108 protein-coding genes and 4 pseudogenes (2 of these 112 cut by a window edge) are annotated in these 113580 nt (G+C 71.8%); 67 read left to right on the top strand and 45 right to left on the bottom strand.

Annotated elements, in window-relative coordinates; all coding sequences use genetic code 11:
• The 4 genes in view from Prum_RS02015 to Prum_RS02000 are tightly spaced (each overlapping or abutting the next) and all read right to left on the bottom strand, a layout consistent with a single transcriptional unit that may run on beyond the window.
• On the bottom strand, positions 1-1518 hold the 5' portion of the coding sequence (locus Prum_RS02015; protein WP_173073464.1) for a S8 family serine peptidase. 2154 nt of this gene lie to the left of the window's left edge; the window shows 1518 of its 3672 coding nt (coding positions 1-1518); its start codon is at positions 1516-1518; its stop codon lies off the left edge, out of view.
• Entirely contained in the window at positions 1515-1829 is a 315-nt protein-coding gene (locus tag Prum_RS02010) for a hypothetical protein (RefSeq protein ID WP_173073462.1), read from the bottom strand. Before Prum_RS02010 ends, Prum_RS02015 begins: the two co-directional genes overlap by 4 nt.
• The gene (locus Prum_RS02005) at positions 1775-2416 is read right to left on the bottom strand and encodes a CU044_5270 family protein (protein ID WP_173073460.1); all 642 of its coding nucleotides are present in this window, start codon (positions 2414-2416) and stop codon (positions 1775-1777) included. Before Prum_RS02005 ends, Prum_RS02010 begins: the two co-directional genes overlap by 55 nt.
• Positions 2413-3015 (bottom strand): RNA polymerase sigma factor, encoded by a 603-nt coding sequence (locus Prum_RS02000; protein ID WP_173073459.1) that lies wholly within the window; start codon positions 3013-3015, stop codon positions 2413-2415. Before Prum_RS02000 ends, Prum_RS02005 begins: the two co-directional genes overlap by 4 nt.
• A 130-nt stretch (positions 3016-3145) precedes the next feature.
• Here Prum_RS02000 and Prum_RS01995 point away from each other — a divergent pair, with 130 nt between their 5' ends.
• Positions 3146-3799 (top strand): hypothetical protein, encoded by a 654-nt coding sequence (locus Prum_RS01995; RefSeq protein ID WP_173073457.1) that lies wholly within the window; start codon positions 3146-3148, stop codon positions 3797-3799.
• A gap of 48 nt (positions 3800-3847) precedes the next feature.
• On the opposite strand, the gene Prum_RS53530 is transcribed toward Prum_RS01995, so the two are convergent.
• Both Prum_RS53530 and Prum_RS01990 read right to left on the bottom strand, forming a co-directional pair.
• The gene (locus Prum_RS53530; RefSeq protein ID WP_281368828.1) at positions 3848-3979 is read right to left on the bottom strand and encodes an MFS transporter small subunit; all 132 of its coding nucleotides are present in this window, start codon (positions 3977-3979) and stop codon (positions 3848-3850) included.
• Entirely contained in the window at positions 3976-5397 is a 1422-nt protein-coding gene (locus Prum_RS01990) for an OFA family MFS transporter (protein WP_173083306.1), read from the bottom strand. Before Prum_RS01990 ends, Prum_RS53530 begins: the two co-directional genes overlap by 4 nt.
• 243 nt (positions 5398-5640) lie before the next feature.
• On the opposite strand from Prum_RS01990, the gene Prum_RS01985 reads away from it, so the two are divergent.
• Entirely contained in the window at positions 5641-6093 is a 453-nt protein-coding gene (locus Prum_RS01985) for a DUF6232 family protein (protein ID WP_173073455.1), read from the top strand.
• A gap of 52 nt (positions 6094-6145) precedes the next feature.
• On the opposite strand, the gene Prum_RS01980 is transcribed toward Prum_RS01985, so the two are convergent.
• Together Prum_RS01980 and Prum_RS01975 are read right to left on the bottom strand one after the other, a co-directional pair.
• Positions 6146-6871 (bottom strand): HNH endonuclease signature motif containing protein, encoded by a 726-nt coding sequence (locus Prum_RS01980; protein ID WP_246277586.1) that lies wholly within the window; start codon positions 6869-6871, stop codon positions 6146-6148.
• Between the two features lie 117 nt (positions 6872-6988).
• Entirely contained in the window at positions 6989-7579 is a 591-nt protein-coding gene (locus Prum_RS01975) for a dihydrofolate reductase family protein (RefSeq protein ID WP_173073454.1), read from the bottom strand.
• A 176-nt stretch (positions 7580-7755) separates the two neighbouring features.
• Between Prum_RS01975 and Prum_RS01970 the strand changes: the two genes are divergently transcribed.
• The 3 genes from Prum_RS01970 to Prum_RS01960 all read left to right on the top strand — a co-directional run bounded on the left by Prum_RS01970 (position 7756) and on the right by Prum_RS01960 (position 11748).
• Positions 7756-8724 carry an aldo/keto reductase gene (locus Prum_RS01970; protein WP_173073452.1) on the top strand — a complete coding sequence of 323 codons (969 nt, stop codon included), beginning with the start codon at positions 7756-7758 and terminating at the stop codon, positions 8722-8724.
• 194 nt (positions 8725-8918) lie between these two features.
• Positions 8919-10481, top strand: a complete 1563-nt coding sequence (locus tag Prum_RS01965; protein WP_246277585.1) for a right-handed parallel beta-helix repeat-containing protein — start codon at positions 8919-8921, stop codon at positions 10479-10481.
• Positions 10482-10602: 121 nt separating this feature from the next.
• Complete coding sequence (locus Prum_RS01960) at positions 10603-11748, top strand: ROK family transcriptional regulator (RefSeq protein WP_173073450.1); 1146 nt, start codon at positions 10603-10605, stop codon at positions 11746-11748.
• On the opposite strand, the gene Prum_RS01955 is transcribed toward Prum_RS01960, so the two are convergent.
• The gene (locus Prum_RS01955) at positions 11745-12221 is read right to left on the bottom strand and encodes a BON domain-containing protein (RefSeq protein WP_173073448.1); all 477 of its coding nucleotides are present in this window, start codon (positions 12219-12221) and stop codon (positions 11745-11747) included. The genes Prum_RS01960 and Prum_RS01955 overlap by 4 nt on opposite strands.
• A 240-nt stretch (positions 12222-12461) precedes the next feature.
• On the opposite strand from Prum_RS01955, the gene Prum_RS01950 reads away from it, so the two are divergent.
• Positions 12462-13490: a fatty acid desaturase family protein gene (locus Prum_RS01950; RefSeq protein WP_173073447.1), complete on the top strand. Its 1029-nt coding sequence runs from the start codon at positions 12462-12464 to the stop codon at positions 13488-13490.
• Positions 13491-13495: 5 nt separating this feature from the next.
• Here Prum_RS01950 and Prum_RS01945 read toward each other — a convergent pair whose 3' ends face one another.
• The gene (locus Prum_RS01945) at positions 13496-14209 is read right to left on the bottom strand and encodes a GAF and ANTAR domain-containing protein (RefSeq protein ID WP_173073445.1); all 714 of its coding nucleotides are present in this window, start codon (positions 14207-14209) and stop codon (positions 13496-13498) included.
• 140 nt (positions 14210-14349) lie between these two features.
• On the opposite strand from Prum_RS01945, the gene Prum_RS01940 reads away from it, so the two are divergent.
• Both Prum_RS01940 and Prum_RS01935 read left to right on the top strand, forming a co-directional pair.
• Positions 14350-14682 carry a hypothetical protein gene (locus Prum_RS01940; RefSeq protein ID WP_173073443.1) on the top strand — a complete coding sequence of 111 codons (333 nt, stop codon included), beginning with the start codon at positions 14350-14352 and terminating at the stop codon, positions 14680-14682.
• A gap of 10 nt (positions 14683-14692) precedes the next feature.
• A complete protein-coding gene (locus Prum_RS01935; RefSeq protein WP_246277584.1) occupies positions 14693-15484 on the top strand; it encodes an aminoglycoside 3'-phosphotransferase in 792 nt (263 codons plus the stop codon).
• Here the strand turns inward: Prum_RS01935 and Prum_RS01930 are convergent.
• Entirely contained in the window at positions 15481-16278 is a 798-nt protein-coding gene (locus Prum_RS01930) for a protein phosphatase 2C domain-containing protein (protein ID WP_218577671.1), read from the bottom strand. The two genes, Prum_RS01935 and Prum_RS01930, sit on opposite strands and share 4 nt — an antisense overlap.
• A 366-nt stretch (positions 16279-16644) precedes the next feature.
• Between Prum_RS01930 and Prum_RS01925 the strand changes: the two genes are divergently transcribed.
• From Prum_RS01925 to Prum_RS01915, 3 genes are all read left to right on the top strand, one after another.
• Positions 16645-18108 (top strand): sensor histidine kinase, encoded by a 1464-nt coding sequence (locus Prum_RS01925; protein ID WP_173073439.1) that lies wholly within the window; start codon positions 16645-16647, stop codon positions 18106-18108.
• On the top strand, positions 18075-18815 hold the full coding sequence (locus tag Prum_RS01920; protein ID WP_173073438.1) for a response regulator transcription factor: 741 nt from the start codon (positions 18075-18077) through the stop codon (positions 18813-18815). The genes Prum_RS01925 and Prum_RS01920 overlap by 34 nt, the downstream gene beginning before the upstream one ends.
• A 107-nt stretch (positions 18816-18922) precedes the next feature.
• On the top strand, positions 18923-19537 hold the full coding sequence (locus tag Prum_RS01915; RefSeq protein WP_173073436.1) for a helix-turn-helix transcriptional regulator: 615 nt from the start codon (positions 18923-18925) through the stop codon (positions 19535-19537).
• 57 nt (positions 19538-19594) lie between these two features.
• Here the strand turns inward: Prum_RS01915 and Prum_RS01910 are convergent, their stop codons facing one another.
• The 5 genes from Prum_RS01910 to Prum_RS01890 all read right to left on the bottom strand — a co-directional run bounded on the left by Prum_RS01910 (position 19595) and on the right by Prum_RS01890 (position 22811).
• A complete protein-coding gene (locus Prum_RS01910; RefSeq protein WP_173073434.1) occupies positions 19595-20275 on the bottom strand; it encodes a LuxR C-terminal-related transcriptional regulator in 681 nt (226 codons plus the stop codon).
• A gap of 56 nt (positions 20276-20331) precedes the next feature.
• Positions 20332-20676, bottom strand: coding sequence for a hypothetical protein (locus Prum_RS01905; RefSeq protein WP_173073432.1), 345 nt, complete (start codon positions 20674-20676; stop codon positions 20332-20334).
• Positions 20664-21134 carry a hypothetical protein gene (locus Prum_RS01900; protein ID WP_173073430.1) on the bottom strand — a complete coding sequence of 157 codons (471 nt, stop codon included), beginning with the start codon at positions 21132-21134 and terminating at the stop codon, positions 20664-20666. The genes Prum_RS01905 and Prum_RS01900 overlap by 13 nt, the downstream gene beginning before the upstream one ends.
• 13 nt (positions 21135-21147) lie before the next feature.
• Complete coding sequence (locus Prum_RS01895) at positions 21148-21897, bottom strand: sulfotransferase family protein (protein WP_173073429.1); 750 nt, start codon at positions 21895-21897, stop codon at positions 21148-21150.
• 98 nt (positions 21898-21995) lie between these two features.
• A complete protein-coding gene (locus Prum_RS01890; RefSeq protein WP_173073427.1) occupies positions 21996-22811 on the bottom strand; it encodes an inositol monophosphatase family protein in 816 nt (271 codons plus the stop codon).
• Positions 22812-22990: 179 nt separating this feature from the next.
• Between Prum_RS01890 and Prum_RS01885 the strand changes: the two genes are divergently transcribed.
• From Prum_RS01885 to Prum_RS01820, 14 genes are all read left to right on the top strand, one after another.
• A complete protein-coding gene (locus tag Prum_RS01885) occupies positions 22991-24346 on the top strand; it encodes an aspartate aminotransferase family protein (RefSeq protein ID WP_173073425.1) in 1356 nt (451 codons plus the stop codon).
• Positions 24343-25278 carry a Gfo/Idh/MocA family protein gene (locus tag Prum_RS01880; protein WP_173073423.1) on the top strand — a complete coding sequence of 312 codons (936 nt, stop codon included), beginning with the start codon at positions 24343-24345 and terminating at the stop codon, positions 25276-25278. The genes Prum_RS01885 and Prum_RS01880 overlap by 4 nt, the downstream gene beginning before the upstream one ends.
• 103 nt (positions 25279-25381) lie before the next feature.
• A complete protein-coding gene (locus tag Prum_RS01875; protein WP_173073421.1) occupies positions 25382-26548 on the top strand; it encodes a hypothetical protein in 1167 nt (388 codons plus the stop codon).
• A gap of 140 nt (positions 26549-26688) precedes the next feature.
• Positions 26689-28491, top strand: a complete 1803-nt coding sequence (locus Prum_RS01870; protein ID WP_173073419.1) for a fatty acyl-AMP ligase — start codon at positions 26689-26691, stop codon at positions 28489-28491.
• The gene (locus Prum_RS01865) at positions 28488-30248 is read left to right on the top strand and encodes an acyl-CoA dehydrogenase family protein (protein WP_173073417.1); all 1761 of its coding nucleotides are present in this window, start codon (positions 28488-28490) and stop codon (positions 30246-30248) included. The genes Prum_RS01870 and Prum_RS01865 overlap by 4 nt, the downstream gene beginning before the upstream one ends.
• Complete coding sequence (locus Prum_RS01860) at positions 30245-31936, top strand: acyl-CoA dehydrogenase family protein (RefSeq protein ID WP_173073415.1); 1692 nt, start codon at positions 30245-30247, stop codon at positions 31934-31936. Before Prum_RS01865 ends, Prum_RS01860 begins: the two co-directional genes overlap by 4 nt.
• Before the next feature lie 15 nt (positions 31937-31951).
• A complete protein-coding gene (locus Prum_RS01855; RefSeq protein WP_173073413.1) occupies positions 31952-32224 on the top strand; it encodes an acyl carrier protein in 273 nt (90 codons plus the stop codon).
• The gene (locus tag Prum_RS01850) at positions 32221-33150 is read left to right on the top strand and encodes a 3-oxoacyl-[acyl-carrier-protein] synthase III C-terminal domain-containing protein (RefSeq protein WP_173073411.1); all 930 of its coding nucleotides are present in this window, start codon (positions 32221-32223) and stop codon (positions 33148-33150) included. Before Prum_RS01855 ends, Prum_RS01850 begins: the two co-directional genes overlap by 4 nt.
• 13 nt (positions 33151-33163) lie before the next feature.
• Positions 33164-34549, top strand: a complete 1386-nt coding sequence (locus Prum_RS01845; protein WP_173073409.1) for a preATP grasp domain-containing protein — start codon at positions 33164-33166, stop codon at positions 34547-34549.
• Positions 34546-35802, top strand: coding sequence for a type III PLP-dependent enzyme (locus Prum_RS01840; RefSeq protein WP_173073406.1), 1257 nt, complete (start codon positions 34546-34548; stop codon positions 35800-35802). The genes Prum_RS01845 and Prum_RS01840 overlap by 4 nt, the downstream gene beginning before the upstream one ends.
• A 37-nt stretch (positions 35803-35839) precedes the next feature.
• Positions 35840-36112 (top strand): acyl carrier protein, encoded by a 273-nt coding sequence (locus Prum_RS01835; RefSeq protein ID WP_173073404.1) that lies wholly within the window; start codon positions 35840-35842, stop codon positions 36110-36112.
• Positions 36113-36434: 322 nt separating this feature from the next.
• The gene (locus tag Prum_RS01830; protein WP_173073402.1) at positions 36435-37001 is read left to right on the top strand and encodes a hypothetical protein; all 567 of its coding nucleotides are present in this window, start codon (positions 36435-36437) and stop codon (positions 36999-37001) included.
• A gap of 157 nt (positions 37002-37158) precedes the next feature.
• Positions 37159-37701: an acyl-CoA dehydrogenase family protein gene (locus Prum_RS01825; protein ID WP_173073400.1), complete on the top strand. Its 543-nt coding sequence runs from the start codon at positions 37159-37161 to the stop codon at positions 37699-37701.
• Positions 37694-38854 carry an acyl-CoA dehydrogenase family protein gene (locus Prum_RS01820; protein ID WP_173073398.1) on the top strand — a complete coding sequence of 387 codons (1161 nt, stop codon included), beginning with the start codon at positions 37694-37696 and terminating at the stop codon, positions 38852-38854. The genes Prum_RS01825 and Prum_RS01820 overlap by 8 nt, the downstream gene beginning before the upstream one ends.
• 65 nt (positions 38855-38919) lie before the next feature.
• Here the strand turns inward: Prum_RS01820 and Prum_RS01815 are convergent, their stop codons facing one another.
• Complete coding sequence (locus Prum_RS01815) at positions 38920-39999, bottom strand: inositol-3-phosphate synthase (protein WP_173073396.1); 1080 nt, start codon at positions 39997-39999, stop codon at positions 38920-38922.
• A gap of 77 nt (positions 40000-40076) precedes the next feature.
• Here Prum_RS01815 and Prum_RS01810 point away from each other — a divergent pair, with 77 nt between their 5' ends.
• The 4 genes and pseudogenes from Prum_RS01810 to Prum_RS50705 form a co-directional block, all read left to right on the top strand.
• Positions 40077-41258 carry a sensor histidine kinase gene (locus Prum_RS01810; protein WP_173073394.1) on the top strand — a complete coding sequence of 394 codons (1182 nt, stop codon included), beginning with the start codon at positions 40077-40079 and terminating at the stop codon, positions 41256-41258.
• A gap of 22 nt (positions 41259-41280) precedes the next feature.
• Positions 41281-41955 carry a response regulator gene (locus Prum_RS01805; RefSeq protein ID WP_281368827.1) on the top strand — a complete coding sequence of 225 codons (675 nt, stop codon included), beginning with the start codon at positions 41281-41283 and terminating at the stop codon, positions 41953-41955.
• Positions 41956-42224: 269 nt separating this feature from the next.
• Positions 42225-43490 (top strand): MMPL family transporter, encoded by a 1266-nt coding sequence (locus Prum_RS01800; protein ID WP_173073392.1) that lies wholly within the window; start codon positions 42225-42227, stop codon positions 43488-43490.
• Positions 43487-44275 (top strand): annotated as a pseudogene (locus Prum_RS50705) (MMPL family transporter); the annotation flags it as partial. The gene Prum_RS01800 and the pseudogene Prum_RS50705, both read left to right, overlap by 4 nt.
• Before the next feature lie 53 nt (positions 44276-44328).
• On the opposite strand, the gene Prum_RS01795 reads toward Prum_RS50705, so the two are convergent.
• The 4 genes from Prum_RS01795 to Prum_RS01780 are packed head-to-tail and all read right to left on the bottom strand — an operon-like array spanning position 44329 to position 49016.
• Positions 44329-45759: a condensation domain-containing protein gene (locus tag Prum_RS01795; RefSeq protein ID WP_173073390.1), complete on the bottom strand. Its 1431-nt coding sequence runs from the start codon at positions 45757-45759 to the stop codon at positions 44329-44331.
• The gene (locus Prum_RS01790; RefSeq protein WP_173073388.1) at positions 45747-46487 is read right to left on the bottom strand and encodes a hypothetical protein; all 741 of its coding nucleotides are present in this window, start codon (positions 46485-46487) and stop codon (positions 45747-45749) included. The genes Prum_RS01795 and Prum_RS01790 overlap by 13 nt, the downstream gene beginning before the upstream one ends.
• A complete protein-coding gene (locus Prum_RS01785; RefSeq protein WP_173073386.1) occupies positions 46447-47643 on the bottom strand; it encodes a hypothetical protein in 1197 nt (398 codons plus the stop codon). Before Prum_RS01785 ends, Prum_RS01790 begins: the two co-directional genes overlap by 41 nt.
• Entirely contained in the window at positions 47643-49016 is a 1374-nt protein-coding gene (locus tag Prum_RS01780) for an MATE family efflux transporter (RefSeq protein ID WP_173073384.1), read from the bottom strand. Before Prum_RS01780 ends, Prum_RS01785 begins: the two co-directional genes overlap by 1 nt.
• Before the next feature lie 152 nt (positions 49017-49168).
• Between Prum_RS01780 and Prum_RS01775 the strand changes: the two genes are divergently transcribed.
• Positions 49169-50329 carry an MFS transporter gene (locus Prum_RS01775; RefSeq protein ID WP_173073382.1) on the top strand — a complete coding sequence of 387 codons (1161 nt, stop codon included), beginning with the start codon at positions 49169-49171 and terminating at the stop codon, positions 50327-50329.
• Positions 50330-50383: 54 nt separating this feature from the next.
• On the opposite strand, the gene Prum_RS01770 is transcribed toward Prum_RS01775, so the two are convergent.
• Entirely contained in the window at positions 50384-50974 is a 591-nt protein-coding gene (locus Prum_RS01770) for a copper resistance CopC family protein (RefSeq protein ID WP_173073380.1), read from the bottom strand.
• A 93-nt stretch (positions 50975-51067) separates the two neighbouring features.
• On the opposite strand from Prum_RS01770, the gene Prum_RS01765 reads away from it, so the two are divergent.
• The 3 genes and pseudogenes from Prum_RS01765 to Prum_RS01755 all read left to right on the top strand — a co-directional run.
• Positions 51068-51601 (top strand): copper chaperone PCu(A)C, encoded by a 534-nt coding sequence (locus Prum_RS01765; protein WP_173083298.1) that lies wholly within the window; start codon positions 51068-51070, stop codon positions 51599-51601.
• A complete protein-coding gene (locus Prum_RS01760; RefSeq protein WP_173073378.1) occupies positions 51598-52818 on the top strand; it encodes a Dyp-type peroxidase in 1221 nt (406 codons plus the stop codon). The genes Prum_RS01765 and Prum_RS01760 overlap by 4 nt, the downstream gene beginning before the upstream one ends.
• A gap of 150 nt (positions 52819-52968) precedes the next feature.
• Positions 52969-54015 (top strand): annotated as a pseudogene (locus tag Prum_RS01755) (PepSY-associated TM helix domain-containing protein); the annotation flags it as partial.
• 374 nt (positions 54016-54389) lie between these two features.
• Here Prum_RS01755 and Prum_RS01750 read toward each other — a convergent pair.
• Positions 54390-55124, bottom strand: a complete 735-nt coding sequence (locus Prum_RS01750; protein ID WP_173073376.1) for a DUF1775 domain-containing protein — start codon at positions 55122-55124, stop codon at positions 54390-54392.
• A 185-nt stretch (positions 55125-55309) separates the two neighbouring features.
• Here Prum_RS01750 and Prum_RS01745 point away from each other — a divergent pair, with 185 nt between their 5' ends.
• Positions 55310-56266, top strand: a complete 957-nt coding sequence (locus tag Prum_RS01745) for a copper resistance CopC family protein (protein ID WP_246277583.1) — start codon at positions 55310-55312, stop codon at positions 56264-56266.
• Here the strand turns inward: Prum_RS01745 and Prum_RS50700 are convergent.
• Complete coding sequence (locus Prum_RS50700; protein ID WP_246277582.1) at positions 56247-56420, bottom strand: hypothetical protein; 174 nt, start codon at positions 56418-56420, stop codon at positions 56247-56249. The genes Prum_RS01745 and Prum_RS50700 overlap by 20 nt on opposite strands.
• 6 nt (positions 56421-56426) lie before the next feature.
• Between Prum_RS50700 and Prum_RS55850 the strand changes: the two genes are divergently transcribed.
• Positions 56427-56573, top strand: coding sequence for a DUF8832 domain-containing protein (locus Prum_RS55850; RefSeq protein WP_503826938.1), 147 nt, complete (start codon positions 56427-56429; stop codon positions 56571-56573).
• 17 nt (positions 56574-56590) lie between these two features.
• On the opposite strand, the gene Prum_RS01740 is transcribed toward Prum_RS55850, so the two are convergent.
• Together Prum_RS01740 and Prum_RS01735 are read right to left on the bottom strand one after the other, a co-directional pair.
• Positions 56591-57091 (bottom strand): DUF456 domain-containing protein, encoded by a 501-nt coding sequence (locus Prum_RS01740; RefSeq protein ID WP_173073374.1) that lies wholly within the window; start codon positions 57089-57091, stop codon positions 56591-56593.
• Positions 57092-57223: 132 nt separating this feature from the next.
• Positions 57224-58096 (bottom strand): NmrA/HSCARG family protein, encoded by an 873-nt coding sequence (locus Prum_RS01735; RefSeq protein ID WP_173073372.1) that lies wholly within the window; start codon positions 58094-58096, stop codon positions 57224-57226.
• A gap of 84 nt (positions 58097-58180) precedes the next feature.
• Here Prum_RS01735 and soxR point away from each other — a divergent pair, with 84 nt between their 5' ends.
• Positions 58181-58645 carry a redox-sensitive transcriptional activator SoxR gene (soxR, locus tag Prum_RS01730; RefSeq protein WP_173073370.1) on the top strand — a complete coding sequence of 155 codons (465 nt, stop codon included), beginning with the start codon at positions 58181-58183 and terminating at the stop codon, positions 58643-58645.
• Here soxR and Prum_RS01725 read toward each other — a convergent pair.
• The 3 genes from Prum_RS01725 to Prum_RS01715 form a co-directional block, all read right to left on the bottom strand.
• Positions 58642-59829, bottom strand: coding sequence for an RNA polymerase sigma factor (locus Prum_RS01725; protein ID WP_173073368.1), 1188 nt, complete (start codon positions 59827-59829; stop codon positions 58642-58644). The genes soxR and Prum_RS01725 overlap by 4 nt on opposite strands.
• Positions 59823-60170, bottom strand: a complete 348-nt coding sequence (locus Prum_RS01720) for a YciI family protein (RefSeq protein ID WP_173073366.1) — start codon at positions 60168-60170, stop codon at positions 59823-59825. Before Prum_RS01720 ends, Prum_RS01725 begins: the two co-directional genes overlap by 7 nt.
• Positions 60171-60254: 84 nt before the next feature.
• Positions 60255-61100, bottom strand: a complete 846-nt coding sequence (locus tag Prum_RS01715) for a hypothetical protein (protein WP_173073364.1) — start codon at positions 61098-61100, stop codon at positions 60255-60257.
• Between the two features lie 136 nt (positions 61101-61236).
• Here Prum_RS01715 and Prum_RS01710 point away from each other — a divergent pair, with 136 nt between their 5' ends.
• From Prum_RS01710 to Prum_RS01695, 4 genes are all read left to right on the top strand, one after another.
• Positions 61237-64953, top strand: coding sequence for a hypothetical protein (locus Prum_RS01710; RefSeq protein ID WP_173073363.1), 3717 nt, complete (start codon positions 61237-61239; stop codon positions 64951-64953).
• A gap of 853 nt (positions 64954-65806) precedes the next feature.
• Complete coding sequence (locus Prum_RS01705; protein ID WP_173073361.1) at positions 65807-66307, top strand: hypothetical protein; 501 nt, start codon at positions 65807-65809, stop codon at positions 66305-66307.
• Between the two features lie 106 nt (positions 66308-66413).
• Positions 66414-66671: a hypothetical protein gene (locus tag Prum_RS01700; RefSeq protein WP_173073359.1), complete on the top strand. Its 258-nt coding sequence runs from the start codon at positions 66414-66416 to the stop codon at positions 66669-66671.
• A gap of 492 nt (positions 66672-67163) precedes the next feature.
• Positions 67164-68498 (top strand): IS4 family transposase, encoded by a 1335-nt coding sequence (locus Prum_RS01695; RefSeq protein ID WP_173073357.1) that lies wholly within the window; start codon positions 67164-67166, stop codon positions 68496-68498.
• Between the two features lie 346 nt (positions 68499-68844).
• Here Prum_RS01695 and Prum_RS01690 read toward each other — a convergent pair whose 3' ends face one another.
• A complete protein-coding gene (locus Prum_RS01690) occupies positions 68845-69663 on the bottom strand; it encodes an anti-sigma factor (RefSeq protein ID WP_173073355.1) in 819 nt (272 codons plus the stop codon).
• Positions 69660-70352 (bottom strand): RNA polymerase sigma factor, encoded by a 693-nt coding sequence (locus tag Prum_RS01685; RefSeq protein WP_173073352.1) that lies wholly within the window; start codon positions 70350-70352, stop codon positions 69660-69662. The genes Prum_RS01690 and Prum_RS01685 overlap by 4 nt, the downstream gene beginning before the upstream one ends.
• Positions 70353-70493: 141 nt before the next feature.
• Between Prum_RS01685 and Prum_RS01680 the strand changes: the two genes are divergently transcribed.
• The 3 genes from Prum_RS01680 to Prum_RS01670 are packed head-to-tail and all read left to right on the top strand — an operon-like array spanning position 70494 to position 76861.
• Positions 70494-74867 (top strand): FtsK/SpoIIIE domain-containing protein, encoded by a 4374-nt coding sequence (locus tag Prum_RS01680; RefSeq protein WP_173073350.1) that lies wholly within the window; start codon positions 70494-70496, stop codon positions 74865-74867.
• Positions 74864-75508 carry a hypothetical protein gene (locus Prum_RS01675; protein ID WP_173073349.1) on the top strand — a complete coding sequence of 215 codons (645 nt, stop codon included), beginning with the start codon at positions 74864-74866 and terminating at the stop codon, positions 75506-75508. The genes Prum_RS01680 and Prum_RS01675 overlap by 4 nt, the downstream gene beginning before the upstream one ends.
• 24 nt (positions 75509-75532) lie before the next feature.
• A complete protein-coding gene (locus Prum_RS01670; RefSeq protein ID WP_173073347.1) occupies positions 75533-76861 on the top strand; it encodes a hypothetical protein in 1329 nt (442 codons plus the stop codon).
• Here Prum_RS01670 and Prum_RS01665 read toward each other — a convergent pair.
• Positions 76845-77438 carry a TetR/AcrR family transcriptional regulator gene (locus Prum_RS01665; protein WP_218576948.1) on the bottom strand — a complete coding sequence of 198 codons (594 nt, stop codon included), beginning with the start codon at positions 77436-77438 and terminating at the stop codon, positions 76845-76847. The genes Prum_RS01670 and Prum_RS01665 overlap by 17 nt on opposite strands.
• Before the next feature lie 95 nt (positions 77439-77533).
• On the opposite strand from Prum_RS01665, the gene Prum_RS01660 reads away from it, so the two are divergent.
• The 9 genes from Prum_RS01660 to Prum_RS01620 all read left to right on the top strand — a co-directional run bounded on the left by Prum_RS01660 (position 77534) and on the right by Prum_RS01620 (position 85259).
• Positions 77534-77989: a nuclear transport factor 2 family protein gene (locus tag Prum_RS01660; RefSeq protein WP_173073345.1), complete on the top strand. Its 456-nt coding sequence runs from the start codon at positions 77534-77536 to the stop codon at positions 77987-77989.
• Between the two features lie 41 nt (positions 77990-78030).
• The gene (locus tag Prum_RS01655) at positions 78031-78396 is read left to right on the top strand and encodes a PH domain-containing protein (RefSeq protein WP_173073343.1); all 366 of its coding nucleotides are present in this window, start codon (positions 78031-78033) and stop codon (positions 78394-78396) included.
• A gap of 116 nt (positions 78397-78512) precedes the next feature.
• The gene (locus Prum_RS01650) at positions 78513-79532 is read left to right on the top strand and encodes a substrate-binding domain-containing protein (protein ID WP_173073335.1); all 1020 of its coding nucleotides are present in this window, start codon (positions 78513-78515) and stop codon (positions 79530-79532) included.
• Positions 79533-79613: 81 nt separating this feature from the next.
• The gene (locus tag Prum_RS01645; protein WP_173073333.1) at positions 79614-80612 is read left to right on the top strand and encodes an ABC transporter permease; all 999 of its coding nucleotides are present in this window, start codon (positions 79614-79616) and stop codon (positions 80610-80612) included.
• Positions 80613-80641: 29 nt separating this feature from the next.
• On the top strand, positions 80642-81385 hold the full coding sequence (locus Prum_RS01640) for an ATP-binding cassette domain-containing protein (RefSeq protein WP_218576947.1): 744 nt from the start codon (positions 80642-80644) through the stop codon (positions 81383-81385).
• Entirely contained in the window at positions 81382-82305 is a 924-nt protein-coding gene (locus Prum_RS01635) for a TIM barrel protein (RefSeq protein WP_173073330.1), read from the top strand. Before Prum_RS01640 ends, Prum_RS01635 begins: the two co-directional genes overlap by 4 nt.
• Before the next feature lie 12 nt (positions 82306-82317).
• On the top strand, positions 82318-83346 hold the full coding sequence (locus Prum_RS01630; protein ID WP_173073328.1) for a Gfo/Idh/MocA family oxidoreductase: 1029 nt from the start codon (positions 82318-82320) through the stop codon (positions 83344-83346).
• A gap of 169 nt (positions 83347-83515) precedes the next feature.
• Entirely contained in the window at positions 83516-84202 is a 687-nt protein-coding gene (locus tag Prum_RS01625) for a sugar phosphate isomerase/epimerase family protein (RefSeq protein ID WP_246277580.1), read from the top strand.
• Between the two features lie 4 nt (positions 84203-84206).
• Positions 84207-85259 carry a LacI family DNA-binding transcriptional regulator gene (locus tag Prum_RS01620; protein WP_173073326.1) on the top strand — a complete coding sequence of 351 codons (1053 nt, stop codon included), beginning with the start codon at positions 84207-84209 and terminating at the stop codon, positions 85257-85259.
• A gap of 424 nt (positions 85260-85683) precedes the next feature.
• Here Prum_RS01620 and Prum_RS49065 read toward each other — a convergent pair whose 3' ends face one another.
• From Prum_RS49065 to Prum_RS01600, 4 genes are read right to left on the bottom strand one after another with little or no spacing between them, the layout of a single operon-like run.
• The gene (locus Prum_RS49065; protein ID WP_246277579.1) at positions 85684-87093 is read right to left on the bottom strand and encodes a serine/threonine-protein kinase; all 1410 of its coding nucleotides are present in this window, start codon (positions 87091-87093) and stop codon (positions 85684-85686) included.
• Positions 87094-87153: 60 nt separating this feature from the next.
• A complete protein-coding gene (locus Prum_RS01610) occupies positions 87154-87933 on the bottom strand; it encodes an ABC transporter permease (protein ID WP_246277578.1) in 780 nt (259 codons plus the stop codon).
• A gap of 8 nt (positions 87934-87941) precedes the next feature.
• Positions 87942-88715, bottom strand: coding sequence for an ABC transporter permease (locus Prum_RS01605; protein WP_173073321.1), 774 nt, complete (start codon positions 88713-88715; stop codon positions 87942-87944).
• Complete coding sequence (locus Prum_RS01600) at positions 88712-89476, bottom strand: ABC transporter ATP-binding protein (protein WP_246277577.1); 765 nt, start codon at positions 89474-89476, stop codon at positions 88712-88714. Before Prum_RS01600 ends, Prum_RS01605 begins: the two co-directional genes overlap by 4 nt.
• Positions 89477-89555: 79 nt before the next feature.
• Between Prum_RS01600 and Prum_RS01595 the strand changes: the two genes are divergently transcribed.
• The 4 genes from Prum_RS01595 to Prum_RS01580 all read left to right on the top strand — a co-directional run bounded on the left by Prum_RS01595 (position 89556) and on the right by Prum_RS01580 (position 94582).
• Positions 89556-90560: an ArsR/SmtB family transcription factor gene (locus Prum_RS01595; RefSeq protein ID WP_173073319.1), complete on the top strand. Its 1005-nt coding sequence runs from the start codon at positions 89556-89558 to the stop codon at positions 90558-90560.
• A gap of 72 nt (positions 90561-90632) precedes the next feature.
• A complete protein-coding gene (gene serA, locus Prum_RS01590) occupies positions 90633-91856 on the top strand; it encodes a phosphoglycerate dehydrogenase (RefSeq protein ID WP_345541621.1) in 1224 nt (407 codons plus the stop codon).
• Positions 91853-93211: an FAD-binding oxidoreductase gene (locus Prum_RS01585; RefSeq protein ID WP_218576946.1), complete on the top strand. Its 1359-nt coding sequence runs from the start codon at positions 91853-91855 to the stop codon at positions 93209-93211. Before serA ends, Prum_RS01585 begins: the two co-directional genes overlap by 4 nt.
• Positions 93212-93271: 60 nt before the next feature.
• Positions 93272-94582, top strand: coding sequence for an MFS transporter (locus Prum_RS01580; RefSeq protein WP_173073317.1), 1311 nt, complete (start codon positions 93272-93274; stop codon positions 94580-94582).
• Here Prum_RS01580 and Prum_RS49060 read toward each other — a convergent pair.
• Together Prum_RS49060 and Prum_RS49055 are read right to left on the bottom strand one after the other, a co-directional pair.
• The gene (locus tag Prum_RS49060; RefSeq protein WP_218576945.1) at positions 94492-95541 is read right to left on the bottom strand and encodes a hypothetical protein; all 1050 of its coding nucleotides are present in this window, start codon (positions 95539-95541) and stop codon (positions 94492-94494) included. The genes Prum_RS01580 and Prum_RS49060 overlap by 91 nt on opposite strands.
• A 484-nt stretch (positions 95542-96025) precedes the next feature.
• The gene (locus Prum_RS49055; RefSeq protein WP_218576944.1) at positions 96026-97366 is read right to left on the bottom strand and encodes an ATP-binding protein; all 1341 of its coding nucleotides are present in this window, start codon (positions 97364-97366) and stop codon (positions 96026-96028) included.
• A 37-nt stretch (positions 97367-97403) separates the two neighbouring features.
• Between Prum_RS49055 and Prum_RS01570 the strand changes: the two genes are divergently transcribed.
• Positions 97404-97754 (top strand): VOC family protein, encoded by a 351-nt coding sequence (locus tag Prum_RS01570; protein WP_173073315.1) that lies wholly within the window; start codon positions 97404-97406, stop codon positions 97752-97754.
• Here the strand turns inward: Prum_RS01570 and Prum_RS01565 are convergent.
• The 5 genes from Prum_RS01565 to Prum_RS01545 all read right to left on the bottom strand — a co-directional run bounded on the left by Prum_RS01565 (position 97720) and on the right by Prum_RS01545 (position 103171).
• A complete protein-coding gene (locus Prum_RS01565; RefSeq protein ID WP_173073313.1) occupies positions 97720-98769 on the bottom strand; it encodes an LLM class flavin-dependent oxidoreductase in 1050 nt (349 codons plus the stop codon). The two genes, Prum_RS01570 and Prum_RS01565, sit on opposite strands and share 35 nt — an antisense overlap.
• Before the next feature lie 20 nt (positions 98770-98789).
• Positions 98790-99059, bottom strand: coding sequence for a hypothetical protein (locus tag Prum_RS01560; protein WP_173073311.1), 270 nt, complete (start codon positions 99057-99059; stop codon positions 98790-98792).
• Entirely contained in the window at positions 99056-100567 is a 1512-nt protein-coding gene (locus Prum_RS01555) for an FAD-binding oxidoreductase (RefSeq protein WP_173073309.1), read from the bottom strand. Before Prum_RS01555 ends, Prum_RS01560 begins: the two co-directional genes overlap by 4 nt.
• Positions 100564-101766 (bottom strand): (Fe-S)-binding protein, encoded by a 1203-nt coding sequence (locus Prum_RS01550; RefSeq protein ID WP_173073307.1) that lies wholly within the window; start codon positions 101764-101766, stop codon positions 100564-100566. Before Prum_RS01550 ends, Prum_RS01555 begins: the two co-directional genes overlap by 4 nt.
• A gap of 868 nt (positions 101767-102634) precedes the next feature.
• The gene (locus tag Prum_RS01545) at positions 102635-103171 is read right to left on the bottom strand and encodes an SAM-dependent methyltransferase (RefSeq protein WP_173073305.1); all 537 of its coding nucleotides are present in this window, start codon (positions 103169-103171) and stop codon (positions 102635-102637) included.
• Between the two features lie 698 nt (positions 103172-103869).
• Between Prum_RS01545 and Prum_RS01540 the strand changes: the two genes are divergently transcribed.
• Together Prum_RS01540 and Prum_RS01535 are read left to right on the top strand one after the other, a co-directional pair.
• A complete protein-coding gene (locus Prum_RS01540) occupies positions 103870-104157 on the top strand; it encodes a DUF4193 domain-containing protein (protein WP_173073303.1) in 288 nt (95 codons plus the stop codon).
• Between the two features lie 397 nt (positions 104158-104554).
• The gene (locus tag Prum_RS01535) at positions 104555-105304 is read left to right on the top strand and encodes a hypothetical protein (RefSeq protein ID WP_173073301.1); all 750 of its coding nucleotides are present in this window, start codon (positions 104555-104557) and stop codon (positions 105302-105304) included.
• 53 nt (positions 105305-105357) lie between these two features.
• Here the strand turns inward: Prum_RS01535 and Prum_RS01530 are convergent, their stop codons facing one another.
• Positions 105358-106605 (bottom strand): sensor histidine kinase, encoded by a 1248-nt coding sequence (locus Prum_RS01530; protein ID WP_173073299.1) that lies wholly within the window; start codon positions 106603-106605, stop codon positions 105358-105360.
• 8 nt (positions 106606-106613) lie between these two features.
• Positions 106614-107266 (bottom strand): annotated as a pseudogene (locus tag Prum_RS01525) (response regulator transcription factor).
• 99 nt (positions 107267-107365) lie between these two features.
• On the opposite strand from Prum_RS01525, the gene Prum_RS01520 reads away from it, so the two are divergent.
• From Prum_RS01520 to Prum_RS50690, 8 genes and pseudogenes are all read left to right on the top strand, one after another.
• A complete protein-coding gene (locus Prum_RS01520) occupies positions 107366-107884 on the top strand; it encodes a hypothetical protein (protein ID WP_173073297.1) in 519 nt (172 codons plus the stop codon).
• Entirely contained in the window at positions 107881-108966 is a 1086-nt protein-coding gene (locus tag Prum_RS01515) for a peptidoglycan-binding protein (RefSeq protein ID WP_218576943.1), read from the top strand. The genes Prum_RS01520 and Prum_RS01515 overlap by 4 nt, the downstream gene beginning before the upstream one ends.
• Positions 108963-109649, top strand: coding sequence for an ABC transporter ATP-binding protein (locus Prum_RS01510; protein ID WP_173073295.1), 687 nt, complete (start codon positions 108963-108965; stop codon positions 109647-109649). Before Prum_RS01515 ends, Prum_RS01510 begins: the two co-directional genes overlap by 4 nt.
• Entirely contained in the window at positions 109646-110866 is a 1221-nt protein-coding gene (locus tag Prum_RS01505; RefSeq protein WP_173073293.1) for an ABC transporter permease, read from the top strand. Before Prum_RS01510 ends, Prum_RS01505 begins: the two co-directional genes overlap by 4 nt.
• Before the next feature lie 30 nt (positions 110867-110896).
• The gene (locus Prum_RS01500) at positions 110897-112081 is read left to right on the top strand and encodes a monooxygenase (RefSeq protein ID WP_246277576.1); all 1185 of its coding nucleotides are present in this window, start codon (positions 110897-110899) and stop codon (positions 112079-112081) included.
• 25 nt (positions 112082-112106) lie between these two features.
• Positions 112107-112910, top strand: a complete 804-nt coding sequence (locus Prum_RS01495) for an SDR family oxidoreductase (RefSeq protein WP_173073291.1) — start codon at positions 112107-112109, stop codon at positions 112908-112910.
• Positions 112910-113332 (top strand): annotated as a pseudogene (locus tag Prum_RS50695) (SAM-dependent methyltransferase); the annotation flags it as partial. The gene Prum_RS01495 and the pseudogene Prum_RS50695, both read left to right, overlap by 1 nt.
• An 8-nt stretch (positions 113333-113340) precedes the next feature.
• On the top strand, positions 113341-113580 hold the 5' portion of the coding sequence (locus tag Prum_RS50690) for a hypothetical protein (protein WP_246277575.1). The gene runs 84 nt beyond the window's last position; 240 of the gene's 324 nt are visible here — the first part of the coding sequence; it begins with the start codon at positions 113341-113343; the stop codon falls past the right edge of the window.

Here is a 113580-nt window from a genome sequence, read left to right as displayed (position 1 = left end):
CCAGCGCAGGTACGCCGAGACGCTGCCCGGCACGGCCGACACCGCCTGGCTGATCGCGCGGGCCACATCGACGCGACCGGCGCCGACCGCGAAGACGTCCGCGCCGGCGACCGGCGCCGCGGTACTCATGAGGGCGGACTTGAGCCGCTCGCCGGGCCAGTCCGGGTGTTGCTGGGCGAGCAGCGCGGCCGCACCAGCCACGTGCGGCGTGGCCATCGACGTACCGTCCAGCCGCTGGTAGGCGTCGCCGACCGGCTCGCCGATGGGGTCGACCGCCGCGGGTCTGGCCGCCGCGATCGCCTCGCCGGGCGCGACCAGGTCCGGCTTGACCGCGAAGTCGCCGAGCCGCGGGCCGCGGTTGGAGAACTCGCTCGGCACGTCCTCTTTGGACACGCTGCCCACGGCCAGCGCCGCGTCGGCCGTCGCCGGAGACGACACGCCCTGCTCCGCCCCGTCGTTGCCGGCGGCGGTGACGAACAGCGCGCCGGTCGCGTTGGTCAGCTCGTTGACCGCGGCCGAAACCGGGTCCGTGCCATCGGTCGGGCCGCTGCTCAGGCTCATGTTCACGACCTTGGCACCGACCTCCCCGGCGGCCCATTCCATGCCGGCCAGTACGGCGTCCATGGTGCCGCTGCCGGAGTCGTCGAGCACCTTCCCGGCGGCGATCGTCGCCTCGGGCGCCACCCCCTGGTATTTACCGTCCGAGGCGGCTCCCGAGCCGGCGGCGGTGGACGCGACGTGGGTGCCGTGCCCGTTCCCGTCCGCGACGCTGCCCTTGCCGGAGAAGTCCTTCGTCGGGCCGATCCGTCCGGCGAAGTCCGGGTGATCCGCGGCGATGCCGGTGTCCAGCACCGCCACGGTCACGCCCCGGCCGCGGTAACCCGCCTGCCACGCGGTCGGCGCGCCGATCCGCGGCACGCTGACGTCCAGCGCGGCGTGCACCCTGCGGTTGAGCCATATCCGGGCACCGCTGCCGCGTGCCGTTGCCGGCCCGGCGCGCAGCGTTGACCACAGCGCGGCGGCGTCCTTCTTCGGCTCCGACACGGCCGTGATGCCCAGCTTCGGCAGGGTCCGCATCGGGCGCGCCCCGGCCGGGGGTTTGGCGTCCTTGACCAGGAGGGGAAGGGCGTCGGTGCGCGCGTCGTCGTACCCCTGCCGGACCAGGCCGGTGACGTTGAACAACTCGCGGTCAAGGACTCCCGACCGCAGCAGGGCCGCGGCGTCGCCGGGGATGACGTACCAGTCACCGTGCCGCGCGAACTGGGCGAACCGCATCGGCGCCAGCGGGTTGGCCGGTTCCACACGTAGCGGCGGTTGCGGGCCGGTGCCCAGCATGACGCGGTCGCCGGTGATGAGCGTGACGGTGACGCTGCCGGCCGGTTGTCCGGCCAACGTGACCCGAGCGGGCTGGACCTCCGCGGCGCCGTTCCCGTTCGCGAGCACGAACGCGGACAGGCAGGTCAGCGTGGCGGCGACGGCGGCCGCCGCGCGCCGGCCACTGTGCGACAGCGGCCTCATTTGGCGGTGACACCGAGGGCGTCGACGATGCCGTGGGCGACCACGGCCACGCTGAGCGTGTGTGCGGGAGCCCCGGCCCCCGTCACCACGTTGCGCTGGCCCAGGTACCGCAGGCTCTCCCGATCGAAGATCCATTCGATACGCATGCGCTGGTCGGTGAAGACCACGCCGATCCCGTGCCGCCCGGCCGCGTCCTCCAGGTCCTGCACCACCGTGACGCCGGAGACCTTCGCCGCCACCTTGTAGAGCGCCGCCATCAGGTCGGGCGGGAGGTACGGCTCGCGCAGCAGCCGGCCGATGACACCGAGCACCCGAAGCGAGAGCGGGGAAGTTCCTTCTCGGCCGCGACAGTGATCTCCGCCAGGAGGGCGTCCGGGTCCGTCGGGAGTTCGGCGACGAACCGGTACGTGGGCGAGGTGAGGGAACCGGCGGCCGGGCCGAACCGTTGCTCCGGCTGACCCTCCACGCGCGACAGTCCGGGGCGGGAGCCGTCGACCGACCGCCAGACCTGCGTGCGGTACCGCCGGTCCTGATCCTGGACCACGTTCTCCACGTAGGTATACTGGTCGTCGCGGACCGCGGCCGGCCCGGCGGCACTGGTCGCGGCGGCCAGGGCGATCCGGTTGAGCAGGTCGCTGGCGGACTCCTCCCGGGTGGTCCGCGGCCGCTCCCCGTGGTCGGCGGGGGCGATGGCCACGCCGACGCCGACGACCGCGGCCAGCGCACCGCCCAGCAACGCGGGTGCGAGGATCGCCCGCCTCGTCGAACGCCGCGGCGGTCGGGACAGGTCGTGGATCTGGTGCATGAAGCGCTCCCTGAGAATCTGGTGGCGGTCCTCAGGAAGGTCGCGTCGCGCCGGGTCCGGCAGCAGCCGGGCCAACTCCTCACGCTCGTTCATCGGTTTCCCTCCTGTGCGGGCCGTGCCGCGTGAATGCGGCCACCATCTAGCTGTCCCGGGGCGCGATCCGGTTCCCGGCTCAGCTTGCGGAGTTTCTCTCGCGCCCGAGACAGTCGCGATCGGACCGTCCCAATAGGAATCCCGAGCGCCTCCGCGGCCTCCGCGTAGTCCAACCCGGCCCAGACGCACAGCGCGACCACTTCCCGCTCCGCCGTACGCAGCCCGCGCAGCGCCGCCACGGCCAGCGCCAGCCGGCCGGCGTCGTCGACCCGACCGGCCACCTCGTCGGCGAAGTCGGGTGTCACGTCGGGCCGCGAGAGCCAGGGCAACACCCGCTCAAGCCGGCGCGCCTTGCGGGTCATGTTACGGGCGGTGTTGGTAGCGACACCGAGCAGCCACGGGCGCAGTGACCCGCCGTCCGCTTCGATCGACTCCCGCAACCGCCATGCCTGCAGGAACGTCGCCGACACCACGTCCTCGGCGGTCGACCTGTCCCCGGTCAGCCGGACGGCGTGCCGGTACACAGCCTGGGCGTACTGGTCGAACAACTCGGCAAACGCCGACTCGTCCCCGGCCCGTAAGCGGGCGCGCGCAATCATCTCCACATAGTGTGCTGTCCCCGGCCACGGACCTGGTTCCCAGGGCGTCCTGGCGCTTTAGCGGCGACTTACCCCTAGCTTACGGCCGGCATCTACCTTCGTGATTGCACGATCCCAGGAGGAGGTAGCAGTGCTCATCCGAAAGCTGACTCTGGTGGCCGCGTTGCTCGTCGCGGGTCTCGCGCCGGCGACGCCGGCGCTCGCCGCCCAGGCTCCACCCGCCAGCACGCCGAACACGTCAATGTCCGCGATGGCGACCATCTGGTACATCGAGGGTTACTACGACCAGCTCACGTGCCTCGACCGCGGCTCGTTCGGCGTCAGCAGCGGCTGGTGGCTCGACTACTACTGTGAGCCCGACTACGGCGGCGACCCCAACAGCTACCGTCTGTGGGTGGAGGATGAGGGCAGCAGCACGGGAAACTGTGCGACAGCGGGCCACGCGTACCTCATCAACGGCAGCACGCTCTACTTCTCCGGGTACGAGGGCAACTACCAGAACGGAGTCTCCACGACGTGGGTGCCCTCGGGCTACGCCGTCATCGCGCTGGGTGGCAACGGCATCAAGAAAAATACCGCACCCCAGTTCAAACTCCAATTGAACGGGGTTGACGTGGCCAACCACAGTTGGACGGTGAACTCCGCCGGCGACAACTGCGTCTCCAACCAGGTCAACAAGACCCTGAACCTGCAGGCGGGCCAGACGTACACGCTCAAGGCCCACTACACGGCGGGCAACGGCAACGTCATCGACGAGACCGTGGTCTACGTCTACGCCTACTGACACCAAACACCAACGACGCCATGTGGGGCCGGCCAGGCGGAGCCGGCCTCACATGGTCAGCTCGTAAAAGAGCTTCGCGGCGGTGATGACCGTCTGGGTGACCCCGTACCCGAGCAGGAGCGCGACCAGCAGCCACGACACCCAGAGCCGGGCTTGCTGGCCGTCCGGTGGTTGGCTCATCGCGCGGCTCCTTCCTCTGCGGCTTCCTTGGCGGCATCCGGCGGTGGGATCGGCGCGGCGGCGTCCGGTTCGTGGAAGCGTTCCGGCACCGGCCTGATCAACAGGTTGGCGACGAATCCGATGGCCAGGACGCCGACCATGGTGAACAGCGCCGGCCGGTACGCCGACGAGGTGAGCGTGCCGGGCTTACCCTGCGCGTCGAGGAACCCGTTGATGATGAGCGGCCCCGCGATGCCGGCCGCCGACCAGGCGGTCAACAGCCGCCCGTGGATGGCGCCAACCTGGTACGTGCCGAACAGGTCCCGCAGGTACGCCGGAATGGTCGCGAACCCGCCACCGTAGAAGGACAGGATCAGCCCTGCCAGCAGGACGAAGAGCCCGGTCGCGGCGTGCCCGACGGAGGCGAGCAGCGCGTACAGCACCATGCCCACGCCCAGGTAGACCACGTACATCGGCTTGCGCCCAATGATGTCCGATGTGGACGACCAGGCGAACCGCCCGGCCATGTTGAACAGTGACAGCAACCCGACGAAGCCGGCCGCCGCCGCCACCGCGACGCTGGACACGCCGTCCTCCCGGAAGAAATCCTGGATCATCGGGCTGGCCTGTTCGAGGATCCCGATGCCGGCGGTCACGTTGCAGAACAGCACGATCCACAGTAGCCAGAAGGACCGGGTGCGGATCGCGTTGGACGCGGCGACCTGCCCGGTGGTGACCAGCGGCCGGCTCGCGACCGCGGCGAGGTCGAACCCGGCGGGAGACCAGCCTGGTGGCGGGACCCGGACGTTGACGACGCCGAACATCATGACGACGAAGTAGCCGATGCCCAGCGTGACGAAGAGTGCCACCAGCGCTCCGCCGGACGCCACCGAGCTGGCGTTGGCCGAGTCGTAGCCGGAGTCGTAGAACGACAGCAGCTGGCGCGACAGCGGGCTGGCGACCATGGCGCCACCGCCGAAACCCATGATGGCGAGCCCGGTGGCCAGGCCGGGCCGGTCCGGAAACCACTTGATCAATGTGGACACCGGCGAGATGTACCCGATGCCCAGCCCGATGCCGCCGAGCACCCCGTACCCCAGGTAGACCAGCCAAAGCTGCTCCGACGCGATGCCCACCGCGCTCACCAGGAAGCCGGTCGCCCAGCAGCACGCGGACACGAACATCGCCTTGCGCGGCCCGTTCGCCTCGACCCAGGTGCCGCCGACCGCCGCGGACAGGCCCAGCATCACGATGGCGATGCTGAAGATGACGCCGATCGCCGTCTGGCTGGTGTCGAAGTGCGCGATGAACGAGTTCTTGTACACACTCGTCGCGTACGCCTGCCCGATGCACAGGTGCACCGACAGGGCGGCGGGCGGGATCAGCCACCGGCTGTACCCGGGTGGCGCGACGGTGTGCTTGTGGTCCAGCGCTGACATGAGCGACAAGGGGTGCACCTCCCGGCGAGCGAGCGAAATGCGGCTATTGCCGGCAACCTAGTGCGTACGCCGGCGGATGAACGGCCGCCGGTCGCTCCCTGGCGCCCGATGGCCGTTCGGATGAGCCGAGCGGCACGATCGGATGAGTAGCTGTCGGAAATGGGTGGAGTGATCAGTCGCGAACCGGGTATGCCATAGCCGGTTCGCGGCGCTGTCCATGCGCGCGCGAGCGTGGGGTCGGATATGCGGATCTTCTACGACGACGGGGACGTGCGTGTGACGTCCGCGGCGATCTGGGTGCGTGGCCACCGGTACCGGCTGGTGGAGATGGACCGAATCTGGCGGCAGACCTCGGCAGCGGTCGGGCGACGCGCGGCGCGTGGCCTGGCCGTACTGGCGACGGCGATGCTGGCCAAGCTGGCCGTAGGCGCGTTCGGAGTCTTGGCCGGGCTGGCCCTCAGTTCGCCCGTCACAGCGGTGGCGCTGTCGGGTCTGGAGGACGTCCGCCGCTACGGCAGGCGGCTGGAACTGTGGGCCAGCGTCGGCGATTTGCCGGTGCTGCTGCTGGCTACCGACGACGCGATCCGATACGGCCAGGTGTGCCGGTCCCTGGTGCGAGCGATGGACGACCTGGAGGACTTCGCCGTTGCCGCGTGGCACCGCCCCGGTGTCCCCGGGCGCTTGTGGTGTCATTAGCGACGCGAGTTGGGTGAGTACGTGCCTGCTCGTTACCCCGCTCAAGTCAAGGTCATTCGCGGCGGTGGTAGGTGTTGCGGCGTGGCTGGCGCTCCAGGTCCACGTACGCGGGTGGGATGAATTCGGGTATCCCGTCGGTGGCGATCTGGACGGTCCGGTGTCCGCGGTGGATGAGCCGGTGGTGGTGGCCGCAGAGCATGACGCTGTTGTTCAAGGTGGTGGGTCCGCCGTCGGCCCAGGATTTGATGTGGTGTCCGTGGCACCAGCGTGGTGGTCGGTCGCAGCCGGGGAAGGCGCAGCCCTTGTCCCGTAACTCCAAGGCGCGCCGTAGTGGTCCGTTGATGAGGCGGCGGGTGCGGCCGAGGTCGAGGATTTGCCCGTCGCCGCCGAGGATGGCGGGGATGATTTTGGCGTCGCAGGCCAGTCGGCGTACCTGCTCCGGGCTGAGTCGCTCGCCGGTGTCCAGGGTGCCGACGCCGAGGGCGAGGCGGAGCATGTCGAATGACACGGTGACGACCACGTGTGGTCGTTCGCCGCCAGCGGCGCGGATTCCGCGCAGTGGAGCCCAGTGCACGGCGAGGGCGCCGGCAACTCCGCATCGTCGGAGTCCTGCGGCGCGGCCATCGCGGCGAGCCGGGCACGCATGATCACCCGATCGGTAACGTCCCCCGTGCGTTGGGATGATCGGGGGTGGGCCGTGCCGGTCGCCGACCCGTCGCCTACAAACGGGCGACGGCGCGCTGGGGTTTCGGGGTGGCTTGTGGACAGGTTCCTCCACGGTGGACGGTTGCGGTCCCGCGTTGATGCGGTCAACATCGACGCAGTTGCGCCCAGTCCGCGCCAGTGCCAAGGCGAGACGCTCGCAAGGATCGGCGGTACCTTCTCCCTGGGTGCGCTATCGCCGTACGTCGTATCGCAGGTGGGTGACCCGGTCGCCTTGGACGATCTCCGGGTTGCCCAGGAGTGCGGGTGGGCCCTGGTACGCGCCGAAGAACCGTACGCCCTTGCCAAACACCACCGGGACCAGGTTGACCTGGAGTTCGTCCACCAGGCCGGCGGCCAGGGCCTGGCCCAGCAGGTCACCGCCGGTCAGCGACACGTCCTTGTCCCCGGCGGCGGCCTTGGCCTGGGCGATCGCGCTTGCCAGGCCGTCGGTGACGAACGTGAACGGCGCGTCGGGGAACGGCCACTGCGTCGGTGGTTCGTGGGTCACCACGAAGACGGCGTCGCCGGCCGCGGGGCGGCCGTTCCAGCCGTTGGTGATGTCGAACAGGCGACGGCCGATCACCGCCGTTCCGATCCGTGACCAGGTTTCCTGCATGTACGCGGCGCTGGCGGCCGAGACGTGGAAGACCCGCTCCGGGTCGCCGCCGTTGAAGGGGACGTCTCCGTTGGTGTACCAGTCGAAGAGCGGCCCTACCCGGTCCGACTCGTCGGCGATGAAGCCGTCCAACGAGACCGTCGCGCTCGCGATCAGCTTGCCCATGGTCTGTGTCCCTTCCGAAGTCCGGATTTGCCTGGGACGTCGGAGCCGATGGTTCGGATCGGACAGCGGCCCGGCACGGCTGCCGCCGTGACCCTATGCTGCTGGCAGGGCCGCGACGGTCCGCCATCAGCCGCTTCGGTCCCGATCGAGCGATCATCTGCGGGAAGGCGAATCAGGTGGAGCATACGCGGCTGGGCCGCACCGGCTTGAAGGTGAGTCGGATCGGGCTGGGCTGCATGAGCTACGGCAACCCGACCACCGGCATGCACCAATGGACGCTGGACGAGGACGCCGCGGCCCCGTTCTTCCGGCAGGCCGTCGAGCTGGGCGTCACGTTCTGGGACACCGCGAACGTCTACCAGGGCGGCACGTCGGAGGAGTTCGTGGGGCGGGCGATCACCAGGTTCTCTCGCCGCGAGGACGTCGTGCTCGCCACGAAGGTCAGCGGGAAGATGCACGACGGCCCCGGCGGCAGCGGCCTGTCCCGCAAGGCCATCCTCGAACAGGTGGACGCCTCCCTGCGGCGGCTGGACACCGACTACATCGACGTCTACTACATCCACCGCTTCGACCCCGAGACAGCCGCCGAGGAAACCATGGCCGCCCTTGACGACCTGGTCAGAGCGGGCAAGGTGCGCTATCTCGGTGCGTCGTCGATGTGGGCCTGGCAGTTCGCCAAGATGCAGCACGCCGCCGTGCGGGGCGGGTGGACGACGTTCTCGGCGATGCAGGACCAGTACAACGTGCTCAAGCGGGAAGAGGAGCGGGACATGATCCCGATGTGCCTCGACCAGGGCGTCGGTCTGACCCCGTACTCTCCGCTGGCAAAGGGACGCGCGGCTCGCCCCTGGGGCGCACAGACCGCACGCTCCTCGTCGGACACCGTCGCCAAGACGTTCGACCGGGACGCCGACAAACCGGTCGTGGACGCCGTCCACAAGATCGCCCAGGCTCGCGATGTCCCAATGGCTCAGGTGGCCCTGGCCTGGCTGCTGTCCAAGCCGGTGGTCGCCTGCCCCATCGTGGGCGCCACCAAGCCGAGCCACCTGCTGGACGCCGTCGCAGCCCTCGACCTCAACCTCACAGATGCAGAGATCACCACATTGGAGGAGCGCTACACAGCGCAGGACAACTACTGGTGGTGATGCCTCACAGCCAGCACCGGTCCGCCGCAGCGTCCGGTGGATGGTTCACGGGCGGTCCGGCAGGTACGTCTGGATGATGGGGACCGCGGTGACGGTTGCGTTCATCGATGGGTTCTGACATCCTCTTCTCTGGAAAGCGCTTTCCTTACGGCAAAGCCAACCCCCACGGAGACGTACCCATGCACGCTAAGCCCATGATCGCGAGTGCCGGCCTGGTGGCCGCCACGCTGGTCGTCCTGTCGCCGTCCGCCGCGCACGCGGCGCCTACGCGCTATGAGGCGGAGAACTCGCCCGCCGTCTGTACCGGGACCATCGACTCGAACTGGGCCGGCTACTCCGGCACAGGGTTCTGCAACGGCAACAACGCCACCGGCGCGTACGCCCAGTTCACCGTGAACGCCTCCGCCGCGGGGACCGCGACACTGGGCGTGCGGTTCGCCAACGGCACCACCACGGTCCGGCCCGCCAGCTTGATCGTCAACGGGTCCACCGTGCAGACGCCCTCGTTCGAGGGCACCGGCGCGTGGTCGACCTGGGTCACCAAGACGCTGACCGTGTCGGTCAACGCCGGCAGCAACACCATCCGGCTGAACCCGACCGTGGCCGCCGGCCTACCGAACATCGACTACCTCGACTTCGAGGTCGGCAGCACCCCGCAGCCGACGAACGCGCTATACGTGGCGACCAACGGCAACGACAGCAACGCGGGCACGCTGAGCGCGCCGCTGCTGACCATCCAGCGGGCGGTCAACCTGGCCCAGCCCGGCTACAGCATATTCATCCGCGGCGGGACGTACGCGCCGAGCACGAACATCCAGATCCTTACGAACGGCACGTCGAGCCAGCCCATCACGATGCGCAACTACAACAACGAACGCGTCATCATCGACGGCGAGAATATGTCGTACACGCCGGGCGCGGTCGGCTCCACCATCCCCCGCCCGGAGCGCGGCGCGATCCACATCGAGGGTGACTACTGGCGGCTCATCGGCCTGGAGATCATCCACGGCCCGTACGGGGTGTTCGGCCTGGACTCCAGCAACAACTACTACGAGCGCCTGGTCACCCGCGACAACTACGAGTCCGGCTTCCACCTGTTCCTGACGTCGAGCAACAACCAGATCATCAACCTGGACAGCTACGGCAACCGCGACCCGCGCAGCAACGGCGAAAGCGCGGACGGCCTGGCCATCAAGGAGGGCTCCGGCACCGGCAACGTGGTGCGCGGCGCCCGGTTGTGGAACAACTCCGACGACGGCCTGGACTGGTGGATGTTCTCCTCGCCGATCCTGGTGGAGAACAGCCTGGCCTGGGGCAACGGGTTCAACCGGTGGAACCTGCCCGACTTCACCGGCGACGGCAACGGGTTCAAGCTCGGCGGCAACGCCGTCGCGTCCAACCACACCGTCCGCAACAGCATGACGTGGGACAACGCCGTCAGCGGTTTCATCGACAACAACAACCCGGGTCAGCACCGGATCGAACGCTGCACCGCGTGGGACAACCCGGGGACCGGGTTCGACTTCGACCGCTCCGACAGCACGCTGACCAACAACCTCGCGGTCGCCAACGGCACGGCCTTCTCGTACGGGGCGAACTCCGCCGGCAGCGCCAACTCGTGGGACATCGGCGGCAGTTGGTCGCTCGCCAGCACCGACCCCAGCACGATCACCGGGGCCCGCACCGCCGACGGCTCCATCCCGTCCTCGACCTTCCTGCGGCCGGCCAACGGCGCCGACGTCGGAGCGCGCTTCTAGCCCCAACCACGTCACTCGGCGGGATCGGACAGCAGTTCCGGTCCCGCCTGGTGGCGTCCGGCCAGGTATTCCGTTACCGTTCACGTGAACGCTAACGGAGCGTGCCGCTGCCGGGGGTGACATGGACGTCGCGCCGCACCAGGTCCGCCGGCGCGCCGCCGGGTCCGCGCGGGACATCCGCGAGGCCCACCGCCAGGCCGTCCTGCGTGAGATCTACACGGCGCGCGCGGTCACCCGGCGGGACCTGGCGGTCCGGGTGGGGGTCAGCGTCGCCACGGCGTCCAACATCGTCGCGGAGCTGCTCCGGGCGGGCGTGGTGCGGGAGACCTCGTACGAGGACTCCGAGGGCGGCCGTCCGCGCGCCCGCATCACCGTGAACGCCGGGCGCGGCGCGCTCGTCGGGGTCGAGGTCCGCGCGGCGAGCGTCCACATCGATGTGTACGACGTGGCGCTGCAGCCGCGTACCCAGGCGATTATCGCCGCGACGAGCTGGCGCGAGGTCGAACACGCGGTGTCCACCGCGATGGCCGGCGCCGGGATCGACGCCGACCGTGTCCTCGGCGTCGGTGTCGCCGCGTCGGCCGCGCTCGGCGGCGCGCGGCTGGACCTGGCAGTGCTGCGGGCGCCGGTCCATGTGGCCGAGCCGGCGACCGCCGCGGCGGTCGCCGAGCTGTGGCTCGGACCCAACCGCCACGCGGCCAACCTGGTCAGCGTCACGCTGGCCGACGGCGCCGGCGCCGCCATCGTGGTCGGCGGTGCGCCGCTGCGCGGGGGAGTGGGCACGGCCGGCGGCTGGGGCCACACCACGGTGGTGCTCGACGGCCGGCTCTGCTGGTGTGGCCGGCGTGGCTGTGCCGAGGCGTACCTCGGTGCGCCGGGAATCCTGCAGAGCGTCCGCGAGCTGGCCGGGGACAGCCGACTTGCCCGCGACACTCCCGAGGCGACGGTCCGGGCTCTCGGCCGTGCCATGCGGGACCGCGATCCAGCGGCCGCCGCGGTGATCGGCGCGACGGCGCGTTACCTGGGCGTCGGCGTCGCGGGTCTGGTGAATCTCGTCGACCCGGAAGCGGTCACGCTCAACGGCTGGGTCGTCGGCGCGCTGGGCCGCTGGCTGGTCCCGGCCGCCCGCGAGGTGGCCACCGGCGATCCACCTCGGCACCGGCCTTCCCACGCCCGGATCGAAGCGAGTCCGGCGCGGAACGCGGTCACCGTCGGCGTCGCGGCCGCCGCCCTGCAGGCGTCGGCGTACCTGACGGGATCTGCTTAAGGCGCGTGCGGCGCTGAGGGCCTTTCGACCCGGATGTCGTTGGTGAGTCCGACGGCGCCCCGGATGTGTCGGACAGCTTCGGACGCCGCGTCCCGCTGGCGTTCCGAGGTCACGTCGCCGGACAGGGTGATGACGCGGTCGCGGACGCCGGCTCTGACGGCTTTCGCCGGTACATCGACGGCTGACTCGAGCAACCGGCTGGCCAACTCGGCCAATTCCGCGTCGGCGGTGCCGGGCGTGCCCGGGGCTCGTACCACCAGTCTGTCGGCCACGGCCCGCACGCCGGGCACCAGGCCGACCATCCGCTTCGTCGCCAGCCGATCGATGTCGCTGTTGACCTGGCCGGACAGCGTCACCATGCCGCCCCTGACCGACACGTCGAGGCGTGCCGTGTCCAGGCCGGCCGCGCAGTCCAACTCGCCGGTGACGTCGGCCCGAATCTGCCGGTCGGTCTTGCGGTCCATCTGCGCCATAGGCCAACCATGCGCTTTCGGGGCGGTGAGCACCAGGCCCGGGATCCGGGGGCCTCGAACCGAAGCGCCCGGATCCCGGTGTGAGCCTACGCCCATCGAAGTGGACCCGTACGTCCGTGATGTCGGACTTGCCTTCCCGCCGCAGAACGGAGACCCGCGCGTACGCTGTATGTGTCACTCCAGACCCCGGTGGCGCTGCGTTCGCCATCGCGGGCCGCGGGCCCGGGAATCGGGGTCACGATGAGTGAGAACGAGGGACCAGGCAGTGAGTACGCCCACCTGTCCCGCCTGGTCCGTCAGGCCGGTCTGCTGGACCGGCGCCGCGGCTACTACGCCGTACGGATAGGGCTCACTGGAGGTCTCCTGGTGGGGGCCTGGGTTGCCTTCCTATGGCTGGGCGAGTCGTGGTGGCAGGTCGGCGTGGCCGCCGTGCTGGCGGTGGCCTTCGCCCAGGTGGCCTTCGTCGGCCACGACGCCGGCCATCGCCAGATCTTCCGTACGCGGCGCGCCAACGACCTGGTTGGCCTGATCCAGGGCAACCTCGTCATCGGCCTCAGCTACAGCTGGTGGGTCAACAAGCACAACCGGCACCACGCGCACCCCAACACCGAGGGCGAGGATCCCGACCTCGTCGTGGCGCCGCTGTCCTTCACCGTTGGCCAGGCTCGGGCGCGGCGCGCGTTGGGCGCACTGTTCGTCCGGCGCCAGGCGTACTTCTTCTTCCCGCTGCTGCTGTTGGAGGGCCTGAACCTGCATGTCAACAGCGTGAAGACGGTGCTGGGGCGGCGCCGGGTCAAGTGGCGTCCCGCCGAGTTGCCCCTCCTTACAGCCCACATCGCCGGCTATCTCGGCGTGCTGTTCCTGGTGTTGACGCCCCTTCAGGCGCTCGTCTTCATGGCGGTGCACCAGGGACTGCTGGGCCTGTACCTGGGCTGCTCGTTCGCGCCCAACCACAAGGGCATGCCCATCCTCGCCGCGGACGCCAAACTGGACTACCTGCGGCGGCAGGTCCTGACGTCGCGCAACGTACGAGGTGGCTGGTTCATCGACACGCTGCTCGGCGGCCTCAACTACCAGATCGAGCATCATCTGTTTCCGAGCATGCCGCGGCCCAACCTGCGCCGGGCGCGGACGCTGGTGCACCGGTTCTGTGCGGAGCATGGCGTGGACTACTGCGAGACCTCGCTGTTCACCTCATGGGCGCAGGCGCTGGGCCACCTGAACAAGGTCGGATCCGCCCGCGCGCAGCTCGGCGCCGCCGGCGGCTGACCGGCTCACGGTGTCGAGGGGATCTCGGCCGTGCCCTCGACGATCGCCTGGGCGAGCTCGGACAGGCGCCGGTTGCGGCTGCGGGCCGCCTCGCGCAGCGCGGCGAACGCGCGGTCCATGTCCACCTGTAGGCGTTCGGCGAGCTTGCCCTTGGCCTGCTCGATGACCACGCGACTGTTGAGCGCGGTCTGCAGTTGCTCCGCGAGCGTCTCCCGGCGCCGAACGGCGCGTTCTTGCAGGAGTCCGATGGTGGCCACGTCGGCCAACGCCTGACCGACGCGCAGCTTTTCCTCATCGAGCGTGCCGGTGTGTACGTCGAACAGGTTCAGCGCGCCGATGACGTCCGCCCGCAGTCGCATGGGCAGCGCGTGCACCGCCGCGAAGCCCACCTCGGCCGCGGCGGCGGCAAAGCGCGGCCAGCGGGGCGTTTCGGCCGGCAGGTCCGGCACCGTGACGCGTCGCCCGGTCCGGAAGCAGTCCACGCACGGGCCCTGGTCGGTCTGCAATTGGAAGAGTTCGAGAAGGCGCGTCCGCTCGGTGGAGGCGGCGATCACCCGGAGCTCGCCGCGCTGGTTGGTGAGCAGCACGCCGGCGGCGGACACGCCGAGCAGCTCTACACACCGCTCGGTTAGCACGTGCATAAAGTCGATCACATCGAAGTCATCGACGAGCGTGTCGGCCATCTCGACAAGCACGTCGGTCAGCCGGTCACCTGCCATGTCACCCACCTCCGCTTATGCTACTTCTCATCCACGCATCGAAGCTCCCACGGACGGCCGCAACGGCCGTACCGGAGGCGGCCGAACGAGCGTACGGTGAAGTCGTCCCCGATCGAAGACACACCCATCCTGAGGTGCGCATGCCTGACGCCCGGGCCGCGGCGCTGGCGGCGTACCTGTATCAGTGTGCGGCCGCATTCTCGCTGTCCGCCGACGTCAGCGACGCCCATCATGTCGCTCGTGCCGGGATGGCGCTGCTCGACGCGGCCAGGCTCGCCGAGACGCTGAGACCGACGGATCACCGCTTGACGGCGCTGTCCGAAGCGGGCTGCTTCGAGACGATGCCGGACAAGGAGGCGGTGTTCCTGGAGCCCGCCGGGCTTCGCGCGGCCATCCTCCGGCCGCTCTCCGGCGGACAGGTTTCCGGAAACGACATCCTCTCGGCCGTCGTCGCGGCGGCCCGCGCGACGTAGGCGACCAGGCGTGACCAGGTGGGATCCGCCCGCTGACGTGCCCGTCCCGCCGCAGATCAGCGCCCTCGCCGGCGACGACATGGTGCGGCCGGTCTGGTGCAACGAGCTCGGCGGCCTCACCTTCGAGCTCACCGGGACAGACCGCCGGCGCTTCGCCAAATGGGCCCCGGCGGGCAGCGCCCTCGACCTGGCCGCCGAGGCGGAACGGCTGCGATGGGCGGTCGCGTTTACGCCGGTGCCCCAGGTCCTGGATGCGGGCTCGACCGAGGCTGGCTGCTGGCTGCTGACCGCCGGCCTGCCCGGAAACAGCGCGGTGGCCGCGCGCTGGCGCGCTGATCCGCATACCGCCTCGACGGCCATCGGCCAGGGACTGCGCGCCCTGCACGAGCGGCTGCCGGTCGAGAGCTGCCCGTTCTCCTGGGACGTCCAGGAGCGTCTGACCCGGGTACGCGCGGCGGGCCGGCACGATCCGGCGCGGTGGAACTCCGACCACGCGGAGCTGTCACCACCCGAGGCACTGGCCCGCCTGGCCGACCCACCGGCGGTCGACCAGTTGGTGGTCTGCCACGGGGACGCCTGCTCGCCGAACACGTTGCTGACCGACGACGGCGCCTGGTCCGGCCACGTCGACCTGGGCGCGCTCGGCGTCGCGGACCGGTGGGCCGATCTGGCCGTGGCGACGTGGAGTCTGGACTGGAACTACGGGCCGGGCTGGCAGCCGACGCTGCTGCGGGCGTACGGCGTCGAGCCCGACCCGGACCGGACCGCGTACTACCGCCTGCTGTGGGACCTGAGCCCCTAGACGTTCGCGACGTCGGTGCAGTACGCGATGGTGGCGTCGTCCGCCGCCACCGCCTGGCGTGCCTCCGCCTGCCGGACGCGACGGATGATCGCGGCGGGTCCGCTCGACGCGAGGACCGTCAGGACCTGCGGCCAGTTGGCGAGGCGGAAGAGGTCCACGATCCGGCTGGCTCCGTTGCTGAGCAGGACGGCCCCGGTCAACTCGGAGACGGGGCAGCCGCCGACGATCGCCTCGGCCGCGGCCCGCGGATCTTCCTTGGCCACCCAGTAGCCGCCCGGCTGGTTGCGGCTGGCGCGCATCACGTCGATGCCCTCGCGGCGGACCCGTTCGTACTCGGCGCTGCCTGGGGCCAAGGCTGCCAGCGCGGACCGGTACGGCTCGGCGAGCGTCACCTCGCGGGGATCGGAGATGACCAGCGGCGCGCCGGGGCGGTCGAGGACGACGACCGCGTCGCCGAGCATGAGGTGGTCGGCGCGGCCGTCGCGCAGGCGCAGGATCGCCACGGCCGCCCACGGGCTGCGGGGGTCAGCGAGATCGCAGGTGCCCCGGTGGGCGTCCGCCACCCGCTCGATGGCCTCGGCGAGCTGGGCCGCGAGGGTCCGGTCCGCGTCGAGTGACAGGAGGCTGAGCAGTTCCCCGCCGAGGCGACTGGCGTACCAGGCCACGCCGTGCCGGCAGACCGATTCGCCACCGGACACGCCGCCGGCACCGTCGATCAGCACGGCCGCCGCGGGTACGGCGCCGACGAAGTCCTCGTTCACCCGGCCGGTCCGACCCGCGGCGGCGCTCGCCATCGTCACGCGCACGTCCTGCCCGCCCCTTCCCGCCGATTCATGCCTCGACGATAGGGGACGTCAGGTCGCGCGAAATGATCGAGGTATGGTTGTTTGACATTTCCAATGCCGCGTCCGGAAGGGCGCTTTTGATACGCGTTTGTATGTGTCTTTATGCGCGCCCGTATGCCGCGAAAACCGGTTTAGGCTGTAAAACCTCCGGTCTGTTGGTAATACGTACTGTCGATAATGGACAATCTTTGTGTTTCCTATCCGTAGCCGGTTAACATTTCAGCGCATGCGAGGGCGGGATCCGCATTTTCCCGTGCCGGGAGGGTTGACATCTGACAACGAGGGCAATCTTTCCATTCGAGCCGGGGGAGACGAATGAAGACCGTGCGCCCGATCGACGAACGCCGCCGTAGCATCCCGCTGTCACGGCCACAACGGCTGCTGATGACGCTGACCGTCACGGCGGCGGTGGCGTCCGGCGTGGTGAGCGCGGTGTTCGTCGTCCGCAGCGGCGACCCCGACGGCTTCCTGCTGCTGTTTACGATCCTGGTGCTCACGTGGTCGTACGTGGCGTCCGGCATGCTGGTCGGGCTTTTCCTGCGCGCCGGTCCCATTGTCGTGTTGTTTCTGGGGATCGGGACGGCCTGGCTGGCCCGCGCGCTGGCGTTGGTGGACGGCCCGGCGGCGGTGGTGGCCACCGTGGCACATCCGCTCATCAGGGTGCTGCTCGTGCACCTGCTGGCCACCTTTCCGGAAACGCGTGCCCGGACCCGTCTGGATCGCCTGATCGTCGTGGCCAACCTCGCGATGCTGCCGCTGTTCGTCGCCGACAGCTTCGCCAACCGTGCCGGCCGCACCGACCCCTGCCTGGTGTGCCTCCCGAGCCTCGGTGAGGATCCGCCGCAGTCGGTGCTGTCGGTGGCCGTGCGGGCTGGGACGGTAGCCATCGTGGTGCTGCTCGCCTGGTCCCTGTACCGGCGCCTCACCCGGGTCGGTGGGATGCAGACCGCACCGCTGGTCCTCGGCCTGCTGCTGTCCGGTCAGATCCTGGCATCCGCGGCGGTGCCGCTTGTCGACCGCTCGCCGGGCACCGGGTGGGTGATCATCAATGCGACCGGTGTGGTGATCGAGGTGCTCCTGCCGCTGGCGATAGTCGTGGGCATGGTGCGCGCCTGGTCGACCGGTTCGGCCGTGCGGGAGAGCCAGATGGCGGCCACGAGCCGGGCGGAGGCGCGCTCGGAGATCGAGCGCGATCTGCACGACGGCGCCCAGATGCGCCTGCTCAGCGCGGCGATCCGCTTGAAGCTGGCCCGCACGCGGCTAGCCGGCCGCCACGCCGACGTGGAGGCACAACTGTGCGGAGTGGAGAACGATCTCGGTCGGGCCCTGACGGAGCTGCGCGAGCTCGCCCGCGGCGAAGCCCCGCCGACGCTGGGACGGCTGGGCTTGCGCGGCGCGCTGGCGGAGCTCGCGGCGGCGGCGCCGGTCGCGGTGACGATCGAGGGTGCGCCGGAGGAGCTTCCGGCCCACGTCGCGCAGGCCGCCTACTTCGTCGTCGCCGAGGCCCTGAGCAACGCGGCGCGGCACAGCGGGGCACGCGCCGTGCGGGTGCGGCTGGTCGACGACAACGCGCCGGACCGGAGCCGGGTCATGCACGTCGAGATCGCCGACGACGGGGTGGGCGGCGCCGATCCGCAGTCCGGCCGGGGGCTCACCAAGCTGGCCCAGCGGGTGGCCCTGGCCGGCGGCAGGTTGGAGGTGTCCAGCGCGGCCGGCGCTGGCACGAGCGTGGTGGCGGTGATCCCATGCGCGTCGTTGTTGCCGACGACGCCGCGCTGATGCGCGAAGGGCTCAGCGCCCTGCTGGCCCTGGCGGATCTGGACGTCGTCGCGACCGTGGCGGACGCGCACGCGTTGCTGGACGCGGTGCGGGAGTTGGAGCCGGACGCGGTGGTCGTCGACATCCGGATGCCCCCGACGTTCACCACCGAAGGGCTGGTCGCGGCCGAGCGCATCCGCAGCGAGCACCCCGCCACGGCGGTGCTGGTGCTGTCGATGCACATCGAGCCGGAGTGCGCGTTGGCGCTGACCCGGTCGTCCGGCGGCGGCATCGGATACCTGCTGAAGGAGCGGGTGCTGGACGTGCAGCAGATCGTCTCCGCGCTGCATCAGATCGCCGAGGGCGGCACGGTCATCGACCCGGCCGTGGTCGACGAACTCCTCGCCCGTCGCCGCTCGACCGGGCGGATCAACCGGCTTACCCCGCGCGAGCAGGACGTGCTCGCGCTCATGGCGCAGGGGCACACCAACCGGGCCATCGCCGACCGCCTGCACCTGAGCGGCAAGACGGTCGAGGCGTACGTGACCAGCCTCCTCGACCGGCTCGAGATCCATTCGGCGGACGGCGTGCACCGGCGCGTCCGTGCCGTGCTGACGTACCTTCACTCGGTCGGCGACGGCCCGGGAGCGCTGGAGCAGGACGACGCCCGGGCGCCACGGGAATCCGGCGAGCCGCCCGACCGGCGGCGTGACCCGCCGGCCGCCTGACAACACTGTCCGACAGGCCCGCCAGAGGCAAGGGCTTTCCCGGTACCGCGCGAGTGGGGCCGCCTCTACCGTCAGTGGCGAAGGCAGTGGGCGGGGGATGAGAATGTATGCACGACAACCATTGGCGGCAGGTATCCAATCTGGTGGGCGCCGCGAAACATGAAGTGCTGGCGTTGATACCGGGCAACTGTGCCCTGGTCAGCGATCAGGTCGACGAGTGGGGCGGTGCCGGGGAGGCCGGCGCGGCGGCACGAGCGTTGACGATCATCGCGGGGCAGGCGCCGGTGGGTAGCGCCAAGCGCGTGCGGGACCTGCTCGGCGTTCGCACCGAGGTGCGGTCCGGCAGGTACTCCCCGACGCTCATCTTCATCCTGGACCGCAAGCTCGCCATCCTCGGCCGGGGGCGAGCGGCACGGTTGCGGGCGTCGCTGACGCGGTCCGAGGTCGCCATCGAGACGCTCGCGACGATCTTCTCGGACCACTGGAACGAGGCCGAGCCGCTCGACGCGCCGGGCCCGGGGCTGAGCAGCCTCGATCAGAAGGTGCTGCGGTACCTGGTCACCGGTGTGACCGACGACGTCGTGGCGCGGGAGCTGGACATCTCCACGCGGACCGTCCAGCGGCACGTCACGCACGTCATGGAGGTCCTCGGCGCGCGCAGCCGGCTGGAGCTGGGCATCCGCCTCGCCACCCGGGGAATGTTCCTGCCGGTCGCCAGCTGAGGCTCGCACGCGAACGGCGCGGCGTCTGTACGCCGCGCCGTCTTTGGCATCGGCCGTTCAGGAGTATTCGACGAGGCCGTGGCGGATCGCCGTCACGACCGCGGCGGTGCGGTTGGTGCAGCCGAGCTTGAGCAGCACGCCGGCGACCAGGCGCTTGGCCCCGTGGTCGGAGATCTTCAGCCGGCGGGCGATCTGCTTGTTGCTCAGGCCCTCGGTCAGCAGGGTCAGCGTCTCCCGCTCCCGCGGCGTCAACGCCATCGGCACCGAGATGTGCTGCGGGCGCCGGCTGCCGGCGCGGGCCAGGAGTTGCTGCGCGAGCACGGTGGGCATCGGCAGTTCGCCGGCCGCCAGCGCGCGCAGGGCGCTGTCCAGTGCCCGAGCCGACAGGTCCTTCTGGAGCAGGAAGCCGTCGGCGACCAGCCCTTGGGAGAGCACGTTGTCGGCCGCTCGGGCGTCCTCGATGAGCACGAGCGTCTTGGTGCCGGACGCGGCCAGGGCACCGGCCGTCAGCGAAGCGATGCCGTCGAAGAGGCTCAGGATAAGGACATCGGGGGCCGCGTGGACGGGTGTGGCGGCGACGTCCGCGGCGGAACGGTAGTCCCGGACGGCTCGCACCGCGGGCAGGCTCTGCAGGGCAAATCTCAGTCCACTTCGGACGATGTCATTGCGAACCAGCAGCGCGACATCCAGCTGTCGGGTCCGGATGCTCAGGCTGGTCGGGGTGGCGGTAATGGTCATCGTTGCGCCTCTCTCGCTCGGCGTCACGACACCATCGAATCCGACAGTGGTGCCAGTTATCCAGGCCGATGTCTCGTTCCGGACATGAGCGGCGGGTCCCGGTGCGGCGACCGCGGCGGGGCGAGCAGGGCGCCGAGTACCTCCCCGAACTCCGGCGCCGCCAGGTAGTTGCGGGCACAGCGCAGCCGGGGGTCGCAGTCCATGCGTACCCGTTGGGCGGCGCCGGCGGCCGGTACGCCGCCGGATGTCCCCGCGTGGACCAGGGTGTCATGCACGTCGGCGATGTCGATCCAGCGTGCTGGCGGACGCCCCACCGGCATCAGGTCCAGCGGGGCGCCGATGGTGACGAGCGTTGGCGCGGTACCCGGATCAAGGGCGGCCACCGCGCTCAACGCCGCCACGGCACCCAGACAGTGCCCGATGACGGCACGGGTCCGAGGGACGATCGCCGCCCGGACTCGGTCCGCCGCGCGCCGGCCGAGATCGTCGCCGGCGACGTGGGAGCGTACCTGCCGGAGCGCGGCGACCAGGTCGCCGGCCGGCAGGCCAGTGAAGTATCGCGACCACGCCAGCCGGTCCGCGACCGTGCCGGTCCGGCCGGACGGTGGCGCCGCGTCGAAACGGGCCGCCCGCCAGCACCGGTCGAGGACGGCGGCTTCCCAGACCGGGTCGGGTGCGGGCTCGGGGTGGGGGCGTCGTCCAGGTTCACGAGCGTGATGTCACGGTCGGCGTCGAACGCGGGGGCGGGCCACCCGGCCAGCGCGAGCCCGTCGAGCATGGACGTGACCCACTCCAGGCGTACCGAGGCGTCGGTCCGGACCGGGCCGGCGGTGCCGTGGACGATGAGCAACCGGGACACGCGTGGCCTCCGTTCAGCAGGCGTTGATGTGGTAGCCGTGCCGGAGCACGTCCGGCTCCAGGTCGTGCAGGTCGTCCGCCGCCCGCTCCGGGCTGGACAGCCACCGGGCGTGGTACCGGGCGTTCGTCACCCGGTCCAACGCGCCGAGCTCGAAGTCGGCGGACAGGTCGAGGAACTCCGCGATGGACTTCATCGTGGTGGACGGATCCACCATGAGGTCCTCGTACCGCACGAGGAGCAGGCTGTCGATCATTGCGGCGTCGGCCGCCGCGATGTCGTACGCGTGCACCCAGTGCCGCACCACCTGCCGCACGGTGAGCGCGGGCGTCCACTTGCGAGTGCTCAGGGCGACCGGTATCGGATGTCGCATCACGAAGATGAAGCGGGACCCCGCAAACAGGTGCTGCAGGAACCGGAAGCGCAGCAGGTTGGGTGGGGACTTCTCGACCAGTACCGGCCGGCTCAGGTCCCAGTAGCGGGACCACTGCTGGCGCAGCAGCCGGCCGTTGGCGGCCGTAGCCAGCGGCGACCGTTCGGTCATGTGCGCCTCGGGTACGTACGCGAACCGCCCCGGCCCGCCGTGGTGCTCGTCGATGGGGCACACGGTCTGCAGGTGCTGCCCCTCGTCCTCCGGCGCGCCCGTCTGCCGGAAACCGCTGACCTGCGGATGGGTGGCGATGAGCGACGCGAGCAGCGTGGTGCCGCTGCGGTGCAGGCCGCCGAGGAAGACAGTGCGGTGCCGGGTCTCCTGCTCGCCTCGCATGTGCCGACCTCCCTTGCCGTGAGTCCCCAGGCTCGAACACCCGGTGGGTGCGCACCAGCGCCCAACGAGCGGACGAACGGGCAGGCCCCGCCGGGCGGTCAGCGGGTGGGTGCCAGCGCGGGCAGGGCGGCCAGCGCGGTGGCGACCCGGCCGGCCAGCTCCTCGCGGCCGGCGGACCAGGCGACGAACCCGCCCGGGCGGTCGTACCGGGCCGGCCCCGGCACGTCCTGGTAGCCGCCACCGGCGGCCGCGACCAGGACCCGGCCGGCGGCGACGTCCCAGTCGAACACGTCGGCGTTGGCCGCCAGGTCGGCCCGCCCGACCGCGACCCACGCCAGGGACAACGCCGACGAGCCGATGCGGCGTACGTCGGCGCAGACCGACAGCAGGTCGCGCAGGAGCGCGTCCTCCCGCGGGTCGGCGCTGATCCCCGCGGTGGGGATGTCGCACAGCACCAGCGGCGGGTCCTGCGACGGCGTACCGCGGGGGACCGGCGCCCCGTTGTGCCACAGCCGCCCCGCCGCTGCCGTGAACAGCTCGTCGTGCACCGGGTCGTACACGCACCCGCCGGCCGGCTGGCCGTCGATGCTCAGCCCGACCGAGGTGCAGAACAGCGGGATGCCCCGGACGAAGTTGAAGGTGCCGTCGATCGGGTCGATCGACCAGGTGACGCCGCTGCCGGAGCCATCGCCGGCCCGGCCGCCCTCCTCGCCGACGACCACCGACCCGGGTGCCGCGGCCAGCAGTTCGCCCCGGATGGCGGACTCGACGTGCCGGTCCGCCTCGGTGACCACGTCGTGGGCGTACGTCTTCGTCGTCGCCCGCAAGCCGGCCCGGAACTGCTCGCGCAGGAACCGGCCGGTCCGCGTGGCGGCCGCGGCGGCGGCGTCCATCAGCTGTACGGGATCCTCCATCGGGCGACGGTAACGGCTGCGAGGGCCCCGTACGGGTGTCCGGCCTCGAACGGGCATAGCCGTTCGTCCCGCATCAACCTCGCGGTCCAACGAGACTCCCGCCCGGTCCCGCGGCGCCCGAGCATGGTCGTCGGGCCCGTGGGTGCCGGGCGGCCGTTCGTGGACGGAGAGGTGACGCGATGACAGACCTGGCGGAACGCAAGATCTGGGGACGGCAGGGCTCGCGCCCGCGTTCTGATGCGCAGTGGGCGGTAGAGCAGGAGGTGATCGGCCCCGGCCTACAGGCGGTCATGCTGTGGGCGCAGCTCTGCGTGGCCTCGGCCGCCGGCGCCGAACTGACCGATGTGGACGGAAACCTGGTCATCGACTTCCAGGGCGCCGGCGGCGTCAACTCCATCGGGCACGCCAACCCCCGGCTGGTCGAGGCGCTGCGCGCCGACCTCGCCGACGCGCCGGCCGGCGCGTTCGGCTCCGCGGGGCGGCTGGCGATGGCCGGGGTGCTGCGCGACTTCCTGCCGCCGCCGCTGGACCGGATCCAGCTCTACAGCGGCGGTACGGAGGCGGTGGAGGCCGCTCTGCGGCTGGCGAAGTCGGTCACCGGCAAGTACGAGTTCCTGTCCTTCTGGGGCGGCTTTCACGGCAAGACCGCCGGCAGCCTCGCGCTGACCACGGGCGCCCGTTCGGGCCTCGGCCCGCTGCCGCCCGGGTACTTCAGCGCACCGTACGCCAACTGCTACCACTGCCCGCTGAAGCTCACGTTTCCCAGCTGCGGGTTCGCCTGCGTCGAGACCGCCCGCGACACCATCAAGGAGAACTCCACCGGTGCGCTGGCCGCGATCGTCGTCGAACCGGTGCAGGGCCGCTCCGGCAACGTCGTGCCGCCGCCGGGCTACCTGGCGGCGCTGCAATCCGTGGCCCGCGAGTTCGACGCGCTGCTCGTGGTCGACGAGATGATGACCGGCTTCGGGCGCACGGGTGCGCCGTTCGCCTTCCAGCGCGACGGGGACGAGGTCAGCCCGGACATCCTCACCGTCGGCAAGGGCATGGGCGCCGGGTACCCGGTCACCGGCGTCATCGCCTCCGCCGAGACCATGTCGGCGGCACCGTTCTCCGATCCGAGCGCCAGCTCGTCGAGCTTCGGCGCGTTTCCGCTGGCGTGCCGCGCGGTGGCCACCACCACCCAGATCCTGATCGAGGACGACCTGCCGGCGCGGGCGGCGAAGCTGGGCGACGAGATGCTGCACGCCCTGCGCCCGCTCGTGGACGAGGCGCCGCTGGTCGGCGACGTGCGGGGCGCGGGCCTGGCGATCGGCATCGAGCTGGTCACCGACAAGCAGACCCGGCGGCCGGCGCCCAAGGAGGTCATCCGGGACACCTTCCTCGCGCTGCTCGACGCCGGGGTGCTGGTGATGGTCGGCGGCAACACACTGCGGCTGTATCCGCCGCTGACCGTGGACGAGGGCGTGATGCGCGAGGCCGTCGACATCATCCGGCGGGTCCTCGTGGCGGGCCCAAGTGAGGGAGGCCAGCGGTGAAGCCGGCGCTGCGGATGGCGATCGTCGGGTTCGGCACCGCGGGCGAGGCCCGGCTGTCGGCGTACCGGCCGATCGCCGGCGCCGACGTGGTCGCGGTGGTGGAGACGTCGCCGCAGCGGCGGGAGCGGGTGCGGGCGCTGGATCCCGAGGTGCGCGTGCACGCCAGCCTCGACGAGCTGTGGGACGCGACGCCGGTCGACGCGGTGGACATCTGTACGCCGCCGGCGTACCACGGGGAACTTGCCCGGCTCGCGCTGGCCGCCGGGCGGCACGTCATCTGCGAGAAGCCGGTCGCGTTCAGCACGGAGGACGCGCTGGACCTCGTGGCCCACGCCCGGCGCGGGGGCGCGTTGCTCTACCCGGCCCACAACTACGGCTTCTCGCCGATGATGCGGGTGCTCGCCGACGCGGTGGCGCGGGGCCGGGTGGGCAGCCCGATGTCGGGCACCTTCGAGATCCAGCGGGACACCCACGCCCGCGGGGTCGCCGGCTGGCTGCCGGACTGGCGGCGGGACCCGGCGCTGGCCGGCGGCGGCATCATGATGGACCACGGCACGCACTGCGTCTACATGGCGACCCGGCTGTTCGCCGCGGTGCCGGCGAAGGTGACGGCCTCCGCGCGGTGGGCCGGGGGTGACCCGTCCGGTGGCGTGGACGAGGCGATCGACGTACGCCTCGACTTCCCGACCGGCGACTGCACGATCGGCCTGAGCTGGGTGGCGGCGCGGCGCACCAACCGGTACGAGCTGTCGGGCCCGCAGGGTACGGCGAGCGTGCGGGACGGCGTCGCGGAGCTCACCGGCGCCGGCGGCCCGACCCGCGAGGCGCTCGCGTCCCCGACGGGGACTCCACACACCGGGACTGGTTCGCCGGCATGTTCGCCGACTTCGCCGGGCTCGTGTCGACCGGTACGGGCTGGGAGCGCCCGCTGACGGAGGTCGTGACGACGACCGCGGTGGTGTGCGCGGCGTACGAGTCCGCCCGGCGGGGCGGAACGCCGGTCAGCGTGCCGGAGCACCGCCCGGCAGTGACCGGGTGAGCAGCGCCGACCCCGGGGCGGTCCCGGACGTCCGGATCGGCGTGGCCATCATGCACCACCCGCGGCGGCGGGACCGGATCCCCGACCTGGTCCGGGCCTGCGCGCCGCTGGCCGCCAGGGTGGTCACCGACCCCGACCCCGACGGGCCGCCCAGCCCGCTGCGCACGGCCAAACGGGCCTGGCGGGCGGTCGAGGACGGCGTCACGCACCACCTCGTCCTGCAGGACGACATCCTGCTGGTGCGCGACTTCGCGGCGCAGCTACGCCGGGCCGTCGCGCAGCGCCCCGGACACGGCATCTCGCTCTACTCGCACTGGGACAGCCCGCAGAACTCCTACCTGGTGCGGCGGGCGGCGATGGCCGGCTCCCCGTTCGCGCCGCTGTCCCGCCACGAATGGACGCCGACGCAAGGCTTCGTGCTGCCGGCGGCGCGGGCCCGGGAGCTGGCCGACTACCTCGCCGGGATCCCGGACGAGGTGAAGGACGACGACGAGATGGTCGTCAACTACTGCCGGGAGCACGATGTGCCGGTCGTGGCGACCGTGCCGCACCTGGTCGACCACCGCGAGGACCCGACCATCGTGGGGCACGAGGGCCGGTTCCACGCGACGGTGTTCCTCGCCGACCCGACGCTCGGGGCCGACCACTGGCGGCTGCGGGCGGCGACCGAGGAGGCCCTGACGCGGCGGTGCCAGCCGCACGAGCCCCGCGCGTACGCGGTGGAGCTGCGTTCGTCCCGCTGCCACCTGCGGCTGTTCCGCCCCGGTACCGGTGAGCCGGCCGAGCACTACTTCGGCTGGTACTGGGCGGACTGGTGCACGCTGATCGGGGCCGACCCGGACGCGATCATAGAAGGCTTCGACGCGCGCGCGGACCTGCGGGGGGTCCGGGTGCGACGGCTGCGGGCGGTCGCCACCGAGGTGTGGGCGGCCGGCTACTTGCTGGCGGCCGACGCCGCCGGCGTCCGCGGTGCCCGCGAGGAGGCCAGCACCGCCGTCACGAGCGCGCAACTGTCCCGTTCGGCCATGGCCACGTGGGTAGAGTCCGGCCTGTCGGACCGCGACCATCACCGACTGTCCACTGAGGAGCGCCGGGCGCTCGTCGGCGTCGGGCTCGACGGCGCCGCCTGCGGCTGGGTCAACGCCACCCGGCCGCCGCGATGACCGGCAAGACATGGCCATGCCTGTTCGGCTACACCAAGCGCCCGCCCGAACGAGACTTCTGCCCGGCGTAGCGGCGCGTGACGCTGGTGCCGCACCTCTGTACGAACCGCCGTCCCATCGCTGCCGGAAAGGGTTGCCTCATGTCGGAGCAGGACTTCGTCAGCCTGTTGACCGTTCGAGCGGTCACCCATCCGGACCGGCCTGCCCTGGTGTTCGACCCGGATCCGGGTGGCACCGGCGCCGTGCGGTCGCTGTCGTACGCCCAGGTGGACCAGCGGGCCCGCCGCATCGCGGCGCTGCTGCGCCGCAGCCTGCGGCCCGGTGACCGGGTGCTGGTGCTGGACGAACCGGGGTTGAGCTTCGCGGAGAACTTCCTCGGCGCCCTCTACGCCGGGATGATCGCCGTGCCGGCGCCGCTGCCCGACGGGTACAAGCGCCAGCGGGCCCGCCTCGCCGGCATCGCCCGGGACTCCGGCACCGCGGCCGTGCTCACCGACGCGGCCAGCGCCGCCGCCGTCGCCGCCTGGGCGGACGAGTCGGGCCTCGCGATCGCGTGCCTACCCACCGACGAGCTGGAGCTGCCACCGGCCGGCGAGTGGCAGCGACCGGACCTCGACCCGACCACGGTGGCGTTCCTGCAGTACACGTCGGGCTCGACGAGCGACCCGAAGGGCGTGCGTGTCGATCACGGCAACATCCTGTCCAACGTGGGCGCCTTCCAGCGACTCACCGGGCTGGCCGAGCACGACGCGATCGGCGGGTGGCTGCCGATGTACCACGACTTTGGGCTCATCGGGCAGCTTCTGGTGCCGCTGTACATCGGCGGCCGGAGCGTGGTGATGTCGCCGACCGCCTTCCTCAAGCGCCCGCACACCTGGCTGCAGTTGATCGACCGGCACGACATCGTGCTGTCGCCCGCGCCCAACTTCGCGTACGACCTGTGCACCCGGCGCATCACCGACGAGCAGCTGGCCGGCATCGACCTGTCCCGCTGGCGGCACGCGGTCAACGGTTCCGAGCCGATCCAGGCGCGCACCCTGCGGGCGTTCCGGGATCGGTTCTCGGCGGCCGGCCTGCGCCCCGAGGCGGTGCGACCCGGCTACGGCATGGCGGAGACGACGCTGTGCGTGACCGGCAGCGAGCCTGACCTGCCGCCGCAGATTTCCACAGTGGACGCCGACCTGCTCGAACGGCACGTGTTCGCACCCGTGCGAGGTGCCGGCGGGCATGCGGCGACGCGGGACCTGGTCAGCAGCGGGGTGACGGTGCCCGAGTTCGACATCCGGATCGTCGACCCGGCGACGGGGCGGGAGCAGCAGGCGGACCGGATCGGCGAGATCTGGATCCGCGGGCGCAGCGTCGCCCGCGGGTACTGGAACAAGCCGGAGCAGACCCAGGCCGCCTTCGGCAACACCGTCGCCGGCGGGGACGGTGACTTCCTGCGCACCGGCGACCTGGGCATCGTCCACGAGGGACGGTTGTACGTCACCGGCCGGATCAAGGAGCTGCTGATCGTCAACGGGCGCAACCTCTACCCGCACGACGTGGAAGCGGACGTGCGTACCGCGCATGACTCGCTGTCCCGCGGCACCGGCGCCGCCTTTACCGTCGAGGTGCCGCACGAGGAACTGGTGGTCGTCCACGAGTGCCGCGCCCGGCAGCTGACCGCGGCGCAGCTCGGCGAGGTCGTCGCCGCGGTCCGTCAGCTGCTGGCCCGGGAGTACGGCGTGGGCGCGGCCAGCGTGGCGCTGGTCCGCTCCGGCGCCGTACCGCGCACGACCAGCGGCAAGATCCAGCGCCGGCTGGCCCGGGAGCTGTTCCTCACCGGCGCGCTCGACATCGAGTACGAAGAGGTGACCGCCCTGGTGCGCGAGCAGTGCCGCCGGCCGGCACTGGAAACCGTCCCCGCGCGGGCAAGAGTCGCGGATCGGCCAGGGGCATGAGTACGCCCACGATGGCAGCCCGGCCGGCGACCGGGGCGCGGCGGCTGGAGCGCCTGCTCGACGGGCCCGAGGCCGACGTCGTGTTCGCACCGGAGCGGATCGCGGACCACGACGCCGCCGAGGCATTCCCGGTGGACGCCTGCCGGTGGCTCGACGAGGTGGGCCTGCCGGCGTACTACGTACCGGCGGCCTACGGCGGCGCGCTGCACAGCTTCGAGGACCTGGTGCGGCTGGCCCGCGGGGTCGCCCGGCGGGACCTCACGGTGGCCGTCGCGCACGCCAAGACGTTTCTCGGCGCGGCGTCGGCGTGGGCGCTGCCGCCCGGACCGTCCACTGTGCCCGCTCAGACGCTGGCGCGGGCCATCCTAGCCGGAGTACCGGTGTGCTGGGCGCTGACCGAGCGGGGGCACGGCAGCGACCTGCTCGCCGCCGAGGTGACCGCGGTCCGCGAGGGCGGTGGCTACCGCGTCGACGGTGAGAAGTGGCTGGTCAACAACGCCACCCGGGCGGGCATCGTCTGCCTGCACGCGCGTACCGACCCGGCCGGGGGGCCGCGCGGGTTCAGCCTGCTGCTCGTCGACAAGCGCACCCTGGCGGACGCGGCGTACCACTGCCTGCCCAAGGTCCGCACGCACGGCATCCGGGGAGCGGACATCAGCGGCATCGCGTTCACCGGTGCGCGGGTGCCGGCCTCCGCGCTGGTCGGCCCGGAGGGTGCCGGCACCGAGACGGTGCTCCGCGCGCTACAGCTGACCCGTACCGTCTGCGTGGCGCTGTCGCTCGGCGCTGCCGACCACGCCCTGGCGCTCACCCACCGGTACGTGACCGAGCGCGAGCTTTACGGCGGCCACCTGCGCGAGCTGCCGTACGTGCGCCGCACGCTGGGCCGGCTGTACGCGAAGCTGTTCGCCGCCGAGGCGGTCGGGGCCGTCGGCGTACGCGGCGTCCACACGGTGCCCGGCGAGCTGAGCGTGCTCTCGGCCGTGCTCAAGGCGTTCGTGCCGTCCCTTGTGGACAATCTCGTCGCCGGCTGCGGCGAGCTGCTGGGCGCCCGGGCTTTCCTGACCGGCATCCCTATCTACGGCGCGTTTGGAAAGGTCGAGCGGGATCACCGCGTCGTCGGCGTCTTCGACGGCAGCACGTTCGTCAACCGCGCCGCGCTGGTCAACCAGTTCCCGCTGCTGGCACGCACGTACCGGACACGCCCTGCCAGCGTCGACGACCTCGCGCCGACCGCGGACCTGGACCGGCCGGTGCCGCCGTTCGACCCGGCCGGGCTGGAACTGCTCTCCCGCAGCGGCTGCCTGCCCCTGCGCGGCCTGGCCAGCGCCGTCGCCGCGCTGCGCGCCCGGTTGCCCGGCACGGCCTGCGCCGCGCTGGCCCAGGCGCTGCTGAGCGCCTGCGACGCGGTGCACGACGAGATGTCCTGCCACCGCCCGCGCGGGCGGGACGTACCCGCGTCGGCCTTCCACCTCGCCGAGCGCTACGAGATGTGCGTGGCCGGCGCGGCGGCCGTACACGTGTGGCTGCACAACGACGGCAGGCCCGGCACCGGACCGCTGTGGCGGGACGGCCTGTGGCTGTCGGCGGTGCTCGCGGACCTGCTCGACCGGCTCCTGCCCGGTACGCCCGGCGTGCCGGCCACGGCGTCCGGCACCGGCGGCGTGTTCACCGAGTTGTTCGCCGCCATCGAGGCGGAACCCGGCCTGCGGCCGTCGATCCTCGGACCTGGCTCGGCGCGGGAGGCGGCGGCATGAATACCGGCATCAGCGCGCTGGAGCGGCGCCTCGGCGACCCGTGGGACCCGGCCAACCCGCTCGGGCACGAGGCGATCCTCGCGGCCGACGAGCGGGCCGAGATGTTCGCCGACGGCGAGCGGGCGCTCGACGACCACGCGCTCAACGCGGAGTTCGTCCCGGCCAGCCTGGGCGGCCGGATGACCGGTCTGGACCGGCTGATCCGCGTCATGCGCTCGGTCTTCCGCCGCGATCCCTGCCTGGGCCTGGGCTACGGCGCCAGCACGTTCATCGCCTCGGTGAACGTCTGGGCCGGTGGCTCGGACGCGCAGCGCGGCCGCCTCGCCGAGCTGCTGCTCGGCGGCGACCAGGTGGCGTCGGTCTACCACGAGTTGGCGCACGGCAACGACTTCGCCCGGGTCGACTTCCGGGCCCTGCCCGACGGCGCGGGCAACCTCGTGCTGTCCGGCCGCAAGGAGGTGGTCACCAACGCCCGGCGGTGCACCGCGATGGTGATCTTCTCACGGACGGCCGCGTCCGGCGGCGGGCGCAGCCACACCCAGCTGCTGGTGGAGAAGGCGGCGCTGCCGGCGGGGCGGATGCGGTACGTGCCCCGGTTTTCCAGCACGGGCATGCGCGGTGTGCAGCTCGGCGGGGTCGAGTTCACCGACTGCCCGGTGCCGGAGAGCGTGGCGATCGGGCCGCTCGGGTCGGCCATGGAGATCGCGCTCCGCTCGTTCCAGCTGACCCGCACCGGCCTGCCGGCGATGGCCCTCGGCGTGCTGGACACCGGCCTGCGCGCGGCCCTGCGCGGCAGCGGCGACCGGGTGCTGTACGGCCGCCCGGTCACCGCCATGCCGCACACCCGGGCGGTGCTGGCGGAGGCGTTCGTCGACCTGCTGCTCAGCGACTGCCTGGCCACCGTGGTCGCGCGCTCCGTGCACCTGCTCCCGGACCAGAGCAACGCCTACGCCTCGGCGGCCAAGTACGTCGTGTCGGGCCGGGCGATGGCCGCGATGTACCGGCTGTCCCAGCTGCTCGGCGCCCAGTTCTACGTCCGCACCGGCCCGGTCGGCATTTTCCAGAAGCTGGTGCGTGACCTCGCCCCGGCCGGGTTCGGCCACGCCGCGCGGGTGGCGTGCCTGGCTACCGTGCTGCCGCAGCTACCCCGGCTGGCCCGCCGGTCCTGGTCCGCGTCCGACACGGCCCCGCCGGCGCTGTTCCGGTTGGACGACCCGCTGCCGCCGCTGCCGTTCGCGGCGCTGACCGTCTCCTCGGCCCGGGACACGCTGGCCGGGGCCCTGGCCGCCGTGCGGGAGCGCCTGCCGGCCGACGCCGGTGCCGAGCTGCGGGAGCTGGCGGCGGCGTTCGCCGGGGAGCTGGTGGCGCTGCGGGCGGCGGTCGCCGAGGTACGTCCGCACGACCTCGCGGTGGGCGGCGACCCCGCCGCCCTGGACCTGGCCGCCCGGTACGCCACCGTGCTGGCCGCGTCCGCGTGCCTGAACGTCTGGCTGGCCAACCGGGACCACGCCGGCTTCACGGGTGACCCCCGCTGGGTCACCGCTGCGCTGCTGCGGCTCGCCGCGGACGTGGGCCGCGGCTCGGGTGCGCTCCCGGACCACCTGGTCGAGCCGCTCTACGCGGAGCTGAGCGCCCGGTACGCGGCGGCGCACTCGTTCGACCTTTCCCGCGTCGACCTTCCCGGATAGCCAAGGAGCTGGCGAATGAAAACCAACGAGAACCGACCGACCGCCGAGCACCTGCGCCCCTGGCTGGTCGAGCGGGTCGCCGAGTTCACCGAGCGCGACCCCGCCACGATCGATCCGGCCGCGCCGCTTGCCGGGTTCGGGCTGGACTCCGTCTACGCGCTGGCCCTGTGCGGGGAGATCGAGGACCACCTCGGGGTGACGCTGGAACCGACGATCGTCTGGGACCACCCGTCCGTCGACGCGCTGGTCGCGTTCCTCTGCGAAGTCCCGGCCGGGACCCGGCCGTGACATCCCTGCGCGCCGTGTCGGCGTACCTGCCGCCGCAGCGGGTCGCGATCAGCTCGATGCGCGACGAGCTGGGCCTCAGCGACGTGCAGGTGCGCATGTTCCACCGCTACTACGGCCTCGCCGACGTGCTGCGGGAGCCCGAGGGCACGGTCGCCGACCTGATGCTCGCGGCGGCGGCAAAGCTGGACGACCTGCGCGGCCGCGAGCAGGACGTGCGGTACGTGGTGCAGGCCCGCACGCTCCAGGCCATCGCGCCGTACCCCACGAACCCGCTGCACGAGGTCCGCGACCTGCTCGGCCTGGGCCACGCGAACGCCTTCGCGGTGACCCAGCACGCGTGCGCGTCGGGGCTGCTCGCGGTGGACCTGTGCGGCAAGCTGCTGGCCGAGGACGGCGACCCGGCCGCCCTCGCGCTGATCTTCGTCGGCGAGAAGGCGTTCACCCCTTCGGCGCGCATGATCCCGGGTACGGCGATCATGGGGGAGGGCGCGGCGGCGGTGCTCGTCGGGCCGGGCCGCCGGGACCGCATGCTGTCGTACGCCACCGCGACGCACGGGGAGTACAACGCGGGGCTGTCGCTGTCGCCGGAGATGTCCGCGCGGTTCCAGCAGGCGTACCCGGACGCCCTGGCCGAGGTGATCCTCGCGGCGGTCTCGCACGCCGGGCTCACCGTGGCGGACCTGGACCTGGTGCTGCCGCACAACGTCAACCGGGTGTCCTGGGTGCGCGTCGCCCGGCAGATCGGGCTGCCGGTCGACCGGCTCTTCCTGGACAACATGCCCGTCACCGGCCACTGCTTCTGCGCCGACTCCTTCATCAACTACGCCACCGCCCGCGATCTCGGCCTGCTCCGGCAGGGCGAGCGGTATCTCATGGCGGCCGTCGGACTCGGCTCCACCTTCTCCGCGATGGTCTTCGAGCACTGATGGAGGTATCGACATGACGGCCGTACTCGACAGTTTCGTGAGCCGGCTGAAGGCGGCGCTGCTGCCGTCCACCGGCACGCCGCTGGTGTTCCTGGGCAACTTCGAGGTCGAGGAGCGGTGGGGCGCGGGCGAGCCCGGCCTGCCGCGGGTGGCCCTGTCCGCCAGCGACGCGGTGGTGAACCGGATGGATGAGTTCGCCATGCTGCTCGGCGGCCCGGACGACTACGTACTGCTCAAGGGCGAGCCCGACGCCGCCTATCTGGACTACCTGGGCGCGCTCGGCGTGCCGCTGCCGCGCCTGCTCGTGGCCGAGCACACGGACCCGCACCGCACCGTCACCCGGGACGTGCTGGCCAGCCCCGGGCTGCTGGACCGGCTCGCCGCGCTCGCCGGCACCGCCGCCCTGTACCCGCACGGCGTCTCCGCCGACGAGGAGGAACTGGCCGCCCGCACCGGGATCGGCCTGGCGGCGCCGACCGCGGCGGTCTGCCGGACGGTGAACAGCAAGATCTACAGCCGGCAGGTCGCCGACGCCCTCGGGCTGCGCCAGCCGCCCGGCTGGACCTGCGAGACCGTCGAGGAGTTCGAGGCGGCCGTCGAGCGGGGCGCGGCGCTGGTGGCGGCCGGTGGCACGGTGGTGGCCAAGGACGCGTTCGGGGTATCCGGCAAGGGGCTGCTCGTCGTCGACGAGCCGGGCAACCTGGAGCGGCTGCGCCGGATGGTGCTGCGCCGCGCCGAGCGGTCCGGGCAACGGCGGCTGTCCCTGCTGATCGAGCAGTGGGTGGCCAAGCGCGCCGACCTGAACTACCAGTTCACCGTCGGCCGGGACGCGAGCGTCCACTTCGACTTCGTCAAGGAGGCCATCACCGCCAACGGTGTCCACAAAGGACATCGAATGCCGGCTCGGCTGGACGGCCGGCAGGTGGCGGAGCTCACCGGCGTCGCCGGCGCGCTCGGCGCCCGGCTGGCCGCCGACGGCTACTACGGCGTCGTCGGGGTGGACGCCATGGTCGACCCGGATGGCGGCCTCTACCCGGTCGTGGAGATCAACGCACGGAACAACATGTCCACGTACCAGGTCTCGCTGCAGGAGCGGTTCCTCGCCGACGGCGCCGTGGCACTCGCCCGGCAGTACCCGCTGCGGCTGACCCGCCCGCTGCCCTTCGGCGCGGTCCGGGACGCCGTCGGCGACCTGCTGCTGCGCGGCACCGGCCAGACCGGCCTGCTGGTGCACAACTTCGCCACCGTGAACGCCGCCGCGCCCGGCGGGGACGCGGCGGCGGCCTTCGACGGCCGCCTGTACGGCCTGCTGATCGCGGACACACCCGAGCGGCTGGACGCCATGGACAACGAGATCGCGCGGCGGCTGGCCGGCGCGATGGAGGGAGCACAACCGTGACGAGCGAGTTCCAGATCCAGGGCATCACCGCCGCCGAACTGGCCGCGCAGTACGGCACGCCGCTGTACGTCTACGACGGCGACAGCCTGCGCGGGCAGTTCACGACGCTGCGCGAGCTGCTGCACCCCGACCTGGAGATGTTCTTTTCCCTCAAGGCCAACCCGAACGTCTCGGTCTGCGCGTTGCTGGCCTCGGCCGGCGCCCGCGCCGAGGTGTCCTCACTGGTCGAGCTGCGCACTGCGCTGCTGGCCGGGGTCCGGCCCGGCGACATCATCTTCCTCGGCCCCGGCAAGAGCGAGCAGGAGATCGCCGCCTGCCTCGACGAGGGCATCTACGCACTGGTCTGCGAGTCGTTCGGGGAACTGGTCCTGATCGACGCGGCGGCCCGCGAGCGCGGCATGATCGCGCCGGTCCTGCTCCGGGTCAACCCCGCGTTCGCCGTCAAGGGCTCGGGCCTGACGATGGGCGGCAAGCCCCGCCAGTTCGGCATCGACGAGGAGCGCCTGTTCGCCGAGACGGACCTGGTCAAGACGTACCCGGCGGTGCGCCTCGTCGGCGTGCACGCCTACCTCGGCACGCGCATCCTCGACGAGCAGGTGGTGGTCGAGAACGCCCGGCGGATCTTCGCGCTGGCCGAGCGGCTGGCCACCCACCTGGACTTCCCGCTGGAGGCGGTGGACATCGGCGGCGGCCTCGGGGTGGCGTACTTCGCGGGCGAGCGGGACCTCGACCCGGCCGTGCTGGCGCAGCTGCTCAACCCGGTCGTCGCGGACTTCCTGTCCCGCCACGGCGGCACCCGGCTGCTGCTCGAACTGGGCCGGTACCTGACCGCGCCCGCAGGCACGTACGTCGTGCGCGTCCGGTACGTCAAGGAGTCCATGGGGGAGTGGTTCGCCGTCGCGGACGGCGGCACCAACCACCACATGGCGGCCGTCGGCATCGGCTCCTTCGTCAAGCGCAACTTCCCCATGCGGCTGCTCAACCGCGACGGCGACGGGACGGGACCGTGGCACGTCACCGGCCCGCTGTGCACGCCGAACGACACCCTCGGCAAGGCCGTCGAGCTGCCCGAGCTGCGGGTCGGCGACCTGGTCGGCGTGCTGCGCTCCGGCGCGTACGGCCCCAGCGCCTCGCCCGTGCTGTTCCTGAGCCACGGCCACCCCGCCGAGGTGCTCGTCGACGGCGGCCGGTCGCACCTCGTGCGGCGCCGGGACACCGCAGACGACCTGCTGCGCCAGCAGATCCGCTACTGACCACCCGAACCACGCTCGTCGATCCACAGGAGGAGACATGACCACCACTCCCGAGGCCACCCTGGACCGCAGCGACGTCGTCGCCGGTGTCGCCGCGGCCGTCACCGCCGTCCTGAACAGCGACTCGGTGCAGGTCAGCGAGCAGACGCGACTCATGGACGACCTCGGACTGGACTCCACCAACGTGCTGGAGTTGCTGATGAACCTGGAGGACCAGCTCACCGTCACGATTGACTCGGACACGCTGGAACACCGGCACTTCGAGACGGTCGGCACGCTCGCGGACTACATCCTCGAGCAGTCCGGCTAACCGCGATGTACCTGTCCACCGCGGAACCGCCCGCGGCCGGCCCCGGGCCGCTGCGGCTCACCCGGACGGTCGCGCGCGAGTTCAGCGGCGGGTCGCCCTACGAGGGCGACCCGCTGCTGGAGGAGTACCTCACCGACATGACCGGCCTGTACGGCCTCCGGTTCCGCCCCGACCGGTACGCCGCCGGCCCGCGGGTGCCGTTCACCACGATGGCCGACCAGTTGCTGACCGACCTCGACCCGCTGGGCGGACCACTGGACCTCGTGGCGATCGCCCACGCCAGCCCGGACGCGGACCCCCGCCGGGTGACCGCCTGCTACCTGTGCGACGTCGCGCCGGGGAGCCGCTCGCCTTCGCCGTCTCCGACCAGGGACTGGCCGCGCCGTTCACCGCCCTGCGCCTGCTGGGCACGTACGCCCGCGGCTTCACCCACTGCCGGGCATTGCTGATCATCCTGGAGCAGAGCACGCTGCCGTACGACGTGGTGGCCCCGCCGTACCCGCCGCCGACCCGGGACGTCGGCGTCGCGCTCCTGCTGGAGAGCGGCGGTCCGCCGGCCGGCACGGCGGGCATCTCGGTGCGCCGGTACGCCGGCGTCACCCGGGACCGCGCCGCATCCGCGCTGGTCGCGGATCTGGCGGCGGCGACGCCCGGTGACGGCGCCACCCTCCTCGCCGACCCGGGCCTCGGCCCGCTGCCGCGGATCGGCGGCCATCCGCACCGCGTCGCACCGTCCGGTCTCGGGTGCGTGGCGCCGTGGTGGCTCCTGGCGCAGGAGCCGGTGCCGGGCACGACCCGGGTGCTGGCCGCGCACGACCCCGGATCCAACGAACTGTGCGTCACCACGATCGGGATCACCCGCCCGGAAGGGGGACTCGGATGTCCCTGACTCAGACCGCCGCACCGCGAGCGCCGGCCCCGGAAGGGGCTGGCAGGCGCTGGCCCGCCGGCGGGGCCTGTTCGCGGCGCTGACCGAGCTGCACACCGCGACCTGGGCCGGCGTCCTGCCGCTCGGGCCGACCGGGTACGCCATCGTCCCGGCGCTCGTGCTGGCCAGCGCTACCGCGGTCCGCACCGGCGCGGCGACGCCAGCAGGCGACCCGGCCGGGCTGCGTACCGTGGCCGTGGTGCCGGCCGGCGACGGCGACCTGATCGCCGTGCGCTACCAGCCGGCCGGCTCCGGCCCGACCGAACCGGTCGACGAGCTGCCGGAATGGTCGCTCGACCTGGCCCGGCTGCGCCTCGGCCTGTCCCAGGCGCTGCTCGACGCGACGGTCACCCACCTGCGCGAACGCCGCGCCGGCGACGTGCCGTTGCTGCTCCAGCAGCTGGTCAAGGGCGCACTCGCCGACGCGGTGACCGAACAGCTGGAAATGTGCTGCGTGCTGGCCGCCCCCGCGTCCGGCGAGCCGGCCGGAGCGGCCCTGGTCGACCTGCACCGGCAGATCACCCTGACCGACCGGATGCTCCTGCGGCTGCTCGGCGCGAGCGGATTCACCCTGGACGGGCCCGGCCGCACCGTACACGCTTCCGAACTGCTCGCCGACGTATGGGCGGGTGGGCCGCCGCCGGAGGGACACCATGTTTGAACTCGATGACCGGCTGCGCACGGCTCGCCAGCACGCCCGCGACTGGACGGGCGAGCTGCGCGCCGCCGCCCTGGAGCTGGACGCCGATCCGGACGCGATCCACCGGCACCTCGACCTGCCGCCCGTCCGGCATCTGGCGAGCATGCTCATCCCGCCTGCCTACAACCCCAACCCGGTGGTCGTCGACGGCCACCGGTTCTACGGCATGTCGGCCCTGGAGCGGGCCGTCTTCGCCGAGGAGATCGCCAGCGGTGACGCCGGGATGCTGCTCGCCGCGCCGGGCGCCTCGCTGTCCGGAGTCCTGGTCGACCTGCTGGCCGACGACGAGCAAAAGGCGTGGTTCTACGGGCGCCTGCTGGCGGCGCCGACCTGGACGTTCTTCGCGCTCACCGAGCCCGACCGCGGCTCCGACGCCGCCGCCATGCAAACCGCGCTGGCCCCGGCGCCGGACGGCGACGGGTTGGTCCTGCGGGGCGCCAAGCGGTACATCGGCAACGCGGCGCGGGCACAGGTCGGCGTCGTCTTCGCCCGCGACCGGCCCGGCCCGCTGGGTGCCGCGGCCGTGTTCGTCGAGACGGACGCGGCCGGGTTCAAGGCCGAACCGATACCCACCGTCGGGCTGCGCGGAGCCCAGATCTGCGCGGTCACCCTCGACGGCGTGCCGGTGCCGGCCAACCGGGTGCTCGGCCGGCACCTCAGCCCCACCCGCCGAGGCGTGTGGAGCGGCGTGCAGATGTTCAACCGGCTGCGCCCCGGCGTCGCGGCCATCGCCCTCGGCGTCGCGCGGGCGGCACACGAGTACGTGGCCGCCAACCGGCGCGAACTGCGCACCTGGGAGCGGCTGCGCTGGGAGCGCACCGGCCGGCGGATCGACGGCGTACGCCAGCTCATTCACCAGGCCGCCGCGACGGTCGACGCCCAACCCACCAACGGGTACGTCGCCTCCGCGGCGAAGGCGCGCGCGGCGCGGCTGGCCGAGGAGGTGACGCTGGAGGCGCTGGAGTTCTTCGGCGCCGGGGCCCGGCTGGCGCACCCGATGCTGGACAAGCTCGTGCGCGACGCCCGCGGTGTGGAGTTCATGGAGGGCACCGGCAACATCCAGCGGCTCAACGTCTTCCAAGGGCTGGTGCAGGGCAAGCTCAACCGTGGCTGACAGCAGCGGCCCGGCCGGTGGGATCGATGTGTGAACGATCCCGCTGGCCGGGCCGGCGCGGTGGATCAGCGCTCCACCTCGCCGCGGATGAACCGCTCGACCGCGTCCCGCGCCGTCGCGTCGTCGTACTGCTGCGGCGGCGACTTCATGAAGTACGAGGAAGCGGACAGGATCGGCCCACCGATGCCCCGGTCCAGCGCGATCTTGGCCGCGCGTACCGCGTCGATGATGATGCCCGCGGAGTTCGGCGAATCCCAGACCTCGAGCTTGTACTCCAGCAGCAACGGCACGTCGCCGAAGCCGCGGCCCTCCAGGCGTACCAGGGCGTGCTTGCGGTCGTGCAGGAACGGCACGTAGTCGCTCGGCCCGATGTGCACGTCGCCGGCGGCCAGCTCGCGCGGGATCTGGGAGGTCACCGACTGGGTCTTGGAGATCTTCTTGGAGACCAGCCGGGTGCGCTCCAGCATGTTCATGAAGTCCATGTTGCCGCCGAAGTTCAGCTGGTACGTGCGGTCCAGTTGCACGCCGCGATCCTCGAACAGCTTGGCGAGCACGCGGTGCGTGATGGTCGCGCCCACTTGCGACTTGATGTCGTCGCCGACGATCGGCACGCCGGCGTCGGTGAACTTGGCGGCCCACACCGGGTCGGAGGCGATGAACACCGGCAGCGCGTTGACGTACGCCACCCGGGCCTCCAGCGCGCACGTCGCGTAGAACCGGCTCGCCGCTTCCGAGCCGACCGGCAGGTACGACACCAGGACGTCGGCGCCGGACCCGCGCAGGGCGCGCACCACGTCCACCGCGTCCTCGTCCGACTCGTCGATCATCTCCCGGTAGTACAGGCCGAGGCCGTCGAGTGTCGGGCCGCGCTGCACCGGCACGTCGAGCGGTGGCACGTCGCAGAACTTGATGGTGTTGTTGTTGCTGGCGCCGATGGCATCGGAGACGTCCCGCCCGACCTTCTTCGCGTCCACATCGAACGCGGCGACGAACTCGACGTCGCCGACGTGGTAATCGCCGAAGGTCACGTGCATCAAGCCGGGCACCCGGCTGGCCGGGTTCGCGGTCCGGTAGTACTCCACCCCCTGCACCAGCGACGCGGCGCAGTTGCCGATACCGGCGATCGCAACGCGGACTGTGCCCACGTGATCCTCCTTATGGTTGGTACATCCATCCAATGCGGGCGCGATATCACGGGCCAGATCGATGTCCTAAACCAGACGTGGACCGTACGGGCGCCCAGATGACCCGGGCCGGCACGGCCGCGGACGGCATACTGAACAGCGTGCGCTCCTGGCTGGACCGGCTGCCCCGGCCCGCGCCGTCCCTGGTCGACGGGTTCATCGCGGTCGCGGTGCTGTGCGCCTCGGTGGCGCCGCTGCTGGTCTCCGCTTCCGGCTCGTGGTGGCATCTGCTGCTCGCGACGTTCGCGTCGGTGCCGCTGTTCTGGCGCCGGCGCTGGCCACTGCTGGTGGCGCTCATCGTCGGTACGGCCACCAGCGGGCTGGCCATGGTGCACCGGTTGCCGCCCCTGCCGTTCGGGTCGCTGGTCGCCACGTACACCTTCGCCGCGCTCAGCCCGGCGCCGTGGCGGCTCGTGGCGATGGCCGTGCAGTCGGTCGCGGTGGTCCTCTCGCTGCTGTTGCCGGCCGAGGGGCCGGCCTCATTCGGGTACGTCGGGATGGCGTACGTGGCGGCGTACGGCCTCGGCACGGGGGCGCGGGCCCGCCGGGCGCACATCAGCATGCTCGAGGAGCGGGCGGCCCGGCAGGAGGAGGAGCGGGCCGCCGCCGCCGCGCGGGAACGCAACCAGGTGGCGCGGGAGGTGCACGACATCGTCGCCCACACCGTCGCCGTCATGGTCGTGCAGGCCGAGGCGGGACCGGTCGCCGTACGCAAGGACCCCCGACTGGCCGAGGAGGCGTTCGGCGTGATCGCCGACAGCGGGCGGGAGGCGATCCTCCAACTGCGCCGCTCGCTGGCCGCGCTGCGCTCGCCCGAGCAGGATGGGCCGCCGGCCGGCCAGCCGGGCATCGCGGACCTGGAGCGGCTCCTCGACGAGGCGCGCGCGGTCAACCTGCGGGCCGGCGTCGAGCGCCACGGGCGCCAGCGTCCGGTGCCGGACGAGGTGGACGTCGCCGTCTACCGCCTCGTCCAGGAGGCGATCACCAACACCATCAAGCACGCCAACGCCACCGCGCTGCGGGTCCAGGTCCGGTACGGGCAGCGCGAGGTGAACGTCGAGGTGACCGACGACGGGCAAGGCGCGACCCAGCCGCGGGCCGGTGGGTACGGGATAATCGGCATGCGCGAGCGGGTGACCGCGTGCGGGGGTACGCTCCGCGCCGGGACAGGGGCCGGCGGGCGCGGCTTCACCGTCGCCGCGACCCTGCCCACGCAGTAGGCCGACCGGGGAGGAGCACGGCGTGTCGGACCCACCGATCCGGGTGCTGGTCGTGGACGACCAGGCGCTGGTCCGCAGCGGCTTCATCATGATCCTCGACGCCGAGCCCGACATCAGCGTGGTCGGCGAGGCGGCCGACGGCGCGCAAGCGGTGGAACTGGCGGTGAGCCTGCGCCCCGACGTGGTGGTGATGGACGTCCGGATGGAGGTCATGGACGGCGTCGAGGCGACCAAACGGATCTGCCACCTGACCGACGCCAAGGTGCTCGTGCTGACCACCTTCGACCTGGACGAGCACGTGTACGACGCGTTGCGCGCCGGCGCCAACGGATTCCTGCTCAAGACCATCTGCCGCGCCGAGCTGGTGGAGGCGGTGCGGGTGGTCGCCCGGGGCGAGGCGCTGCTGGCCCCCACGGTCACCCGCCGGCTCATCGAGGACCTGATGCGCCGCCCGCACGCGGTGCTGCGCCCGCCCGCCCGGCTGGCCGAGCTGACCACCCGGGAGGTCGAGACGCTGCGGCTGCTGGCCCGAGGGCTGTCCAACGCCGAGATAGCCGCGCAGCTCACGGTCAGCGACCACACGGTCAAGACGCACGTGAGCAACGTGCTGTCCAAGCTCGGCCTGCGCGACCGCGTCCAGGCGGTGGTCTTCGCGTACGAGTCCGGGGTGGTCGCCCCCGGCGCCGACCCGGACTAGCGCCCGCCGATCAAGGGCGAATGGTCGTGGTTCGATCTCCCATCCACGACCATTCGCCCTTGATCGACGCAGAAAGCCTTGATCGATTGTGGAGCGCGGAGGGTGCGGCCGCGGGAGCGACGGTTTGGACCGCGACGGGCGTCGCGGTAGCTCAGAACTCGATCTTGAACCTGTACCTGATCTCAAATCTCCATAGCCGAACTCCCCCGCTGTGCTGAGGGGCGGATTCCCCCGCGCTGGCGATCCCTTTCCACGACCGGGTGGTGACGATGAACTCGACACTGCCCCCGCTCGAGGAGATCGCCATGATCCGCTTCATCACCGGCGCCGGGCGGCGGCATCCCATCGCCGTCCTGGTCGTGTGGCTGCTCATCACCGTCGCCGGGTTCACCCTCGGCAACGCGGTGTTCGCGCGCATGACCACCACGGTGGGGACCGTCCCCGGCAGCGAGGCCCAACGCGGCGCCGAAGCCCTGGGTGACGCCAAGCTCGCACCCCCGGTGATCACCGCCGTGGTGTCCGGGCCGCCGGCCAGTACCCCGGCGTTCCGGACCGCCGTCGAGGCGGCCGTCACCGACCTGCGGGTGATCCCCGGCGTGGTCGCCGTCTCCGAGCCGTTCGGCCCGACCGCCCCGGCGGCGCCGGACGGGCGGGCGGTGGTCCTCGACGTCGAGCTGGAACACCAGGGCGACCTGCTGGCCAACCGGGTCGCCGATCGGATCCGGGACATCGGCGACACCGCCGGCGTCACGGTGGCCGTCTCCGGCGGGCCGCTGACCGACGCGGAGTTCAACGAACAGGCCACATCGGACACTCGCCGCGCCGAGATCATCTCCGCGCCGCTGCTGCTGATCCTGCTGCTGATCGTGTTCGGCTCGCTGCTGGCGGCGGGGATGCCGCTGCTGATCGCCATGGTCGGCGTGGGCGGCACGTTCACCGCGTTGCTGGGGTTGAGCTTCGTCACCGACGTGTCGATCTACGCGATCCAGGTCACCACGATGCTGGCCATCGGGCTCGGCGTGGACTACGCCCTGCTGATGGTCAGCCGGTTCCGCGAGGAACGGGCCACCGTCGAGGACTTCGACGAGGCTCTGCGGCGGGCCACCGAACGCGCCGGCCGCACCATCGTCTTCTCCGGGCTGACGGTCGCGGTCAGCCTGGCCAGCCTCCTGGTCTTCGAAGACCCGTTCCTGCGGTCGATCGGGCTGGCGGGTGCCGCCGTCGTCGTCATCGACATGCTGGCGGCGATCACCCTGCTGCCCGCGCTGCTGCGCTTGTTCGGCCGGCGGATCAAGCCGGTGCGGCGGGTGCAGGGCCGGGCCGTGCCTTCGCCCTGGTGGCACGCGGCGTGCAGCGCGCGCCCGTGCTGGTCACGCTCGCCGTCGTGGCCGGGCTCCTGGTGCTGGCCCTGCCGGCCGCCGGCACCCGCCTGGACACCAGCAACCCGAAGTCGCTGCCGGCCGGCAGCCAGACCCGTCAACTGGCCGACGCGCTGGCCGAGCACTTCCCGGACCTGGGTGGGCCGAGCGCCGTGACGGTGGTCGTGACGGCCGCGCCGGACGACCCGCGACTGGCCACCTTCGCGAACGAGATCGGCGCCGTGCCGGGCGTCGCCGCGGTGCACAGCGGCCGGACCGGCGGCGGCCTGACCGTCCTGCAGGCCACGCCGGAACACCCGACGAGCAGCCCGGAGACCGGGCGGGCGGTCGAGCGGATCCGCGCGCTGGACGCGCCGTTCCCGGTACTGGTCACCGGCGACGCGGCTCGCTTGGTGGACTACAAGGACCAACTGCGGGCCCGGGGGCCGTACGCCGCCGGCGTGGTGGTGCTGGCGACGTTCCTGCTGCTGTTCCTGTTCACCGGTTCGCTGCTGATCCCGGTCAAGGCCGTGCTGACGAACCTACTCAGCCTCGGCGCGGCGTTCGGCGTCGTGGTGTGGGTATTCCAGCAGGGGCACCTGGCCGGCCTGTTCAACGCGAGCGACCTCGACGGGATCGACCTGACCGTGCCGGTGGTGGTCGCCGCCATCGCGTTCGGCCTGTCGACGGACTACGAGGTGTTCGTGATGTCCCGGATCCGGGAGCGATGGCTGGCCGGCGCGCCGTCCGACCTCGCGGTCCGTGACGGGCTGCGGCGCAGTGGCGGCATCGTGACGGCGGCGGCGTTGCTGCTGATGGTGGCGTTCGCCGGGTTCATGACCGGCGGGTTCGCCCCGATCAAGGAGGTCGGTCTGGGCCTGGTCCTCGCCGTGGCGATCGACGCCACCATCGTCCGGATGCTGCTGGTGCCGGCGTTCATGACGATTCTCGGCCGGGCCGCCTGGTGGCCGGGCCTGCGCGGCGGCGCCCGGCGGCGCGCGGCGCTGGCCGCGGATCAGGAGGCCGACCCGGCGCCGGGCGGCACCGGCAGCCCGGCGATCCTGGCCACGTCGGTGAGCGCCACCTCGCCCGCGACCAGCTCGACCAACAGGCGCTCGACCCCGACCAGCACGCCGTGAATCACCGGCGGCGGCAGCCGGCGGGTGTCGGCGAACAGCGACCAGCGCAGCGTGCCGGGACGGCCGAACACCTCGCCGAGCTCCATGAAGAACGCGCCACCGCCGTCGCGGCGGTAGTCCCAGGTGAACTCCGACCGTCCGGCCGCGGCCCGCAGGGATGCGACATCGGCGAGCCCACCGTCGGGCGCCGGCCCGCGCATGTCGTTGAAGAACGTGCGGACGGCCTCGGGCTCACCGCCGCGCTCGCGGGTGACCTCGTCCAGTGCCGCCCACCCGGCGACCGGGTCGAAGCGGCCGTGCCGGATGGCTCGCATGGCCGCGGACCAGCACGTTCGCACCAGGTCCGTGAAGGTCGGCCCGGTCAGATCGATCTGCGCGGGAACGTGCTGGGTCAGCGTGCCGACCGACTGGCGCAGCTCGGCGGTGTTGCGGTTGCCCAGCACCATCAGCAAGGTGCACCGACGGGCGCCGGTCACCGCACCGATCAGCGCCGCGGTCGCGGCCAGTGCGATGGTGGATCCGCTGGCCCGGTACCGGGCGGACAGCGTGCGCAGGGCCGGCTCGGTCGCGGCGGACAGCAGCCCGCCCCGCCAGTGGGTCGGGCCGGCCGGCTCGGCCACGACCGGGAAGGTCCACATCGGAGCGCCGGTCACCTGGCGGCGCAGGAACCCCACGGCGGCCTCGCTCATCGCCTGGCCACGCGGTGTGGCCTCGAAGGCCGCCAGGTCGACGGGCTGCACCATCGGCGGCGCGGGCGGCTCCTGTTCGCCCTTGGCACGGGCGCTCAGCAGCTCGGCGAGGACCTCCCCGACCAGCCGGGTACTGCGCAGGTCGGCCGCGAGATGGGCGAGGCACACGATCAACACCACCGGTACGCCCCGGTCGACACAGACGACCGCGCGGGTCGGCACGTCCCGCCCGTGGGCGAAGCGGGTGGCCTCCAACTCGGTGTCCAGCAGGTGGGCGGCTTCGGCGAACCCGGCGCCCGACCCGCTGCCATCCCAGACGCCCACCTCGACGTGCCCGGCCTGGCGCACCTGCTGGACCAGCCCTTCGGCGGTGCCGTGGAACAGCGTCCGCAGCGCCTCGTACCGGCTGACCACCGTGGCCAGCACGGCGCACACGTCCTCGACGCTCAGGCCCGCGGGGACCAGCACCACCTGCGTGACGTTGTACGGGGTCCCCGGCGGCATCCGGCGGATGTCCCGGTCGACCAGCCGCTGACCCCACGTCGGGGCCGCCGTCCCGGCCCGGGACCCGGCGAACGGGACGCGGCGCCACCGGACCTGCTCGATCACGCCGGGCACGTGGCGTCCCCGGCCAGGGCGAGCTCCGCGGCGACCCGCCGCGCCGTCAGGTAGGCGTCGTTCATCCGGGTCAGCCGCGGGCCCCGGGGGTGCGGGCCGAGGAAGCCGGGCGTCAGCAGGTCCCGGTGCGCCGTCCAGTCCAGCCCGGTCGAGACCGCCCGGCTGGCCGCCGGCACGACCGCCCCGCGGGGCGCCGGATCCGGCGCGGCGAGCGCCTCGGCGAAGGCCGCGGGTGCCACGCCGGCCGCGACCGCGTCCACCCAGCGCTCCGCCGCTTCCAGCAGCGCGAGCGCCGTCGCGGTCGGGGCGGCGTCCGGCCCGACGCCGAGGTCGGTCAGGGCCACCGCGCGGCTGCGGAACGCGGCGGTCGCCGCGCCGTCGTACCGGTCCAGCGCCACGGCCACGGCGAGGACCGCCCGGGGCGCGAACCACTCGCAGCCCAGCACGGTCAGCGTCGGCAACGCGCTGGGCGCGCCGTCGTCCGGTTCCGCCAGCCAGTGCGCGAACGGCAGCGGGGTACCGCTCGCGGCGAACGTGGCGGCGTCGGCACCGCAGGCCGAACAGGCCCGGACGCGTACGGCCAGCGCCGGCGCCGGCGGCCGGATCACGCCGGGCGGCTGGTCCGCCGGGACGAGGAAGTGGGCGGTCACCTCGCGCCGCGCCATGCGGTCGACGAGGTCGTCGAGGTCAGGATCGGTAAGCGGAATCGGCCGGGTCGGCGCTGTCATGTGGACGTCCTCTCCGTTCGCCGTGCTGGACGGCCTCGACGCCGAGCTCGACGAGGGCCGCCAAGCCGGCTGCTGACAACGCCCGCGCGTCGGCGTCGGCAAGGCCGGAGCGGACCCAGGAGGTGACGACGGCGCGCCGCCAGCGCTCGCACGCCGGGGTCCGACCGCCCGGCACCCGGTCGCGCACGCTCGCGGCGTCCGCGCCCAGCAGGTAGCCGGCCGCCCAGACCTCGCCGGCGAGGCGCGCGGGGACGCCGGCGAGGCGCGCGGCGTCGACACTCGCACGGGCCACGCTGGCGGCGGCGGTCACGTCGGCGGCGGACACGCCCGCCAGGTGGCACCAGTCATGCCAGTACCAGCAGAACTCGTGGCCCGCGGGCTCGCCGGTACCGGGACGCAGCAGCCGGACCAGGCAGCGCGACAGGTGCAGCTGGACGACGTACTCGCCCGCGTGCCGGTACTGGGAACGCTCCGCCAGCACCCGTTCGGCCATCGGCTCGCCGTTCCAGTGCCCGACCGGGGGCGGCCGCGAGCCCGCGAACACCGTGGCGTGGTGCACGCCCGAGTGCCCGGTGGTGAGCGTGGGCAGGTTGGCGTTGTCCACCAGGTGCGGGACCGTCGCGACGGTAGGCAGTGCGCGGCCCCGGCAGAACCGCACGATCATCTGGTCGTCGTCCTTCACCTCGTCCGGGACGGCCGCCAGGTATCCGGCGAGCTCCCGCGCTGCCGTGGCGGGCAGCAGGAAACCCAGCGCCGGCGCCCACTCCGTCGGCGACAGCGGCGCCCAGGCGGCGCCGACCAACGCGGCCCGGCGGGCGTGGTAGCCGTTCTGCGGGCTGAGCCAGTCGGTGTGCAGCGCGATGCCGTGCGCCGGCCGCTGAGCCACCGCGGCGCGTACCTGCTCCGCGAAGCCGGCACAGGGCACCGCGTCGTCCTGCAGGACCAGGTGGTGCGTGGCGCCCGGCGCGATCGCGGCCCAGGCCAGCTTCGCGGTGCGCAACGGGCTGCGCGGCCCGCCGGGGTCCGGGTCGGTGACCACCCGGACGTCCAGCGGTACACAGCCGCGCAGCAGGGCGGGGATGCGATCGCGCCGCGAGGGGTGGTGCATGACGACCGCGCTGAGCCGTACCTGCGCCGGACGGTCCACAGTGGTCATCAGGGCGACTCGGCCGGACTCGGGCTCGACCGTCCCATCCGGCGCACGTACAGCCAGGCGACGGCGGGAGTCACCAGCATGCCGCTGACGTTGAGGACCGCCATGGTCCAATAGAGACCGTCCGCCCGGTCCAGCGATCGAGCGATGATCCCGCCGCCGATGACCATGCCGCCGAAGTAGGGAATGTTGAGGATCAGCGCCACCAACCCGCCGCCGATCTGCTCGACCAGCAGCAGCAACATCACGGTCAGGCCCATGCACAGGTACGTCAGGCCCACGATGGTCAGGAAGCGGTGGGTCTCGGCGGCGATCGGTTCGCCCCCGGCCAGCAGCGGCGCCCACCAGCCCCGGCCGAGCCACACCACGAGCGCCACGACCGCGTACACGGCGATCGTCAGCTGCATCCCGGCCCGCAGCACCAGCGGCCCCAGCGTGGTCTCACCGGCGCCGCGCAACTGGTTCAGCACGATCGCGGTGGCGGACCCGAGGGCAGACGCGGGCACGATGGCGAGGTTGCCCAGGGCCGCCGCGGCCGCGTAGCCGGCGACCACCCGAGGGCCGAAGGGCGCCAAAACCCAGAGCACGCCCGCGTTCGCCACGGCGATGAGCAGGAACGACATCGCCACCGGCAGGCCCGTACCGGTGAGCCGCCACACCGCCTCGCGCCGCCAGGTCAACGGACCGCGGGCCCGCCACAGACCGGCCCGGTGCACCTGGATCAGGCCGACGGTCAGGGCGCAGGCGCCACCGGCACCGATCGCGATCGGCAGCGCGTACACACCCAGGTCGGTGGTGAACCCCAGCAGGGCCACCCCGCCGACCTCGACGACGGCGCCGGTCAGCACGATGGCGGCAGCCGCCCGAGCCCGCCCGTAACCGCGCAGGCTGGACGCGCACAGGACGGTCGGGAAGAACAGCAGGCTCGCCAGGCAGGCCCACCGCAGGAACGCCACGAACTCCCCGGTGACGTCGGCCGGCACGTCGAGCAGGGCGGCCAGGCCGGGCGCGCCGACAATGAGTGCGCCGGCCACCGTGCCCCAGACGACGGCGCCGATCCGGGCCATGCTCATCGCGACGGGCACCACGTCCTCCGGGCGGCGGGCACCGCGGCTGACGGCGGCGGCCACCTGGTTGCTCACGTCGAACCCGACCTGCAGAGCCGCGAACAGGAGCGCCAGCGGCACGTACAGCGCCCGGACGTAGATCGCGTCCTCGCTGACCCGCGCCATGATCGCGAAGATCGCGAGAGGCACCAGCACGCCAGCGGCCTCGCCGAGGCCGATGGCGGACGCGATCTGCCTGATCTGGGTCCGCGCCTTCGACACCGACACCGGCACCGTGGGCGGCGCGGCGTCCACCGCCGTGACGCTCATGTGATCCACCCCCGTCGTATACGTCTGCTGTGGACCGACGGTAGGGTGGCCGGCAACCCGCTACAAGCTCCCCGTTGGGCTATGCCCGACGGGCCGGCGCCAAGGGGCCCGGCCCGCCTGCCTAGCCTGACAGCACTCGTAGAATCCATCGGATGAGCGCGGCCCCGGGCCCCGCCGTCCGGCCGGCGATCCTCAGCCGCGCCCTGCTGTGGCGGTTCGTGTCCCTCGTCTTCTCGTCGATCGGCTTCTACCTGCCGCTCGCGGTCGTCCCGCTGTACGCGGAGGCCGCCGGTGCGGTGGCCACCGCCGGCCTCGCCACCGGCGGGTTGCTGATCGCCACCGTCCTCTGTGAACTCGCCACGCCCCGGATCGTGTCCCGCATCGGGTACCGGTCCGCGCTCGCGGTCGGCCTGGCACTGCTGGGTCTGCCGGCCCTGGCGCTGCTCGCCACCCCGTCGGTACCCCTCGCGGTGGCGGTCAGCGTCGTACGCGGGATCGGGTTCGCGATCTGTGTGGTCGCCGGTGGCGCGCTGACAACGGCGCTGATCCCGGACGAGCGCCGGGGCGAGGGTCTGGCCATCGTGGGCCTGGTCAACGGCGTACCCTCCATGCTCGCCCTGCCGGTCGGCGTCTGGGCCGCCCAACGGTGGGGGTTCGACATCGTCTTCATCGTGACCGCGCTGGCCCCCATCGTCGCCCTGGCGACGGTGCCCGGACTCGCCGTGCGGGCGGCACCGCCCGGCCGACGGCACGGCACGCTGAGCGGGCTGCGCGACGGCGCCCTCATGCGTCCGGCCGCCGTCTTCACCGCGTCGGCCTGCGCCGCCGGCGTCGTGGTGACCTATCTCCCGCTGGCGTTGCGGGGCGGCAGCGCGTGGGTGGCGCCGGTGGCCCTGTTTGTCCAGACCGCCGCGGCGACCGTCACCAGGTGGATCGCCGGCCGGATCGGCGACCGGCGGGGCCAGACCGGTCTTCTGGTGCCTGGCACAGTCCTGTCGATCGCTGGGATGACCGCGCTGGCCATTACCGCGTCGCCGCTTACGGTGGTCGCCGGAGCGGCCGTCTTCGGCGGCGGTTTCGGCCTGCTGCAGAACGCCACCCTCGCGCTGATGTACTCGCGAGTGCCCGCCGCCGGGTACAGCACCGTCAGCGCGCTCTGGAACGCCGGCTACGACCTCGGCATGGCGGTCGGCGCGATCGGCCTCGGGCTGCTGGTCTCCCGCGTCGGGTTCACCGCCGCGTTCCTGCTGACCGCAGCCGCCATGGTGCCCGCCCTGGCGATGGCACACCGCGAGGCGACGGCCCGAGATTGATCGAGGGGCCGGATCACCGTTCGCTGGAGCCGGGTGCGGGTCGAACGGAGAGCGTCAGGGGCGGCGGCGGCGCCACAGCAGGCCGCCGAGCAGGGCGAGTACGACGGCGGCGCCTGCGGCGACGATCCACCAGACGGCTCCGGATGATTCGTCGTCGCCGGCGCTGCCCGCCGCGGGGCTGGGGGCCGCCGGTGTCGTGGTGGCCGGCGCGGGTGTCGGGATGAGCGTCGCGGTGGGCTCCGGGCTCGGCTCCGCGCTCGGCGTGGGTGGGACGGCGTTGTTGGTGAACGTGAAGCTGCCCTGGATGGGGTGGCCATCGGCGGAGACGGTGCGCCAGGCGACGGTGATGGCCCCGACGGGCAGAGCGGTCACGTTCTGGGTGATGGTCTTGTTCAACACCTCCGGGGCGCCGCTGCCGTACGCGGCCTTGTCCGGGCCGGTCACCGTCACCGTCGTGCCGGGCTTCTTGATCAGACCGCTGAACGTCAGCGTCACCGCGGACAGCGGCTTGGTCACGGTGCTTTTCGCCGCCGGTGTGGTGCTTTTCAGCTCGGTGTGGGCCAGCGCCGGGGTGGCTGGCATGAGGACGGCGAGCGTCGCGGCGAGCAGGGCGGCGGCTGCGGTGAGTAGTCGGCTCCGGGTCACCGGGCCACGGTAGCGCGTGAGGGTTGGCGGGAACTTTCCGGGTTGCGGCGGCGACTACATGGCTGACCGAAGTTGATCTGGAGGGCGCTGTTCATGAGGTTGGGTTTAGGTTCGGTGCTGGTTGCGGCCGTGTTGTTGCTTGCGGCGTGCGGGGATGACGCGGAGCCTTCCGCCGGCGCGACGCCGTCGGCCTCGTCCACCGTGGCGGGGCAGGCACTGGTGGTCAAGGACGTGTGGGTGAAGACGGCCCAGTCCGGGATGTCGGCGGTGTTCGGCACGCTGATGAACACGTCCGGTGCCGAGGTGACGGTGGTGAAGGCCACCTCGACGGCGTCGCCGATGATGGAACTGCACGAAGTGGCCACTGTGGACGGCGAGATGGTGATGCGACCGAAGGATGGCGGATTCACCATCCCGGCCGGCGGCATGCACGAGCTGAAGCCGGGCGGTGACCATCTGATGATGATGGACGTGACAACGCCGGTCGCGGCCGGCACCGAGGTCACCGTGACGCTGACCTTCGCGGACGGCAAGAGCATGCAGTTCACCGCGTTGGGCAAGGACTTCGCCGGCGGCAACGAAAGCTACCAGCCGAGTGCCTCGCCGAGCACGAGCATGGGCGGATGAGCGCGGCGTTCAACCGGCGGCGGCTGCTGGCCGGCGGGGCGCTGACCGTGGGCGGTGCCGTCGCGGGCGCCGGCGTCACCGCCGGCCTGCGCGCCGAAAGCGAGCCGGAGGCACTGGCGGCGGTGGTGACATCGGCCGCCTTCGGCGCCCAGACGGTGCCCTTTCACGGTGCGCATCAGGCCGGCATCGACACCCCGGCGCAGGCGCACGCCGCGTTCCTGGCGTTCGACCTGGTGGCCGGGGTGGATCGGGCCGCGCTGGGCCGGATGATGCGGCTGCTGTCCGACGACGCCGCCCGGCTCACCCAGGGCCAGCCGGCACTCGCCGACACCGAACCGGAGCTGGCCGTGCTGCCGGCCCGGCTGACGGTCACGTTCGGGTTCGGGCCACGGCTGTTCGCCGCCGCTGGCCGGGAGGCGGTGCGGCCGGCGTCGGTCGCGCCGCTGCCCGCGTTCGCGATCGACCGGTTGCAGGAGAAGTGGACGGGCGGCGATCTGCTCATCCAGGTCTGCGCGGACGACCCGATGACCGTCACCCACGTCCAGCGGATGCTGGTCAAGGACACGCTCGCGTTCGCCCGGCCAAAGTGGACCCAGCGGGGCTTCCGCAACAGCCGCGGCGCGCAGGACGACGGCGTCACCCAGCGGAACGTGATGGGCCAGCTCGACGGCACCCGCAACCCGGCGCTGGGCAGCGCGATCTTCGACGCCGCCGTGTGGGTCGACAGTGGACCGTCGTGGTTGCACGGTGGCAGCACCGTGGTGGTCCGGCGGGTCCGGGCCGAGATGGAGAAGTGGGACGCCGTCGACGCGGCGGGCAAGGAGTTCGCGGTCGGTCGCAAGCTGGACACCGGGGCTCCGCTGACCGGCACCCGCGAGGACGACCTGCCGGACTACAAGGCCACCAACCAGCTCGGCCTGACGGTCATTTCCGAGTCGTCGCACATCGCCCGCGCGCACGTCGACGACGACCGCCAGCGCATCTTCCGCCGGCCGTACAACTACGACGAGGGACCGGGCCCGGACGGGCGCGCCGATACCGGGCTCATCTTCGCCGCGTACCAGCGGGACGTCGGCACCCAGTTCGTGCCGATCCAGCGCAACCTGGCCGAGTTGGACCTGATGAACGACTGGATCACCCCGATCGGCTCGGCCGTCTTCGCCGTCCCGCCCGGCTGCCAGCCCGGCGGCTGGATCGGCCAAACCCTGCTCGGCTAACCCCTGCTCTGCTGATCCTGGAGGCCCGCCTTGTCGACCACAGCCAGTTCGCCAGACGCCGCCGCGCCGCCGGACTCCCGGGTCGCGGAGGCGCAGCGGCGTCGACGCGTCAAGCCCGATCCCCGCCGCCGCAGATCGATCGCGCCGCTGGTGCTGCGGTTGCATTTCTACGCCGGTGTGCTGGTCGCCCCGTTCCTGGTGGTCGCGGCGGTGACGGGCCTGCTGTTCGTGTTCAGCCCGCAACTGGACCGGCTGGTGTACGCCGAGGAGTTGCGCGTCGAGCAGGTCACGGGCACCGCGCGTCCGCTGGCCGATCAGGTCGCGGCGGCCCGGGTGTCGCATCCGGACGGTGATTTGGCGTCGGTGATCCCGCCGGTGGCGGCGAGGGACACGACGAAGGTGGTGTTCTCACTGCCGGAGTTGGGGGAGAAGCAGCACACCGTGTACGTCGACCCGTACAGCAACGAGGTGCGGGGCACGCTGACCACGTGGTACGGGGAGACGCCGCTGATGACGTGGCTGGACGACCTGCACCGCAACCTCCACATGGGAGCGGCGGGCCGGCACTACTCCGAGCTCGCCGCGTCCTGGCTGTGGGTGGTCATACTCGGTGGCTTGTTCCTGTGGCTGCGCCGGCAGTGGACGGGCAAGCGGCGGCTGCGGCGTACGGTGTTGCCGGATCTGGTCGCCGGCAAGGGTGTGCGCCGTACCCGTGGTTGGCACGCCGCGACCGGGGTGTGGCTGGCGGCCGGGTTGCTGGTGTTGTCGGCGACCGGGTTGACCTGGTCGCGGTACGCGGGCGGCAACTTCGACCTGTTGCAGGAGGGGTTCGACGCGCACAGCCCCACTTTGGACACGGCAATATCGGGTGGCGGCACCACCGGCGGCGGCCATCACGAGGCGCCAACCGGCGGCGGCGTGGGGAATTATCATCCGTCCGATGTGGATGGAGTGGTGATCGTGGCGCGGCAGGCGGGGCTGACCGGCCTGGTCGAGGTCACGCCGCCCAGCGAGCCCGGTACGGCGTGGACGGTGGTGCAGGACGACGGCACGTGGCCGGTCGGGTTCGACCGCGCCGCCGTCGACCCGGCGACCGGCACCGTGGTCGCGCGCAGCGACTTCGCCGACTGGCCGGTGCTGGCGCAACTGTCCAAGCTGGGGGTGCGGTTCCACATGGGTTACCTGTTCGGCCTCGTCAACCAGTTGCTGCTGGCCGCCCTCGCCGTCGGGTTGCTGTGCGTGATCGTGTGGGGTACCGGATGTGGTGGCAGCGCCGGCCCACCCGCGTCGACCGTTCCGCTGCGCTGGGGACGCCGCCGGCCCGGGGGCGTGGCGGCAGGTCCACCCTGCCGTCCTGCTCGTAGGCGTCGCGGTGGTGGCGTTCGTGGGCTGGGCGATGCCGCTGCTCGGGGTCACCCTGGCCGCGTTCCTGGTCTTCGACCTGATCGTCGGGCTGGTGAGGCGGCGGCGTACCGGCCGGGCGGTGCCGACCTCACCCGCACCGGCCGGCACCTGAAAACGGCTGTGCCGGCGGCCCCCGTGGCCGCCGGCACATCGTCCAACCGGTGGGGTCAGCTGGCTCGGGCGCCGGCGCGCCGCCAGGCCAGGACGCCGAACACCAGGCCCGCCAGGCCGGCGACCAGCCCGGCGATGCCGGCCACGGCGAACCACCCATCGCCGCCGCCGTCGGTGACGGTGTCGGAACTGGCCAGGTTGACGTTCGCGTTCGCCTGCGTCGTGCTCGTCGCCGCGGCCGCCTTGGTCAGCTTGAGGACCGGCGCGGGGTGCTCGGGCTCCTCGCCGCCGGCCGCTGCCGGCTCGTCGATCCACCGGACGATCTCACCATTCGAGTACGTCTGCAGCGCCTTGAACACGATCTGGTCCACCTCGGGCAGCGGCCCGGCGGAGATCTCGAACTCCTGGAACTGGCCCGGCTTGACCTCGCTGCCCTTGGCCGCTGTCCAGGTGATCTTCGCGACCGCGTCGGTGACCTCGCTGTCGTGCACCTTCAACGGCGTGGCCAGCTTCGCGCGTTCCACAGTGGCGGTCCAACCCGGCGTGGGCCGGGTCGACACCGACGCGATCGCGGCCTGCTGGATCGGGATGTTGACCTCCACCTTCACCGTGGAGGCGTTGTCCCGCTCGTTCGGCACCCGGAACGCCAGCTTCGCGTACCCGCCCTGGGTCGCCTCCCGCGGGTTGACCGTCACGTGCGCGGACGCCGGCCCCACCCCCACGCCGACCGCGGCGACCATCCCGGCCAACACCGCCACACCCAGACCCGCCGCCGTACGCGCTGCACGCATCGCTACTCCTGTCCGTCCGCGGGCGCGCACGCCCGGCATCTGTCACGGCTACCGGTTAACCAGTCGGGAAACGGCCGAGAAAAGTTCCCGCGGACCGAACCGCCAAGGCGAGTGGAAACTTCTGTCATTTGCACAAAAAGTTCTGGGTGTCTTGATAAAAGTTGGGCGGCGATGAGGATGATCCGATGCGTACGCTGTCCGCGCTGCTCTGCGTCGTCCTTGCCTCGGCGTTCTCGGTGCTGGCCGCCGCTGCGCCCGCCGCCGCACACGGGACCCTGGCGATGTCCACCCCGGCCGACGGCGCCACGGTCACCGGGCCGCTGACGGCCGTGGAGCTGTACTTCACGGAGAAGGTCGCCGCCAACGCGTACTTCACGATCACCGCCCTGGGTGGCAAGCGGGTCGACAACGGCTGGACGCACGGCGCGCCCAAACCCCTGGCCAAGCCGGTGCGGGAGTACTTCCTGGTGGAGGGCAAGCTTGAGCCGCGCGAGTACACGACCGGCTTCCCGGCGGTGGTGGCGGTGGCGCACCTGCCGGCCGCGGGTCAGTACTCGGTGAGCTACCTGTCCGTGGCCTCCGACGGCGAGACGGTCCGGGGCACCATGACGTTCCGTTACAACGGCCGCGCGACGGCGGCGCCGTCCGGCTCCACCAAGGCGATCACGCCACGCGCTGGTGGGCTGAGCAACGCGCGGCTCGCGCTCCTGGTGGGCGGGCTGGTGGTGGCGTTGCTGGCCGGGTTCGGGCTCGGGCGGCTGGGCTCAGGCGGCGGGGCGATCGCCGGGGCGTCGGCGGCCACGGCGGGCGGGCCGGTCGCGGCCCACACCCACTCCGGCGACGGCGGAACGCAGGCGACCGGTACGACGGTCAGCGCCGGCGGATACCCGATCCAGCCGGTGCAGCGGTCCCAGCCGGCCGGCGCGACCGTGGACTACCGGTTCCGGATCGCCGGCACCGACCAGCGGGCGGCCACCCGCTTCGCCGTCGTACACGAAAAGCCTTTGCACATGATCGTGGTCGGCCGCGACCTGGGCGCGTACCAGCATCTGCATCCCGCGATGGCCCCGACGGCACCTGGAGCGTCCCCCTCAAGCTGGCGCGGGCCGGCGGCTACCGCATCTACGCCGACTTCTCCGTGACCGCGACCGGCGGCACCAGCCTCCCGCTCGTCCTCGGCGTCGACCATGTCGTGCCGGGCGCGTACACCCCGGCCGCGCTCCCGCCGCCGCAGCCGCAGGCGGCGGCCGGGCCGTTCACGGTGTCGATGGAGGGCACGCCCAGCGTGGGAGTCACCCGCCGCTGCTGTTCCGCGTCGGCGGGTCAGGGCCGGCGCGGTTGGAGCGCTACCTCGGCACGTACGGGCATCTGGTCGCGGTGCGCGAGGGCGACCTCGGCTACGTGCACGTCCACCCCGAGCCGGACCGCGTCGACGGAGCGGTGAAGTGAGACGAACCCGCGTCGGTTTACGCCACGGCGAGGCCGGCGCCCCAGACCGCGGCGATGGCGAGGGCGGCGGCCAACTCGATGAGCATCGACAGGCCGGCGGCCTTCAGGGCGTGTTTGGTGGACGGCCACGCCAGTCGCGTGTCGTTGAGCCGTACCCGCTCGGCGAGCCAGACACCCAACACGAAGCCGAGCACCAAGCCCACGAGCGGTACGACGAAGAAGCCCACCAGGGCCAGCGCGCCACCGCAGAGCAGGGTGGTGTTGGGCACCCCGGAGCGCTTGAGGTTGCGGCCCGGCCACAGGTACTTGACGACGGTGCCCGCGACCGCGAATCCGGTGACAACGGCGAACACGACCCACTTCGGCCAACCGCCGTCGGCGAAGATCGCCCACACGAGTACGCCGAGCCAGCACAGCAGCAGCCCCGGCAGGACCGGCACGATGACCCCCACGATGCCGGCGGCGATGGCCAGCCCGCACAGCAGGGTCACCGTGGAGTTCGTGTCGGCGAGGTCCACGCCATCAAGCCTGCCGTACCGGAGCCACGATCGCCGCCGGCCCGACCATGATCGCGGTGATCAGGGAATGGCTCCCTGGACGCGCCGCGACACGCCCGAGGCGGTCCCTGATCAACGGGGCGGGGCCAGGGCTCAACCTGACAAGACGAGGTCCCAGTCGACGGTCCGGGCCCAGTCGGCGTAGCTGTGCCAGTCCACGTCCGGGTACCTGGCGTGCAGCCCGTCGGTGTCGAGGAAGTCGGTGTTCTCCTCGAAGCGCTGGAACATGTCGGCGATCTCGTCGCCGGCCCACTGGCGGACCTGGTCCAACGGCAGCTGCTGGTACGGGATCTCCCGGCCGAGCACGTCGCTGAGGATCCGGGCCGCCTCTTCGCCGGTCACCTGGTCGGAGGCGATGTCGATCCGCTCGCCGACGAACCGGTCCGGGTGCTCGATGGCGTGTACGGCGAGGCCGGCGATGTCCCGGACGGTCACCTGGTCCAGCGGCTTGCCGGCGGAGAGCGGGTTGGCCAGTACGCCGTCGGTAAGGCGGCTGAACCCGACGTTGAGGATGTTCTCCATGAAGTACACCGGCCCGAGGACGGTGGCCCGGACCTCCTGATCCCGCAGGTAAGCCTCGACGAGCTGCTTGCTGTCGGCGTGGTCGATGTCGGTTTGCGCCATCCGGTCGGCACCGCGCACCGAGGAGTAGACGAGGTGCGCGCCGGCCCGCACGGCGGCGTCGACCAGCAGGCGCCCCTGGGCGACCTCCTCGTCCTTCCCGCCGGATCCGAACGGCACGGACAGGCCGAAGATCGCGTCAACGCCCTGGGCAGCGCCGGCGAGCGCCTCCGGGTCGGCCAGGTCGCCGGTGACGAGGCGGGTCCCGGCGGCGGACAGGGCCTGAGCGGAGGGCGCCTCGGGCGACCGCAGGTACGCGGTGACATCGTGGCCGTGCTTGAGCAGCAGCTCGGCGACGGCGCCGCCCTGCCGACCGGTGGCGCCGATCACGAGGACTGTGGTCATAGGTGAGGCTCCTTGATCGCATTCGTGGACGGTGCCGATTCTTTGGCCTCAACCTCTGTTGAGGTCAAGCGCTAGGGTCGACCCATGCCACGGCCGCGCACCCCGTTTCACGAACTCACCGTCGGACAGGTCGCCGACCGCAGCGGCGTCGCGATCTCCGCGCTGCACTTCTACGAGCGTCAGGGCCTCATCCGTAGCACCAGGACGGCGAGCAACCAGCGCCGGTACGGCCGTGACACGCTGCGCCGGGTCGCCTTCATCCGGGCATCCCAACACGTCGGCATCTCACTGGCCGTGATCCGGCAGGCCCTCGACCAGCTGCCGAGCGAACGCACCCCGACCCCCGACGACTGGGCCCGCCTGTCCGTGGATTGGCGCACCGAACTCGACGCGCGCATCGCGCAGTTGCAGGCGCTCCGGGACGACCTCACCGAATGCATCGGCTGCGGTTGCCTGTCGCTGCGGGTGTGCCATCTGACCAATCCGCGCGACGTCCTGGGGCGCGAAGGTCCGGGCGCTCGCCGGCTGCCGCCCGACCCGCAGCGCTAACCGGAGCCGGCGGCGGCTGCCAGCTCCGTTAGCCGGCGTTCGAGGAACCGGCGCTCGGCGCCGTCGTCGGTGAGTTGTCTGGCACGTCGATAGGCGTCACGCGCCTCGTCGGTCCGCCCGAGGCGCTTCAAGAGCTCCGCCCTGGTCGAGTGCAGATAGCGGAAGTCGTCCAGACCAAGTCCGTCGACGATGCGCAGGCCGGCCTCGGCGCCCTGGGTCTCGGCGACGGCGATGGCGCGGTTCAGCTCCACGACGGGTGAGCTGGTCAGGCGGGTGAGCTCGCCGTACAGCGCCGCGATCTGCGCCCAGTCGCACGGCACCTCGGCGTGCAACGACGCGATGGCGGCCTGCAGGACGTAGGGCCCGCGTCCGCCCAGGGCGAGCGCCCGGTCGAGCTCGGCGCGCCCGTCGGTGATCTGGTTTGTGTCCCACCGTGACCGGTCCTGATCGCCGAGCAGCACGAGTTCGCCGTCGCTGAACCGCGCCGCACGCCGGGAGTCGTGCAAGAGCATCATCGCCAGCAGCCCGCGCACCTCGGGATCGTCCGGGAGCAGTTCGGCGAGCGCGCGTCCCAACCAGATCGCCTCCGCCGCGAGCTCGTCGCGGCCGCCGTAGCCCTCGTTGAAGATCAGGTAGACGACGGCGAGAACGGCGTCGAGACGGTCGCGGAGCAGGTGAGCCGGTGGCACCCGAAACGGGATCCGCGCTGCTTTGATCTTGCCTTTGGCCCGCACCAGCCGCTGCGCCATGGTGCGCTGCGGTACCAGGAACGCACGGGCGATCTCGTCGGTGGTGAGCCCGCCGAGGGTGCGCAGGGTCAGCGCGACCTGCGCCTCGACCGCGAGCGCCGGGTGACAGCAGGTGAAGATGAGCTCCAGGCGCTCGTCGGGAAACGTCGTGGTCTTCATCGGCACCTCAGCACGATCGTCCGCGACGAGCAGGCCGAACTTGGCCGCCAGGGTCCGGTTGCGGCGGATGCGATCCGTCGCTTGGTTCCGAGCCGTCGTCATCAGCCAGGCCCGCGGGTTGCGGGGGACGCCGTCGCGTGGCCATCGCTCGGCGGCGATGGCGAACGCCTCCTGCGCGGCTTCCTCGGCGAGGTCAAAGTCGCCGAGGAAGCCGATCAGGGTGGCCAGGACGCGGCCCCACTCCTGGCGGAAGACCTGGTCGAGCGTGGCTACCAATACACCTCCGAGGGGCGGATCTCGACGGCGCCGCCGTAGCGCGCCGCCGGGACGCGGGCGGCCACCTCGATGGCCGCGTCGAGGTCGTCGGCCTCGAGGATGAACCAACCGCCGACGGCCTCCTTCATCCCGACGAACGGGCCGTCCGTCGTCAGGGTCTTGCCGCCTTCGACCCGCACGGTGGTCGCGTTCTGGGCCAGGCCCATCGGCAGCCCGGGGGTGACGCCCGGCGTCTGATTGATCCCCTGGTAGTCGGCGTAGACCTGCTTCTGCTCCTCCTCGGGGAGCGCGGCCTGCCGCTCAAGCGCGGGGCCCTGAAAGATCAGCATGACGTACTTCATCGTTTCCTCCTCGTCACCACCAGATGGTCGCGCGATAAGACGAACGGCGAGGCACGAAATCGACAGTTGGACGCCGGAAATCTACTACCGCGCGCTGGCGACGGCCATCGAGGCGCGGAAGCCGACCTGCTGTACGACGATGTCCACGTCGAGTGCGGAGCGGATGGCGCGGTCGAGCTCCCGGCGCAGGTTGTCCAGCGTGCCGCGGCCCATGTTTCGCAGCCACGCCCGGATGCACAGCAGCCGTACCTGCGCCGCGGCGAAGTCCGCCGCCTCAGCCGGGCTGGCCTCGTCGAGCCTGGCCAGCAGGCGGTCGGTGAGCGCGCCGTCGGACTCCGGTTCCGCGCCGACCAGCGAGCACACAAGCCGATGCTGGGCCAGCCGGGAGGTCAGCGCGTCGGCGACGAGCACGACGCCGCTCACCGCCCAGTGCCGAAGGAGCGGGTTGTGGCGGCTGACGACCTCCATGACCGGGTTGAGGTCGGCGCCGTCGGCGATGCGCCGCTGCTCGACCGTCCACGTCGTGGTCAGGGCCTGTAGCCGCCGCGTTGCCCGCTGGATGGGGTCGGCCGAGGTGACCCGCCGCATGCCGGCGGACAGCGGGCGCAGGAACCCGGTGGCGGTCACCGGCGAGTCCTCGAAGGCGTCGACGAGGTCGTCGAGGAGTTCCGCGCGGTCGCCGCCGGGCAGGGCGCATCCGGCCAGGAACTCCGCGAACGCGACCACCTCGTCGACCTGGCGGCGGCTGAGCGTCAACCGCCTGGCCGTGGTCAGGACGTCGGTGGCCGAGCCGAGGCCGGTCTCCGCGACGCTGCCCGGCGGGAAGCCCGTCGGGCTCTCCAACCAGTGGGGTTCGGCGAGCGGCGTACCCGCCCAGGTCGGGTCCGCGGCGCCGTGCTGCTCGACGTCGGGGGGTGCCGTGACGGACATGTGGGCCTCCTCTGCGCGGGATCTGACGTTGGGCCTTCGCCGCCGGCGCCCTCCGCGGTTCTCCCGGATCCGAGTTTCTATTCGCCCGAACCGGGAGGCGTGCCGGCGGCGAAGGCAGCGCGAAGGGGGTGCGGGGATGAGCTATGTCGCGATCGACATCGAGGGCGCCCGCCGAGTCGGGCTTTCCCTTGTGGACGTGTCGGGCCGGGCGGAGGAAACCCGGCAGCGGGTCCTCGGCGCGCTGACCGTCGCGGACCTCGACAGCACGGCTCCGGCGCTGCTGGCAACCGTCCAGGATGGACTGGCCACACTCGGCAAGGGAATCATCGAGAAGGCCGACCTCGCCGGGCGGTTCACCGTCGACGCGCGCGGAACGGCGACCGCGCTGGGCGCCCCGGTGGACCAGCTGGGCGCCGCGCTCACCGGACTGCTCGGCTTCGCCCGACCCACGGACCTGCGGTCGGTGTTCGTCGGCCTGCCGCCACCCGGCGCCGATCCCGCGCTCGACGCCGCCCTGGGCCGGCTGTCCCCGGTGCTCCTCGGCGGGGAGGCGCCACAACTCGATCCGGCCCAGGTCGCCGACCTGCGCCTGCTGGCGGTCCGGCTGGGCATCGAACACGCCGGGCCGGTGCCGGGCGGTCGCGCCGGCACCGAGGTGTTCTGGAGCGACTTCTGGGCCGACGGCCGCACCGTCGACCAGGTGCTCGCCGACCCCGAACGCCTGCTGGCCTGGGTGTCGGGCACGCTCGAGCTCGACCGGCGGCTCGCCGTCGCCACGCAGCTGCCCGGCCTGGTGGACGTGCTGGCGAGCGTGGACTTCGCGACCGGCGGCGAAGGCGTCGACGCGCTGGCCACCGAGGTCGCGAGCGACTTCGCCGCGATCGAGGGCTTCTTGCCCGGATTCCTGGCCGGCGTCGACTCGCGCCCGCCCGACGCGACGCAACTGGACCAGACCCTCGCGTTCGCCGCCCGGGTCGGCTGGGTGGACCCGGCGACCGGCACCCGCGAGGAGCGGTTCGCGGACGCGATCGCGTTCCTGCGGGCCAACCGCGCGCTGGGCAGCGCGCTGCTGCCCACCGGCTTCGAGGGCAGCCCGCAGCCGCTGGCGTTCTTCGACGCGAAGGGCATCGAGCTCATGCTCGACCTGGGCCGGCGCGTCGGCATCGTCACCGACGCCACGGTCACCGGCCTGACCGGCATGGCCGACCAGCTCGCCCGATCGGTCGGCGTCGACCTGACCGCCGCGACCCCGCCCCCGGTCGACCAGAAGCTCGAGCAGATCGTCGGCGGGCTGCTGGCCAGCCAGGTACCGCCCGCGTTCCTGCAGACGCCCGGGCTCAAGGCGCGGTTCGACGCCGCGCTCACCTTCCTGCGCGGCGCGGTCAGCGGGCCGGAGCTGCTTCAGCGCGTTGTCGCGGTGGTGGCGGCCTTCCGGGTGCTGGCCACCACCGGCGCGCCCGCGCTCACCGAGCGCCAGCTCGCCGCGGTCGTCGGGGCCAACGGCGTCGGTGGCCTCGGGCGGAGCCGGCTGCGGATGCGTGGCCGCAAGGCCGTCCAGAAGAACCCCGAATTCCTGCTCGTCACCCAGGACTGGGGAATTCCCGGGGGCCACAAGCAGAAGATCGGCAAGTTCAAGGTCACTTGGTCGTTCGACGACACCGGCGCGCTGGTGGCGTTCAGGCGGAAGAAGCGCAGCAGCCTGTCGCGCGCGTTCGACACCGTCAAGGCGATCGTCAGCTCGATCGGGGACGCGTTCGAGGAGAACCCGTTCAAGGCGATCGTCCAGGTCGGCAAGATCGCCCTGGGCGCGCTGGCGCTGGTCTTCCCCGGCACCCAGCTGCTCGGCGCCGCCGCGCTCGCCCTCAACGTGGGCGACGCCGCGATCAAGGCGATCGAGGGCGACTGGCTCGGGGCGCTCTCGTCCGGCCTGGCGGTCTTCACGGCCGGTGCGTCGGACGTCTTCGGGATCGGGATACCGTCCGAATTGGACCTGCTCACGAAGTCGATCACCGACGGTCTCGGCGACCCGACGCTGTCGTTCCTGAAGGACGCCAAGCGCGCGGTCGACATCGCCAACACGGTGTCGCGGGCCATCGACGCCGACGGCCTCGCCGGCGCGATCGGTTCGGGCCTGCTCGCCGGCGCGACGGCGCTCGGCAGCGGCGGCCAGCTGTTGCAGAGCCTCGGGATCGCCAACGCCGACACCGCCCTGGGTCTCGCGCGCCTCGGCGCGACGCTCGGCGACGCCGCGCGTGTCGTCGCCCCGGTCGCCGGCGCGGCCGCGGCCCTGCAGGCCGGCGACCTCACCCAGGCGTTCCTCAACGGGCTGTCCGCCGTGTCGGCCGGCGCGCGGGTGCTCGGGAACGACAAGGGCGCGTTCTCCAGCACCGCCCCGGGCGTCGACACGCTCTTCGAGTTCGATCCGGAGACCCAGCGCACCCTGCAGGCGATCGCGGTGGGCACCGGCGTCGTCCCGCTGGTCACCCGCGCCGTCCAGGCCCTGGATCAGGGACAGGCATTCCTCGCCGGCTCGTTCCTGGCCCAGGCCGTCCAGGTGGTCAACGACCCCAACACGACCGTGGTCGGCGACCGCGCCCAGATCCTGCAGCGCATCGCGGACGTCGCGGCCGTGGTGGAGTCGGTTGTGGACAGTGGGGCGAACGCGGCGGTCGCCGGCCCCGCGATCACCCCGGTGATCCTGCAACGGCTCCAGCTCCTCGTCGACGCGGCGATCACCCCGCCGCGCCCGCCGACCAAGTCGGCGGATGTCAAGGCGGTCGGCAAACCGGCGACCACGCCCGTCGCGGCGGCGCAGATCGCCACTCCGATCTTCGTACCCGCTAACCCGCCGGGCGTCGCCGGCCCTGCGCCGGCCGATCCGCCGTCCGTCCCCGCGTTGCTCGGTGTGCCCGGGTTCGTCGATCCCGGGCCCCTGCCCAACCCGGAGGCGCCGGCCGTCGTGCCCACCCAGCCGCTCGCGGCCACCGTCTTCAGCACCACCGCGGAGGGCGAGGTCTTCGGCGGCGAGCTGCTGAGCGCCGACGCCGGCAATGACGCGCTGATCGGCGGCGACGGCGACGACGTGCTGAGCGGCGGGTCAGCGGACGATACGTTGTCCACAACGGACTTCGGCGCGGCCGGCATCGGCGAGGTGTTTCCCGGGTTCTCGCTCGCGACCGCGCCCGACGGTTGGATCGGGTTCTCGCCGAACGCGGGCCAGACCATGCGGGGCGCGGTCATCGGCGACTCGTTCCTGGCGGGCCGCGGGCTGGTGACCGGCGAGCTGCCCCAGGCGGCGGGGACCGGTGTGCAGGACGCGATCCGCCAGCTCCAGGTGGACGACCCGACCGCGACGATCGTGATCCGCCGGACGTTGGACCCGGGCAACCCCGAGATCATCCCGCCCGTGGTGCCCACGCTCACCGGCGGACCCGTCATCGAGTTCACCATGGCGGCCGAGCCGGGCGCGAACACGAGCAACATCCTCGGGTACAGCCGCAACCACGAGCTCAGCGCGAGGCTGCCGCAGCTGGTAAGCGCACGCGGCGCCGATGTCGTCATCTTCGACACCGGCGGCAACGACAAGGTGGAGGGCCAGAAGAGTGGCCAGTTCGTGAACGTCATCGAGCTGGCGCTGGACCCCCGTGGCGAAGGTCGGGGATCCCGGGGGTCACGGTGGGGATCCCGGTGGCCACGAGCCTCGTGCCGGAGCTGTGGGATTTCGCGTCGCAGGAGGCCGCGCCGTGGGCGCAGTTCCTCTTCCTCGGGTATCCGAACATCCTGGGACCGCTGGACGAGAGCGGGAACTCCCTGGCGCGCCCGATCATCAACGACTACCCGCTCGCGCGGATGACGTCCAGCGAACACGCGGACATCAACGAATTCCGGTCCAGCCTCAACGAGCAACTGTTCATCGACTACGAGCAGGCCGAGCTGCAGCCGGGCCAGGATAAGGCGTTCCTGGTGCCGAACTTCGCCGGGCACACGCTGCTCGGGGTCGACGATCCCAGCCAGATCGGCGCGAACAACCTCATCGGAACGCTCTTCAACCCCGACCCCCGGTCGTTCCATCCCAACGCGGTCGGCGAGCGGCTCTACTTCGAGCAGGTGTACCCGTGGCTACAGAACACCACGGAGGAGTTCTTCGGCGGGCGCGAGGACCAGCTGACGCCCTTCCAGACCCTCGGTACCCCCGAAGAGGCGCAGCGGTCGGCGGCGCTGCCGGAGCTGGTTGGCACCGCGGACTTCGACACACCGGGCTTCCTCAGCGTTGGCGACAATCCGGCCACGGACCAGGTCATGCCCCCGGCGCTCGTCACGGCACAGCCGCCGGCGCAGTTCGTCCTGGAGCACTACGAGCTGTTCCAGACGGCCGCCGACGTGCCGCCGTCGGCGCTGGACATGCCCGACCTCGGTACGCCGTACGACCCCATGTCGTCCATTGTGGACCTGGCACCGCTCACCGCGGGCTGGCCCGCGGACTGGGACACGATGGGCGGCTTCGAGGGGGAGTGGGCGGCGCCGGCGATGGACTTCAGCAGCGGGTACTCCTTCGACAGCCCGTCGATGGCGGACTTCGGCGCGGACTCGTTCAGCACCGCGGATTTCTGGTGAAAACGTGGCACCACAGTGGAACCGTTCGCGCCGCGCGGAACGAATGCCCAGTGCCAGGAGAGCAGTAGGGTCGATCGAAAGGTAGCAGCATCATGGCAGAGACAATGCTCGGCGGTGACGTCAACCAGATCCGCGAAGCCGCCAGCGCGTACCGGCTCCTCGGTGACCACCTCGTCAGCTCCGGCGGGCAGGTCACCGCGACCACGGACGGCTTGGTCGCCGGCCTGCAGGAGCAGCTGTCCAGCGCCCGCGCGACGCTGATGTCGACGTTGCAGGGGGTGAACGACGAGTCCCGGGCGGCCGTCTCGAAGTTCGGCGGCATCATGTGGACCGGCGCCAACCGCGCCCAGGTCGAGGAGGTCAGCGCCGAGCTGGACGCGCACGTCAACGAGACCACGGCGCGCATCCAGGGCATCATCGAGGCGTTCGGGGCGGAACTGGACCGGCTCGGCGCCGAGCTGACCGACGTCTCTACGCAGTTCAACGCCGTGGCCGTCTCGGCCGGCGAGTCGGCCGTGTCGCTCGGCGACGCGATGGACGCGCAGGCGAACCAGCTCGACGACGTGATGAACACCGGGGTCACCAGGGTCTAGGCCGTACCCGTCGAGGACGCGGGGCCGCGGGGTAAATGCCGCGGCCTCGCGTCGTCGGGTATCGCGGCCGTACGCCGCAAAGACATGAGGCTGGAGGGGAAAGACAATGCCGGACGCCGAGGACTTCGAGGCCACCGCCGCGGTACTGGACGCGGCCGCGCAGGAGACCGAGACGCTCATGGAACCCGTGCGGGCGGCACTGGGCGACGGGGTGATGGTCGGGGGCGCGCTCACCCAACTCGTGACGGACGAGGTGGACGCCGCGAGCGGGATCCTCGTAACGGTCGCCGCGGAGCTGAGCCGGCTGGCCGACGAGTGCCGGCAGCGCGCCGAGACGACCCGCCAGGCGCTCCCCACCCCGTAGGGTCTATGGAGAATTTGAAGTTAGGTTCAGGTTTAGGATCGAGTTCTGAGCTACCGCGATGTGCGTCGTGGTCCGGGCCGTTGCTCCCGCGGCCTCGCCCTGCGCGGTCCACAATCGACCCCCGACGGGCGGCGCCTGCGCGGGTGGCGGCCGTGGCGGGGCTCACGCTGACGACGCGGGCAGGCTGTGTCGGTCGGCGTCGCCGTGACGACTGTGGCGAGGAGTTGCCCGCCGCGGGGCAACTATTCGCCACCGTCACGGATGGCCGGTGATCTCGTGGCCGGGTATGCCGGATTCGTCCGATCGGCCGCCCCGATCATCGAAGCCAACAAGTAGATCTAGACGCAATGCCGCTCAGTTAAGGGTCTGGCCGGGCGTTGTTGATGGGGCCGGGGTAGACGGGCAGCGAGGCTCCGGTAGACATGGCTGTCCTCACAAGACGGTCATGATCTGTAGGGAGCCTCGCTGTCCACGTATTTTGTCACCCGCCGGATGATCAAGGTCGCTGCGGGTGTGTTCGCCCCAGGGCACGTTGGGGAGTTGACGCAGCATGTGCCGTTCGAGATGGTCGATGCCGCGTTGGCGGAGGCCGGTCTGGGTAAGTCCCGTGTGCGTGAGGTACCAGCCCGGGTTGTGGTCTACCTGCTGTTAGCCGGCGCGTTGTTCGCCGAGGTGGGCTACCGGCAGGTCTGGGACAAGCTGGTAGCGGCCCTGGACGGTGTGCCGGTGGCGAACCCGACCTCGGGTGTGCTGGCCCAGGCCCGCCAACGCATGGGACCGGCTCCTTTGCGGGCCTTGTTCGACCTGGTGCGGGGACCGGGTCCGGCGCCGCGTACCCGTGGGCGGTGGTGGCGAGGGCTGCTGGTCTGCGCTATAGACGGGACCAGCGCGGCTGTCCCGGCCAGCGCGGCGAATCTGGCCGAGTACACCCCGCATCGCTGCAACCATGGCGGGTCGGGCTATCCGAAGCTGCGGCTGCTGGTGTTGGTGTGCTGCGGAACCCGGACCGTCATCGACGCGATCTTCGGGCCCACCGGGGTGGGGGAGATGCCCTACGCCAAACGGTTGGTGGCCAGCCTGCGTCCGTCGATGGTCGTGCTGTTGGACCGGGCCTTTGGGGCGGCGGACCTGATCGAGGCGATCGCGCAGGCCAGGGCATACCTGGTGGTGCGGGTCAAGGACAACCGGAAACTGCCGGTGATACAGCGGCTGCCGGACGGCTCATACCTATCGGTGATCGGCCAACTGCGGGTCCGCGTGGTGGAGTGTCAAATCCACGTGCAGACCACGGCCGGGCGTGCCACGACCATGTACCGCCTCGTCACCACGCTGATTGAGCACCACCACTATCCGGCGTTCGACCTGGTCCGGCTCTACCACGAACGGTGGGAGGTCGAAACAGCGTTCCTGGAACTGAAATCGACGATCCTGGGCGGGCGGGTACTACGAGCCAGGACCCCGGCCGGGGTCCGCCAGGAGGTCTACGCCCTGCTGGTGACCTACCAGGCCATCCGCCTGGCCATGGCCGACGCCACCGACACCCAGCCCGACCTTGACCCCGACCGGGCCTGCTTCACTACCGCCTTGAGCGCGGCGCGTGACCTGGTCGTGCAGGCGGCGAACGCCATCACCGGCGCGGTGATCGACCTGGTCGGCGCGATCGGCCGGCGAGTCCTAGCCAACCTCATGCCCGAGCGTCGGACCAGGCGCGCCCCGCGGATCGTCAAACGAGCGATCTCCAAGTACAACGCCAAAGGCCCCAACATCGACCGGAAGACCTACCAGGCCACGATCAGCATCGACATCCTCGTGCCCCAGAGCCCTTGACGACGCCACACCACGCCTTAACTGAGCGGCATTGGATCTAGACGAGAAATGGCTGAGATCGAGCCATTAACAGTCGGCCCCGTCGGTCGCTTGCCCCCCGGTAGGGGTCCCCTATGGGGCACCTCGCTGGTGGCTGGTTCCATGTCGATGGGCGATCTCGCGCCTGCATCAACGTGAAGGATGTGGGTCGCTGGGGCGACTTGGATCCTTCACGTAAATCCTGGCCTTAGTGGCGTAGGGGAAGAGCGCTAGGCCGATGATCACCGCCGTGGCGGGTTGCCGTCCGGGTGATCAGGGCGCGGCGCGGCTACTGGCGACGTATCTGGGGCTGTCAGCGCTTGACGTGTCAGGGTGTCAGCGGGGCGATCATCACCTTGAGCGCCGACGGCGTCGGCGGTGCACCCTCGGTTTGCAGGGTGATCACGAAGGTGTCGTACGCCTTGGGATCGACGCCGCTCCACAGCTCGACCGGGGTGCCGGGGCGCCGTTCGTGGAACGAGCCGATGGGCACCGACGTGGCCGGACCGCGCAGCCAGGCGGCGTAGTACGAGCCGGGCGCGGCCGCCGGAAGGTGGTCGAAGGTGACCACGATCGAGAATCCCGAACCGGTGTCCCGTATCGACACGGTCGCGGTGGCGTCAGGGGCGAGCTCGGTGCCCGTCGCGACGTACCGCTCGCCGCGCGGCGGATCCGGCTGCAGCGCCCGGTCGGCGGCGAGCACCGCGGCGGCGTACACGGCGGCGACCAGCACCGCCATCGGCACCGCCCAGGCCAGGCGCGGCCGCGGCGCCAACCACCCGAGCGACCACCGCCGCCGGCGGCGGACCGGGACCGGCGGAGGCGACGGCTCGCCGGTGTCCTCGACCTCGGTCGGCTCGGCGGTGTCCTCGATGGTGACCGCGGCCTCCGCTGCCGGCTCACCGGCCGGTGCGGGCTGCGCGAGTACGGCGGCGAGGATGTTGTCACGCATGCCGGCCGGCGGCTCGGCCCAGGTGTGGGCGGCCGTCAGCGACTCGGTGAGCGCCGCGAACAGCGCCTCATCCCGGTCGTCGGCGTCGGTGTCGGTCTCCGTGCGGTCGCCGGTCGCGCGCTGTTCGAGGTACCCGGCGAGCCGCTCGACGAGCGCATCCTCGGCGGCGGGCCCGGTGTCGGCGTCGGTGTTCACCGGCCCCTCCTCACTGTGTCGTCGGCGTCGCTGGCTTTCTTGGTAGTTCGGTCCGAGGGCCCCTTCCGGTTCACCGCGTCGGGGTCCGGATTATCCCGTACGTGGGCAAGCAGCTCCGCGAGCCGGCGATAGACCCGGTGTGAACGCGACTTCACGGTGCCGAGGGGGAGGTCGAGCCGCTCGGCGATCTGCGTGTGGGTGAGGTCCTCGTAGAACGACAGCCTTATTATCTCGCGTTCGTCCGGGGAGAGCCGGCCCAGCGCCTCCTGGACGGCCCAGGCCAGCCAGGCCCGGTCGATCCCGGGTGACTCCACGACGGCGTCCTGCTCGGCCTCGTGCCCGCCGCGGGTGGGCCGCAGCTCACGCCGTAGCAGGTCGAGCGCCGTGAACCGGGCGATCGACAGCAACCACGGACCGAGGTCCCGCTCCGGGTCGTAGGTGGAGGCGGCCTTCCAGGCGCGGATGAAGGTCTCCTGCGCCGCCTCCTGCGCGAGGTGGTCGGCGCGGGTGACGGTCATCGCCACCGCCCACACCGCCCGGCCGTACCGGTCGTACACCTCGCCGAGCGCCTCCGGGTCCCCGTCCCGGAACCGGACCCGGGTGGCGGCGGCGACGTCGTCGGGTCGGTCCACACGGGCTGGCGTCTGCTCGCGGACGCTCGCGGCCTCTGGTGGCATGCGGGTCGACACGGCCCCAACCATACGAGACGAATGCGCGAAACATACCACCGCGTCACATCAACACAGATAATTCTCGCTGAGACCGCGAACCATTCGTGGGCGTGATGACGAACACCGCGCGAGAGCACCATATCGGCGGAGGGGCACGGCATGCGATTGAGCGTCAGGGCCGCGAGCACGACCGATGTGACACTGGAGGCGTTCGCCGCCGACGGTACGGTCGCTGAGCTGCTCGGCACACTGGCCCGACGCTTCCCGGAGCAGGTCGGGGACCTGGGCCCCCGCCGGCCGGTCGACCTCGACGGGTTCCTGGTGGCACCCGACGCGTTCCTGGCCAACCTGCCGCTGCGGGCCGGATCGGTGCTCACGGTGCCGCCGTCCCGTACGCGAACCGCGCCCGCCCGGAAGGCCCCGCCCGCGGTGGTCGACCTCGTCGAGGTCGCCGGCCCCGACGGCGGCGTGACGCTCGGCCTGAGCCCCGGCGCCTACCTGCTCGGCCGCGGCCCCGCCGGCCTGGCGTTCGGTGGGGTACGCCGGCCGGTGCTGCGGATCGAGGTGGACCGGGACGGCGGGTGCGTGGCCGAGCCGGTCGCCGACGACGCCGACCCGGACGCCTGCCCGGTCCGGCTGGACGGGCGACCCCTGCCGGCCGGCGAGGCGGCCGAATGCGGGCCGGGCAGCGTGCTCACGGTGGGCGAGGCCGTCTTCCGGCTCGCGCCCGCGAGGCCACGGCAGCGGGCCGACCGGGTGCCGCAGGCCGACGCCGACGCGCACGGGCGGATACCGCTGATCCGTACGCCGCGGATGGCCACGCCGCCGCCTCCGGCCGAGGTCCAGGTCCCGCCGCCGCCGACGCCCGGAGCGTCGCCGATACCGATGTCGTGGCTGGTCATGCTCGCGCCCCTGCCGATCGGCGTGGCCATGGCGCTCATGTTCAGCCCGTTCTTCCTGATCATGACCGCGATGACCCCGCTCATGGGCCTGGCCCGCTGGATCGAGGGCAAGTATCGGGCGCGGAAGGACGCCCGCCGGATCGCCGCCGAGTCGGCCGAAGCCGCGGCACGGTTCGCCGAGGACCTCGACGCGGTCCGTATGGCGGTCGCCGCGGCGGCGCGCGCCGCCCACCCGGACCTGGGCGAGCTGAGGCGCCGCTGCGTGACCGGCGGCGAGCTGTGGCAGGTGCGTCCCGGCGACCCGGACGAGTTGCGGGTCTGCGTCGGCATCGGCGACCTGCCGTGGCGGCCGGAGCTCGCGCGCCCCGCGGACGCGCTGCGGACGGTGGCCGCGTTGACGGAGGCGCTGGCCGAGCGGAGCCGGTTGGTCGACGTACCGATCCTGGTCGACCTGCGGGAGCGGGGCGGCCTGGGTGTCGTCGGTGCCGACGACGGTGGCGCCCGCCGGTCGGCCGCCGCCGTCGTGCTCGACCTGGTCACCCGGCACGGCCCGGCCGACCTCAGCCTCGCGTTGCTGGTCGAGCCGGCGCTGCTGCCCGAATGGGAGTGGGCCAAGTGGCTGCCGCACCTGACCAGCGACGATGGCTCGGCCCGGCTGGCCACCGACCCCGACGCGGCCGCGGCGCTGCTGTCCTCGCTGGCTGGTGCCGCCGGCGCCCCGCCCGCCACCGCAACGTCCGTCGCGTCCGTCACGGTCACCGCGGGGAACGGCGCCGGTCGGGACCGACCGCGCGGTCCAGCGTGGACAGTGGTGCTCGTGGACGGTGACCGGCTGCTGACCGGTGCGGTGGCCGCGCTGCTCGGTCGCCTGCGCGGTGGGCGCGCGATCGTGGTGGCGTCGTCGACGCGCCGGCTACCGTCGGTGTGCCAGAGCATCATGGAGATCGGTACGGCCACCGGGGTCACGACCGCCACGCTCACCGACGCGGTGACCGGCGGGCGGGTGGTGAACCTCCATCCGATCCAGGCCACGCCGGCGGTCTGCACCGGCGCCGGCCGCGCGCTGGCCCGGTGGACAGACCCGGAGCAGGCCGTGCCGGCGGCCCTGCTCCCGGACCAGGCCCGGCTGGTGGACCAGTTGCTCACGGCGGCCAGCGGACCCGACGGGCTGGGCCGCCCGGTCGAGGCACTCGACGCGCCGACGATCGCCGGCCTGTGGCGGCGCGGGGTGGATGGCCTGCGGGCGACGCTGGGTGTCACCGAGCGCGGTCCGCTGACCGTGGACCTGCTCTCCGACGGCCCGCACGGGCTGATCGTCGGCACCACCGGCGCTGGCAAGAGTGAACTGCTGCGCACCCTGGTCGCGTCGCTGGCCTGCCTGTACTCGCCGGACCAGCTGACCTTCCTGCTGGTCGACTTCAAGGGCGGCGGGGCGTTCGACGCGTGCGCCGGCCTGCCGCACACCGTGGGGATGGTCACCGACCTCGACGAGCATCTGGCGGCCCGGGCACTGCGCTGCCTGCGCGCCGAACTGCGCCACCGGGAACGGCGCCTGCGCGAGGCCGGCGTCAGCGACCTGCGCGACTACCTGGCCCCATCGCCGGCCTTGCCGCGGCTGGTCATCGTGATCGACGAGTTCGCCACCCTGGCCGTGGAGCTGCCCGGCTTCCTGTCGGCACTGGTCGACGTCGCCCAGCGGGGTCGGAGCCTCGGCATCCACCTGCTGCTGGCCACGCAGCGGCCGCAGGGCGTGGTGGACGGCAAGATCCGGGCCAACACCAACCTCCGGGTGGCGCTGCGGGTCCAGGACGAGACCGACTCGCGCGACGTCATCGGCACCCGGCACGCCGCCGACCTGGACCGGCGCCGGCCCGGACGCGGGTACGTGCGGTTCGGCGCGGGGGAGATCGTCGCCCTCCAGTCGGCGCTGGTGTCGGCGCCCGCGGTGAGCAACGGCGGGGACCGCATCGAGGTGGGCCTGTTCGAGCTGGCGCCGAGCACCGGTGCGGTCGCGGAGCAGGCCCGCCCGCCGGCGCCGGACGACGCGCCGACCGACCTGCAGGCGCTCGTCGCCGCGACCGTCGACGCGGTCGAGCGGGTCGGCTGCGAACCGCCGCGGGTGCCATGGCCGGCGCCGCTGCCGGACGTCGTGGACGCGTGGACGCTGCCGGACCGCGGGGACAGCGAGGGTACGGGCGACGCGCCACCGGTACCGCTGGGTCTGGTGGATCTGCCGGACGAGCAGCGCAGCGACCTGTGGTGGTGGCAGCCGGAGGCCGGCGGCGCCCTCGTGCTGGGCGCCGACGCGGCGGCCACCACCGCGGTCCTCGCGACCGCGTGCCTGGGCCTGGCCCGGAGCCGGCAACCGGAACAGCTGCAGATCTTCATCCTCGACGGCTCCGGCTGCGGCCTCACCGCGCTGGCCGGACTGCCGCACGTCGCGGCGGCCGTCGGGGTGGACGACGCCGAACGGCTGTCCCGGATCCTGGACTGGCTCGACGCCGAGTTGGGGCGGCGCAGGGGCGAGCGCCGGGACGACGCCCCGGAGATCGTGCTGGTCGTCGCCGGGTGGGGCGCCGTCATCGACGCGGCCGAACGGGCGGGGCTGCCCGAGGTCACCGCGCGGCTGGAGCGGCTGCTGCGCGACGGCGGCCCGCTGGGCGTACGGCTGCTGCTGTCGGCCGCCCACGAGCGCGCCGTCCCGGGCCGGGTCCTGACCCAGCTGCCGACCAAGCTGTGCCTGCGGCTGGCCGATCCCGCGAGCTACACCGCCCTCGGACTGCGGGCGCGGGAGGTACCGGAGCTGCGTGGGCTGCGCGCCATCGACCTGCAGGCCCGCCACGAGCTCACCCTGGGCCGCTACGGCGACGGCAGCGCGGCAGCGCTGGCCGCGGCCGCCGCCCGCGTCGCCGGCCGGCACCCGGACGCCGCCGCCACGCCGGCGGTCGGTGTCCTGCCCGAGACGGTACCGGCCGCGGACGTGCTCGGCGCCTCGACCACCATCGGCGGAACGTGGCGGCTGGGGATCGGCCGCTACTACCGCGACCTGGCCGTGGCGGCGCTGGAGCTGGCGCCCGGCATGCACGCCGTCGTCGCCGGGCCGCCCACGAGCGGCCGGACGACGGCGCTCCGGGTCCTCGCGGCCGCGGCCCGGATGAGCGAACCCCAGGCGCCGGTCTGCGTCGTCACGCCGGACCCGGCGACGTGGCAGCCCGGCGAGGCGACCGAGATCGTGGGGTCCTTCGAGGAGCTGCGCCATTGGCCGGCCGAGGGACCCGCGCTGTTGCTGGTCGACGGGGTGGAGGCGCTGGGACCGGCGGCCGCGGCGGCACTGGACCGCCTCGTACCGGCCGCACAACCGGCCGCGCACGTCATCGTCGCCGGTCGCGGCGAGGCGTTCCGCGGCATGCGGAACTGGCAGCGCGCGATCACCATGTCCCGAACCGGCCTGCTGCTGCGGCCGGCGCCGGACGACGGTGAGATCCTGCGCACCCGGCTGCCCCGGGAGCAACTGCGCTCATTGCCCGGCCGCGGGTACCTGGTGGACGCCGGCGGGCTGACCCAGATCCAGGTCGCGCTGGTGGCCACCCCGGCCGAGCCGGACGCGGTACCGGTGGGAGGTGTCCGATGAACAGCCCCGGCGTGGGCGTGTGCCTGACGTTCGACGAAGCCGTGCTGGCGGTGGTCCGCCCGGATCCGCTGCGGCTCGCCGCGCTGGCCAGTGTGGACCTGCCGGCCGAGCTGTGGGCCGGCGGCGCGGCCCCGGTACGGGCGCTGTCGGCGGCGTGCCGGAGCCTGGTACGGGTCCGCCGCCGCCTCCGGCTACCCCGCTGGAGCCCGCTGGCCGTCGTTTTGGACCCCGCGCTGCCGGCGGGCGACGTGCTGCCGGGTAGCGCCGTGCTGCTCGCGCGTGCCGGCCTGGCCCAGGGCTGGGTCGTCACGGCGGGGCGGGCGGCCACCCTCCTGGCCACCGTCGAGGTTCGCATCGACGCGCGGCTCACCCCGGCGGCCGCCGATCACCGGGTCGGCTACGCGATCGGTGCGGCGCTCGCCACGTTCCAGCCGGCGGACCATGGCGCGGCGGAGCCCGTCCAGGCAATGCCCCGCGCGCCGGAGCCCGCCTACACGATGCCCCGGGCGGCGGAGCCCGTCCGCGCGATGCCCCTGGCGGCGGAGGACGGCTGGGCGGTGCAGCGCGTCGGACCCGACGACGCCTTCGACGAACCGTCCGGCGCCTCGGCGGCGAATCACGGGTGGCTGACACGGTCCTGACAATGCTCTAAAGGGGAGGCTGCGATGCCGGACAAGACGTCTCGGCGACCTGGATCGGTGCGGGTGACCGTCGCCGACGCGGAACGACGCCGCGGTGTGTCGCGCCGTTTGATCGTCCACATTGGCGTGTACGTGCTGGCTTCGATCCTGGCCGCGGCGGCGGTGGTGGTCGGCGTGCGGCTGATCGGCGCCACCGCCGCGGATCAGGCCGACGCGGCGGAGAGCGCGCTGGACCCGCGTACGTTGGCTCTCCCGGCGGGTACCACCGGGGCCGTACCCGGATCGACCCGGCTGGAACTGCTCGGGCCCGTCACCCTGCTGGACAGCCGGCGTGCTGGCGGCCGTCCGTTGGCCCCCGGCGCCTCGGCGCCGTTGAAGCTGCCGGCGCTCCCGGCGGGCGCCAGTGCGCTGTTGCTGGAGGTGTCGCTGACCGCGGCGACCGGTCCCGGCGCCGTCACCATCGACACCCAGGCCGGTCAGGTCACGGCGCTGCGGGTGCCCGCGGCGCGGGCCCAGCGCAGCGCGACGATCGTGGTCGGCGTCGGCTCCGACGGCGAAGCGCTGGCGCGTACCGGTGGCGGCGGGCACCTGCTGGTGAACCTGGTCGGCGCGTTTCAGCCCGTGGAGGAGGCGACGTCCGGGCGGATCGTCGTCGTCCCACCCACCCAGGTGCTGCGTCTCGTGCCCGACACCGACGGCAAGGACGCCACGATCGACCTGTCCCGGGTACCGGCGGTGCGCAAGGCGGGCACGATCGGGGCGGCCCTGCTGCACATCTCGGCGGACGTGGGCCGTCGGGGCGGGTTCGTCGCGCTCGGTGACAGCGCGAAGAAGCTCGATCAACGGGTGTTCTGGATGGCGACCAGCGGCGCCGACCGTACCAGGGAAGGCTTCCTGGTCGTGCCGGTGACCGACGGCAAGGTCAGCCTGCACTATCAGGCGGGCGAGCTGCTCACCGCCAACCTCGTCGGGTACGTCACCGGCGAGGGGGCGGCGAGCCAGGTCGCCGGCCTGGTGGTTCCGGTCAAGCCCGGCGCGGGGGAGCCGGTACCGGTGGTGGCGGGCAAGCAGACCGACGTGACCGTGATCCCGCCGGCCGGCATCGACGGCGTACCGGCCGACCGCGTCACCGCGGTCCTGCTCGCGGTCAGCGCGTCGAGCGACGGCCCCGCCCGGCTGGCCGTGTTCCCGCCGGACTCGAAGCCGCCGGCCGACCCGGTGCTCAACACCGCCGCGGGACCGGAGCGCCAGACACTCACGCCGGTACGTACGGTGGCCGGCGCGGTGCGCGTCACCAGCGCCACCGGCGCGTCCGTCAGCCTGGTGCCGCAGGCGGTCATCCTGACCGGGTGACGGGTTGGGGCGCGAGGCCGTCGAAGACGATGGCGAGCGCGCGGGCTTTCACCTCGTCGTCGAGGTCTGTGTGTGCGGCGGCTCGGGATGTGGCAACCAGCAAGGCGTAGACCTCGGGCAGTTCGACGTCGTCTCGGACGGCGCCGGCTTGCTGGGCTTGCCGCAGAAGTGCGCCGACGGCTCGGCGTAGTCCGTTGGATGCCTGAGCGGCTTCGCCGTCGCTGTCACCGCCGGCGTCGAGTAGTGCCTCGCCTATGGCGATCTTCGTTGCCGCGTCAGCGACGAGGTGGCGATAGAAGTCGAAGAACGCGGTGCCGGGATCCGTGGTGTCGAGCAATGCTTCGGCCTGCTCGCGTAGGCGATCGAACCGCCTGACGAGAACGGCCTGCAGCAGTGCCGCCTTGGTGGGGAAGTGGCGGAAGACCGTGGCGATGCCGACCCCGGCCAGGCGGGCCACCTCCTCCGTCGACGCGGACTCGCCGCCCTTGCCGAAGACCTCTTCGGCGACGTCCAGGATGCGGCCGCGGTTGGCCTGCGCATCGACGCGTCGCACCCGCCGGCCGCCGGTCTGGCCCATGCCTGAGGTACTCATCGTTCCTTCGTCCGCTTGATATCCGGAGTGTCGACTCCATATAATCGGAGTCGACACTCCGGATCGTATAGGAGAATCCCATGGGTCGACCCCTTAGCCCGCGAGAGGTCTTCCTCGCACTCGTGAACGGCGTTGCGGAGGGTCGTTGGGACGAGCTTCCCTGGTTATACGCGGAGCAGACCCATGTCATGCACCCGTTCGACCCGCGTCGCGCCCCGGCGTTGCGTACCCGCGACGAGCTTCGCGAGCACTTCCGGCCAACCGGCGCCAGTCCTCGGCTGCACCGCCGGGCGGCCAACATCACCATCCACGAGACCGCCGACCCTGAGGTCATCGTCGCCGAGTTCGAGTATCAGGGCACCGTCGCCGACACTGGCGAGCCGTTCGTTCTGCCCGGCATCTTCGTGCTCCGCGTGCGCGACGGCGAGATTGTCAGCTCCCGCGACTACTTCGACCACCTCACCGCCGCTCGAATCCGCGGCCAACTCGACGGACTTGTCGCAGCTGTCAACGCGGCCCCCACCCCCTCGACCTGACTAACGGGCGGGGTTGGCGGTGCGCCGTTACCGTGGATCTCATGGCGCAGCAGGTTATCCACGATCGGCGCGAGCAGCTTCGACAGATCCAGAGCGGCTTGCTGGACGGCGAGGATGTCATCGCGGTGTACGACGCGGTCGGCACGGGGACCGGCTTCATCGGCCTGACGACGCGGCGTGTGATCATCCAGGACAAGTCGTTCATGGGTAAGAAGTTCGCGATCACCAGCATCCCGTACTCGAAGATCACGAGCGTGAGCGTGGTGAGCAACAAGTCGTGGGGCGGCGAGTTCTTCTCCACCGGCGCAATCGCGATCAACGTGGGCACGCACACGTACGAGGTGGAGTTCCGCGGCGCGCAGAAGGCGCACCACGTACACAATGTGATCTTGCACTACATCTCGTGATCGCCGCCCTGGTTCTTTGTCTTAACAAAGTGTTGACAAAGACTAGCACGTGCTAGTTACATGTGGCGAGCGCCACCAGGCGCGCTCCCCGAGAGGAAGTGAACCTCTTGCCTCATGTGACTACTTCTCGCAGCCGGTGGCGCCGGGTCGCCGCCGGCGTTGGTACCGCGGCCCTCCTGTTGCTCGCCAGCGCCTGCTCCGACACCGCTGAAAGCGCCGACGGGACGGGCCTCAAGGACGGCCTCGGCAGCCGCGCGCAGAACCGCGCGGCCTACTTCTTCACGTTCTACAACCCGAGTGCCGACGCCTTCTGGAACCAGATGGTCAGCGGCGCGAAGGACGCCGCGCAGCTGGGGCGCCTGACCATCACGGATCAGACCGCCGAGGGCGATACGGGCAAGATGACCGACCTCATCGGTGCGGCGATCGCGACCAAGCCGGCGGCGGTGTTCGTCCCGTTCAACGACCCGGCGTGGGAGAACGCGGCTTGTGAGGCGGACAAGGCCGGCATCGCGGTGTTCGCGTTCAACGTCCCGCCGGCCGATGCGGCGAAGAGCTGTGTCAAGGCATTCGTGGGACAGAACTTCTTCGAGGTCGGTGCGCTCGTCGGGGAGCGGCTGGTCAAGGAGGTCAGTCTCCAGGCGGGCGACAAGGTCCTGTGCCCGGCCGAGGAGCCGCAGCAGCAGTACGCCATCCAGCGCGGCGGCGGGGTCGAGTCGGTGCTGAAGCAGGCCGGCGTGAAGTGCACCTACCTGCGCACGTCCGGCGCCGACGAGCAGGCGCTCAACGCGCTGACCACGTGGCTGGGCGCCAACAAGGACGTCAAGGCCGTCGTCCCCCTCGGCGGTACGCCGCACCGGAACCTCGTCGCGGCGGAGGACGCGGCCGGGGTGAAGGCCCCCATCGTCGGCTTCGACACCTCGCCGCAGGTGATCGAGGGCATCAAGTCCGGGCGGATCATCGCCACCGCCGACCAGCAGGGCTACATCCAGGGTTTCCAGACCGTGATGCAGGCCGCGCTGTTCCTCGACTTCGGCCTGTCGCCGGCGAACATCAACTCCGGTGGCAACTCGCTGATCGACAAGTCCAATGTGGAGCTCTTGGAGAAGTCCGACCTCCAGGGCGTGCGCTGGTAGCGCACCGCGAGTGCGGGAGCGGGCCGGCCCTTGCCTCGGCCGGCCCACTCCACTGCCCACGACAAGAAATGTGAGAACGCGATGACCATCACCCTTGGGCGGCTCAAAGAGAACGCCTACTACCTGCGCGGGCGAGGCGCGCTCGAAATCAGCATCGTGTACGGCGCCATCCTGCTGGCGTTCGTCACGGCGGCGCTCGTCAGCCCGGCGGAGTTTCCGTTCCTCAACGAGAACAACCTCTCCGGCGTGCTCTCCCAGAGCATCCCGGTGCTGGGGATTCTGGCCATCGGGGCGGGCGTGCTGATGATCGCGGGGGAGTTCGACCTCTCGATCGGAGCCGTCATCGGACTGTCCGCGGTCGTCTTCATCCGGACCGCCAACGAGTACGGCTGGCCGATCGCCTTCGTCGCGGCCGTGGCGAGCGCGGTGGCCATCGCCGTGGTCAACGGGCTCATCGTCGTCCTGACCGGGATCCCCTCGTTCATCGCGACGCTCGGCATGGCGTTCTTCTGGACCGGCGCCAGCATCTTCGTCAACGGGCTGACCCCCGCCGTCTTCGCCCCGGGGGTGCGGACCGACACGCTCGTATCGCTCTTCGCCGGCGACTACGGCTACTTCCGGTCACAGATCGTCTGGCTGCTCCTGATCGGCGTCGCCGCGTGGTTCCTGCTGCACCGCCACCGCCTGGGCAACAAGATATACGCCGTCGGCGGCAACGTCGCGGCCGCGAAGGCGGTCTCGATCAAACCGAACGTGGTCAAGCTGCAGGCGTTCGCGTTCATGGGACTGATGACCGGCACCGCCTCGGTCCTCATCGCCGTTCGTACCTCGGGCATGCAGCCGGCGACGACGGAGGAGTACACCCTGCTGGCCATCGCGGCCGCCGTGGTGGGCAGCTGCTCGCTCACGGGTGGCAAGGGCACGATCTTCGGAATGATCGTCGGGGCGGCGCTGATCCGCACCATCGAGAACGGCCTGATCATCGGCAAGGCACCCGGCTTCTACGTGCAGCTCTTCGTCGGCGTCAGCATCGTGATCGCCGCGGTCTTCAACAAGCTCATGGAAGGCAAGGCGACGTGACCATGCCCGCACTCCTGGCGCTTCAGGGCGTGAGCAAGAGGTACGGTCCGAACACCGTACTCGACGACGTGTCCATCGAGATCGGCCGCGGTGAGGTCGTCGGCCTGCTCGGCGACAACGGCGCCGGCAAGTCGACGCTCGTCAAGATCATGTCTGGTGTCCTGTCGATGAGCTCCGGCAGCTACTACTGGGACGGCGAGGAACTCGGCCGCGTGACCCGGCCGGAGACCGAACGCCGAGGCGTGGAGACCATCTTCCAGGACTCCGCACTCGTGCCCACGATGAGCATCACCCGCAACATCTTCGCGGGGCGGGAGCTGACCAACCGCCTCGGCTTTCTCAAGCTCAAGAAGATGGACGAGATCGCCACCGAGATCCTCGACAGCGTCGTCAGCATCGAGGGCATCAAGAGCGCCAAGCAGCTCGTCGGTTCGCTGTCCGGCGGCCAGGCCCAGGCGGTCGCCATCGCCCGCGCCGTCCACTTCAAGCGCTCCCTGCTGATCCTCGACGAGCCGACCAGCGCGCTCGCCGTCCGGGCCACCGAGGCGCTGCTGAGCTACCTGGTGGCGCTGAAGGCGGAAGGGGTCAGCTCGCTGCTGGTCACCCACAACCTGCACCACGCGTACAAGGTCTGCGACCGGCACATCGTCATGAACCACGGCCGCAAGATCCTCGACGTCCGGCGCGACGAGACCAGCGTCGAGGAGCTCACCGCGGCCGTGGTCGAGGGGGCGGAAGGCGTACGGCGTCACCGGGAGGGCAAACCGCTATGACCGATCTGTCGAAGCTGCGGCTCGGCACCGCGCCCGACTCCTGGGGAGTGTGGTTCCCCAGCGATCCGCACCAGGTGACGTGGGACGCGTACCTGGACGAGATCGCCCGCGTGGGCTATGTCCACACCGAGCTCGGCCCGCAGGGATTCCTGCCCCAGGACCCCGTACGGCTCAAGGAGGAACTGGCGGCGCGCGGGCTCACCGTCTGCGGCGGCACCGTGTTCGCCGGCCTGCACAAGGGCAAGGAGGCGCTGGCGGCGGCGATCGTCGCCTTCAGCCAGGAGGCCCGCCTGCTGGCCGCGCTCGGCGCCGAGTACCTGGTCCACCTGCCCGAGCAGTACACCGACATGCGCACCGGTGCGGCGACGCAGGCCGGGGACATCGACCCTGAGCAGTGGACGAACCTGGTCACCGGTACCGACGTGCTCGCGAAGGTCATCTACGAGCAGTACGGCGTCAAGCTGGTCTTCCACCCGCACGTGGACACCCACGTCGACACCCAGGTCCGGATCGAGCGCTTCCTGAGCGACACCGACCCGGCACTGGTCAACCTCTGCCTGGACACCGGCCACGTCGCCTACTGCGAGGGCGACAACATCGAGATCATCGAACGGTTCCCCGAGCGGATCACCTACGTACACCTCAAGCAGGTCGATCCCGTGGTGCGCGCCCGCGCGCTGGCCGAGAACCTGCCGCTGTCGGACGCGGTCAAGCTCGGCGTGATGTGCGAGCCGCCGTACGGCGAGCCCGACATGCCGCCGCTGCTCGACGCCCTGGGCCGGCTCGACCGCGAGCTCTTCGCCGTCATCGAGCAGGACCTCTACCCGGTCGAGCCGCACATCCCGCTGCCGATCGGGGCCCGCACCGCCGGCTACTACGTCGGCTGTGGGCTCGGCCCGGTCCGCCGCTGGCCTTACTGAGAAAGGGAACCTATGAGCGGGAGCGTACGAGTCGGAGTCGTCGGCACCGGCATGATCGGCCAGGACCACATCCGCCGGATCACCCAGGTCCTGTCGGGCGCGGACGTCACCGCGGTCACGGACCTCAGCGCCGACCTGGCGCAGCAGGTCGCGGCCGGGCTGAAGGACGCCACCGTGCACGCCACCGGTCAGGACGTGATCGGGAACGAGAACGTCGACGCCGTCCTCGTCACCTCGTGGGGACCCACCCACGAGGAGTACGTGCTGGCCGGCATCGCCGCCGGCAAGCCGGTCTTCTGCGAGAAGCCGCTGGCCACCACCCAGCGGGCCTGCCGGAACATCATCGACGCGGAGGTCGCCGCCGGCCGCCGGCTGGTGCAGGTCGGCTTCATGCGACGGTACGACGACGCGTACCGCGGGCTGAAGAACGTCATCGAAGCCGGCACCATCGGTGCGCCGCTGATGTACTACTCCGGGCACCGCAACCCCGGCGTGCCGGACTCCTACACCACCGACATGGCGATCGTGGACACCGCGGTCCACGACTTCGACGTCGCGCGGTGGCTGCTCGCGGAGGAGTTCACCGGCGTCCAGGTGCTCGCGCCCCGGCGCAACCGCCACGGCGGCGACCTCCAGGACCCGCTGCTCATGATCCTCGAAACCACCTCGGGCGTGCTGGTCAGCGTCGAGACCTCGGTGAACATCCGCTACGGCTACGACATCCGCGGCGAGGTGGTCGGGGAGGACGGCACGGCCGCGCTCGCCGACCGGGGGCAGGTCGTCCTGCGCCGCGGGGGCACCGCGTCCGGCGCGGTGCCGCAGGACTGGCGCGAGCGCTTCATCGACGCCTACGACAGCGAACTCCAAGACTGGATCAACGCCGTCTCCGCCGGCGCCGGCGCGACCGGACCGAGCTCCTGGGACGGCTACGCGGCCCAGGTGGTCTGCGACGCCGCGGTGGACGCGCTGCACAGCGGTGAGCGGGTCGCGGTGGACCTGATCGAGAAGCCCGCCATCTACGCCGGAGGCCAGCACCCATGAAGATCGCACTTGACCCGTACATGTTCCGGACGACGCCGCTGCTGGAGCTTCCCGCGTTGGTGGCGGACCTGGGGTACGAGTACATCGAGCTCTCGCCGCGCGACGACTTCACCCCGTTCTTCCTGCACCCCGCGCGGACGACGGCACCGTCCGGGCGTTCAAGAAGGCGTTGGACGCGGCCGGTGTGCGGATCGCCTCGCACCTGCCGTTGTACCGGTGGTCCGGGCCGGACGAGGAGGAGCGGCAGGCCGCGGTGCGGTACTGGAAGCGGGCCATCCAGATCACCGTGGACCTGGACTGCCGGGTAATGAACTCGGAGTTCAACGGCCGGCCGGAGCAGGCCAGCCGCAGCGAGGGCATGTTCTGGCGGTCGATGGAGGAGCTGCTGCCGCACTTCGAGCGGGAGGGCGTGCAGTTGCGGCTGGAGCCGCATCCGGACGACTTCGTGGAGGACGGGTTGGTCGCGGTGGACATGGTGCGGGGGATCAACTCGCCGCTGGTGTCCTTCCTGTACTGCGCGCCGCACACGTTCCACATGGGCGGCAACCTGGTCCAGATCATGGAGCACGCCGGGCCGCTGATGACGCACCTGCATCTGGCGGACTCGTTCGACCACACCGCGTCGTCGGGGCTGCGGTACATCGTCAACCCGCCCGGTTCGACCGCGCGTGTCCATCAGCATCTGGACATCGGGCAGGGAGAGGTCGACTGGGCGGCGTTCTTCGGGACGCTGGACCGGCTCGGCTTCGCCGACGGCGCGGACAACGTCATGACCTCGTGCGTGTTCGCCTGGGAAGACCGTGCCCGGGAGTCGGCAACGTTCATGAGGAAGACCATCGACGAGCTAATCTGCTAGGGCTATGGGCAGCGACAACGCCGAATCGGCCGACGGAGGCCGGCGCCAGCCGACGATGGCCGACATCGCGGCGCATCTCGGCGTTTCCCGGCAGCTGGTCTCCCTGGTGCTGCGGGACGCACCGGGTGCCAGCGAGGAGACCCGGCGACGGGTCCGGGAAGCCGCCCGGCAGCTCGGCTTCAGCCCGCACGTCGGCGCCCGGTCGCTGCGGCGGGCGCGCAGCGCCGACCTCGGCGTCATCTTCGCGCCCGCCCACTCCACCGAGCTGGAAATCGTCGAGCACATCTACCCGGCGGCCGCGGCCCGCGGATACGACGTCATCCTGAGCGCGCAGACCGCCACGCGCAGCACCAACCAGGCGGTCGAGGAGCTGCTCGGCCACCGGTGCGCCGCCGTGATCGTCATCGGCTCCAACCTGGACCACGCCGGCCTGCGCGCGGTCAGCCGGCGCAGTCCGGTGCCGGTCGTCGACGTGGGCTACGGCAAGCGCAACGCGTACTACGACGTCGTGCGGTCCTCCGGAGACAAGGGGATCGCCGGCGTGGTGACCTACCTGGCCGAGCTCGGGCACGAGCGGATCGCGTTCGTGGATCCGGCCGCCATGCCAGCGGCGGTCCTGCGCCGCCGCGGCTACGACCAGGAGATCAACCGCCTCGGGCTGGCCGCCGACGTGCTGTCCCCGGCCGGCGACTACACCAGGGGCGACTACTTCGAGGAAGCCGGTTCGGCGGCGGCGCGGACGCTGCTTCGGCGTGCGACGCTGCCGTCCGCCGTCGTCGTGCCCAACGACCACGCGGCCGTCGGGGTCCTGCAGATACTGGTGCGAAACGGCGTACGGGTGCCCGAGGACATTTCGGTCACCGGGTTCGACGACGCCCCGATCGCGCGCCTGTCCTCGGTCGACCTGACCACCGTCCGGCAGGACCCCGAGCTGATGGGTGTCGCCGCGGTCGAAGCGGCCATCCGCCGGGTGAAGGAGCCCGACCTGAAACCCGGCGAAACCGTGGTGGAGACGTTCCTCGTCGTACGGGGAAGCACCGCCGAGCCCCGGTTCTAGCACGCTGGCGCTCGGGTAGGACTCCGATCGTGAAGACGACGTGGAGTCCAAAGGAAAAGCACGTCCAAGACGTGACCGACGCCAACAAGTAGATCTAGAGACGGTTTGGGTTTGGGGTCAGGCGGCGTCTGGGGTTTGTCCGGGCAGATATGCCCCGGCCCGCGTCACCTGCGGGCCGCATGCTCCCGCGGGCACCGCGCAGGTCGGCGGCTCGCTGGCGCTCGCCGAAACCCCCGACCAGCGCTGCCAGCCCCGTGGCACAAGACCCCAGGGACAACGGCCGAGCGCCGCCCGGGGACGGTGGTGTGCGTCGCCGTCTCCGCGTGCCCCCGATCAAGGGCTTGCCCGCCGATCAAGGGCGAACGGTCGTGGTTCGATCTCCCATCCACGACCATTCGCCCTTGATCGACGCAGAAAGCCTTGATCAGCCGTCGAGGGTCGGTACGCCGTTGACGCAGCGGATGTTCATCTTGACCGGCTGCTTGATCTTGAACCAGATCCGCACCAGGGCGGCGGGACCCACTTCGGCCTTCTGGACCGAATAGCCCTCCGCGGGCTCGAAGCTGACCGCGTGCGCCAGCGTGCCGACGCACTCCGCCACCACCGTGCCGCCCTCCGAGGTGAACGTCCGCTGCTCCGGGGCCGCGGTCGCGGTCGACTCGACCGATGTGGACGGTCCCGGTCCCGGCCCGCCGGGACCGGCCGGCGGCCCGCCCGTGGTCGCCGTCGCGCCGGGCCGGGTGGTGTCGCGGGTGCCGACGATCGGCGGCGAGCCTGGCCATGATGCTCGGGGCGGCGGCGTACCCGCGCCGGTGGGTGTCGCCGACGGATCGGCCGCGCCGCCATCCTGCGCCGATACCTCCGTCTCGGGGCCGCCCGTGATGCCGGCCGGGTCGGCGAGCAGGCTGGCGGCCGCCACGACGACCACCGCGGACACGGCGGCGATGGTCAGCAGCGCGGTACGGCGGCGGCCACGCTCGCGCGGGACGGCGACCGGGGGCGCGTCACCACCGGCGCCGACGCCGGCGAGGATCTCGGCGACCTGGGCCGCGGACGGCCGGTCGTCGGGCTCCTTGGCAAGGCACTGGCGGCACAGGTCGACGACCTGCGGCGGCACGCCCGGCAGGGACGGGAGCGGCTTCGGCTCGACGTACACGTGCGCCTTCAGCATCTGCGTGGTGGTCTCCACCTGCCACGGCAGCCGGCCGGAGAGCACGAAGTACAGCAGCAGGCCGAGGGCGTACACATCGGACGCCGTCGTGACGTCTCCGCCGGTCAGCCGCTCGGGGGCGAGAAAGGCGGGCGTGCCCACGTACCGGTTGTCCTCGTCCAGGTCGTCCAGCGGCCCCACGGCGGCCGCGATGCCGAAGTCGACCACCTTCGCGCCGGACGGGGTGAGGACCACGTTGGCCGGCTTGACGTCCCGGTGCACGAGCCCGGCGGCGTGCGCGGCGGCGAGGCCGCTCGCCACCTCCGCGCACAATCGCAGCGCCTCCGGTACGGGAATCGGACCGTCCGCGAGCCGGGACCGGAGCGTAGGACCGTGCAAGAGCTCCATCACCACGAACGGCACCGGCTGGCCATCCTCGTCCGGCGACTCACCGAAGTCGTACACGGCGGCGACGTGCGGATGCGAAAGCTTGGCCGCGGCCCGCGCCTCCGCCTGGATACGCAGGCGGGCGCCGGGATCCGCGGCGAGCGGGCCGGCCAGCACCTTCACCGCGACCTCGCGGCGCAGCACCAGGTCGGTGGCCGACCAGACCACCGACATGCCGCCTTGGCCGATCTGGTCCGCCAACCGGTACCGGCCGCCCAACAGTTGTCGATCCTCCACTCACGACAGTCTGCCCGACGCCGACCGGATTGACACATCCGGATCCCCGCCAGTTCGACACTAGAAGGTATCGAGGGAGGCGCGGCGGCGGCTTTCGGCCTCGAAGAACCGGAGCAGCACGGCGGCTAGCAGGGCGTACCCGATGGCGACCGTGAATTCGGCGCCCAAGGCGGGTGCCGCGGCGGCCAGCCCGTCGCCGGCGGTGAGCCGGCGGGCGGCCTCGGCGGCGTGGGTGATCGGCAGCAGCTGGCCGGCGATCCGCATGCCGGCGGGCAGGTGCTCGGCCGGCACGTTGACGCCGGTGAGCAGCAGCAGCCAGGCCACCGACAGGTTCGACACCAGCCAGACATCGCGGAACCGCAGCCCGATCGCGCCGAGCGTGAGGCCGAAGAAGGCGCAGGAGAGGCCGGCGATCGCGAGGGTCAGCAGCAGGCCGGGCAGGGCCGCCACCGGCAGCCGCAGGCCGAGCAGCAACGCGCCGCCGGCCAGCGTGAACGCGGCGACGAGGGCGCCGTTTCCCGCGTACGGCAGGGCCCGGCCGAGGAAGATGGCGGTACGGCTGCGCGGGGCGAGCAGCACGTGACCCAGGGTGCCGTAGCGGCGCTCGTTGGCCACCGCCATCGTGCCGCCGAAGACGCAGGACAGCGTCGCGGCGAGCACGGCGTTGCCGACGATGTAGAAGCGGTCGTCCGCGACGCCGAGCTGCCGGCCCAGGTACGCGAAGAAGAGGAGCTGGAAGAGCGGTCCCACGAGCAGGGTGCCGACGAACATCGGCGGGCTGGTCCAGTTGAAGAGCGCCCGGTAGGCGATCACGCCGCCGGTGCCGATCAAGCGAAGCACGGTGCCTCCTAGGCCAGGGCCAGGGTCGCGGCGGCGCGCGCCCGGCGTTCCACATAGGACATGCTGGCCGCGCCGAGCGCCAGGCAGACCAGGCTGATGGCGAGGCACATGGCCAGCGACGGCCAGACCGGGCCGGAACCGGTGACCGCCTCGCGCAGCGCCCGTGCGCCCCAGGTGGTCGGCAGCACGGCGGCGATCGGGGTGGTCCAGCCGGGCAGCACGGTGATCGGCACGAGCATGCCGGAGACCAGCCAGATCGGGTACTCCAGGGTGTTGGCGAGCGCGTTGGCGTTGCGCATCAGCACGAACGTCGCGGCCAGCAGCAGGCCGAACATGCCGAGGCCGATCACGCACGCCGGTGCCGCCACCGCGAAGCCGAACGGATCGGCGAACTCGAGCCGGATGCCGTAGAGCAGCCGGCCCCACAGCAGCGTGGCCACCATCGCGTACGTGCCGGTCAGGGCCGTGGCCAGCGTGATGGGCAGGATGACCAGCGCGGTCGGCCGCGGGGCCAGCACCAGCAGTTCCAGGGTGCCCTGCCAGCGCTGGTTCTGGATCGCCCCGCCGGAGCCGAACAGCACCGACGACCACACGCCCATCAGCCCGGCGCCGACGGCGGCTTCGAGCAGCCGATGCGGCTCGGTGCCGGCCCGGAACAGGTACACCGCCAGCGTCGCCTGCACCAACGGCACCAGCAGGGCGATGGTGATTTCCAATGTGGACCGGCTTTGGTGCTTCGCGTGCAGCAGGCCACCGACCGCGATCAGGCGCAGCGTGCTCATGCGGCGGCGCCCACGATCGCCACGTACGCGTCCTCCAGCGTGTCCGCGTCCCGCTTCAGTTCGGCCGGCGTGCCGAGCGCCCGGATCTGGCCGTCCGCGATGACCGCGACCCGGTCGCACAGCTCGTCGGCCTCGGCCATGTAGTGGGTGGTCAGCAGGACCGTCGTGCCGCCCGCGGTCAGGTTGGTGACCGTGCGGCGCAACTCGCGCGCGGCCACCGGGTCGACGCCGATCGACGGTTCGTCCAGGAAGAGCACCTCGGGGGAGTGCAGCAGCCCGCGCGCGATGTGCAGGCGCTGGCGCATGCCGCGCGAGTACCCCTCGACCCGTTCGTACTCGCGTCCGGTCAGGCCGACCAGCTCCAGCAGGTAGCCGATGCGTTCGCGCTGCTGGCGCGGCGGCACGGCGTACAGCTCGGCGAAGTAGCGCAGGTTGTCCAGGCCGGAGAGCCGGTCGTAGAGGCCGCGGTCGCCGCCGAAGACGTACCCGATCCGGCGGCGCACCTCGCGGGTCTGGGTGACCACGTCGAAGCCGCAGACCCGGGCCCGGCCCGCGGTGGGGATCAGCAGCGTGTTGAGCAGCTTGATGGTGGTGGTCTTGCCGGCGCCGTTGGGTCCGAGGAGCCCGAAGAGTTCGCCGCGCCGCACGGCGAAATCGATCCCGCGCACCGCCTCCACCTCGACGCGTCGGGGCCGCAGCCAGCCCGTCCTGCTCCGGTACGTCCGCCGCAACCCGTCGGCCTCGATCGCGTATTCGCCCATGGCCGGCACGGTAGGCAGGTTTGGCGGGGGCCGAAACGCATTCGGGATTCACCGAATCCTGACCCGTTAGGCTCTACCGGTGATTCGCATCGAGCTGGACGAGCCGACGCTGGCCCGTACGCGAATCGCGATCAGCCCGCTCAGCGAGGTCGTCTGCGGGCTCTACCTGCTGGACCGCAACCCCGAGGGCGTGCCCTGGCCGTACCAGCGGTGGGCCGCCCACGCCCGGCGGGTCCTGCGCACCGACCCGGCCACCGCGCCGCTCGACCTGTACTCCCGGCTGGGCTCCCGGTCGCCGGACTTCTTCTGCCCGATCCCGCCCTCCGCGGCTCCCACGATCGACGAGGAGCTGGCCGCGCTGCGCGCCACCCCGGTCGAGGTGATCGCGGACCAGTTGGCGAAGCACTATCCCGATGAGGTGCCCGGCTTCCTGGCGCCTTTCCGCGACGCGCCGGTGCGGGCGCTCGACCGGCTGGCCGGCGCGCTGCGGGCGTACTGGGACGCGGCGGTCGCACCGCACTGGCCGGCGATGCGCGCGGCGCTGGATGAGGAGGTGCTCCTGCGGGCGCGGGCGCTGGCCGCCGACGGGCCGGACGCGCTGCTGTCCGGCCTGCACGAGCGGGTGCGCTGGGAACGGCCGGTGCTGACTCTGGTCAAGCCGCTGGACCAGGCGTTCTCGGCGGTCGACCAGCGGCTGTTGCTCGTTCCGCTGATCTTCTCGCGGGGCGCGCTGATGTGCTCGACCGACCACCCCGACATCGTGAAGGTCACCTACCAGGCGCGGGGCGCCGCCGTACTCGCGGATGGTCCGCCGGACGCGGAGCCGGCGCCGGCCGACCGGCTGTCGCTGCTCCTCGGCCGCGGTCGGGCCGCGGTGCTGCGCGCCCTGACCACGCCGGCCAGCACGGCGGGGCTGGCCATTGCGCTCGGCCTGGCGCCGAGCACGGTCTCCGAACACCTCGCGGCGCTGCACGCCGCCGGTGTGGTGCATCGGCGGCGGGCCGGCCGGCGGGTCCTGTACGGCCTGGAGCCGGCCGGGGTGGCGCTGGTCACGCTGCTGACCGAGGACCGGGACGCCGCCTGACCGCCGCGGACGGCCCTGGCCACCCGGTTACGATCTGACCTGGGCTTTTCAGCCGAGGAGCCCGGGACTGAAATGGAAATCATGGTCGGCAACGACAAGATGCGCGCCCTGCTCCTGGAGAGCATCCACCCCGACGCCGTGTCGCGGCTGCATGCCGCGGGCTGCGTCGTCGAGTCCGTTCCGAACGCGCTCGACGAGGAGGAGTTGATCGAGCGCGTCCAGGGCGTACACCTGCTGGGTGTGCGGTCCAAGACGCAGGTGACCGAGCGGGTGCTGGCGGCGGGCGCACAGCTGCTGGGCGTCGGCGCCTTCTGCATCGGCACCGACCAGATCGACCTGGCGGCCGCCGCGCGGGCCGGGATCGCGGCCTTCAACGCGCCGTTCTCCAACACCCGCAGCGTGGTCGAGCTGGCGCTGGCCGAGATCATCATGCTCGCCCGCCGCGTGGTCGAGAAGAACGCCGCGATGCACGACGGCGTGTGGGACAAGGCCGCCACCGGCAGCCACGAGGTCCGCGGGCGGACGCTCGGCATCGTCGGGTACGGCAACATCGGCACCCAACTGTCGGTGCTGGCCGAAAATCTGGGCATGCGGGTGTACTTCTACGACACGGCCGACAAGCTCGCCCTCGGCAACGCCAAGCGCTGCGACACGCTGGAAGAGCTGCTGGAAGTGGCCGAGACGGTCACCCTGCACGTCGACGGCCGCCCCGGCAACAGCGGCTTCTTCGGCGAGGAGCAGTTCGCCCGGATGCGCCCCCGGAGCCTGTTCCTCAACCTGTCCCGCGGCTTCGTCATCGACTACCCGGCGCTGCGCCGGCACCTGCGGAGCGGCCACATCGCGGGCGCGGCGGTCGACGTGTTCCCGCAGGAGCCGAAGGGCCGCGGCGACGAGTTCAAGTCCGAGCTGCGCGGCCTGCCCAACGTGATCCTCACCCCGCACATCGGCGGGTCGACCGAGGAGGCCCAGGCCGACATCGGCGGGTTCGTGGCTAACAAGCTGGCCCAGTACGTCAGCGAGGGCAACACGACGCTGAGCGTGAACCTGCCGACGATCGCGCTCCCGCAGTCACCGCGGACGCACCGGATCGCCCACGTGCACCGCAACACGCCGGGCGTGCTGGCCCAGGTCAACAGCATCCTGGCCGAGCACACGGTGAACGTCGAAGGGCAGCTGCTGGCCACCCGCGGCGAGTACGGCTACCTGCTGACCGACGTCGGCGTGGACTACTCCGAGGACGTGCTCACCCGGTTGCGCGCGATGGAGCAGACCATCCGGCTGCGGGTCCTGTCGTGAGCGATTTGGAAGACGAACTGCGGGGGATCGTCGGCCCGTCGCACGTGCTCGTCGACGGTGACCTGCGGGCGCCGTACGAGACCGACTGGACCCGCCGCTTCACCGGCAGCGCGCGCTGCGTCGTACGGCCGGGCAGCACCGCGGAGGTGTCCGCGGTGGTGCGCGCGTGCGCGGCCGCGGGGGCCCCGATCGTCGTCCAGGGCGGCAACACCGGCCTGGTCGGCGCCGGCGTACCGGCCGGCGGCGAGGTGCTGCTCAGCCTCACCCGACTGGGCCGGATCGAACCGGTCGACCCCGTCGAGGCCCAGGTGACCGTCGAGGCCGGAGTGACCCTGGAGAAACTTCAGGCGCACGCCCGAGCCGCCGGGCTGGACTTCGGCGTCGACCTGGCCGCCCGCTCGGCCGCCACGGTCGGCGGGATGATCGCCACCAACGCGGGCGGCATCCGGGTGCTGCGCCACGGCAGCATGCGCGCGCAGGTCGCCGGGCTGGAGGCGGTGCTGCCCGACGGCACCGTGCTGACCCGGCTGACCGGACTGGCCAAGGACAACACCGGATACGACCTGAACCAGCTGCTCGCCGGCAGCGAGGGGACGCTCGCCATCTTGACCCGGGCGCGGCTCAAGCTCGTACCCCTGCTGCCGGCGCGGGTGGTGGCCCTGGTCGCGGTGGCCGGCACGGACGCGGCGTTGGACCTGCTCGCGGCGGCCCGCGCGCGGCTGGCGGCGCTGTCCGCGGCGGAGATCTTCTACCCGGACGGGCTCGACCTCGTCCGGTCCTACGCGAAGCTGCCCGCGCCGTTCACCGAGCCCGCCGGGGCGTACGTGGTGCTGGAGTGCGCGGGGCGCACCGACCCGACCGACGACGTGCTGGAGTTGCTGTCGACCTGCGACGCGGTCGAGGACGCCACGGTGGCCTCGGACCGCGCCGGGCTGGACCGGCTGTGGTCGTACCGGGAGGCGCACACCGAGGCGATCAGCGCCGCCGGCGTGCCGACCAAGCTGGACGTGTGCGTACCCCTCGGTGAGCTGTCCACGCTGGTCGCCGAGCTGCCCGGCGCGGTGACGGCGGTCGCGCCCGCCGCCCGCGCGATCCTCTTCGGGCACCTCAACGAGGGCAACCTGCACGTCAACGTGCTGGACGCGGGGGAGCGCGCCGAGGAGGTCACCGACGCCGTACTGCGCCTCGTCGCCGCGCACCGGGGCAGCATCAGCTCGGAGCACGGCGTGGGCCGGGCCAAGGCGCCGTGGCTGGCGCTGTCGCGTACCCCGGAGGAGATCGCGGCCATGCGCCGGATCAAGGCCGCCCTGGACCCGGCGGGCCTGCTCAACCCGGGTGTGCTCCTGCCACACTGACGTGGTTTTCCGTGGCCGGCACGGATGCCCGCCCGGTCGCCCCCGGGCAGGCTCGACCGCATGAACGACGTACGAACCGGCACCCGGTCCTGGATCGCCTCGGTCGGCAGAGTGATGCGGCAGCCGGTGCTGCGCCGCGTCCTGCCCGCCATGCTGGTCTCCGCCCTCGGCGACGGGATGAGCATGGTGGCCGTGGCCTGGCTGGCGGTGCAGATCGCGCCGCCCGGCCAGGCCGGTGTCTGGACCGGGCTGGCGGTGGCGGCGTACGCGCTGCCGGCCCCGGTGGGCGCGGCCCTGCTCGCCCGGTTCGTGCGCCGGTTCCGGGGCGCGCAGTTGGTCGCGGTGGACGCCGCGCTGCGGGCGGTCGCGCTGGGCCTGGTCGCGATCCTGGCCACCGCCGGGCTGCTGAACCCGATCGGGTACGTGGCGCTGCTCGCCGTCTCGTCGCTGCTGCACGCCTGGGGGAGCGCCGGGGCGTACACCATGGTCGCCGAGCTGCTCCCGGACGAGGACCGGGTGACCGGCAACGCGCTGCTGTCCACGTTCACGCAGGGTGCGGTCGTGGTCGGCCCGGCCCTGGCCGGCGGCCTGACCGCGCTGGTCGGTCCCGGCTGGGTGATCGGCGCCGACGCGGCCAGCTTCGCCGTGCTGGCGGCGACCTGCTGGGCGGTCGCCCGCCGCCGGGCCGCCTCGGTCCAGCGCCCCGCCCGGACCGCCGGTGGCTGGCGCACCATCGCCGGCCAGCCCCGGCTGCTCGGGCTGATCGCCGTGACCTGCGTCTTCTTCTTCCTCTATGGCCCGGTCGAGGTCGCGTTGCCCATCCACGTCGCCCACGAACTGCACGGCTCGCCGGGCCTGCTGGGCCTGTACTGGACGGTGTTCGGCATCGGCGCCACGCTGGGCGGTCTCGGCGCCGGACTGCTCCGGCACCGGCCGCCCTGGCTGGTGGTGGTCGGCATCATCGTCGGCTGGGGCGCCGCCCTGCTGCCGCTCGGGCTGACCGATACGGTCGCGCCCGGGCTGGTGGGGTTCGCGGCCGGCGGCCTGATCTACGGGCCGTTCACCGCGATCTGCACCGCGCTGTTCCAGCGCGGCACCCCACCCGAGGCGTTGAGCAGCGTCCTCGCCGCCCGGTCCGCGCTCACCATCCCCTCCACCGCGCTGGGTACGTTGCTGGGCGGACCGGTGGTCAGCGCGATCGGCGGCCGCCCCACCCTGCTGCTGTCCGCTCTGCTCACCATCGCTCTCGGGGCGTCGGTGGCGGGTGTGCTGGGATACCGCTACCGGACGGCCATCGGCGCCACACCGAGCCCGGCGAGCGCGGCCGCGCCCAGCTCACTGCCGGCGAGCGCCAGCGTGCGCGCCCACTGATAGCGGCAGCCGGCGGCGTCGAACGCGTCGGCGGTGGCCAGCAGCCGCGGCAGGTCACCGTCGAGCAGGGCCTCCGCCCGGTCCACCTGGGCGCTGGCGACCGGGTTGCCGGCGACCGTGGCCCGGGCGGCGGCGATCCGGTCCCGGGCGGCCGGGTGCCCGGCGAGCACCGCCGCCTCGGCCCGCAGCGCCACGTACCAGTGCAGCCAGATCCAGGTGACCCACTTCCACACCTCTTCCGGCTCCGGCGCGACCCGCTCCAGCGCGGCCGCCGCGTCCCCGTGGTGGAGCAGGACCATGGCGTCGAACGTGGCGGCGTAGCCACCGGGGTTGCCCGCCGGCCGGGCCAGCTCCGGCAGGGCACGCAGGTCGTCCACGACGGCCAGCCACTCGGCGCGGGCCGACCCGTCCGCGCGCAGGCCGTGCACCATGGCGACCGCCGCGGCGGCCGGGGCCAGGCCGGACGACGGTTGCCGGCCGTTGCGCCGCCACCCGTCGAGGAAGCGCGCGCCGCCGGCGAGCACCGCCGGCACGTCACCGGCGAACGCGTCCGCGACCAGCAGCCACCGGACCGCCTGATGGCCAACCTCGGCCAGCAGCGGGTGCTCGGCGAGCTGGCTACCCCACCGGCGGGCGCCCGCCAGGTCCCCGACCCCGAGGCTGGTCTCGGTCGCGGACACGAGCGCGTCGATGAGCTCGTGCGTGCTGGCCGGCGTGACCGGCACCGAGGAGAGCAGCGCCACCCGGCGCCGGGCCGTCGTGGCGGTGCCGAACGTGTCGCCGGCCCAGCTCTGCGCGGCGGTGAACGCGTCCAGCGCGACCGTCTCGGCCAGCGGGTCGCCGGTCCGCTCGGCGAGGTCGACCGCCCGCTGAGCGCTCGCGAGCGCGTACGGCACGTCGGTGTCCGGGCTGCTCTGGATCCCGCCGAACACGTCCGCGAGCACCCCGGCCTCGGCCACCGCCAGCGCGGCCAGGGCGGCCGGGTCGTCGCCGGCCAGCTCCTGGGCCGCGGCCAGCAGGGCGGTCGCGTCCTGCGCCGAGGGAGCCGCGTGAACGCGCCGGAGAACCGGTACGCGGTGGTGACGGCCGTCGCCAGGTCACCGGCGGCGCCGGCGGCGTCCCCGGCCCGGCGGGCGGCCTCCCCGGCGGCACGGTGCAGGCGGTACATGTCGTCGCCGAGCATCCGGCACCCGGCCACACCGGCGGCGTGCCGCAGCGCCGCCGCCGCGGCGGCGGGATCGGCCGCGAGCGCGGCCGCCTGCTCATACCGCAGCTGGGCCTCGCCGAGCAGGTTGCGGTTGAAGGTCAGCTCGGCCAGGTTCACAGCGATTTGGTACGCGCCGGCGCGCTGCTCCTCATGGTCGGCAGCCCAGGTGAGGGCGGCCCGCAGGTCGTCGGCGACCGCGTCGAACCGGGCCCGCCAGTCCGCGCGTACGCCTCCCGTCAGGAGTGCCGCGCCGGCCAGGCACCAGCCCAGGTGCCGGAGCGCACCTCGGCCAGCTCGCCGGCCTCGGTGAGCCGCTCGGTGCCGTACTGGCGGATGGTCTCCAGCGCCTGGTACCGGGTGCCCGCCGCGGACATCGTCACCGCGAGCAGGCTCTGCTCGGCGAGGCGGGCCAGCGCATCGGTGACCGCCGCCGGCGCCAGCGGGGCGAACCCGGCCACCTCCGCCGCCGACTCGGTGGTGAACGGCGCGACGAACACCGACACCCGCCGCAGCAGCGCCCGATCCGCCGGCTCCAGCAGGTCGTGGCTCCAGTCCAGCACCGCCCGCACCGACCGGTGCCGGTCGTCGGCGCGGGGGCCGCCGGCGAGGATCCGGAGCTGGTCGGACAGGCCCGCGGTGAGGCCGTCCAGCCCCAGCGTGGGCCAGCGCGCCGCCGCCAGCTCGATCGCCAGCGCCATGCCGTCGAGCCGCTCGCAGATCTCGGCGATCCGGTCGGGTGCCGCCGGATCCGGCGCGAAGGCGACCGCAGCCGCCCGGTCCATGAACAGGGCAACCGCCTCCGACTCGCCGCCGCCGGCCAGTGACAGCGGCGGGACCGGAAAGACCCGCTCGAACGGCACCACCAGCCGGGCCCGGCTGGTGGCGAGCACCCGCACCCGCGGGCACGCCGCGAGCAGCCGTTCCAGCAACGGCGCCACCCCGTCGCGTACGTGCTCGCAGTTGTCCAGCACCAGCAGCGCCTGCCGCTCCGCCAGCGCGGCCAGCACCGCGTCGTCGATGCCGCGGCCGGGCTGCTCGCCGATCCCGACCGCCGCCGCGACCGCCGCCCCGACCCGCGCCGGATCGGTGATCGGGACCAGGTCGACGAACCACACCCCGTCGGCGAAGTCACCGGCCGCCTCCGCCGCCACGGCCAGCGCGAGCCGCGTCTTTCCCACCCCGCCCGGACCGACCGCCGTCACCTGCCGGTGCGTCTTGACCGCCTCGCCCAGCCCCGCCCGCTCCCATATCCGGCCGACGAACGTCGTCAGCGGCGCCGGAAGGGCGACCGCCGGCCGCGTCCGCTCGGCGCGGGCCAGCTCGGCCGCGCGCCGCGACAGCGCCCGCCGATCCGGCAGCTCCAGCTTGCGCAGCAGCGAGGAGACGTGGGACTCGACCGTGCGCACGGAGATGAACAGGCGCGCGCCGATCTCGGCGTTGCTGAGGTGCTCCCCGAGCAGCGCCAGCACCTCGGCCTCCCGAGCCGAAACAGCCGGACTGGACATCGGCTCATTATCCGTGGCCGCCTCCGTGGCCAACACGGATGTGGACCGCACCCGGCCGGGAGACGCTGTCATCAGCACACCACGACAACCGGACCGGAGGAACCAAATCATGACCTCAGCCATGCGACTCGTCGTCTTCCCGACCAAGGACCTCGACGGGGCGAAGAAGATCTTCAGCACGCTGCTCGGCACCGACCCGTACATCGACGGTGAATACTACGTCGGCTTCCGCGTCGACGGGTTCGAGGTCGGTCTCGACCCAAACGGGACGGACGGGCCGATCTGTTACTGGAACGTCGACGACATCGAGGCCAGCGTGCGGTCGCTGGTCGAGTCCGGCGCGACGCTCGACGAGGCGGCGCACGACGTCGGTCGCGGGCTGCTGATCGCCAAGGTCAAGGACGCGGACGGCAACGTCGTCGGGCTCAGGGGAAAGCCGGCATCACCTCGTCGTGGATGAGCTGGAGCTGGTCGTTGACCGACGCGACGTTGTCGAGGTCGCGGCCCATCAACGCCTTCACCAGTGCGGCATCGGTGATCGCGAAGATCAGGTGGTTGACGCCGGCGTCGACGATCTGGCTGCGGAGCTTGGCCACACACTCCTCCGGCGTGCCCGCCACCGACAGCCGCTCGGCGATCTCCGGCCGGGTGAGCTCGATGGCGCCGGCCAGGTCGCCCTTGCCGAGCGCGTCGATGACCGGCTGCAGGTCGGTCGGGTCGACGCCGTTGCGCTGAAGTTGCTCCGCCGGCATGGACGACGCGTACAGACCCACCATGCTGCGCGCGGCCTCCTTCGCCGCCGCGGAGTCGCGGCCGATCGAGAACACGATCCAGGCGCCGATGTCCAGCGACCGCCAGTCCCGGCCGGCCCTTTCGGCGCCCTTGCGGACGTTGGCGACCAGATAGTCGTACGCCTCCCGGGTGTAGCTCAGCGCGTGGTGTACGCCGTCGGAGACCTCGCCCGCCTTGCGGAACGAGCGCGGCCCGCGCATCGCGCCGAGCAGCAACGGCAGCCGTTGCTGCACCGGCCGGGCGAACGTGAACAGGCCGGTGTACTTGTAGAACTCGCCCTCGAAGTTGATCGCTCCGTCGTCCAGCAGCGTCCGCATCACGTGGTGGGCTTCCAGCGTCCGGGCCAGCGGCCGGACCTGCGCCCAGTCGATGTGGTACTGCGCGAGCAGTCCGAAGTTGCCGCACGAGATGACGCATTCGGCGCGCCCGCCGGTCAGCTCGTCGAGCGTCGCCACCGCCTGCACGATCAGCGTCGGCTCGCGGAGCACGACGCCGGACAGACTGGGTCCGAACCGGATGTTGGTGGTCTTGTCGGCGGCCGCGGCGAACAGCAACCACATGTCCTTGTGCCAGGTCTCGTCCGCGGCGTAGCAGCCGTAGAAGCCGAGCTCGTCCGCCTTCTTGATGGACTCCATCGAGTCCGCGAGCGGGTAGTCGGGAAGCATCACATAGCTGAACCTCATCGAATCCTCACTCTCCGCCCCTAAGGCTCGTCCTCCATCAGCTCGTCGCCGGAGATCAGTTCGTCGCCGGAGATCACCGAGTCGGCCCAGTGGGCGTGCATCCAGCCCAGGTGCTCCCACCGGCTCTCGACGATGCGTCGGGTGTCCCACGCCGGGAAGTCGTGCTGCCGTACGTGGTCACGCATCAACGCGGGATCCACCTCGTAGATGTGCTCGAAGCGTTGGACCACGGCATCGTTGATCCGCCGCGGGTCCGGTGGACGCTGCGCCGAGAACAAGAATCCGATCACGGCTCATCACCCTCGTACGCCTGGTCGAGCAGGTACTTGCCCGGGTTCATGATGTTGAGCGGGTCGAGCACCCGCTTGACCTTCTTCATGACCTCCCAACCTCCGCCGAGTTCCTCGGGTACCAGGTCGACCTCGCCCGCGCGGCAGGCGCCGTGGCAGGCGCTGATCGACCCGCCGTACGCGATCGCCACGGCGGCGATGTCGCGCTTGGCGGTGACCCACGCGTCCCACGCCGCGTCGTCGAGCTCCTGCTCCCAGATGCCGACGTCGATCTCCGTGAGGTAGTCGCCCCACGGCTTGAACGCGCCGTTGGTGTAGGCGAACATGCCCCAGTCGTCGAAGATCCGGAAGCGGTCGCCGAGCCGGGCGACGATGTCGTGCCACTCGCGGCGGACCTGCGGCAGCTTCGACCAGTTGATCGACGCGTCCTCGCAGTGCCAGCTCATCGGGACGACCTGCCCGTCGCGCAGCCGCCCGTGCAGCGGCGTCGCGTACCGGTCGTGGCGCGATGCCCAGTCGCCCTGCGAGATCTCGTCGCCGAGGTAGGCGCCGCCGGTCTGCGTACCGATCCGCAGCAGCCGCTTGGCACCCGGACGCACCTCGTCGGTGGTGCCGTACATCGCGGTCGCGACAACGCACCGGACGTCGTCGGGCTGCGGGATGTACGCCTCGTCGTCGCGGCGCAGGTAGTCCAGCTTCCACTCGTCGAACAGCACGACGCCGGCGAGCGTGGCCAGCCCCGACTTGGCGAGCGCGCCGGTGGAGCGCCACGCGGTCTCGTAGTCGGGGTAGGAGAAGAACGCCGCGAACTCGGCCTCCGGGCGCGGCACCAGCTCCAGGACCGCCTCGGTGACGATGCCCAGCGTGCCCTGGTGGCCCATGAACAGGTGCTTGAGCTGGTAGCCGGTGGAGGACTTGCGCACCTTGCGGCCGCCGCCGTCGCCGACCCAGATCAGTTCGCCGGTGGGCAGCACGATCTGGAAGCTGATCACGAGATCGCGGGTGTGCCCGTACCGGCCGCCGATCAGCGACCAGCCGCTGGTGCCGATCCGGCCACCGACCAGTGAGCACGGGTACGACGCCGGGTCGTCGGGATAGATCACGCCGTGCTGCCGTAGCTCCTCGTTGAGCTTGAGCATGTTGATGCCGGGCTGCACGGTCACCGTGCGGTCGTCGAGGTCGATCTCGAGGATCTTGTTCATCAGCTTGACGTCGACGAGGATGCCGTGCCGCAGCGGTACGGCGCCGTCGGTGAGCCCCGTCCCGCCGGCGCGCGGCACGACCGGGATCCGGTGGCGGTTGGCCAGCTTGACCACCTCGGAGATCTGCTCGGCGCTGGTCGGCAGCACGACGACGTCGGGCACGTGCTCGGCCCACCGGTGCACCGGGAACGGCGCCGGCACCCGCGCCCGGTTGACCCGGGAGGATCGGTCGGTGAACACGTTGTCGGGACCGCAGATCCCGACCAGCTCGTCGATGACCGGGTCGGTGACGAGAGTCGCGGTCATGGCGTGTCCTCCAAGCCCGCGGACAGCGCCACGATCTCGAGCAGATCCATCACCTCGAGCGGCTGGTCGAGCTTGCCGCCCTGCTCGGTGAGTGGCCGCTCGGACCACACGCAGGCGCTGACCAGAGTGTCGACGCCGAGGCCGCCGGCCTGTTCGACCCGGCGCCGGCTGATCTCCGCGGTGAGGTCGGGGCGCTCGATCGACAGGCCGCCGCCGGCGCCCGAGCAGTACGACCACTGGGTGACGTGGTCGACATCCTTGAAGGTGAGGCCCGGGATCGCGCGCAGCACCTCGCGCGGGGCCTCGTGGATGCCCTTGCGCTTGTTGAGCCGGCAGGCATCGTGGTACGTGACGACCCGCTCGACGGGGCGGGTCAGCGCCAGCCTGCCGGTGCGGATCAGCTCGGCGAGCAGCTCGACGAAGAGCACGATCTCGAAGTCGTACTCGTCGCCGAAGTAGCTCGGGTAGTCCTCGGTGAACGAGATGTAGTCGTGCGGGTCGAACACGATGATCCGTTTGGCGCCGACCGCCCGCCAGTCCTCGACGTTGTGCCGGGCGAACTCGCGGGCCCGCTCGGCGTACCCCATCTCCGCTGCCGGCCCGCCGCAGCACCACTGCTCCCGCATCAACCCGAACTCGACGCCGGCCGCCTGCAGGATCCGTGCCGCGGCACGCGGCACCGACGTGCGGTGGAACGCGCCTTCGCAGTCGCAGAACAGGATGGTCTCGCCGCCCACGGGAAGATCGAGCCCGGCCGCCCAGTCGCGCACGTGCTCCTGGCTGACCGGCACGTCGCCGAGGACCGGCTCGGACTTCTGCCGGTTGGTCTCCTCGACCCAGCGCTGCCACCCGGGCTGGTGGATGCCGGAGTCGACGGCCAGCGCACGGACCGCCTTCACCAGTTGCACCGTACGGGTTCGGAAGCGGTAGAAGTCACCGGTGAACAGCGTGTTGGGGCAGCGCAGCTCGCAGGCGCCGCACTGGGTGCAGTGCACGTAGTCGCGGGCCACGTCCTCAATGGACAGCAAGCCCTTCTCCATCGCCACGACGTTCGCGTGGAACGCGGTAGGGGTGTGCACTTCGTTGCGGGTCACCTGCGTCACGGGGCAGACCTCGCGGCAGAACTTGTGGCCCGAGCTGTAGCAGTTGTACGCGGCATTGCGCCACTGCTCGACGAATTCGCGTTCGGTCGAAGACATCGTCGTCCTCCCTGGTCGCGCAATCCATCGTGCCTCGCGGGCCGCTGGCCAGTAAAGAGGCGCGTCACGGGTGGGACAGCTGAGGCGGCTGGGGCATTGCCGATCAACACACTTCGTCGAACCGCCGCCGCGCTCGCATAGATCTTGGTACTTTAGCGCTGCCCCAGCGGCGATTTACTACCAAGATCTACTAAGCGGGCTTGTAGTAGTGCCTCGACGTTCCGCAGTCCCACGGTGAACCGATGACCGTGGTGCACACCGTTATCTTGATGCGATTGATACCGCCGACCAGATTGCTGTCGCCGATAGTGAATCCGAAATATCGTGGACTTCCCACTGACTCTTCTTCGGAATCGGCGGCCCGACTCTGCGTATCAATCTTGGTCGAGCCTGCGTATGCCTCGAATACGGCAGTTGCGTACGCGGTGTGTCCGGGTCCGCTACGCTGGCGGATCGCAGGTCTTTCTGGACGGCGACGCGAGTGTGTGGAAGGTGCCGGCCGCGATGTTCGCCGCGTTTCTGGCGGCTTTTCTCGCCGGCCTTGCCATGGCGGCGTACTGCTTCGGGCCCCTGCCCGTGCGAATCTTCCGACGTCGGCCCCGAGCCAGCGCAGAATGAGTCACCCGCCAGGTTCTTGATCCTGGCGGCCGTGTCGCGATGTGATCGTGGCGAGGAACTGCCCCTCCAGGGGCAGAAATTCGCCACGGACGACCCGAGCAGCCACCGCCGCCGGCCATGCGTCGGGGCAACTCGATTTTCGCGGAGCGGCTGCACATCGACCGTCCCCACCCACGTCGATCAAGGACTTTCGCATGGATCGAGGGCAACCGGCCGTGGGTTGGAGAGGCGGTCGGCTAGCCTGTAGCCGTCAATGATCAAGATCTTTGGTGGCCTTCAGGCACACCAGAGCCATGGAACGCCTGGTGGTGGCCATCGATACGGTGGTGGTGAAGCCGTGCTCGGTGAGGAAGGGCGCGATCCGGTCGGCGATCGCGGCGGCTCGCGAGGAATCGGGCGGCTCGTAGACGAGATACAGGGCCCCGGAGGGCTTCAGCAGGCTCCTGACATGGTCGAGTTCGCGCTCGGACGAGCGTACCCAGAAGAGGTTCACGTTGATCGCGAAGACCTTGTCGAACCGGTCGTCATCGAGGTCTGCCGCGTCCAGGGCGGCGGCGTGAAAGACCGCCTTGCCTGCGGCGACGTGGGCGTCGTTGCGCTGCTCGGCGAGCTTGACCATCGTGATGGACCGGTCGATCGCGGTGATTCGACCGCCGTCGAGCCGTTCGCAGATCAGCGACACGGCGCTGCCGCGACCGCAGCCGATCTCCAGAATCCGGTCGGTGGGGCGGATCCCCATCGTCTCGACCGCCCACCTGATGCGCTCTGGGATGGACCTGACCGGCATAGATCAAATCTACCGACCGGCGCCGACTTCCGCTCCGGCGACGCCGAACCCGCAGGCGTGCTTCGCGTCGCGGAGCTCCCGTACACGCCGTCGCCTGGGGCTTCGACCCGACCGCGACGCCCGTCCGCAAACCGTTGCCCGGCACCGAGGTCAGCGAGTGGAAGTTAGCTGGTGCGAGCCCGACCGGCGTCCAGATCGCCGCACAGTGGATTCTGACCTCGGGGCATGCGAGGCCACTGGTCGGCAACACATGGCGCAACGCGTACGGGGTGGCCACTGTGGACGCAGCCCACCCCGACCGCGGGACAGCCCGCCATCGATGGCTACCTTGTCGTGCCGGTCGGCCGCCGACCCGGGCGGCCCGCCGGTCGCCCTGGCGGACCTGCCGCCGACCGCGCGGGAGTACAGCCTCGGGGACGCGGCCGGGCCGCTGCGGGTTACCGTCTACGCCGCCAACGGCCGTGCCGGCTCGTCGCCGCCGGCCGTCGGCACCCGTTCCCTAAGCGGGAAGAAAACGCCAGGTCCGGCGTGGCCGTTGGCGACCGCGACGCCCAGAATCTGGGTACCGTGGTACACCGGCGGATTCACCGCTGCGCCGGCACCGTTAGCTTCGCGCCCGGGGCGTGGCGGAAGGCGTCGGCGAGGCGGAATAGATCCGGCAGGGCGGGTGTTGCCCTACCGCCCAGAGGAGATGAGTAATGGCAACGACAGACTACGACGCGCCGCGCACCGCCGCCGTCGAGGAAGACAGCCTGGAGGAGCTCCAGGCCCGACGTGCGGCTCCACGCTCCGGCGCGGTGGACGTGGACGAGGCCGAACTGGCGGAAGCCTTCGAGCTACCCGGCGCCGAGCAGCTCGACGACGAGCTGTCCGTCACGGTGATCCCGATGCAGGCCGACGAGTTCCGCTGCTCGCGCTGCTACCTGGTGCGTCACCGCAACCAGCGGGCGGTGGCCGAGATCGACGTGTGCCGCGACTGCGCCTGAACCCGAAAGGGTGGCCCGCTACTCGTTCGGGTGAGTAGCGGGCCATTCTTTCGGTCCGTGTCTACGGGTAGACGTACAGGGCCCAGTACGTCTGCGGGTCGTTGAGGTACCAGCAGAATATAGTCGATGGTCGATATGGACCACGCGTGGAGCCCGCCGCGGCGCACGGCTGCCGGAAAGTAGTCCGGCAAAAGCCGCAAATAGCCTAAACGCGGCAGTCGGGGCACCGCCCGGTCGGACATTTCCAATCTTTTCCGGTAGTCGCGCTGACCTGCGGTTTTGTGGCCGAGAAGGGCAGCCGGAGGGCCTTACCTCGCGATCGGCGTTGAACCGCGATCCGATGGGCGCCGTACTCGCAACCGACCGAGGCACCGCCGCCCAACGACGAGGAGTGATGATGGGATTGCGCGCGTATCGCAGGAGCCAGGGCAGCCAGGGCAACCGGCGCAAGGCGATCGGTGCCTTCGTCGTCGGTGGTGTCGTGATCGCTGCCGGGATCACCGGCGTACAGCTCGCCTCAGCCACCACCACCCCCAAGGCCGCCGGTGTCATCGTGGTGAACGGCGAGCAGTTCGACGTGTCCCAGTGCGCGCAGCTGGAGATCAACGGCGCCGAGGTGATCTGCGACGGCGAGGCTCTGGCTCCGGAAGAGGCCCAGGACGCCAACGCGGCGGCCCTGGCGTCGGCTCAGGCGCTTGAGGCTTCCTGCGACCAGTTCGCGGTGGACGTGCAGGCCGTCGAGGCCGAGCAGGATGCCGCGGACCAGCAGGCCGCCGAGGACGCCGAAGAGGCGCAGACCGCCGAGGAGGCTCGGGCGGAGCGCAAGCACCTCGCCAAGAAGTGGTCCGCGGCGATGGACGCCGCCGAAGCGGCGGACCAGGCAGCTGCGGACCAGCAGGCGGCGGACCAGGCCGCGGCCGATCAGGCGGCTGCGGACCAGGAAGCCGCTGCCGACCAGGAAGCCGCCGCGGCGGCGGTGGCCTCGGCCCAGGCGACGCTGTTGCAGGCATGCCTCGCGCTGGCCGACGCCAAGGTGGCGGCCGGCGTGGCCATCGACGTCGAGGACCAGCAGAACGCCGAAGAGGCGAACGGCGCGGACCAGAACGCCGAAGAGCAGGACGCCGAGACGCAGACGACGACACGGTGAGCTGAGCGAGAACGACGCCAGGCGCGATCCCGGAACCCGGGGTCGCGCCCGCGTCATTTCCAGGCGTCGGGGTAAGCGGCCGGGAACGCCACGATGATCTCCATGCCGCCCTCCGGGCGCGGGTGGGCCGAGATGGTGGCTCCGTGCGCGGTCGCGATGGCCTGCACGATGGACAGCCCGAGGCCGAGGCCGCCGTCGTGGCGGGTCCGGTCCGCGTCCAGGCGCTGGAACGGCTGGAACAGCCGGGAGACCTGGTCCGCCGGTACCACCGGGCCGGTGTTCGTCACCGTGAGCACCGCGGCGCCGGCCCTGGTCGTGGTCGCCACCTCAAGACGGCCGGCGGCCACGTTGTACCGCAGCGCGTTGTCGACGAGGTTGACCACGAGGCGTTCGATCAGGTGCGGATCGCCGAGAGTGCGGGCATCGTCCAGCCGGGTGGTGAGGCTCAGCCCACGCCGGCCAGCCTCGGTTTCCCGGGTGAGGAGCACCTCGGTGGCCACCTCGCTCAGTGCGACCGGCCGGCGGTGGTCGAGCCCGCGCTCCCCGCGGGCCAGCGTCAGCAACGCGTTGATCAGCCGCTCCTGTTGGTACGTGGCGTTGAGCACCCGTTCGTGGGCGGTGCGAAGCGTGTCGATGGTGGCGTCGGGGTCGGCCAGGGCGACCTGGACCACCGTGCGCTGCCGGGCGAGTGGGGTGCGCAGCTCGTGGGAGGCGTTGGCCACGAACCGGCGCTGGGACTGGAACGACGCTTCCAGGCGGGTGAGCAGGTCGTCGATGGTGTCGCCGAGTTCCTTCAGTTCGTCGTTGGGCCCTTGGAGGGCGAGCCGGCGATGGAGGTTGGTAGCGGAGATCCGGCGTGTCGAAGTGGTGATGGTGCGGACGGGGCGGAGGATCCTGCCGGCCACCAACCAGCCGAGCCCCAGGGACACCGCGGACATGGCGGCCAACGCGGCCGCCGACCGGGTGAGGAACGCGCCTTTCTTGGCGTTCGCGATCTCCGCGAGCAGGTCCTGCGCGGCCTGTACCTGTTGTGGAGTCAGCGTGGTGTTCGGGGGCGGGTTCAGGTCCGGCCGCGTGTTCGGGCTCTGGCCGTCGTCCGGCCTGAACGTGGTGATGCTGCCGTCCTGGCGGACTATGGTGATTTCCTCGGTGTTCTGGATGATGCCGACGTTCGCGTGTTGCAGCAGGACATAGGTGGTGGCCAGCAACCCGGTGCCGCTGAGCAGGAAAAGACCGCCATACAGCAGAGTCAGTCGTATCCGCACCGTGCGCCGGGGCAGATGCGGGCGAGGAATACGCATGCGTCTACTCAGATCCGGTAGCCGGACTTGGCCACGGTCTCGATGACGGGCGGATCACCGAGCTTGACCCGGAGCCGGCTCATCGTGATCTTGACGGCGTTGGTGAACGGGTCGGCGAACTCGTCCCACACCCGTTCCAGGAGCTCTTCGGCGGAGACCGTGCGGCCCTGCGCGGCCAGCAGCACCTCCAGCACCCCGAACTCCTTGGGGTGAGCTCCAACGGCCGTTCTCCCCGGTGCGCGCGGCGGCGCGCTGTGTCGAGCACGACGTCGCCGTGGCGGAGGACCGGCGGTACGGCGGGGTGCGCGCGCCGCGCGAGCGCGCCGATCCGCGCGACGAGCACCGGGAAGTCGAACGGCTTGGGTAGGTAGTCGTCGGCACCGAGGCCGAGCCCGTCGATGAGGTCGTCGTTCGACGCCGCGGCGGTGAGCATGAGGATGCGGCTGCGGCAGCCGTCCGCGACCAGCTTCTCGCAGATCGTGTCGCCGTGCACGCCGGGCAGGTCCCGGTCGAGCACGATCACGTCGTAGTCGTTGTCGACCGCGCGGGCGAGGCCGGCCCGGCCGTCCAGCGCGACGTCCACGGCCATCCGTTCCCGGCGCAGCCCGACGGCGACCGCCTCGGCCATCTCCGCGTCGTCCTCGATCACAAGTACCCGCACGCGCCAAGCATGCCCCGGCCCGGGTTTCGGCAGGGTTTCCTTGGCGGCTTCGTGGTGGTGAAACCCTGCCGAAACCGTCCCACCGATAGACCTTCCGGCATGACAACGAGATTTGGTCTGGCCGTGGTTATCCCCGCGCTGGTGCTCGCGGTGGCCGCCTGCGGCTCGGAGAAGGGCAGCGACATTCCGAGCGCGAACGGCGGGGGTGCGACGCCGACGGCGACGGCGAGCCTGTCCAGCAAGGAGCGGGAGGAGCGGACGCTCAAGTACGTCCAGTGCATGCGCGAGCAGGGCATCGACATGCCCGACCCGGGCGCGGGCGGGGGTATGGAGTTCACCGACGCCACCGCGGAAAAGATGAAGGCCGCGTCCGAGGCGTGCCGGCAGTACATGCCCGCCGAGGGCGAGCTGCAGCAGCAGGTGAGCGCGGAGGACCTGGAGCAGATGCGGAAGCTCGCCCAGTGCATGCGTGAAAAGGGCATCGACAAGTTCCCGGATCCGGGCCCCGACGGTTTGAGCCTCGCCGGCACCGGCCTCGACCCGCAGGACGCGACCTTCAAAGCGGCCGAGGAAGCGTGCAAGGACCTGCGTCCGAAGCGTCCGGGGTCGGGCTCGTGAGCGACGATACGGTCGGCGCCCGGCGCCGCCGCCGGGCGCGCACGCTGGTCGTGTCGGGTGTGGCCCTGCTGACGGTCGGCGGCGGGACCGCGGCGGCGTTCGGGTTCGGCGGTGCCACGGCCGACAAGCCGGCGGACAGCACCATGCCCCCGGGCACGGACAGGGTCACCCGGACGACGCTCACCGAGACCGCGGACCTGGATGGGACCCTGGGCTACGGCTCGGTGGCGTCCGTCAACGTCGAGGGCGGCGGCCGGATCACCTGGCTGCCGGCACCAGGTTCCACGGTGGAGCGTGGCAAGGCGACGTGCAAAGTGGACGAAAAACCGGTGGTGTTGCTGTACGGCGCGGTCCCCATGTACCGGACCCTCGCGCCGGGCGTCACCGGCAACGACGTCGAGCAGTTCGAGCGGAATCTCGTCGCGTTGGGCTACCAGGGCTTCACTGTGGACAAGGACTTCAGCTCGTCGACCGCCGCGGCCGTGAAGTCCTGGCAAGAGGATCTCGGCTTGACCCAGACCGGGACGGTCACGCCGGAGGCGGTGGTGTACGCACCCGGGCCGGTACGGGTCACCGAGCGCAAAGCGGAGGTGGGCGCCCCGGCCGGCGGCCCGGTGCTGACCTACACCGGCACCACCCGCCAGGTTTCGGTCGACGTGGAGCTGGCCAAGCGCGGCCTGGTCAAGACGGGAGCGGGCGTGACAGTGAAGCTGCCCGACGGGTCCACAGTGGCCGGTAAGGTGGCGAGCGTCGGTCGGGTCGCCGAGACCTCGACGGACAGCGACGGCAAGTCGGACACCGCCACCGTCGAGGTCATCGTCGCCATCGCCGACCAGAAAAAGCTCGGCTCGTTGGAGGAGAGTCCGGTCACCGTCACGTTTGTGGCCAGCCAGCGCAAGGACGTGCTGACAGTGCCGATTCTGGCGCTGCTCGCGCTCGCCGAGGGCGGGTACGGCGTACAGGTCGTCGAGGGGAGCAGCACCCGGATCGTGGCCGTCGAGATCGGGATGTTCGCCGGCGGTCGGGTGGAGGTCAGCGGCGACGGGATCACCGCTGACACCGTGGTGGGGGTGCCGAAGTGAGCGGGGCCGTGGTCGCGCTCGACGGGGCCAGCCGGGTCTACCCGGGCGGGGTCGTCGCGCTGCGCGGGGTGTCGCTGCGCATCGGGTACGGCGAACTGGTGGCCATCGTCGGCCCGTCCGGCTCGGGCAAGTCCACCATGCTGAACCTGATGGGCACGCTGGACCGGCCATCCGGCGGTGCGGTACGCATCGACGGGTACGACGTGGCGGAGCTGTCCGACCGCGAGGTCTCGGCGTTACGGGCGGCCCGGATCGGGTTCGTGTTCCAGCAGTTCCACCTGGCGCCCGGGGTCGGCGTGCTGGACAACGTCGCCGACGGGCTGCTGTACGCCGGCGTACCGGTACGCCAGCGGCGCCGTCGCGCGGCGGCGGCCCTGGAGCGGGTGGGGCTGGCGCACCGGCTGGACCACCTGCCGAACGAGCTGTCCGGCGGCGAACGGCAACGGGTGGCCATCGCCCGGGCGGTCGTCGGCGAACCGGCGCTGCTGCTGGCCGACGAGCCGACCGGGAACCTCGACACCGCCACGGGCGCCGCGGTGATGCTCCTGCTGCGGGAGCTCGCCGCGGCGGGTACCACCGTCGTGGTCATCACGCACGACCGGGACATCGCCGCGCAACTGCCGCGTCGGGTGGAGATGCGCGACGGCCAGATCGTCACCGACGCGCAGGTACTCGTCTCATGAGCGTCGTGACGGACGAGCGGCCCGCCCTGCGGGCCCGGCGGCTGCGGCCGGGCGACGTGCTGCGGGTCGGTAGCGCGGGATTGCGTACCCGGTCGACGCGGGTGTTCCTGTCCGCTCTGGGCATCGCGATCGGCATCGCCGCGATGGTGGCGGTGGTGGGCATCTCCACGTCCAGCCAGGCCGACCTGCAACGCACCCTGGACCGGCTGGGCACCAACCTGCTCACCGTCGGCCCCGGCAACAGCCTCTCCGGCGAGCAGGCGTACCTGCCCGACGAGGCGATCCCACTGATCAGCCGGATCCCACCGGTGACCTCGGTCAGCGCGACGGGAGCCGTGACCGACGCCAAGGTCTACCGTAGCGACCGTGTCCCCAGTGCACAGTCCGGCGGACTGGCGGTGCTGGCGGCCCGCACCGACCTGCCCGCCACCGTGGGGGCCCAGATGGCGGACGGAATCTGGCTCAACGAGGCCACCGCCCGCTACCCGGGTGTGGTGCTGGGCAGCACGGCGGCAGAGCGGTTGGGTATCGGCGCCGCGGGATCCGACGTGCAGATCTGGCTCGGTGGGCATTGGTTCAGCGTGGTGGGCATCCTGTACCCGGTGGAGCTGGCGTCCGAATTGGACACTGCGGCGCTGATCGGCTGGCCGGCGGCGCAGTCCGTGCTCGGCTTCGACGGACACCCCACCACCGTCTACACCCGCACCCGCGAGGACGCCGTGGAGGACGTCCGGGCGGTGCTCGCGGCCACGGCCAACCCGGAGCACCCCAACGAGGTCAAGGTGTCCCGGCCCTCCGACGCGCTCGCCGCGAAGCAGGCCACGGACCGGGCGTTCACCGGCCTGCTGCTCGGTTTGGGCGCGGTGGCCCTGCTGGTGGGCGGCGTCGGCGTGGCGAACACGATGGTGATTTCGGTGCTGGAACGCCGGGCCGAGATCGGCCTGCGCCGTTCGCTGGGCGCGACCCGGGGCCAGATCCGGCTGCAGTTCCTGGCCGAGGCGCTGCTGCTGTGCGTGCTCGGCGGCACCGGCGGTGTCCTGCTGGGCATCGCTGTCACCACCGTCTACTCGCGTACGCAGCAGTGGCCGACCGTCGTACCGGCCTGGGTCATGGCCGGTGGCTTCGCGGCCACGCTTCTCATCGGTGCGGTGGCCGGGCTCTATCCCGCCGTGCGGGCCTCGCGCTTGGCGCCGACCGAAGCGCTGGCCATCGCATGACGCGGTTCGACTTCCAGAAGGGAGGCTTGAGTGAATCGATCAACGGGAATCAGCTGGCGGCTGGTGGCGGTGGCGACGGTGCTGGCCGTGGCCGGGATGAGCGCGGCCTGCGGTGGTGGCACCGCCGATCCGCCGGTGACGGCCCAGTCTGGCGGTGCGACCCACGACGGCCACGGTCAGGGCGCGCCGCCGCCGCCGTCGCCGACGCCGCCGCGCGCCGGTGAACGGTTCGTGACACTCAAGATGCCGCAGCCGTACGCGCCGGTCGCGCCGAACGGAGGGACGGACGAGTACCGTTGCTTCCTGGTCGATCCGGGACTGTCCACCCAGGCGTACCTGACGGGCAGCCAGTTCCTGCCGCAGAACGCCGACATCGTGCACCACGCGATCTTCTTCCAGATCCCTCCGGCGGGCGCGGCCGAGGCGCGCGAGCTTGACGAGGGTACGCCCGGCGAAGGCTGGCAGTGCTTCGGCGACTCCGGCGTGAACGGCGACGCGTGGGTGGCCCACTGGGCGCCGGGGGCGGACGAGGTGCTGTTGGACGAGGGCCTGGGGTACGAGATGCCGGCCGGCAGCCAACTCGTCATGCAGGTGCACTACAACCTGCTCGCGACCGGCGGACAGTCCGGCGGCACCGACCAGTCGAGCATCCGGCTGCGGGTCGCCGACGGCAGCGTCCCGATGACCCCGTTGGACACCGTGCGGCTGCCCGCACCGGTCGAGCTGCCGTGCACCGCGCAGGAAAGCGGCCCGCTCTGCGACCGGGCAGCGGCGATCGACGACGTGACCCGCCGCTTCGGCGATGACGTGGGCTCCAACGCCGCGGCGCTGATCCGACGGTGTGGCAACGGAACGCCGGCACCCGGATCAACCCAACATTGCGACCACCCGATGGAGGGCGCCGCCACCATCTACGCCACGGCCGGACACATGCACCTGCTCGGCCGCGCCATCACGATCGAACTCAACCCCGGAACCACCGGCGCCCAAACCCTGCTGGACGTGCCGCAGTACAACTTCGACGACCAGGCCATCCGGCCGCTGGCCACCCCGGTAAAGATCAAGAAGGGCGACGTGCTCCGGGTCACCTGCACCCACGACGCCGGCCTGCGCAAGATGCTCCCCCAACTCCAATCGCTGCCACCCCGCTACGTCGTCTGGGGCGACGGCACCGCCGACGAAATGTGCCTCGGACTACTCATCGGCACCCAGTAGAGATCGGCGCCGGTATGGTGCACCGATGAGCCGTACCGTATTGGTCACTGGAGCATCGTCCGGTATCGGTCGTGCGACGGCGGCCGCGCTGGCCGGACGTGGCTACCAGGTCCTGGGCACCAGCCGTGACCCGCGGTCCCTGCCCGCGGAGCACCGGGTGGCCAATGTGGAGTACCTCGCGCTGGATCTGGCTTCGCCAGAGTCCATCGACGCCCTGGGCGACCGGCTCACGGGCGTCGACATCCTGGTCAACAACGCGGGCGAGAGCCAGTCCGGCCCGTTCGAGGAGTTGCCAGCGGACGCCTTACACCGGCTGTTCCAGGTCAACGTCCTCGGGCCGGTCCGGCTGGCTCAGCTTGCGCTGCCCGGCATGCGGGAGCGCGGGTACGGGCGGGTGGTCATGGTGGGCTCGATGCTCGCCTCGTTCCCGCTGGCCTACCGATCCTCGTACGTCGCGACGAAGGCGGCGCTCAAGGGCTTCAGTAACGGCGCCCGCCACGAGTTCTCCCCTTTCGGGGTCTGGCTGACCACGGTCGAGCCCGGTTCGATCAACACCGGCATCAGTGAGCGCCGCACCAAGTACATCGCCGCCGACTCCCCGCATCGCCACGACTTCGAGACGATGCTGGCCGCTCTCGACCGCAACGAGCGCGCTGGCGTGAGCCCGGAACGGGTCGCCGCGACCATCGTGAAAGCGATCGAGGCGGCCCGCCCCAAGCCGCGGTACGCGGTGGGCAGCAACGCGCCGCTCGTCTTCGCCCTGCGCCGGGTGCTGCCGGCGACGCTCATCGAGCGGTTCGTCCACCGCAAGCACAACCTGGCCCGCTGATGAGCGACCTCATGTCCGCGTTCTTCACCCTGCACCACGGCCTGCCCCGGCAGGGGGCCGGCTCTGACGCCACCACCCGCCGGCTGCTGGAGTTGGCCGGTCCGCTACCGGCCCGCCCTCGGGCACTGGACCTCGGCTGCGGCCCGGGCCGGTCCGCCCTGCTGCTGGCCGCCGAGGCGGGCGCTCACGTCACCGCCGTCGACCTGCACCAGCCGTTCCTGGAAGAGTTGACGGCCGCGGCGATCCGGCGTGGCCTCACCGACTCGATCGATCTCATCAACGCGTCCATGGCCGACCTGCCGTTCCCGGACGGTGGATTCGATGTCATCTGGTCCGAGGGGGCGGCGTACATCATCGGCTTCGATGCCGCCCTGCGGGACTGGAAACGGTTGCTGACGCCCGGTGGCGTGCTGGTCGTCACCGAATGCGAATGGTCCACCGACACACCGTCCGCCGAGGCATCCGCGTTCTGGGCCGAGGCGTCAATGCGGGACACCGCGGGCAACAGCGTGGCGGCCGCGCCGCGGGATACACGGTCGTCGCCGTCCTGCCGCTGCCGGACTCGGACTGGTTCGACGACTACTACACCCCGCTGGGTGCCCGGCTCGACGTCACGGACACCAGCGACCCGGCGATGGCCGAGGCGGTCGCCGCGAGCCGCGCGGAGATC

Source organism: Phytohabitans rumicis (genome assembly GCF_011764445.1).
GTDB classification, from domain to species: domain Bacteria; phylum Actinomycetota; class Actinomycetes; order Mycobacteriales; family Micromonosporaceae; genus Phytohabitans; species Phytohabitans rumicis.
This window is presented reverse-complemented; position numbering and strand designations above follow the sequence as displayed.

Bases quoted from the DNA above. Each gene is read 5' to 3' on its own strand.
- Prum_RS01675 (WP_173073349.1), top strand. From the start codon at position 74,864: ATGAACAGCCCCGGCGTGGGCGTGTGCCTGACGTTCGACGAAGCCGTG.
- Prum_RS01530 (WP_173073299.1), bottom strand. From the start codon at position 106,605: ATGCGTATTCCTCGCCCGCATCTGCCCCGGCGCACGGTGCGGATACGA.
- Prum_RS01955 (WP_173073448.1), bottom strand. From the start codon at position 12,221: ATGGCGCAGATGGACCGCAAGACCGACCGGCAGATTCGGGCCGACGTC.
- Prum_RS01600 (WP_246277577.1), bottom strand. From the start codon at position 89,476: ATGGGCGAATACGCGATCGAGGCCGACGGGTTGCGGCGGACGTACCGG.
- Prum_RS01785 (WP_173073386.1), bottom strand. From the start codon at position 47,643: ATGACCACTGTGGACCGTCCGGCGCAGGTACGGCTCAGCGCGGTCGTC.
- Prum_RS01680 (WP_173073350.1), top strand. From the start codon at position 70,494: ATGCGATTGAGCGTCAGGGCCGCGAGCACGACCGATGTGACACTGGAG.
- Prum_RS01775 (WP_173073382.1), top strand. From the start codon at position 49,169: ATGAGCGCGGCCCCGGGCCCCGCCGTCCGGCCGGCGATCCTCAGCCGC.
- Prum_RS01800 (WP_173073392.1), top strand. From the start codon at position 42,225: ATGAACTCGACACTGCCCCCGCTCGAGGAGATCGCCATGATCCGCTTC.
- Prum_RS01495 (WP_173073291.1), top strand. From the start codon at position 112,107: ATGAGCCGTACCGTATTGGTCACTGGAGCATCGTCCGGTATCGGTCGT.
- Prum_RS01545 (WP_173073305.1), bottom strand. From the start codon at position 103,171: ATGCCGGTCAGGTCCATCCCAGAGCGCATCAGGTGGGCGGTCGAGACG.
- Prum_RS01570 (WP_173073315.1), top strand. From the start codon at position 97,404: ATGACCTCAGCCATGCGACTCGTCGTCTTCCCGACCAAGGACCTCGAC.
- Prum_RS53530 (WP_281368828.1), bottom strand. From the start codon at position 3,979: ATGAGCCAACCACCGGACGGCCAGCAAGCCCGGCTCTGGGTGTCGTGG.
- Prum_RS01660 (WP_173073345.1), top strand. From the start codon at position 77,534: ATGGGTCGACCCCTTAGCCCGCGAGAGGTCTTCCTCGCACTCGTGAAC.
- Prum_RS01665 (WP_218576948.1), bottom strand. From the start codon at position 77,438: ATGGGCCAGACCGGCGGCCGGCGGGTGCGACGCGTCGATGCGCAGGCC.
- Prum_RS01985 (WP_173073455.1), top strand. From the start codon at position 5,641: ATGCGGATCTTCTACGACGACGGGGACGTGCGTGTGACGTCCGCGGCG.
- Prum_RS01670 (WP_173073347.1), top strand. From the start codon at position 75,533: ATGCCGGACAAGACGTCTCGGCGACCTGGATCGGTGCGGGTGACCGTC.
- Prum_RS01630 (WP_173073328.1), top strand. From the start codon at position 82,318: ATGAGCGGGAGCGTACGAGTCGGAGTCGTCGGCACCGGCATGATCGGC.
- Prum_RS01925 (WP_173073439.1), top strand. From the start codon at position 16,645: ATGAAGACCGTGCGCCCGATCGACGAACGCCGCCGTAGCATCCCGCTG.
- Prum_RS01945 (WP_173073445.1), bottom strand. From the start codon at position 14,209: ATGGCAGGTGACCGGCTGACCGACGTGCTTGTCGAGATGGCCGACACG.
- Prum_RS01695 (WP_173073357.1), top strand. From the start codon at position 67,164: ATGATCAAGGTCGCTGCGGGTGTGTTCGCCCCAGGGCACGTTGGGGAG.
- Prum_RS01710 (WP_173073363.1), top strand. From the start codon at position 61,237: ATGAGCTATGTCGCGATCGACATCGAGGGCGCCCGCCGAGTCGGGCTT.
- Prum_RS01700 (WP_173073359.1), top strand. From the start codon at position 66,414: ATGCCGGACGCCGAGGACTTCGAGGCCACCGCCGCGGTACTGGACGCG.
- Prum_RS01705 (WP_173073361.1), top strand. From the start codon at position 65,807: ATGGCAGAGACAATGCTCGGCGGTGACGTCAACCAGATCCGCGAAGCC.
- Prum_RS01635 (WP_173073330.1), top strand. From the start codon at position 81,382: ATGACCGATCTGTCGAAGCTGCGGCTCGGCACCGCGCCCGACTCCTGG.
- Prum_RS01715 (WP_173073364.1), bottom strand. From the start codon at position 61,100: ATGTCCGTCACGGCACCCCCCGACGTCGAGCAGCACGGCGCCGCGGAC.
- Prum_RS01870 (WP_173073419.1), top strand. From the start codon at position 26,689: ATGTCGGAGCAGGACTTCGTCAGCCTGTTGACCGTTCGAGCGGTCACC.
- Prum_RS01920 (WP_173073438.1), top strand. From the start codon at position 18,075: ATGCGCGTCGTTGTTGCCGACGACGCCGCGCTGATGCGCGAAGGGCTC.
- Prum_RS01550 (WP_173073307.1), bottom strand. From the start codon at position 101,766: ATGTCTTCGACCGAACGCGAATTCGTCGAGCAGTGGCGCAATGCCGCG.
- Prum_RS01765 (WP_173083298.1), top strand. From the start codon at position 51,068: ATGAGGTTGGGTTTAGGTTCGGTGCTGGTTGCGGCCGTGTTGTTGCTT.
- Prum_RS01860 (WP_173073415.1), top strand. From the start codon at position 30,245: ATGAATACCGGCATCAGCGCGCTGGAGCGGCGCCTCGGCGACCCGTGG.
- Prum_RS01540 (WP_173073303.1), top strand. From the start codon at position 103,870: ATGGCAACGACAGACTACGACGCGCCGCGCACCGCCGCCGTCGAGGAA.
- Prum_RS49055 (WP_218576944.1), bottom strand. From the start codon at position 97,366: ATGACAGCGTCTCCCGGCCGGGTGCGGTCCACATCCGTGTTGGCCACG.
- Prum_RS01645 (WP_173073333.1), top strand. From the start codon at position 79,614: ATGACCATCACCCTTGGGCGGCTCAAAGAGAACGCCTACTACCTGCGC.
- Prum_RS01885 (WP_173073425.1), top strand. From the start codon at position 22,991: ATGACAGACCTGGCGGAACGCAAGATCTGGGGACGGCAGGGCTCGCGC.
- Prum_RS01865 (WP_173073417.1), top strand. From the start codon at position 28,488: ATGAGTACGCCCACGATGGCAGCCCGGCCGGCGACCGGGGCGCGGCGG.
- Prum_RS01915 (WP_173073436.1), top strand. From the start codon at position 18,923: ATGCACGACAACCATTGGCGGCAGGTATCCAATCTGGTGGGCGCCGCG.
- Prum_RS01950 (WP_173073447.1), top strand. From the start codon at position 12,462: ATGAGTGAGAACGAGGGACCAGGCAGTGAGTACGCCCACCTGTCCCGC.
- soxR (WP_173073370.1), top strand. From the start codon at position 58,181: ATGCCACGGCCGCGCACCCCGTTTCACGAACTCACCGTCGGACAGGTC.
- Prum_RS01720 (WP_173073366.1), bottom strand. From the start codon at position 60,170: ATGAAGTACGTCATGCTGATCTTTCAGGGCCCCGCGCTTGAGCGGCAG.
- Prum_RS01520 (WP_173073297.1), top strand. From the start codon at position 107,366: ATGACAACGAGATTTGGTCTGGCCGTGGTTATCCCCGCGCTGGTGCTC.
- Prum_RS01780 (WP_173073384.1), bottom strand. From the start codon at position 49,016: ATGAGCGTCACGGCGGTGGACGCCGCGCCGCCCACGGTGCCGGTGTCG.
- Prum_RS01820 (WP_173073398.1), top strand. From the start codon at position 37,694: ATGTTTGAACTCGATGACCGGCTGCGCACGGCTCGCCAGCACGCCCGC.
- Prum_RS01845 (WP_173073409.1), top strand. From the start codon at position 33,164: ATGACGGCCGTACTCGACAGTTTCGTGAGCCGGCTGAAGGCGGCGCTG.
- Prum_RS01535 (WP_173073301.1), top strand. From the start codon at position 104,555: ATGGGATTGCGCGCGTATCGCAGGAGCCAGGGCAGCCAGGGCAACCGG.
- Prum_RS01565 (WP_173073313.1), bottom strand. From the start codon at position 98,769: ATGAGGTTCAGCTATGTGATGCTTCCCGACTACCCGCTCGCGGACTCG.
- Prum_RS01990 (WP_173083306.1), bottom strand. From the start codon at position 5,397: ATGTCAGCGCTGGACCACAAGCACACCGTCGCGCCACCCGGGTACAGC.
- Prum_RS01940 (WP_173073443.1), top strand. From the start codon at position 14,350: ATGCCTGACGCCCGGGCCGCGGCGCTGGCGGCGTACCTGTATCAGTGT.
- Prum_RS01745 (WP_246277583.1), top strand. From the start codon at position 55,310: ATGCGTACGCTGTCCGCGCTGCTCTGCGTCGTCCTTGCCTCGGCGTTC.
- Prum_RS01555 (WP_173073309.1), bottom strand. From the start codon at position 100,567: ATGACCGCGACTCTCGTCACCGACCCGGTCATCGACGAGCTGGTCGGG.
- Prum_RS01965 (WP_246277585.1), top strand. From the start codon at position 8,919: ATGATCGCGAGTGCCGGCCTGGTGGCCGCCACGCTGGTCGTCCTGTCG.
- Prum_RS01890 (WP_173073427.1), bottom strand. From the start codon at position 22,811: ATGGAGGATCCCGTACAGCTGATGGACGCCGCCGCCGCGGCCGCCACG.
- Prum_RS01505 (WP_173073293.1), top strand. From the start codon at position 109,646: ATGAGCGTCGTGACGGACGAGCGGCCCGCCCTGCGGGCCCGGCGGCTG.
- Prum_RS01895 (WP_173073429.1), bottom strand. From the start codon at position 21,897: ATGCGAGGCGAGCAGGAGACCCGGCACCGCACTGTCTTCCTCGGCGGC.
- Prum_RS01960 (WP_173073450.1), top strand. From the start codon at position 10,603: ATGGACGTCGCGCCGCACCAGGTCCGCCGGCGCGCCGCCGGGTCCGCG.
- serA (WP_345541621.1), top strand. From the start codon at position 90,633: ATGGAAATCATGGTCGGCAACGACAAGATGCGCGCCCTGCTCCTGGAG.
- Prum_RS01620 (WP_173073326.1), top strand. From the start codon at position 84,207: ATGGGCAGCGACAACGCCGAATCGGCCGACGGAGGCCGGCGCCAGCCG.
- Prum_RS01760 (WP_173073378.1), top strand. From the start codon at position 51,598: ATGAGCGCGGCGTTCAACCGGCGGCGGCTGCTGGCCGGCGGGGCGCTG.
- Prum_RS01975 (WP_173073454.1), bottom strand. From the start codon at position 7,579: ATGGGCAAGCTGATCGCGAGCGCGACGGTCTCGTTGGACGGCTTCATC.
- Prum_RS01910 (WP_173073434.1), bottom strand. From the start codon at position 20,275: ATGACCATTACCGCCACCCCGACCAGCCTGAGCATCCGGACCCGACAG.
- Prum_RS01750 (WP_173073376.1), bottom strand. From the start codon at position 55,124: ATGCGTGCAGCGCGTACGGCGGCGGGTCTGGGTGTGGCGGTGTTGGCC.
- Prum_RS01605 (WP_173073321.1), bottom strand. From the start codon at position 88,715: ATGAGCACGCTGCGCCTGATCGCGGTCGGTGGCCTGCTGCACGCGAAG.
- Prum_RS01930 (WP_218577671.1), bottom strand. From the start codon at position 16,278: ATGGCGAGCGCCGCCGCGGGTCGGACCGGCCGGGTGAACGAGGACTTC.
- Prum_RS01835 (WP_173073404.1), top strand. From the start codon at position 35,840: ATGACCACCACTCCCGAGGCCACCCTGGACCGCAGCGACGTCGTCGCC.
- Prum_RS01855 (WP_173073413.1), top strand. From the start codon at position 31,952: ATGAAAACCAACGAGAACCGACCGACCGCCGAGCACCTGCGCCCCTGG.
- Prum_RS02005 (WP_173073460.1), bottom strand. From the start codon at position 2,416: ATGAACGAGCGTGAGGAGTTGGCCCGGCTGCTGCCGGACCCGGCGCGA.
- Prum_RS01580 (WP_173073317.1), top strand. From the start codon at position 93,272: ATGAACGACGTACGAACCGGCACCCGGTCCTGGATCGCCTCGGTCGGC.
- Prum_RS02000 (WP_173073459.1), bottom strand. From the start codon at position 3,015: ATGATTGCGCGCGCCCGCTTACGGGCCGGGGACGAGTCGGCGTTTGCC.
- Prum_RS01655 (WP_173073343.1), top strand. From the start codon at position 78,031: ATGGCGCAGCAGGTTATCCACGATCGGCGCGAGCAGCTTCGACAGATC.
- Prum_RS01790 (WP_173073388.1), bottom strand. From the start codon at position 46,487: ATGACAGCGCCGACCCGGCCGATTCCGCTTACCGATCCTGACCTCGAC.
- Prum_RS01735 (WP_173073372.1), bottom strand. From the start codon at position 58,096: ATGACCACAGTCCTCGTGATCGGCGCCACCGGTCGGCAGGGCGGCGCC.